Here is a 111,651-nt window from a genome sequence, read left to right as displayed (position 1 = left end):
ACGGGGAGTTCTCGCGGCTCGCGGACATTCTCATCCCGTTCCTGGTCACGCGTCAGTTGCTGTGCGGCGCGGGCAAGGTGCTGCAGACTCCGCGCGGTGCCGTGTACTGCGTGAGCCAGCGCGCCGAGCACATCTGGGAGGGCGTCAGCTCCGCGACGACGCGTTCCCGGCCGATCATCAACACCAGGGACGAACCGCACGCGGACGCCGAGCGCTACCGCCGGCTGCACGTCATCGTCGGCGACTCGAACATGTCCGAGACGACGATGCTGCTGAAGGTCGGCGCCACCGATCTCGTCCTGCGCATGATCGAGGCGGGCACGGTGATGCGGGACCTCACCCTGGAGAACCCGATCCGGGCGATCCGCGAGGTGAGTCACGACATCACGGGCCGCCGCAAGGTGCGGCTCGCCAGTGGCCGGGAGGCCTCGGCCCTCGAGGTGCAGCGCGAGTACTACGAGAAGGCCGTGGACTTCTGCGAGCGCAGGGGTATTCGCAGCGGCACCGTGGAGCAGGTCCTGGAGCTGTGGGGCCGCACGCTCGACGCCATCGAGACCGAGAACCTGGACCTGGTGGGCAATGAGATCGACTGGGTCATGAAGTACAAGCTCATCGAGCGTTACCGCGCGAAGCACAACATGACGATGTCGCACCCGAGGGTCGCGCAGATAGACCTCGCGTATCACGACATCCACCGGCAGCGCGGTCTCTACTACCTCCTGGAGAAGAAGGGCCAGGCCAAGCGGATCTGCAACGATCTGAAGATCTTCGAGGGCAAGTCGGTGCCGCCGCAGACCACGCGCGCGAGGCTGCGCGGTGACTTCATTCGCCGTGCCCAGGAGCAGCGCCGGGACTTCACGGTCGACTGGGTGCATCTGAAACTGAACGATCAGGCGCAGCGCACGGTGCTGTGCAAGGACCCGTTCCGCAGTGTGGACGACCGGGTGGAGAAGTTGATCGCCGGTATGTGATCGCCGGTGTGCGCTCGCGCACGCTGAGCAAACCGGCCAGGGGCCTCGTACGAATCATTCGTACGAGGCCCCTGGCCGTCCCTTGGAATGACAGGTGGAGGGCCTAGAGTGGCCGGACCCTATTCGAGCGACTTGAGGACCACTGTGCGACGCCGACTTGCAGCACTACTGATCGTGCCGGCACTGGCGCTGACCGCGACGGCTTGCGGCAGCGACGACGGCAAGAAGGATTCGGCGGACAAGGCCGACTCGTCCTCGTCGAAGCCGGGCGCAGTGCCGAAGGCGGTCGACAAGGCCGACCCGATGCCGAAGGTCTCGGGGGCGTACGGCAAGCAGGCGAAGATCTCGCTGCCGAAGGGCGACCCGAGCGACAAGTTCGTCGTGCACACGTTGTCCCAGGGCGACGGTCCCGCGGTGAAGAAGAACGACCTGGTGTCGATGAACTTCACCGGCAAGGTCTGGAAGGGCGGCAAGGACCTCGGCTCCACCTACGGAGCGCAGGGCGGCGGTGACCAGATGGTGACCGCGGGCGCCGAGGGTCAGCTTCCGGCGTTCTCGCAGGCCGTGCTCGGGCAGAAGGAGGGCAGCCGGGTCCTCGTCGTGGCGCCGCCGGCCGCGGGCTTCGGCAGCCAGGGCAACCAGCAGGTGGGCATCAAGGGCTCGGACACGCTCGTCTTCGCCCTGGACGTCGGCAAGGTCATCCCGAAGAAGGCCGCGGGCAAGCAGGCCTCGATCCCGTCGAACCTGCCGCAGATCCAGGCCGACAAGGAAGAGCCGGCGACGATCTCGATCCCGAAGAGCGACCCGCCGAAGGACCTGGTCGACAAGGTCCTGATCCAGGGCAAGGGTGACGAGGTCAAGAAGGGCCAGACGGTCACCATGCAGTACAGCGGTGCCGCCTGGAAGATCAACGAGGGCAAGAAGAAGGCCGAGCTGTTCGACTCGTCCTGGAAGAGCGGTCAGCCGTTCACGACGCCGATCGGCGCCGGTCAGGTCATCAAGGGCTGGGACAGCGGGCTCGTCGGCAAGCACGTCGGCGACCGGGTGCTCCTGGTGATCCCGCCGGAGCAGGCGTACGGCAAGAAGGCGCAGGGCAAGACGCTGCCGGCCAACTCGACGCTGGTCTTCACCGTCGACATCCTCGCCGCGCACTGAGCCGTCACGCACCGCGCTGCGGAAGATGGCAGACTGTCCCGGTTGCAGAGCAGTCAACAAGCAGGAGCGCTTCACGTGAACATCGACAAGCCCGAGGTCGACTTCCCGATCGGTGACGCACCGACGGACCTCCAGATCGAGGAGATCTGGGAGGGTGACGGGGCCGAAGCGAAGGCCGGCGACTTCGTGAAGGTCCACTACGTGGGTGTGTCCTTCTCGACCGGCGAGGAGTTCGACGCCTCCTGGAACCGGGGCAACCCGCTGGAGTTCCAGCTCGGCGCCGGTCAGGTCATCGCGGGCTGGGACAAGGGCGTGCAGGGCATGAAGGTCGGCGGCCGTCGCCGGCTGACCATCCCGGCGCACCTCGCGTACGGCGACCGTGGCGCCGGTGGCGGCCGCATCGCCCCCGGCGAGACGCTGATCTTCGTGTGTGACCTGATCGCCGTCTGAGCCAGTCACACCTTGACCGCAAGCGGTCATCCGAGGGCCCATGCCTGTTGGCATGGGCCCTCGGCTTTTGCCGCGACACTCCCGAGCGGTACGGTCGTCCGTCGGGAGTCACCTGAGGAGAGGGCGTCGATGGCGATTGCCAAGGCCGAGCGGCTGATGAATCTGGCGCTGTGTCTGCTCGGGACGCGGCGCCCGCTGAGCAAGCGCGAGCTGCGCGGATCCATCGAGGCCTATCTCGAGGCGGGCAGCGACGATTCCTTCAACCGGATGTTCGAGCGCGACAAGGACGATCTGCGCGAGCTCGGCCTGGTCATCGAGACCGTGGAGAACCTGGACGGCGAGGTCGGCTATCTGGCCGGACGCGACAGCAACCGACTGCCGCCCGTCACGCTCGACGCGGAGGAGGCCGCCGCCCTCGGTCTCGCCGCGAAGGTCTGGCAGCAGGCCCGTCTCGCGGGCGCGGCGAGCGGCGCGCTGCAGAAGCTGCGCGCGGCCGGGATGCCCGAGGACGTGGACCCGTACGAGGGCCATGGCGCGCTCGAGCCGCGGATTCCGGCGCACGAGGCATCGTTCGAGCCGCTGATGCTGGCCTGCCGCGACCGGCGTCCCGTCGTCTTCGACTACCGCAAGGCCACGGCCGCCCGGCCCGAGCAGCGGCACGTGGAGCCGTGGGCCCTGGAGTGCTGGCGCGGTCACTGGTATCTCGCGGGCTGGGACCGCGACCGGCAGGCCGAGCGGGTCTTCCGGCTGTCGCGGATCACCGGCAAGGTGCGCTCGCGCGCCGGGCAGTTCCAGGTGCGGGTGCCGGACGTGGTGACCGTGCGGGAGACCGTCGCGAGCTGGGCGGGGGAGACCGCCGACCGCTCCGCGCTGATCAGGCTGCGGGCGGGCGCCGGCTATCCGCTGCGCGCGAAGGCCGGTTCCGTGCGCGATCTGGGCGACGGCTGGGACGAGGTGGTGATCCCGTACGGGCACGGTCTCGACGCCTGGCTCGTGGAGTTCGGCCCGGACGTGGTGGTGCTGGAGCCCGCCGAACTGCGGGCCGATGTCGTGGACCGGCTGCGCGCGGTGGCCAAGGGCTGAGGGGGAGTACGAACAACCATGGCTGCCAACGCCATCGACCAGACCCGCCGGATGCTGTCCCTGGTGACGTATCTGCGCGAGCGCCCCGGCGCGCGCGTGGAGGATGTCGCGCGGGCCTTCGGCATCACCGAGGACGAGCTGATCTCCGACCTGGACGTGCTGCCGCTGTGCGGGACGAGCTTCCGGGGCGGCGATCTGCTGGACATCGACACCGACGGCGACCGCATCTGGTGGCACAACCCGGATGATGTCGCGGAGCCGCTGCGGATCGCGGCCGACGAGGCGACCGCGCTTCTGGTGGCCGCTCGCGCGGTGGCCACGTTGCCGGGGCTGCGGGAGAGCGACCGGCTCGCGCTGCTGCGGGCGACCGCGAAGCTGGAGGCCGCGGCCGGTGAGGTGGCGGGTGCGAGTGCGCGCCTGAGTGTCACCTTCGAGTCGGAGGGCGGCGTCTTCGCGGACGTCGACCGGGCGATCTCGGAGCGGCGCCGGCTGTGGATCCGCTACTACTCGCCCGCGCGGGACGAGGTGACCGAGCGGGAGATCGACCCGATCCGGCTCGTGAGCGTCGGCCACACCTACGTAGAGGCGTGGTGCCGGCGTTCGGAGGCGCGGCGGACGTTCCGGCTCGACCGGGTCGCCGAGATCAAGGTCCTGGACGAGCCGTCGGCGCCGCCGGAGGTCGAGCTGCGGGACCTGTCCGAGGGGCTTGTGCAGCCGGCGGCCGAGGACCCCGAGGTGGTCGTCGAGGTCGGCCCCGGCGGGCGCTGGGTCGCCGAGTACTACCCGCACGACAGCGCGGAGGAGCAGCCGGACGGCGGGCTGCGGATCACGCTGCGCACGCCGGACCCGTCCTCGCTGCGCCGGCTCGCGCTGCGGCTCGGCAGGGACGGGCACATCGTGGCGCCCGCCGACCTGGCGACCAGCGCACGGGACGCGGCGCGCGAGGCGCTCGCGGCGTACGACGGGGTGGCGTGAGGGAGTTGACGGAGCCCCCGGATCCCCGGCGTTGCGGCGCGACGTACGGTGCACAACGGACAAAAGGTGCGAGGTGTGTGACATGACTGGTGTGGCCGGTTTCACTGACATTGCCGAAATGCCCGCCACGGCGTCCGCCGTGGCGCCCGTCGTCTTCAGGGCCGCCTGCCCCGACTGTCGCGCCAGCTTCGAACTGGCCGCCTCGGCGATCCGGTTGGCGATCGGGGGCAGCAGCCGCACCACGTTCTACTCGTTCACCTGTCCCGAGTGCGAGACCTTGGTGCGCAAGCCCGCCGGTGAGCGCATCATCGAACTCCTCACCGGTGGCGGGGTGCGCACGCTGCGCCTCCACCAGACCGTCTAGGCTCGGCGCATGTTCTGGGCGATGCTGGCGGTTGCTGTGGGTTTTGTGGGGCTCGCCGTGCTGGCGGTCCTCGCGGTGCGGGTCTTTGCCGAGGCGCAGCGCCTCGGGCGTCAAGTGGCCGACACCACGCAGCGGATCAACCGCGCGGCGGAGGATCTCGAGCGGGCCGCCGTAGGAGTCGCGAAGGCCGGCGGCGACGTGGCCTGACGGCCCGTCGGCGCCCTCGGCGGGAGCGTGGAAAGCGCTTTACCGTCGCGGCCTGTCCCGTTGTCGTGGTCGGCGGGTACGCTCCCTTTGGCGGTCCGGTAGTGAGGCGCGGTCCGCAATTGGGAGGATGCATGGGGATTGCCTCGTGTTTACCCCCACGGGATACGATCGCTGCCAGCACGGTGGTCGGACAACAGTCCGAGGTCCGATCGGTACCGGCAGCCCCGCCCCCTGCCGCCTCAGTGAGAAGGTAAACGGATATGTTCGGAAGGCTCGGTGCACCCGAGATCATCCTGATCCTCGTAGTGGTCATTCTGCTGTTCGGCGCGAAGAAGCTTCCCGACATGGCGCGTTCGCTGGGCAAGTCGGCCCGCATCCTCAAGAGCGAGGCCAAGGCCATGAAGAGCGAGGGCGGCGACAAGTCGGCCGCTCCCGCGGACTCGCCGCAGGACGCCTCGACGTCGGCGCAGCGCACCATCAAGGCGGCCCCCGGTGACGTGGACAGCTCGCGTCCCGTGAACGAGCAGACGAACCAGACGACCAAGAGCTGATCGAAGGCCGCCCCTGCCATGGCGGCCTGCCGCACGAGATGAGGACGTGGGTTGCTCAAGTCTGCCCGCAAACAGGAGAAGGATCCCGAGGGGCGGATGCCGCTCGCGGAGCACCTGCGTGAGCTCCGCAACCGGCTCGCGAAGGCGCTCCTGGCCGTCGTCGCGATCACGGTCGTTGCCGCGTTCTTCTACAACGACATCATCAACCTGATCACCCGGCCGATCCTCGACTCGGTCGGCTGTGAGCAGTCGTTCTCGGAGCTGGCGAAGTCCACGTCGGACAAGCCCTGCGCCCAGATCACGCTCAATGGTCTGCTGACCCCCTTCACGCTGGCGCTGAAGGTGTCGTTGATGGCCGGTGTCGTGGCCGCCTCGCCGGTCTGGCTGTACCAGCTCTGGGGCTTCGTGGCCCCCGGACTGCACCGGCACGAGAAGAAGTACGCATACGCGTTCGTCGGCACGGGTGCGCCGCTCTTCGTGGCCGGCGCCTACTTCGCCTACTCGGTGCTGCCGACGACGGCCAAGGTCCTCATCGAGTTCACTCCGGGCAACGCCCAGAACCTGCTGCCGCTCGACGACCTCCTCGACCTCGTGCTGCGCATGGTGCTCGTCTTCGGCCTCGCCTTCGAACTGCCGCTGCTGCTCATCTTCCTCAACCTGATCGGGGCGATCACCGGCAGGCGGATGCTCGGCTGGTGGCGCGCGATGATCATGGGCATCACGGTGTTCGCCGCCGTCGCGACGCCGAGCACGGACCCGCTGACCATGCTGGCGCTCGCGGGCCCCATCTGGGTCCTCTACTTCGGAGCGGTGCTCTTCTCGCTCCTCAACGACCGGCGCAGGCGGCTGAGCGAGGCCGCGGGGCCCGATGACGACGAGGCCTCCGAGCTCGACCTGACGCCCGAGGACATCGGCGAGATCGAGTCCGTGCCGGCGAGCCGGGCGCTCCCCGAGCAGGCGACCGCCGAGCGCTCGGACACGGCGACCCGCACGGACCGGGTCAACGGTTACGACGATGTGACCTGAGGTAACTCCAGTTCGGGGCCGGGCACTTGTTAGTGTCCGCCCGTGAGCAGTGAGATCACCCTCTTCGTCAATCCCACCGCGGGACGCGGCCGGGGCGCACGCGCTGCGCAGCCGGCCGCTTCGGCTTTGCGGGCCGCCGGATTCCAGGTGCGCACCGTCGTCGGCACGGACGCCGACGACGCCCTCGCACGCGCGCGTGCGGCGGTGGCGGAGGGCACCGGGGCGCTGGTGGCCGTCGGCGGGGACGGCCTCGTGAACCTGGCGCTGCAGGCGGTCGCCGGGACCGACACGCCGCTTGGGATCGTCGCGGTGGGCACCGGCAACGACTTCGCCCGCACGCTCGGGCTGCCGATCCGCGACCCGGCCGCGGCCGGCGGGCTCGTCGCCGAGGCGCTGAAGGGCTCGCTGATCCGCGAGGTCGACCTCGGCCGGATCGGAGAACACTGGTTCGGCACCGTGCTCGCCTCCGGCTTCGACTCCCGCGTCAACGACCGCGGCAACCGGATGCGGCTCCCGCTCGGCCGCTTCAAGTACGACCTGGCGATCGCGCTGGAACTGGCCACCTTCAAGGCGGTGCCGTTCAAGCTGACCCTCGACGACGGCTCCGTGCGCGAGGTCCCCGCGACCCTGATCGCCGTCGGCAACGGGGCCTCGTACGGGGGCGGCATGCGGATCTGCGCGGACGCCGACATCGGCGACGGCCTGTTCGACGTGACCGTGGTCGGCGACTGCTCCCGCACGACCCTGCTGAAGGTGTTCCCGCGCGTCTACAAGGGGACGCACCTCGACCACCCGGCGGTGAGCGTGTACCGGGCCGCGCGTGTCGAGCTGGCCGCCGAGGGCATCACGGGCTACGCGGACGGGGAGCCGGTCGGCGCGTTGCCGCTGGTCGCGGAGTGCGTGCCGGGGGCGGTGCGGATCCTCACCTGAGACCCCGCCGGGGGCCTTGCCGGATAATGATCGTCCGATGTCAGTGGTCGTCGGTAGGCTGGAAAGCACGATGACAGAGGACCTCTCCCCGGCCGAGCGGTATGCGGCAGCCCGTCAGCGGGCCGCCGAGCAGGCCACCGCGCTCGCGACCTTCCGCGAGATGTACGACTTCGGCCTCGACCCCTTCCAGATCGAGGCGTGCCAGGCGCTGGAGGCGGGCAAGGGCGTCCTGGTCGCGGCGCCCACCGGCTCCGGCAAGACGATCGTCGGCGAGTTCGCCGTACACCTTGCCCTTCAGCAGGGCAAGAAGTGTTTCTACACGACCCCCATCAAGGCCCTGTCGAACCAGAAGTACCAGGACCTCGCGAAGCGCTACGGCGCGGACAAGGTCGGCCTGCTCACGGGCGACAACAGTGTGAACAGTGACGCGCCGGTGGTCGTGATGACCACCGAGGTGCTGCGCAACATGCTCTACGCGGGCTCGCAGTCGCTCCTCGGGCTCGGCTACGTCGTGATGGACGAGGTGCACTACCTCTCCGACCGCTTCCGCGGCGCCGTCTGGGAAGAGGTGATCATTCACCTCCAGGAGTCCGTGACACTCGTCTCCCTGTCGGCGACGGTGTCGAACGCGGAGGAGTTCGGCGACTGGCTCGACGCCGTGCGCGGCGACACCGAGGTGATCGTCTCCGAGCACCGGCCCGTGCCGCTGTTCCAGCACGTGCTGGCCGGGCGCCGGATGTACGACCTCTTCGAGGAGGGCGAGGGCAGCAAGAAGGCGGTCAACCCCGACCTGACGCGGATGGCGCGCATGGAGGCCAGCCGCCCCTCGTACCAGGACCGCAGACGCGGCCGGCACATGCGCGAGGCCGACCGGGAGCGGGAGCGCAGACAGCGCTCCAGGATCTGGACGCCGGGCCGCCCCGAGGTCATCGAGCGGCTCGACTCCGAGGGCCTGCTGCCCGCCATCACGTTCATCTTCAGCCGGGCCGCCTGCGAGGCCGCCGTCCAGCAGTGCCTGTACGCGGGCCTGCGGCTCAACGACGAGGACGCGCGGGCCGAGGTCCGCTCGATAGTCGAGGAGCGCACGGCGGCGATTCCCGACGAGGACCTGCACGTCCTCGGCTACTTCGAGTGGCTCGAAGGCCTGGAGCGCGGCATCGCCGCACACCACGCGGGCATGCTGCCGACGTTCAAGGAGGTCGTCGAGGAGCTGTTCGTGCGCGGCCTGGTGAAGGCCGTGTTCGCGACGGAGACCCTGGCGCTCGGCATCAACATGCCCGCCAGGTCGGTGGTCCTTGAGAAGCTCGTCAAGTGGAACGGCGAGCAGCACGCGGACATCACGCCCGGCGAGTACACGCAGCTCACGGGCCGCGCAGGACGGCGCGGCATCGATGTCGAGGGCCACGCCGTGGTGCTGTGGCAGCGCGGCTTCAGCCCCGAGTACCTGGCGGGGCTCGCGGGCACGCGTACGTACCCGCTCAAGTCGAGCTTCCGGCCGTCGTACAACATGGCGGTGAACCTGGTCGAGCAGTTCGGTCGGCACCGCTCCAGGGAGCTCCTGGAGACGTCCTTCGCGCAGTTCCAGGCGGACCGCTCGGTCGTGGGCATCTCGCGGCAGGTGCAGAAGAACGAGGAAGGGCTCGAGGGCTACAAGGAGTCCATGACCTGCCACCTCGGCGACTTCGAGGAGTACGCCCGGCTGCGGCGCGAACTCAAGGACCGCGAGACCGAGTTGGCCAAGCAGGGCGCGGCGCAGCGGCGCGCGCAGGCGGCGGCCGCGCTGGAGAAGCTGAAGCCCGGTGACGTGATCCACGTGCCGACGGGGAAGTTCGCGGGCCTCGCGCTCGTCCTCGACCCGGGCATTCCGGCCGGCCGGTCCAACGGGCACCGCGGTTTCGAGCACCACGACGGGCCGAGACCGCTGGTGCTGACCGCCGAGCGCCAGGTCAAGCGGCTCGCCTCGATCGACTTCCCGGTGCCGGTCGAGGCGCTGGAGCGGATGCGGATCCCGAAGTCGTTCAACCCGCGCTCGCCGCAGTCCCGGCGGGACCTCGCCTCCGCGCTGCGCACCAAGGCCGGCCACATCGTGCCGGACCGGCACAAGAAGAAGGGCCGCTCGCAGGCCGCCGACGACCGCGAGATCACGCGGCTGCGGGCCGAGCTGCGGGCGCATCCGTGCCACGGCTGCTCGGACCGCGAGGACCACGCGCGGTGGGCCGAGCGCTACTACCGGCTGAAGCGGGACACCGGGCAGCTGGAGCGGCGGATCGAGGGGCGCACCAACACGATCGCGCGGACCTTCGACCGGATCGTCAAGCTCCTGACGGAGATGGACTATCTGCGCGGCGACGAGGTGACCGAGCACGGCAAGCGGCTCGCCCGCCTCTACGGAGAGCTGGACCTGCTCGCCAGCGAGTGCCTGCGGGACGGCGTCTGGGAGGACCTGAACCCGGCCGAACTCGCCGCGTGCGTCTCGGCGTTGGTGTTCGAGGCGCGCGTCGCGGACGACGCCCTCGCGCCCAAGCTGCCCGCGGGCAGGGCGAAGGCGGCGCTCGGCGAGATGGTGCGGATCTGGGGGCGGCTCGACGCCCTGGAGGAGGAGTTCCGGATCAACCAGGCGGAGGGGGTCGGCCAGCGCGAGCCCGACCTCGGCTTCGCCTGGATCGCGTACCAGTGGGCCTCCGGCAAGGGGCTCGACGAGGTGCTGCGGGAGGCCGAGATGCCGGCCGGCGACTTCGTGCGCTGGTGCAAGCAGGTCATCGACGTGCTGGGGCAGATCGCGGCGGCCGCGCCCACCGAGGGTTCCACGGTGGGGAAGAACGCGCGCAAGGCCGTGGACGCCGTGCGCAGGGGAGTCGTCGCCTACTCCTCGGTGGGGTAGCGGCACAGGAGCAGGAGCAGGACGTACGTCGGCGGGCCCACCTGGATGCCAGGTGGGCCCGCCGCTGCGTTCGGGCGTGTTCGTGCGCGCGGACGTCATTGCTCCATGTGTGCGAATCGCGACCGAGCGTGTAAATGGAGCGAGTGTATTCCTGTCGTGGGGCCGATTTCAGGGCCTTGCTGAATATGACACGGCAATGATCTGGCGGGACTAAGCTCGCTCGCAGCGCACCGAGTTGGGATGAATTCGGCCGCTTGTTCCCCTATGCGCCGAAGTTCCGTGATGCGGCGTACGTCAAGTGTGCCGAACCATCCTGAATCTCCGACGTCCCAGACCCGACCGTTCAGAGGGCATACATGGTGAGTGTTCAATCGCCTCCCGGTGGCCGAGAAGTCCCCTATCTGCGCGTGCTGTTGCTGCCCGCCATGGTCTTGGCGGCCGCCACCGGAGCAGCCGCCGCCCTGGTCACGGAGCCCGCCCGCCCTGCCGTCGCCCTGTGCGGCGCGCTCGGCGTGCTCCTCGTGCTCGCCGTCTCGGCCGAGGCGGTCCGCCGCGGCCGCGTCAACAGGGCGCAGCGCACCCGATACACCCGGCACGTGGCCGAGTTGGAAGCCCGCATAGCCGCCCAGGAACAGCGCACCATGCGGGTGGCCAAGGAGGTCTTCCCGCACGCCCTGTACCGGATGTCCGCAGGCGACCGGCCGTACGACGCCGTCCGCAACACATGCGATGCAGAGCCCGCCTTCCGTGATGTCACGCCGGGCGAGCGCGAGTTGATGAGCGTGGCGCTCAAGCAGATCGACCGGGAGATCACGATGCGGGACGCGGCGCAGCGCGCCTTCGTCTCCGTAGCCCGTCGCGTCCAGGCCATCGTGCACAAGCAGGCCGAGGAACTCCGCGAGATGGAGGAGGACCACGGCCGCAACCCGGAGGTCTTCGACGACCTGCTGCGCGTCGACCACGGCACGGCCCTGATCGGCCGCCTCGCCGACTCCGTCACCGTCCTCGGCGGCGCCCGCCCCGGGCGGCAGTGGCCCAAGCCGGTCAAGCTCTACAGCGTGCTGCGCGGCGCCATGTCGCGCATCCTCGAGTACCCGCGCATCGATCTGCACGCGATCTGCGACGTGGCCATCAAGGGCGTCTCCGTCGAGCCCGTCATCCACGCCTGCGCCGAACTCCTCGACAACGCGACCCGCTACTCGCCGCCGACCACCCGCGTGCACGTCACCGCGGTCGAGGTGCAGACCGGCGTCGCCATCGAGATCGAGGACGGCGGCGTCAGCCTCAGCGAGGAGCAGCGCCGCAAGACCGAGGGCATGCTGGAGAAGGCCAAGGCCGGCTACGACCTCAACGACCTCGGCGAGAGCCCGCGACTCGGCCTGGCGATCGTGGGCCGGCTCTGCGCGATGTACGACATGCAGATCTCGCTGCGCCAGTCCGCGTACGGCGGCGTGCGCGCGGTGCTCGTCGTGCCGCGCGACATGATGAGCACCCAGCACGCCCCGGGTCTCGCCCACGGCATCGGCGCCTCCGCCGTGCCGCGCGTCGACCACAAGGGCCTGCCGGTCAAGGAGGAGCCGCGGCTGAAGAAGACGCGTCGCCCCACCACGGGACCCCGTCCCGTCACGGGCCCGCGCCCCTCCGCCCCGCTCGTCGCCGCGATGGAGGACGACGTACCCGTGGTCACGGAATGGCGGGCCAACGGGCTGCCGCAGCGGCGCAGGAAGTACGACACGAAGGTCATCGAGGACCAGATCATCGTGACGCCCCGCAACCCGGACCTCTCGACGCCGCCACCCGCGGCGGACCCCGCCCCGGCGGCGTACGGGACTCCGGCACCGGCCTCCGCCCCGACCGGGGAGCAGTACGGACACGGCGGGGCCGAACAGCCCGAACCCGGCCTGTGGGTCGAGGCGTTCATGAACGGACTGAAGCCCGAGGGGGGCCAGGCCGGGGCGGCCGACGGGGTGGGGCAGCACCCCGCGCAGGAGCCGGAGGGCTCGGCCAAGCCGCATGACGACGCGTACAACCAGCAGGTCGACGAGGGAGACCGTCAGTGATCCAGCAGCGGGCCAATTTCGACTGGATGCTCAAGGAGCTCGCCGAGTGCGTGCCCAATGTGAAGCAGGTGGTCGTGCTCTCCTCGGACGGGCTGCGCATCGCCCGGTACGGCGGTGATCCCGATGCCGCGGACCGGATCGCCGCCGCCTGCGCGGGACTTCAGTCCCTCGCCTCCGCCGTCGCCACGGAGATCCCGGAGAGCAGCGGCAAGATGAACATGGTCATCATCGAGGTCGACGGCGGCTTCTTCTATCTGATGGCCGCGGGCAAGGGCGCGTATCTCGCCGTGCTCGCCGACCAGTTCGTCGACGCGGGCCTCGTCAGCCACCAGATGCGGGATCTCGTCATCCGCATCGGCGCCCATCTGACGAGTCCGCCCCGGCGCAACGGCCAGACCGTATGACGCACCGTCCCCCCGAACCCCCGTTCAGGGAACCGCCGCCCAAACGCGAACGCCGGGCGCAGCAGGGCGACGGCAAGCCCGATCCCGAGCGTCTGTACGTCATCACGGGCGGCACCGACGGGAGCGACCGCGCGCCGCTCGACCTGGTGACCCTGATCGTGGCGCGCGGCGATCCGCCGCCGGCGTCGCCGCCCGAACAGGCCGCCGTGATCCGCCTGTGCAAGACGCCCCTGTCGACGGCTGAGATCTCGGCCTACCTTGCCCTGCCGTTCAGCGTGGTCACCGTGCTGCTCGGCGAACTCCTCGCGGCCGAGCTGGTCCAGGCGCGCGCGCCGGTGATCCGCGGCGCGGTCGCGGACCGTTCCCTTCTCGAAGCGGTGATGCATGGACTACAGAAGCTCTGACAGCACGGCCGGGACCGACACCGCGATGAGCGTGCACATCCCCGGTCCCCGGGCCGAGGAACGACTGCCCGACACCGTCACGTCGGCCGTGAAGATCGTCATCGTGGGCGGCTTCGGTGTCGGCAAGACCACCATGGTCGGATCCGTCAGCGAGATCCGCCCGCTCACCACCGAAGAGACCATGACGCAGGCGGGCATCGGCGTCGACGACAACTACGGCTCGGAGACCAAGACCGCCACCACCGTGGCCATGGACTTCGGCCGGATCGGCATCACCGAGGAACTCGTCCTGTACCTCTTCGGCACGCCGGGACAGGAGCGGTTCTGGTTCCTGTGGAACGGCCTGTTCGAGGGCGCGCTCGGCGCCGTCGTGCTCGTCGACACCCGCCGCCTCGAAGTCAGCTTCGACGTGATCGGGCGGCTCGAGGAGCGCGGAGTGCCGTTCGTGATCGCCAACAACGCCTTCCCCGACGGGCCGCGCTACCCCACCGAGGAGCTGCGCAAGGCGCTCGACCTGGACCCGCACGTCCCCATCGTCGAGTGCGACGTGCGGCGCCGGGCGTCGAGCCGCGAGGTGCTGCTGACGCTGATGCGCTTCCTGCACGAGATGGCGCTGCACCACGCCTGACGCCTGCTCAACATCCCTTTTGCCGCACGTAGTTCGCTTCTTCTTACGTCGAACCACACCGACCGGAGCATTCCCGTGACGTCACCCTCCCAGCCCTCGCAGTCGCCCACCGCATTCGACGCACCCGGAGACTCCCCGCTCGCACCGCCCGGCTGCCCCGCCCACGCCCTCGGTCCCGACGGCCTTCGCCGGCTCTACGGTCCCGAGGCGGACGCGGACCTCGCCGGTGTCTACGAGAAACTCCGCGCCGAGTACGGCCCGGTCGCCCCGGCGCTCATCCACGAGGACGTCCCCATGTGGGCGGTGCTCGGGCACACCGAGAACCTCCAGATGGTGAGCACCACCTCCCTGTTCAACCGGGACTCCCGGAACTGGACCGCCGTCAAGGACGGCACCGCGGGGCCCACGCACCCGCTCGCCCCGGTCTTCACCTTTCAGCCCATGTGCGCGATGGAGGAGGGCGCGGAGCATCTGCGGCTGCGCAGCCCGGTCACCGCCGCCGTCGAGACCGTCGAGCACCGTGAGCTGCGCCGCTCCATCAACAGGGCCACGCAGGAGATCATCAACCGGTTCTCCGAGCGCGGCCGCTGCGAGGTCGTCGGCGAGTTCGCCGAACACCTCCCGATGATGGTGATGCTGGAGATGCTCGGCGCCCCCGAGGCGTACAGCGAGCGCATCGTGCAGGCCACCCGCGATCTGCTCAAGGGCGGCGAGTCGGCGATCGCGTGCAACGAGTACCTGATGGGCATCCTGATGGACCTCGCCGTCCGGCGCCGCGCACAGCCGCTCGAGGACGACTTCACCAGCACCCTGATCACCGCTCCCTCGGGGCTCACCGACGACGAGGTCGCGCAGAATCTTCGGGTCATCCTCATCGCCACGTACGAGGGTTCGGCCAACCTCATCGCGAACGTGCTGCGGGTGGTGCTCACCGACCCCCGGTTCCGCGCGCGGCTCAACGGCGGGCAGATGACCGTGCCGGAGGCGGTCGAGCAGTCGCTGTGGGACGAGCCGCCGTTCAGCGCCAACGTCGGCTACTTCGCCAAGGCGGACACGGAACTGGGCGGTCAGCGGATCCGTGCGGGGGACGGCCTGATCTTCGGCATCCAGCCGGGCAACGCGGACCCGAGGGTACGGCCCGAACCCGGCGCCCACATGATGGGCAACCGCTCGCACCTCGCGTTCGGCGGCGGCCCGCACGAGTGCCCCGGGCAGGACATCGGGCGCGCGGTGGCGGAGATCGGGGTCGACGCGTTCCTGATGCGCCTGCCTGACGCCGAACTCGAGGTCCCCGAGAGCGAGTTGCGGTGGACCTCGACGATCATGGGGCGGCACCTCGTGGAGCTGCCGGTGGACTTCTCGCCGCGTCCGCCGCAGGACGTGAAGTCCCAGCCGGGGCAGCTGCCCTCGCAGCGGCCGGACTGGAAGATCACGTCGGGTGCGGTGCCCACGCCGCCGGCCGCGACGGCGCCCATGCCCGCGCCCGCGGCTCCGGCGGCCCCCGAACCGGCCGCGCAGCCCCCGTACTCGTACGCGCAGCCGAACCCGCAGGAGCAGGTCGGGCTCGGCGTCTGGCAGCGCTTCCTGCGCTGGTGGCGCGGTGAGTGAACCGGGCCCCTGAACCACCGGGTGGCTAGACGGGCCCCTGCTCCCACTCCTCGTACGCGGTCCAGGCCGTGAGTTCCCTTCGGCTCGCGAAGCGGTGCTCGCGGCCGCTCACCGGGTCCCTGAACTCAAGGGTCCGGGACAGGAGTTGGAGGGGGCGCCGGAAGTCGTCGTCCGCCGCGCGGTCGGCGACCTCCGGGAAGAGCGGGTCGCCGAGGATCGGCAGGCCGAGGCGGTTCATGTGGACGCGCAGCTGGTGCGTCCTGCCGGTGTGCGGGGTCAGGCGGTAGAGCGCCAGGTCCCCCTTGCGCTCGGCGAGTTCGATACGGCTCTCGGCGTTCGGCTCGCCGCCCGGCACCTCGAAGGCGGGGAGTCGTCCGGGCACCTTCTCGATGCGGCCGCGCAGGGTGACGGGGAGTTCCACCCCCGGGTCGTACGCGGCGACGGCCTCGTACCGCTTGGTGACCAGGCGGTCGCGGAACAGGGTCTGGTAGTGGCCGCGCTCCTCGGGCCGCACCACGAACAGGACGAGTCCGGCCGTGAGGCGGTCGAGGCGGTGCGCCGGGCTCAGCCGTTCGATGCCGAGGTCGCGGCGGAGCCGGGCGAGCGCGGTCTCGGTGACATGGCTGCCGCGTGGCGTCGTGGCGAGGAAGTGCGGCTTGTCGGCGACCACGATGTGCTCGTCGCGGTACACGACCTCGACGGGGAACGGGACGGGGACCTCGGGCGCGAGCTCGCGGTGGAACCACACGCTGCCGCCCACCTCGTAGGGGCTCTCGGCGGTGACCGGAAGCCCGTCCGCGGTCACGAACGCCCCCTGCGCGATCATCCGGTCGATCACCGTGTCCTCGGCGGGCAGCGTGTGCACGAGGTGGTCCCGGACGGTGCGCCCCGGCCCGCCCTCCGGCATCCGTACGCGGACGGCGTCGATGCCTTCGCGCTGCGGGAGCGGGGAGGGCGGCGGTGCGGGGCGCTTGCGTCTTCTCACAGAGGGAAAGGGTACGGCGGCCGGGGCGCCGGCTCAGGCCTCCTGCTCGGCCTCCACCTGCGCGTTCCAGTCGCGCTTCGAGGCCTGCCAGCCGTCCTCGTTGTGCCCGAGGCGCCAGTAGCCGGAGATCGACAGGTCCTCGCGCGGGACGGCGCGGTCGATCCGCAGATGCCGGCGCAGCTCCTTCACGAAGCCCGCCTCGCCGTGCACGAACATCTGCGGGCGGCCCTCCGGGAAGTCCAGTCCGGTCACCGCGGCGATGAGCGCCTGGCCGACCGGGCGGCCCGCGCGGTGCAGCCAGGTGACCTCGACCGAGGAGTCGATCTTCTGCTCCTCCTCGGGGCCCTCGACCTCGACGAAGGCGTGCGCCCGCGCGCCCTCGGGCAGCGCTTCGAGGGCGGCGGCGATCGCCGGCAGGGCACTCTCGTCACCGGCGATCAGGTGCCAGTCCGCCGACGTGTCGGGGTGGTAGGCGCCGCCGGGGCCCATCATGTGGATGGTCTCGCCGCCGGTGACACTCGCGGCCCAGGGCCCGGCCAGGCCCTGGTCGCCGTGCACCACGAAGTCGAGGGTGAGCTCGAGCGCCTTCGGGTCCCAGGCGCGCACCGTGTACGTGCGGGTCACGGGCCACTGGTCGCGGGGCAGCTCCTCGCGGATCCTGGCCATGTCGAAGGGCTCCTCGTAGGTCACCCCGGCCGGGGCGAAGAGCAACTTCACGTAATGGTCGGTGTGTTCGAGCTCCTGCGGGAAGTCCGCGAGCCCCTCACCGCCGAGCACCACCCGCCGCATGTGAGGTGTGAGGCTCTCGGCGCGCACGACCCGTGCGGAGCGGGCCTTGCGGGGCGGGCGTGCGGGGCGCTCGGCCATGGGCGGTCTCCCTCGATCCACTGTTAGTTAGGTATACCTAAGCTAACACCTCATTCTGAGAGGGTGCTGAGGAGTCGCTGCAAAGAACCTCCCAAGCCCCAGCGGGCGGCCAACTCCTCAAGGGCCGCGGCGTCGTGCGGCTCGTGCGGCAGCGCCGTGTCCACCTCCGGCAGCGGAACGTCGCCCGCGACCCGCACCACCGTCGGCGCCACCGCCAGATACGGGCGCGCCTCGTCGAGCCGCTTGCGCTGCGTCGGCGTCAGCTTCGACTTCGGGTCGTCGACCGCCGCCATGATCCCGGCCAGGTTGCCGTAACTCGCGAGCAGCTTCGCCGCCGTCTTCTCGCCGATGCCGGGCACGCCCGGCAGCCCGTCGCTCGGGTCGCCGCGCAGCAGCGCCATGTCCGCGTATCCGGCGCCGTCCACCCCGTACTTCTCGCGGAGCAGGTCCTCGTCCGTCACCTGGAGGGTGCCGACGCCCTTCAGTGGATACAGCACGCGGCGCTCCAGCTTGTCGTCGACCAGCTGGAAGAGGTCGCGGTCCCCGGTGACGATGTCGACCGGCTCCGCGGCGCGCCCCGTGAACGTGCCGATCACGTCGTCCGCCTCGTACCCCGCCACGCCCACGCGCGCGATGCCCACCGCGTCGAGCACGGCCTCGATGACCGGGACCTGGGGGGAGAGGGTGTCCGGGATCTCCTCCTCGTCCGGCGTCCCGGCCGCCGTCTCCTCGGCGACGCGGTGCGCCTTGTACGAGGGGATGAGGTCGACGCGCCACTGGGGGCGCCAGTCCGCGTCCATGCACGCCACCAGATGGGTGGGGCGGTGGTCGTGCACGAGGCGGGTGATGAATTCGAGGAGCCCGCGCACCGCGTTCACCGGGGTGCCGTCCGGGGCCTTCACCGAGTCCGGCACCCCGAAGTAGGCCCGGAAGTACAGAGATGCGGTGTCGAGCAGCATCAGGCGGCGGTCCGTCCCGGCCGCCGATCCTGTCGTGGATGTCGTCTGGGTCACGTTCGCATCATGCCGCACGCCACCGACAGTCACCGATTGTGAGCGCGTGATCAGCATGGGTGAACACGGTGTGAACTGGGTAACTTCCCCGTTTGTTTCAGATAAACGAGGGCAGGCGCCGCCACGGAGCGGTGCCGGTACGTACTTCAACTATTGAGGTCGACCGGTCAGGCGGACGGATCCGTATCGCTCTACGGCCCGCCGGCGGGGGAGGCGGGCCGTGTTGTTTCGACCCGAGAGGTGTATGTGTCCAGGCTTGAAGCCGAAGACCTGTACAAGGTGTTCGGCAGACGACCCGATGAGGCTGTGGAGAAGCTCCGCAGCGGTGCAGACCGTGAGGAGCTGCGCGCGGAGGGAACCACCGCGGCCGTGATCGACGCGTCGTTCACGGTCGAGTCCGGCCAGATCTTCGTCGTCATGGGTCTGTCGGGATCCGGTAAGTCCACGCTCCTGCGCATGCTGAACGGACTCCTGGAGCCGACCGCGGGACACGTCCGCTTCGACGGACAGGACCTGACGGCGCTGGCTCCCAAGGAGCTGCGCCAGGTGCGCTCCCACAAGATCAGCATGGTGTTCCAGCACTTCGCGCTGTTCCCGCACCGCTCGGTGATGGAGAACGCGGGCTACGGCCTGGAGGTGCAGGGCGTGCCCCGTGCCGAGCGCGAGGAGCGGGCGGTCGAGGCGCTGCGCCTGGCCGGTCTGGAGGGGTGGGAGAAGTCCTTCCCCGACGAGCTGTCCGGCGGTATGCAGCAGCGTGTGGGCCTGGCCCGGGCGCTGGCCACCGACGCCGACCTGCTGCTGATGGACGAGTCCTTCAGCGCGCTCGACCCGCTGATCCGGCGCGACATGCAGGACCAGCTCCTGGAGCTGCAGAAGACGCTGAAGAAGACGATCGTCTTCATCACGCACGACCTCAACGAGGCCATGCGTCTGGGCGACAACATCGCCGTCATGCGTGACGGCCGGATCGTCCAGATCGGCAGCTCCGAGGACATTCTCGTCACGCCGGCCAACGACTACGTGGCCTCCTTCACGCAGGACGTCGACCGCTCCCGCGTGCTGAGCGCGAGCGCGATCATGGCCGACGCGGAAGACGGCTACGACATGGCCGATGCCCCGGCGAAGGTCCACCAGGACGCGCCGATCATCGACCTGTTCACGCCGTGCTCGGCGAGCGAGATACCCGTCGCCGTCGTCAACGACGACGGCGAGCTCCAGGGCGTGGTGCCGCGCGAGCGGCTGCTCGCCGTGCTCGGCGAGCCGATGAAGACCGTCGAGAACGGTACGAAGGGTGAGGCCGACGGCCTCACGAAGGACAAGAAGGACGCCGTCCCGTCGCCGCGTGGCGAGGGCGACGAGCCCGCCGAGAAGGTGAATGCCGGTGCCTAGGATTCCCTTCGGTGACTGGGTCAACAGCATCGTCCAGTGGATGCTGACCCACCTCGACTGGCTGTTCGGCTTCTTCGAGGACATCTTCAACGGCGTCTACAACGGCCTGACCGACGTCCTTCAGGCCCCCGAGCCGCTCCTGCTGGCGGGCATCTTCGCCGTCATCGCGTTCTGGCTGCGCGGCACACTCGGCGGAGTACTGACCTTCGTCGGGTTCTGGTTCATCCAGAACCTGGAGCTGTGGGACGAAGCGATGATGACGCTCTCGCTCGTCCTCGTGTCGACGGTCATCGCGCTCATCATCGGTGTGCCGCTCGGCATCTGGGCGGCCCGCTCCAACCGGATCAGCAATCTGTTCCGTCCGGTCCTCGACCTGATGCAGACGCTGCCGGCGATGGTCTACCTGATCCCCGCCATCCTGTTCTTCGGTTCGGGTGCCCCGGCCGGTATCGTCGCGACGCTGATCTTCGCGGTGCCGCCGGGCGTGCGCATGACCGAGCTGGGCATCCGGCAGGTCGACAAGGAGCTGGTCGAGGCCGCCGACGCGTTCGGCACCAAGCCCAGCAACACCCTGTGGCGCGTGCAGCTGCCGCTGGCGCTCCCGACGATCATGGCCGGTGTCAACCAGGTCATCATGCTGGGCCTGTCGATGGCCGCCATCGCGGGCATGGTCGGCACCGGCGGTCTCGGTGGCTCGGTCAATGAGGCCATCGGCCAGCTGAACGTCGGCCTGGGCGCCGAGGCCGGTATCTCCATCGTGATCCTCGCGGTCTACCTGGACCGCATGACCAGCTCGCTCGGCCAGCAGGTCTCCCCGCTCGGCCGCCGCGCGCTGGCCAAGCTGCGGGCCACGCACGGTCTGAAGATCTGGTCGTACCGCCCCCGCCCGGCCGTCGCCGTGGTCGGAGTCGTCGTCCTCGCGCTCGTCGCGGGCGGTATGGGCATGTTCGGCCAGAACAACGCCGCGACCTCGCCGGCCGCCGCGTCCACCGACGTCGGCCAGGGCAAGAAGATCTCCATCGGCTACATCCCGTGGGACGAGGGCGTCGCCTCGACGTTCCTGTGGAAGGAGATCCTGGAGCAGCGCGGTTTCGAGGTCGAGACCAAGCAGTTCGACGCCGGCCCGCTCTACACCTCGCTCGCCGACGGCAGCGTCGACTTCCAGACCGACTCGTGGCTGCCGACGACGCACGCCCAGTACTGGAAGAAGTACGGCAAGAAGCTCGAGGACCTGGGTTCCTGGTACGGCCCCACGTCCCTGGAGCTGGCGGTGCCTTCGTACATGAAGGACATCAAGTCCATGGAGGACTTGAAGGGCCAGGCCGACAAGTTCGGCGGCAAGATCACCGGCATCGAGGCCAGCGCCGGCGAGATGGCCCTGCTCAAGAGCAAGGTCCTCAAGGAGTACGGCCTCGACAAGGAGTACAAGGTCGTCGACAGCTCGACGCCGGCCATGCTGGCGCAGCTGAAGCGTGCCTACGCCGCGAAGAAGCCGATCGTGACGACGCTGTGGTCGCCGCACTGGGCGTACAACGACTACAAGCTCACCAAGCTCAAGGACCCGAAGGGTGCCTGGGGCAAGGGCGACGGGGTGCACTCGCTGGCCCGCAAGGGCTTCGGCAAGGACTTCCCCGAGGTCAACAAGTGGATCAAGAACTTCAAGATGAGCGAGAAGCAGCTCACGAGTCTTGAGGCCGAGATCAACAAGGTCGGCAAGGGCAAGCAGCCGGACGCCGTGAAGGCGTGGCTGAAGAAGAACCCCGGCTTCGTCAACAAGGTCGCCCCGGTCAAGCAGGGCCCCCCGGCCGAGGCCAAGCGCCCCGTGAACGTCGCCTGGTTCCCCTGGGACGAGGACGTCGCCGTCACGTACCTGTGGAAGCACGTTCTGCAGAAGAAGGGCTACAAGCTCAACCTGAAGCAGATGGACGTGGGCCCGGTCTACACCGGCCTCGCCAGTGGTGACCTCGACGTCAACTTCGACGCCTGGCTGCCGCACGCGCAGAAGAACTACTGGGACGCGAACAAGAACAAGCTGAAGGACCTGGGCACCTGGTACAGCCCGACCTCGCTCGAAGTCGCCGTTCCGTCGTACGTGAAGGGCGTCAAGTCCCTCGCGGACCTGAAGGGCAAGGGCAAGACCTTCGACGGCAAGATCATCGGTATCGAGCCCGGTACCGGCGTCATGAACACCGCCAAGAAGGACGTCCTGCCCGGCTACGGCCTGGACAAGGAGTACAAGGTCGTCGACGGCTCCACGCCGGCGATGCTCGCCGAGCTCAAGCGCGCGTACGCCAAGAAGGAGCCGGTCGCGGTTCTGCTCTGGTCGCCGCACTGGGCGTACAGCGACTACAAGCTGACCAAGCTCGCCGACCCGAAGAAGAAGTTCGGTGTGGGCAACACGATCCGGACGATCTCCAACAAGGACTTCCCCGGCAAGTACCCGCAGCTCACGAAGTGGTTCAAGAACTTCAAGATGAGCGAGGACGAGCTGGCGAGCCTGGAGTCCGAGATCAAGACCAAGGGTCAGGGCCAGGAGGAGGCAGCCGTCTCCAAGTGGCTCGAGACGCACCAGGACGTCGAGAAGCGGATGACCGCTTCCTGACCAGCTGCTGAGTCATGACCGTCCGTGAGGGGCGGGTTCCCGTGAGGGGGCCCGCCCCTCACGGCGTTTCCGGCGCTCACATGAAACAGCGGGGTGAACATGCGTAGGGTGCATTCAAACGAACCGGGCGGATGATGAACCGGGAAACGCACAGGGCGACCGGCGGGAGGGAGCGGGTGTCGTGGACGAACACAAGGAATCACTTCGCGTGGGCGCGGCCGTCCGGCGCCGCCGTCGTTCCCTCGAGCTGACGCTGTCGGCCGTCGCCGAGCGCAGCGGCCTGTCGGTGCCCTTCCTCAGCCAGGTCGAGAACGAGCGGGCGCGGCCCAGCCGCCGCTCCCTGGAGAAGGTCGCCGACGCGCTCGGCACGACCGCCGTCGAGTTGCTCGCCGCCGCCGACCCGGCCCGCACCGTGGATCTGGTGCGCGCGGACGACACGTCCGTGGAGAGCGGCGCGGACGACGTCGTACGGTCCCTGGTCCGCGGCCACCACCAGATGCACGCCCAGGAGTTCGTCGGCGACCACGATCCGGGCCGCGAGTTCCAGCTCCGCAACGACGTGCTGATGCATGTGACGGAGGGCGCGGTCGAGGTCGAGGCGGAGGGGCGCGCGTACCGGCTGGTCCGCGGTGACACCCTGTATCTGACCGGTGGCGTGCGGCACCGGTGGCGGGCGACCGTGCCGGACGCGCGCGTGGTCGTCGTGGCCGTCGCCGAGCACATCGACGCGGTCGACGAGCCGGGCCCGAAGTAGGCCCCGCGGTCGTGCGCGTCGTCTCGCTCGTGCCGTCCCTGACGGAGGCCGTCGCCGTGACCCTGCCCGGTGTGCTCGTCGGAGCGACCGACTGGTGCACGCATCCGGCGGACCTCGACGTGCCCCGGATCGGCGGCACCAAGAACCCCGACGTCCGCGCGGTCCTCGCACTGCGCCCGGACCTGGTCGTCGCCAACGAGGAGGAGAACCGGCCGGGAGACCTTGCCGAACTGCGCGCGGCGGGCGTCGAGGTGCTGGTCACCCAGGTGCGCGAACTGCCGCAGGCCGTACGGGAGCTGGACCGGATGCTGCGGGCCTGCGGGGCCGTGGCGCGGCCGCGATGGCTGGACGAGGCGGAGGCCGCCTGGGCCCAAGTGCCGCTGCCGGAACGCCGGTTGACGGCCGTCGTGCCGATCTGGCGTCGGCCCTGGATGGTGCTCGGCCGTGACACCTTCGCCGGGGACCTCCTGGCCCGGCTCGGCGTCGACAACGTGTACGCGGGGCATGCCGAGCGCTACCCGCGGGTCACGCTCGACGAACTCCGGGCCCGGCAGCCGGACGTGGTGGTCCTCCCGGACGAGCCGTACCGCTTCACGGCGGACGACGGCCCGGAGTGCTTCGAGGGCCCGACCGCACTGGTCAGCGGCCGCCATCTCACCTGGTACGGACCGTCGTTGGCGGAGGCGGCGGGGGTGCTGGTGGCGGTGGCCAGCTCAAGCCCCTGCGGCGATTGAGCAGCAGGGTCCGGGGCGGAGCCCCGATCTTTCCAGCCCCGCCGGCGTTTGAGGCTCGGGGTCCGGGGCGGAGGCCCGAGGGCGGCGGACGGTCGACCGCCATCAGCACGGTGCCGCCAGGAGCCGCCCGCCGAGGACCCCGCGTGCCGTGCGGACCGCGGCGACGACCCAGACCGCCACCAACCCCACGTAGAGGACGACCGCGAGGCCGTCGAACACGGCGAGGCCCGTGTGCTTGCCCAGGCCCTCCGCGCCGGTCACACAGGTGCCGACCGGGAAGGTGAACGCCCACCACGTCATCGCGAAGCCCATGCCCCGGCGGCGCGCCCGCAGCACCATCGCGAGGGCGAGCGCCAGCCACATCAGGGCGAAGCCCAGCACCGGGACCCCGTACAGCACGGCGAACGCGGTGAAACCGTCGGCGTACGAGGCGGGGAGCACGCCGCCCGCGACGTCGGCGAACTTGTTGGTCGCGGTCGTCGACTGGCCCAGTGGGCCGAGCACCAGGAACAGCGTCGGGGTCAGCAGCAGGGGCAGCGGGCCCGCGGTGACGAGCCGCGCGAAGATCACCGGCAGCATGACCAGGGTCGCGAGCAGGCTCAGGCCGAACATGGCGTAGCAGGCGATCAGCAGGGTCTGTTGCGCCTGCCCGGCCGGCAGGTGCGGTACGAGGAGCGGGCCCACCGCCGCCGACACCATCGGCGCGACGACCGGCAGCAGCCACACCGGGGAGGCCTCGTCCGCGGCGATGCGATGCCGGACCACCATCAGATACGGGATGGCGACCGCCGCGAGGAGCCCGATGACCGTGCCCGCCGTGAACAGCACGACGTCCACGGCGATCGCCGCGTCGAGGCCCATCCAGTCCTGTCCCACGAGCACCGTTCCCGCGCCCACCGCGAGGAGCGCCATCGACAGGCAGCCGTAGAACGGCGCCGCCGTCGGGTCGAGCAGCTGCTCCCTGGCCCGGTCGCGGTGGTGCGTCCAGTGCAGGGCGCGAGCGCCGAGGAGGACGAGGAGCAGCACGAACGACAGGGCCCACATCACCGTGAGGGCGGTGCGCAGGCCGGTGAAGCGGACCGGCAGCGTCGCGCCGGCGTTGGCGATGATCGCGGTGCCCATCACGGAGGCGTACCAGTTCGGGCCGAGCTGCCGGACGGCGGCGCGGATGCCGGTGGTGGGAAGGGCGAGGGGACGGGACGCGGGGTGGGCGGCGGTGACCATGGTCCTACGGTCCCTCCGGACCTTGGCCCCCACCAGGGACGATCTCGCTATGAGGGCATAACCTGCCCTTATGAGCCAGGAGCAGACAGGGACCACGGAGCAGGCGCCGGACGCGGGGCTCGCGCACCGCGTGCCCGAACTCGGCGCGCTGCAACTGCTCCTCGCGGTGGCCCGCCTCGGCAGTCTCGGCGCGGCGGCCCGTGCGCTCGGCATCACGCAGCCCGCCGCGAGCAGCCGGATCCGGTCGATGGAGCGGCAGCTCGGGCTCGCGCTCGTCGACCGGTCGCCGCGCGGCTCCCGGCTCACCGACAGCGGGGCGCTCGTCACGGACTGGGCGCGGCCCATCGTGGAGGCGGCCGAGCAGTTCGACGCGGGGGCGTCCGCGCTGCGGGACCGGCGAGACTCGCGGCTGCGGGTGGCGGCGAGCATGACGATCGCCGAGTATCTGCTGCCGCGCTGGCTGATCGCGCTGCGCGCGGAGCGGCCCGACACGGCGGTGTCGCTGCTCGCGGGGAACTCGACGGCAGTCGCGGAGCGGCTCCTCGGTGGGGAGGCGGACCTCGGGTTCGTGGAGGGGGTCGCGGTGCCCGCGGGGCTCGACTCGGCGGTCATCGCGCACGATCGGCTGATCGTGGTGGTGGCGCCGGGGCATCCGTGGGCGCGGCGGCGGAAGTCGTTGGCGGCGGGGGAGTTGGCGGCGACGCCGCTCATCCTCCGGGAGGAGGGGTCGGGAACGCGGCAGGTGCTGGACGCCGCGCTCGGCGGCTTGGCGCGGCCGTTGATCGAGTTGTCGTCGACGACCGCGGTGAAGTCGGCGGCGGTGAGCGGGGCGGGGCCCTCCGTGCTGAGCGAGTTGGCGGTGGGGGAGGAGCTGGCGGCGCGGCGGCTCGTGGAGATTCCGCTGGAGGGGGCGGAGCTTGCGCGGGAGTTGCGGGCGGTGTGGACGACCGGGCACCGGCCGGTGGGCCCTGCGCGGGACCTGCTGTCGCTCACCCGGTCCGGTTGAGCTCGATCCGGGGCCCGGTCGCGGGGCTCTGCCCCGGGCCCCGCTGCTCAATCGCCGCAGCGGCTTGATTTGTGGATGCTTGCCGCCGAGAGCGCCTGAAATGGGCGCCCGGCTGGATGGAAACTCGGTGGCGGCCCCCGGTCGTTGGCGTCACGATCGGGGCATGTCCTCAGCGCCTGTCGCCGTCGGTGTGCGCCACCCCTGGAGTGCCCTCCCCGGGCCCGTTCGTGTCGGGGTCGAGGAAGTGTTGGGGGCGGGCGTCGTGGAGGCCGTGACGCAGGACGGGGGATTCTCGCCCGGTGTCGCAGTGCGGGTGGTGCTTGCCGATGGGCGGCGGGCGTTCGTGAAGGCCGTCAGTGCCGAGGTGAATGCGCTCAGCCCCGCGTTCCATCGGCGGGAGGCAAGGAACGCCGCGGCGCTGCCCGCCGGGGTGCCCGCTCCGCGGCTGCTCGGGGTGTACGACGACGGGACCTGGGTCGCCCTCGCCTTCGAGGACGTGGTCGGGCGGCAGCCCCATGTGCCGTGGCGGGAGGCGGAGTTGGTGCGGGTGCTGGCGGGTGTGGGGGAGCTGGCCAGGGTTCTTACGCCTGCCCCGTTCTCCGCCCGCGCCGTCGGTGAGGAGCTCGGCGAGCGCTTCAACGGGTGGCGGGTGTTGCTCGACGAGGGGCGGGTGGGGGATGCCGGGCTCGACCCGTGGGCCGTCCGCAATGCTGAGTGGATCGCCGAACTCGCCGCGCCCTGGGGCGGGTTCGCCTCCGGTGACACGCTCGCGCACGCCGATCTGCGCGCCGACAACATGCTGCTCACGCCGGACGGTGTCGTCTTCGTCGACTGGCCGCACGTCGTGCGCGCCGCCGCCTGGTTCGACCTGCTGCTCATGCTGCCGTGTGTCAGGGCGCAGGGCGGGCCCGACCCCGAGGACGTGTTTGCGGGGCATCCGCTCGGGCGCGCGGCCGACCCGGAGGGCGTCACGCGGACGCTCGCCGCGCTCGCCGGGTTCTTCCTGGAGCACGCGGCCCGCCCCGCCCCGCCGGGCCTGCCCACCCTCCGGCCCTTCCAGAAGGCGCAGGGCGACGCCGCCCTGGACTGGCTGACGGCCCGGCTCAGAAGCCGTGCGGCGTACCCGCTGCCCGTACCAGACCTTCCGTGACCCGCGCGTCCTCGCCCATCTCGGGGTGCCACTGCACGCCCATCACCCAGGACATGCCGGGGAGTTCGACCGCCTCGACCGTGTCGTCGTCCGCGTGGGCCGAGGCGACCAGGCCCCTGCCGAGCCGGTCGACCGCCTGGTGGTGGTAGGTCGGAACCTCGGTGGGCTCCGGGACGAGGTCGCCGTAGCGCGTGCCCGGCACCGGGGTGACGGTGTGGGTGCCGAAGACGCCCGTCTCCTTCACGTGCCCCTCGATGTGCTGCGTGAGCGTGCCGCCGAGCGCGACGTTGAGCAGCTGCATGCCGCGGCAGATGCCCAGCAGCGGCGTGCCGGACGTCAACGCGGCCCGGATCAGGGCGAGTTCCCACGTGTCCCGCTCCGTCGCGGCCGGCCCCGTGCGCGGGTCGCGCTCCGCGCCGTACCGGCCGGGGTCCACGTCGGGGCCGCCCGCCACGATCACTCCGTCGAGCCGGGCCACCACCGACGGCGCGTGCTTCGGGTCGTCCGGGGGCGCCATCGCGGCGAGGCCGCCCGACTGCTGCACCAGCCGCGGGTAGCCGACGGGCAGCAGCGCCGCGGGCAGCTCCCAGATGCCCCAACTGGCCTTGTTCTCCAGGTAGGTGCTGATGCCGATCAGTGGCCTGCTCACCATGGTGTCGCGCTCCCCGATGCCGTTCCCCGATGCCGTACGTCCCGAGCACCCGAGCGTACGAGATCACACAGCGCGTCCACCGGGGCGTTCAGCATGCGGGCAGCGCCACCGGGGCAGTGTCCACTCGGCGTGCACCGTGGCTGCTTCCCTGGTGGCGGCCCGGCGATTACGTTGTGGTTCCGGTTGACCTGAGGAGGATCTTCCCGTGGCAGACCGCACATCCCCGCTGACCGTGGAGGAGCTGCACGCCCTCGTCAGCAGCGGAGAGATCGACACCGTGGTCCTGGCGTTCCCCGACATGCAGGGCCGCCTCCAGGGCAAACGCTTCGCCGCCCGCTTCTTTGTCGACGAGGTCCTCGAACACGGCACGGAGGGCTGCAACTACCTGCTCGCCGTCGACACCGAGATGAACACCGTCGACGGCTATGCGATGTCCTCGTGGGAGCGTGGATACGGAGACTTCGCCATGCACGCCGACCTGTCCACCCTGCGCCGCGTCCCCTGGAACGCGGGCACCGCCATGCTCACCGCCGACCTCGCCTGGGACGACGGCTCCCCGGTCGTCGCCGCGCCCCGGCAGGTGCTGCGCCGCCAGCTGGAGCGCCTCGCCGAGCTCGGGCTCACCGCCCAGGTCGGCACCGAACTCGAGTTCATCGTCTTCAAGGACACGTACGAGCAGGCCTGGGACGCGAACTACCGGGGGCTCACCCCCGCGAATCAGTACAACATCGACTACTCCGTCCTCGGCACCGGCCGCATCGAGCCGCTGTTGCGCCGCATCCGCAACGAGATGGCGGGCGCGGGCCTCACCGTCGAGTCCGCCAAGGGGGAGTGCAACCCCGGGCAGCACGAGATCGCCTTCCGCTACGCCGAGGCCCTCGCCACCTGCGACCAGCACGCCATCTACAAGACGGGCGCCAAGGAGATCGCCGCGCAGGAGGGCTGCTCGCTCACCTTCATGGCCAAGTACAACGAGCGCGAGGGCAACTCCTGCCACATCCATCTCTCGCTCGCCGACGCCGACGGTGTGAACGTCATGGCCGGTCCCGGCGGACACGGCATGTCCGAGGTCATGCGGCAGTTCCTCGCCGGGCAGCTCGCCGCGCTGCGCGACTTCTCCCTCCTCTACGCGCCGAACATCAACTCCTACAAGCGGTTCCAACCCGGCTCCTTCGCGCCGACCGCCGTCGCCTGGGGCCACGACAACCGGACCTGCGCGCTGCGCGTCGTCGGCCACGGCCGCTCGACCCGCTTCGAGAACCGGCTGCCCGGCGGCGACGTGAACCCGTACCTCGCCGTCGCCGGACTCGTCGCGGCGGGCCTGTACGGCGTCGAGAACAAGCTGGAGCTGCCCGAGGCCTGCGCCGGGAACGCCTACACCGCCGACTACGCGCACGTCCCCGCCACCCTGCGCGAGGCCGCCGAGCTCTGGGAGAACAGCCCGCTCGCCAAGGCCGCGTTCGGGGACGAGGTCGTCGCCCACTACCGCAACATGGCGCGCGTCGAGCTCGACGCGTACGACGCCGCCGTGACCGACTGGGAACTCCGCCGGGGATTCGAGCGGCTGTGAAAGGGAGCGCTTTGCTGCACGTACTGAACCCGGCCACGGAAGAGCTCGTGGCCACCGTCCCGTCCGCCACCCGCGAGGACGTCGACGCCGCCGTCGCCCGAGCCACCGGCGCCCAGCGTGCCTGGGCGGCGGTCGCCCCCGCCGACCGGGCCCGGCTGCTGCGCCGCTTTGCCGCGGCCGTCGACGAACACCTCGAAGAACTCGCCCAGTTGGAGGTCCGCGAGGCCGGCCACCTCATCGGCAACGCCCGCTGGGAGGCCGGCAACGTACGCGATCTCCTTGAGTACGCGGCCGGGGGCGTCGAGCGGCTGAACGGGCGGCAGATCCCGGTCGCCGGCGGACTCGACGTCACGTTCCTCGAACCGCTCGGCGTGGTCGGTGTCATCGCGCCGTGGAACTTCCCGATGCCGATCGCCGCCTGGGGCACCGCCCCGGCCCTCGCGGCGGGCAACGCGGTGCTCCTCAAGCCCGCCGAGACGACCCCGCTGACCGCCCTGCGGCTCGCCGAACTCGCCCTGGAGGCCGGGCTCCCAGACGGACTGTTCCAGGTGCTGCCGGGGGAGGGCCTGGTCGCCGGGGACGCCCTCGTCGAGCACCCCGGCGTCGCCAAGATCGTGTTCACCGGCTCCGCCCGCGTCGGCAAGCAGGTCATGGCCAAGTGCGCCGACCGCGTGAAGCGCGTGACCCTCGAACTCGGCGGCAAGAGCCCGAACATCGTGTTCGCCGACGCGGACGTCGACGCCGCGGCCCTCGCCACCCCCATGTCGTTCCTCGACAACTCCGGGCAGGACTGCTGCGCCCGCACCCGTATCCTCGTCCAGCGGTCCGTGTACGAGCGGTACCTGGAGCTGCTCGCCCCGGCCGTCGAATCGGTCGTCGTCGGCGATCCGTCCGACGAGAAGACGCAGATGGGGCCGCTCATCTCGCAGGCACAGCTGGAGCGGGTGCGCTCCTACGTCCCGCTGTGCGAGCCCGCCATCAGGGGCGCGGCTCCGCAGGGCCCCGGCTTCTGGTTCCCGCCGACCGTCCTCACCGGCGCCGCCCCCGACGCCCGCGCGGCCGTCGAGGAGGTCTTCGGCCCGGTCGCCGTCGTCCTCCCCTTCGACGAAGAGGCGGACGCCGTGCGGCTCGCGAACGCCACCGACTACGGGCTCTCCGGCTCGATCTGGACCCGCGACGTGGGCCGCGCGCTGCGCGTCTCCCAGGGCGTCCGCGCCGGGAACCTGTCCGTCAACTCGCATTCCGCGGTGCGCTATTGGACCCCGTTCGGCGGCCATGGGCAGTCCGGACTCGGCCGCGAACTCGGCCCCGACGCCCTCGCCGCCTTCACCGAGACCAAGAACGTCTTCATCAGCACGGAGGCCTGAGAACCACATGCCTGAGAACCACACGAGCGAAGAGATCGTCTGCCGCCGCCTCGTCGGCCGCACCGCCGTCATCACCGGCGCAGGCAGCGGCATCGGCCTCGCCACCGCGCGCCGCCTCGCCTCCGAGGGTGCCCACGTCGTCTGCGGCGACATCGACGAGAGCGCGGGCAAGAAGGCGGCCGAGGACGTCGGCGGCACCTTCGTCCAGGTCGACGTCACCGACGCCGAGCAGGTCGAGGCGCTGTTCAAGACCGCGTACGACACCTGCGGCAGCGTCGACATCGCCTTCAACAACGCCGGCATCTCGCCGCCCGACGACGACTCGATCCTCGACACCGGCCTGGAGGCCTGGAAGCGCGTCCAGGACGTCAACCTGACCTCCGTGTACCTGTGCTGCAAGGCGGCCATCCCCTACATGCGGCGCCAGGGGAGGGGCTCCATCATCAACACGGCGTCGTTCGTGGCCCGGATGGGCGCCGCGACCTCACAGATCTCGTACACCGCGTCCAAGGGCGGCGTCCTCGCCATGTCCCGGGAGCTGGGCGTGCAGTTCGCCCGGGAGGGCATCCGGGTCAACGCGCTGTGCCCGGGGCCGGTCAACACCCCGCTGCTGCAAGAGCTGTTCGCCAAGGACCCGGAGCGCGCGGCGCGCCGACTCGTGCACATCCCGGTCGGCCGGTTCGCCGAGGCAACGGAGATCGCGGCGGCCGTCGCCTTCCTCGCCAGCGATGACGCGGCGTTCGTGAACGCCACCGACTTCCTGGTCGACGGCGGGATCTCCGGCGCGTACGTGACACCGGTGTGAGAACCCTGTGAGCGAGCCGCTCACGCGTGTACGGTCCACTCACATGCGTAACAGACATGTTGCCGCGTGGACCTCGGTCGCGGCCGCCGCCCTCATGGCGGCCGCGAGCCTCACCACACCCGCGGCCGCCGCCACGTCCGCACGGCCCACCGCCGCCAAGTGCCCCCAGCTGTCGACGAAACTGCCCTGGTACGGCCAGAACCGGGCCAAGCTCCAGCGCATGATCGACGAGCGGGGAATCTGCGGCGGGCACAAGGGCCCGCGTCCCGTCGCCGCCTTCGACTGGGACAACACCGTCAGCAAGAACGACGTCACCGACGCGACCATCGCCTGGTCGCTGAAGCACGACAAGATCCTGCGGCCCGCGAGCTGGAAGAAGACCAGCAAGTGGATGACCGACGACGCCGACAAGGCACTCACCGCCGCCTGCGGCACGGCCGTCCCCGTCGGCGCCCCGCTGCCCACCTCCACGGACACCGACTGCACGGACGAGATCTTCAACATCCGTGAGTCCGGCAAGACGATGAGCGGCGCCGCCGCCTTCGCGGGCGAGTGGAACCACCGCCGCACCGTGCCCCAGTACGCCTGGGTGCCGCAGCTGTTCGCGGGCCACACCGTCCCCGAACTGGAGTCGTACGCCGCCGCGGCCCGCGCCGAGGCACTCGCCGCGCCCGTCGGGGCCACGCAGAAGCTGGGCACGCACACCATCCCCGGCTATGTGCGCTACTACGAGCAGCAGCGCGACCTCATCCGTACGCTCCAGCGGGCCGGCTTCGACGTCTACATCGTGTCGGCCGGGTCCGAGCCGGTCACCGAGGTCTGGTCGAAGAGCGTCGGCATCGACCGCAAGCACACCATCGCCATCCGCTCGGTCCTCGACCGCGAGGGCCGCATCACCACCTACAACACGGGCTGCGGCGGCGTCGGCGTGAACCAGGGCGAGGCCATCCCGTACATCGACGGCAAGCGCTGCTGGATCAACCAGGACATCTTCCACATCAAGGGGAAGTCGGCCTGGGAGAAGCAGCGCTGGAACAAGCGCATCGCGCTCGGCGGCGGCGACGCCGACACCGACGTGACCTTCGTCGGCGACGCGACCGGCGCGCACCTCGTCCTCAACCGCAACAAGCCCGAGATCATGTGCCGGGCCTACGACAACGCCGACGGACGCTGGGTCGCCAACCCGATGTTCATCGAGCCGCTGCCGCAGAAGTCGGGCACGTACCCGTGCTCCACGGCCGGCCACAACAAGCCGGAGGGCGGCTTCGGCCCGCTGCTCAGGGACGACGGTTCGGTCGTCCCCGACCAGCTCGACTCCATCCACGGATAACGGATCACGGACAGCGGACAGCCGTACGGGGCGGGGCCTACAGGAACGTGTAGCCCTCGCCCCGGTACGTCGGCACGGTCTCCACGACCCGGTCGCCCGACACCAGCCGAAGCGTCTCGAACCGCTCGCACAGCTCCCCGGCCTTCGCGTGCCGGAACCACACCTTGTCCCCGATCAGCAGGTCGTCCGCGGCCGAGCCCAGCAGCGGCGTCTGTACCTCGCCCGGACCCTCCTGCGCGTCGTAGCGCAGCCCCTCCGGCAGATACGGCACCGGAAGCCGGTCGCCGCCCGCCGCGCCCGAGGCCGGATAGCCGCCGCCGAGCACGGTGACGACACCGACGCCCGGCCTGCGCACCACGGGCTGCGCGAACAGCGCGGCCGGACGTCCCGTGAACGACGTGTAGTTGTCGAAGAGCCGCGGCACGTAGAGGCCCGAGCCCGCCGCGATCTCGGTCACGGCCGCCTCCGCCGCCGTGTGCTGCACGCTCCCCGTGCCGCCCCCGTTCACGAACTCCAGATCGGGCGCCACGGCCCGCACGGCCCGCACCACTTCGGCCCGCCGCACCGCCAGCTCCTTGCGGGCGGCCGCCTGCATCAGCCGGATCGCCCGCGAGCGCACAGGACGCCCCGCGAGCGAGTCACCGACACCGGCGACATGCCCCTCGTACGCCATGATCCCCGCGAGCCGGAAGCCCGGTCGGCGGGTCACGACGCGGGCCAGGTCCGCGAGTTGGGAGGGTGTACGCAGCGGCGACCTCAGCGCGCCGACCCGGACCCGGCCGCCGAGCGTGCGCCACGAGGTGTCCAGCTCGACGCAGACCCGGATCTCCTCCCGGCCGCCGTCCCGCGCGCCCTCGATCAGCCTGAGCTGCGCCGGATCGTCGACCATCACGGTCACGGCCGCGGCCAGCTTCGGATCGTGCGCGAGCTCCGCGAACCCGGTCCGGTCGGCGGAGGGATAGGCGAGGAGCACGTCGTCGAACCCGGAGCGCGCGAGCCACAGCGACTCGGCGAGGGTGAACGACATGATCCCGGCGAAGCCCGGCCTCGCGAGCACCCGTTCCAACAGGGCGCGGGAGCGCACGGACTTGCTGGCGACGCGGATCGGCTTGCCCCCGGCCCGGCGCACCAGGTCGTCGGCGTTGGCGTCGAACGCGTCCAGGTCCACGATCGCCAGTGGGGCGTCGAGATGAGCGGTGGCCCGGTCGTACCGGGCCCGATCGGCGGCGCGCGGTGTCATGGCCGAAGCCTGCCAGACAGGATTACCGCAGGGTAGGGGGACGGATGGTGATGGATCGGTCGATCCCGTGTGCGCGGTACGCGTTGACCTGGTCGCGCCCGTTAGAGTGACGCGCACGCAGGCTGAGGAAACGGGGGAGGCATGAGCACGGAAGCCCGGCGCGTCCCGCCGCGCCCCTCGACCCCACCACAGCCCACCGAACTTCCCCCCACGGCCCCACCGTTGCCCTCCACGCCCCCGCCCCCGTCCCCGTCGACCCGCCTCCCGGACGCGAAGCCCGCGTCGACGGGCACCCCCCTCCCACCGGAGGCGCCGACCGAGTCCACGACCCGATTGCGTCCGGTGCCGGACGGGAATCATCGAGCCCCTGCGGCGATTGAGCAGCGGGGCCCGGGGCAGAGCCCCGCGACCGCACCTCCGGTGCCGCCCACGGTCCCACCGATGCCCCCCACCCCACCGCAACCCACCCGCCGCCCCATAGGCGCGGTCGACCTCACCCCCCACCCGGAAACGGCCGGCCGGCCCTTCGTGCGGCTGGCCCGCCCCGACCACTACGACGACAGCACCACGCTGCTGCGCCCCGTCGGCGCCCGCCTGAAGCCCCGCACCGCGGCCATCGCGGCCTGCCTCGTGCTCGGCCTCGGCCTCCTCGGCGGCGCCACCACCGGCTCCCTGCTCACCGGCGACGACAGCGGCCCCCCGTCCGTGCAGACCGCCTACCGCGAGGCGGGCCAGCTCTGGCACGGCGTCCCCGTCGACGAACTGTTCCCGCGCACGCTCAAGGGCGAGGGTGCCGGCCCCGGCCGGGCCGACCGCACCTGGACCCGGATAGCCGTCGCCCCCGACGCGACCTGCACGGACGCCTTCGACCCGCTGCTGCACAAGGCGCTGCGCTCGGCCGGCTGCCTGCGCCTGCTGCGCGCCACGTACACCGACGCCACCCAGAGCGGCGTCACCACGGTCGGCCTGATGTTCACCAAGGCGGACGCGGAGGCCACCCAGGCGCTGCGCTCCCGCTTCATGGAGCAGGGCCTGGACCGGCGCGACGACCTCATGCCCCGGCCCTACGCCGCCAAGGGCACCCTCGCCGCCGGCTTCGGTGACCGCCAGCGCGCGTCCTGGGCGATCAGCATCCTGACCGACGCCCCCGTCGTCGTCTACGCGGTCTCCGGCTTCGCCGACGGCCGCACCGTCAGCGAGCCGCAACCCGCCGCCGACGCCATGAAGCCCGGCGCCACCAGCGCCCCCGCCCAGGCGGGCCTCGGCCACGACGCGCAGGGCGTCGCCGACCGGATCGAACGCGACCTGCGCAAGACGGTCAAGAACACCGCGGACCGGGACTCGGAGCAGTAGCCGCCATGAAGCGTCAGCACACGATCGCCGCGATCGGCACCGCGGCCGTCCTCGCGCTGCTCCCCTCGACCGCCGCCCACGCCGACTCGGTCCGCGCCCAGCAGTGGGGCCTCACGGCGCTGCACACCGACGAGGCCTGGAAGACGACGCGCGGCAAGGGCGTCACGGTCGCCGTCCTGGACACGGGCGTCGACGACGAGCACCCGGACCTCAAGGGCAGCGTGCTGCCCGGCAAGGACCTCATCGGCTTCGGCGCCGAGCGCGGTGACCGCCCCTGGGCCCGGCACGGCACCGCCATCGCCGGCGTCATCGCGGGCCACGGGCACGGCAAGGGCGACGGCGACGGCGTCATGGGCGTCGCCCCGCAGGCGAAGATCCTGCCGGTCCGGGTGATCCTGGAGGACGGCGACCCGTCCCGCTCGAAGGCCCGCGAGTCCCGCGGCAACGCCCTCGCCGACGGCATCCGCTGGGCCGCCGACCACGGCGCCGACGTCATCAACCTCTCCCTCGGCGACGACTCGAACACCGCGCACCCCGAGGCCGGCGAGGACGCCGCCGTCCAGTACGCGCTGAAGAAGGGCGTCTCCGTCGTCGCCTCCGCGGGCAACGGCGGCGAGCAGGGCGACCGCGCCTCGTACCCGGCCGCGTACCCCGGCGTCATCACCGCCACGGCCGTCGACTCGACCGGTGCCCGCGCCTCGTTCTCCACCCGCCGCTGGTACGCCTCCGTCGCCGCGCCCGGCCGGAACATCGTCACGGCCGATCCGGACCGCAAGTACTACTCGGCGTGGGGGACGAGCGCCGCCTCCGCGTTCGTGTCCGGCGCCGTGGCCCTGGTCCGCGCCGCCCACCCGGGCCTGACCCCCGCGCAGATCAAGAAGCTCATGGAGGACACGGCCGACGACCCGCCCTCGGGCGGCCGCGACGACTCCCGCGGCTTCGGTCTCGTCGACCCGGCCGCCGCGATCACCGCGGGCGCGAAACTGAAACCGCAGCGCCTGACCCCGGCCTCGTACGGCTCGAAGTACTTCGGCCCCGGGCCCGACGACGAGTCCGACGGTTCCCTCGCCGCCTGGGCGGGGACGCTCGCGGGGGCCGTCGGGGTGCTGCTGCTCGGCGCGGCCGGCTACCTGTGGCGCGGCCACCGCCTCACGCGCCGCCGCTGACCACCGGCACGGCCGCCTTCGCCACGGCCTCGACGAGGTCGACGCCCGCGGCCCTGGTGGCGCTCCCGTGGGAGACGACGGCCACCAGGTACGAGCGGCCGTCGACGGTCACGCGTCCGACACTGTTGATGACCCACAGGCTCGTGGTGCTGCGCCGCAGCCACCCGTTCTTCAGCGCGGCACCGCCGTCCCCGGCCGCGGACACGCCCCACGCCTGGTCGCTCGCCACGTTGCCCATGAGCCCCTGGACGTACGCCCGCGACTCCTTGCTCAGTGCGAGCCCGTCGCCGACCCCGAACACCTGCTTGAGCAGGGCGAGTTGATCGGGCGCGGTGGTCTGCGTGAGCCCCCACAGCGGGCCGTCGCCGCCGCTGGTCCCGTCGAGCCCGAGCCGCTCGTTCGCCGCGTCGAGCCCGGCCGCCCGGCCCAGCTCGTCCCACAGCGCGGTCGTCGCGTCGTTGTCGCTGTTCTCGATCATCGCGGCGGCGTACGCCCGCTCCTGTGCGGTCAGCGCCCGCCCCTCGTCCTGCGCTCGCAGCAGCAGCGCGGCCAACACGTCGACCTTCACGATGCTCGCGGTGTCGTACGTCCCGTCCCCCGAGGCGTACGAGGCGCCGCTCCCGCTCGTCTCGTCGTGCACGGCCACGGACACCTCGCCGTCGTGCCCCTGTGCCGCCGCCTTCACGGCCTCGGCCAGCTCGGCGTCCTTGTCCACGGTCGTGGAGCTCCTCTCGGTGGCTGCGGCGTGCGAGACCCGGCAGCGTTCGTGGCGAAACAGCGTCTCAGGGTCCGCTGAGAATCCGGCCGCGCCCGCTCGGTAGGCTCGGTGAACGTGGCGAACAAGAACATTCCCGACCCCGGCTTCTCCGGCGACGACGGTACGGCCGACCCGCGCCTGACGGAGGCCCTGGCCGCGTGGTCGCGGGACCGCACGGCGCACGGCCCGGTCCTGGCCGCGCTCAAGGACACCCGGCTGCTGGTCCCCGTGGTCGCCGTGCTCGGCGAGGTCGAGGAGGACGAGAACGGGCTGCGCCGCGAGAAGACGTCGGACATGGCGGTCCCGACGCTGAAGGCCGCGGGCCGCAAGGCGCTCCCGGCCTTCACCTCGATCGCCTCGCTCGCCCTGTGGGACCCCGAGGCCCGCCCGGTGGCCGTCCCGCTGCACCAGGCGCTCCAGGCCGCCGCCCACGAGAAGGCGGACACGGTCGTCCTCGACGTCGCGGGCCCCGTCCCCTACGAACTGACGGGACCGGCCCTGTACGCCCTTGCGGAGGGCCGCACCGACGCCGACCCGCTCGCCGACCCGGCGGTCCGGGAGGCGGCGCGCGCGGCCGTCGCCGCCGAGCCGTCCGTGGCCCGCGCCCACCTGGGCCCCGGCCCCTCGGACGGCACCCTGGCCCTGGTCGTCGACGCCGGCGCCGACGTCCAGGCCACGGCCCAGGCCGTCGCCGCGCGCATCGCCGCCGACGAAACACTGAGGGCCCGCCTGGTGCGCGGCCTCGATCTGGCACTCCTGCCGACCGAGGCGACGCCGCCGGGCGAGCCCCTCTACGTACGTCAGTGAACTGGGCCACGTACGACGTACGTGGCCCTTCGGAAGGTCAGCCGTACACGGGGCCCGTGTACTTCTCGCCCGGGCCCTTGCCCGGCTCGTCCGGCACGACCGAGGCCTCGCGGAACGCGAGCTGGAGCGACTTCAGGCCGTCCTTCAGAGGGGCGGCGTGGAAGGAGCTGATCTCCGTCGCGCTGCCGTCGAGCAGGCCCGCCAGGGCGTGGATCAGCTTCCGCGCCTCGTCGAGGTCCTTGTGGGCGTCGCCCTCCTCGGTGAGCCCGAGCTTCACCGCGGCGGCGCTCATCAGGTTCACCGCGACCGTCACGATGACTTCTACGGCGGGCACCTCGGCGATGTCGCGGGTCAGCGCGTCGTAGTCGGGGTTGTCGGTTGCGGGGGTCGCGTCACTCATGGGCCCCACGATATGTCGCGCGCACTCGATTGGGCGCACCCCCCAAGTCCTGCTAACCTTGTGTAACGACCGGCCGGAAGCCATGTCCTCGATGTACTCGGGGACACAGTGACCGGCCCACAAGTGGAGGCTCCGATCTCCCACCTGACCGCCCGACCAGGGCGGTGGGTCACCGGTCAGACGGTCCCCGTCGTTCCGTACGGACGACGGAACCGTCCGATATTGCGCCCCGCGGTTCACCGTGGCGGTGCTCCGGTATTCCTTGGAGCCCTGCCTGTGTACCGTCCGGGGCATTTTTTGTGTGTCGGCGCGGTTGGTACTTACGTCACAAATGTACGCGGCGGTCCGCCAGGCCGTCGTGTGGTGCTACCGAGGAGGATCCATCAGCGCCGAGCCCCGCATCAACGACCGGATTCGCGTTCCCGAAGTGCGACTTGTCGGTCCCAGCGGCGAGCAGGTCGGGATTGTTCCGCTTGCCAAGGCCCTTGAGCTTGCTCAGGAGTACGACCTCGACCTGGTCGAGGTGGCGGCGAACGCCCGTCCGCCCGTATGCAAGCTCATGGACTACGGGAAGTTCAAGTACGAGTCGGCCATGAAGGCCCGTGAGGCGCGCAAGAACCAGGCGCACACGGTCATCAAGGAGATGAAGCTCCGGCCGAAGATCGACCCGCACGACTATGACACCAAGAAGGGTCACGTCGTCCGGTTCCTCAAGCAGGGCGACAAGGTCAAGATCACGATCATGTTCCGTGGTCGCGAGCAGTCCCGGCCGGAGCTCGGCTTCCGACTGCTGCAGCGTCTCGCGAACGACGTCCAGGACCTCGGGTTCATCGAGTCGAACCCGAAGCAGGACGGCCGAAACATGATCATGGTCCTCGGTCCGCACAAGAAGAAGACCGAGGCGATGGCCGAGGCCCGAGAGGCTCAGGCCGCTCGCAAGGCCGACGCGAAGGCCAACCCGGGACGTTCGCAGAACGCCGCCGAGGAGCAGGCCGACGAGGACGTCGCCGAGACCCCCGCCGAGGCTCCGGCCGAGGCATGATCCGTGCGGCGCACAGCCTGTGCGTCACGGATACCAACTGACACAACTGACGTTCCACCACGGCCGGTTCGCGCCACGCACGGACCGGCCGGGAACGGCACTGACGAGGAGAGAACGGCGCCATGCCGAAGAACAAGTCGCACAGCGGTGCCAGCAAGCGCTTCAAGATCACCGGCTCCGGCAAGGTGCTCCGCGAGCGCGCCGGCAAGCGCCACCTGCTCGAGCACAAGTCGTCCCGCGTGACGCGTCGCCTCACCGGCAACGCCGAGATGGCCCCGGGCGACGCCGCGAAGATCAAGAAGCTTCTCGGCAAGTGATGTACGGGCGCGTCAGCGCCCCGTACGTCGGCTAGACCGGGACCCAATCGAATTCGGGCCGGGTGAAGACAACCCCGGCCCCGCTACAAGGAGTTAACAGTGGCACGCGTCAAGCGCGCGGTGAACGCGCACAAGAAGCGTCGGGCGATCCTCGAGCAGGCCAGCGGCTACCGCGGTCAGCGTTCGCGTCTGTACCGCAAGGCCAAGGAGCAGGTCACCCACTCCCTGGTCTACAACTACAACGACCGCAAGAAGCGCAAGGGCGACTTCCGTCAGCTGTGGATCCAGCGCATCAACGCCGCTGCCCGCCAGAACGGCATGACGTACAACCGCCTCATCCAGGGTCTGAAGGCCGCCAACATCGAGGTGGACCGCAAGATGCTGGCCGAGCTGGCCGTGAACGACATCAACGCGTTCGCCGCCCTCGTCGAGGTCGCGCAGAAGGCGCTTCCGGCCGACGTGAACGCGCCCAAGGCTGCGTGAACGCTCCGCTGAGCCGCATGTGACGTGGGACCCGCAAGCCGGTTGGCTTGCGGGTCCCACGTTGTTCCGGCCCGTCACCGCATGCCGCACCGCACGGGGCTCCTGCCCCGGACCCCGGCTGCTCAAGCCCCGCCGGCGATTGAGGCGCGGGGTCCGGGGCGGAGCCCCGTGCGGTGCCGTGCAACCGTTCCTCAGGCCCCAACTCCGTCATCCTGCTGAAAGTTAGGCGCATGGTCGCAACGCCCGAGCTGATCTCACCCAAGTCGCCCCGCGTGAGCGCCGCGCGCCGGCTGGCCAAGCGGAACTTCCGGGGGAAGGAGCGGCTGTTCCTCGCGGAGGGGCCGCAGTCCGTGCGGGAAGCCGCCGCGCACGGCGGGCTCGTCGAGATGTTCGCGACCGTCGACGCCGCGGAGCGCTACGCCGACATCGTCGGGGAGGCCAGGGACGCGGGCGCCCGGGTGCACCTCGCCGAGGAGGGCGTGATCGGGGAGATCTCGACCACCGTCACCCCGCAGGGGCTCGTCGGCGTGTGCCGGTTCCTGGACACGCCGTTCGAGGAGATCCTCGCGGCGCGGCCCAAGCTCGTCGCCGTCCTCGCGCACGTGCGCGACCCCGGGAACGCCGGGACCGTGCTGCGGTGCGCCGACGCCGCGGGCGCCGAGGCCGTCGTGCTGACCGACGCCTCCGTGGATCTGTACAACCCCAAGGCCGTACGGGCTTCCGTCGGGTCCCTCTTCCATCTGCCGGTCGCCGTCGGCGTACCCGTCGAGGAGGCCGTCGCCGGGCTCAAGGAGGCGGGGGTCCGGATCGTCGCCGCCGACGGGGCGGGGGACGACGACCTCGACGCCGAGCTGGACCAGGGGGCCATGGGCGCCGCCACCGCGTGGGTGTTCGGCAACGAGGCCTGGGGCCTGCCGGAGGAGACCCGCGCACTCGCTGACGCCGTCGTGCGCGTGCCCATCCACGGCAAGGCCGAGAGCCTCAACCTCGCCACGGCCGCCGCCGTGTGCCTGTACGCCTCCGCGCGTGCGCAGCGTGCCCCCGGAGGGTGCCGTTCCGTCACTCCCGGCTAGTAGGGTGACTCTTCCGGATCGACCGCCGGGAGGGGGAGCGCGGGAGATGAGCGTCGTCAACGGCAGCGGCCCACGCGGCCTGACCGGATCCGACGTGTCCGGTCCGGACGGACTCGCGGCGCTCGGCGTGCACCCCGACGACCTGCCCGACGGCCTCGTCGTCGCGGACGAGCACGGCCGCGTCATCTGCTTCAACGCCGCAGCGCAGCGCATCACCGCGGTCCGCGCGGACACCGCCCTCGACGCCCCGCTCGACCGCGTCCTGCCGTTAGAGGACCTCGAGGGCCGCCGCTGGTGGCAGCTCACCGACCCGTACGGCGGGCTCGCCACCCGGGTCGGACAGCCGGAGCGGAACCTGCTGCTGCCGGGCGGCCGGGAGGTCCTGGTCACCGCGCGTTACGTGCGCGCCCGGCCGACGGGGCCCGTGCGCCGCGTCGTCGTCTCGCTGCGGGACACGGAGGCCCGGCGACGTACCGAACGCAGCCACGCCGAGCTGATCGCCACCGTCGCCCACGAGCTGCGCTCCCCGCTGACCTCGGTCAAGGGCTTCACCGCGACGCTGCTCGCCAAGTGGGAGCGGTTCACGGACGAGCAGAAGCGGCTGATGCTGGAGACGGTCGACGCCGACGCGAACCGGGTGACCCGGCTGATCGCCGAACTGCTCGACATCTCCCGCATCGACTCCGGCCGGCTGGAACTGCGCCGCCAGCCCGTCGACATCGCGGCGGCCGTCTCCCGGCACATCCAGGCACACGTCGCGTCGGGCCACTCGGCCGACCGGTTCCTGCTGCGCGTCAAGCATCCGCTGCCCGATCCGTGGGCCGATCCGGACAAGGTCGACCAGGTGCTGAGCAACTTGCTGGAAAACGCCGTGCGCCACGGGGAGGGAACCGTCACCATTGACGTAGAGCCCACCACGCCCACCGGCACCTCGGTCACCGTGTCCGACGAGGGCCCCGGCATCCCGGAGGAGTCCATGAACCGCGTCTTCACCCGTTTCTGGCGGGGCAGCAAGCGCGGCGGGACGGGTCTCGGGCTCTACATCGTCAAGGGCATCGTGGAGGCCCACGGCGGGACGATCACCGTCGGCCGGGCGCCCGGCGGCGGCGCCGAGTTCCGATTTACGTTGCCCGTGGCCACACCCGCGTATCTCACCAGCTGAGCGCAGGGCACCACGGGCGAATCACCCGCCGCACCCCCGTTAGACTCGTCCTTTGGCACGTTTGCGTCCCCGCCACTCGACGGCCGTCGAACGCGTCTGCGGGACCATCAGCCACGCCAATCGGAAGCACGGGAAGAGATGTCGGCACCGAACAAGTCGTACGACCCTGTCGAGGTCGAGGCACTGAAACCGGAAGAGATCGAGCGCGTCCGGGACGAGGCGCTCGCCGCCTTCGCCGCCGCGGACTCGCTCGAGGCGCTTCAGGAGGCCAAGGTCGCGCACGCCGGCGGCACGTCGCCGCTGTCGCTCGCCAACCGCGAGATCGGCGCGCTGCCGCCGCAGGCCAAGGCCGCCGCGGGCAAGCTCGTGGGCCAGGCCCGCGCCGCTGTCGGCCGGGGCCTCGCCGCCCGCCAGGCCGAGCTGGAGGCCGAGCGCGACGCGCGCGTCCTGGTCGAGGAGGCCGTGGACGTCACGCTGCCCTACGACCGCGCGCAGGCCGGTGCCCGGCACCCGCTGACCACGCTCTCCGAGCGCATCGAGGACGTCTTCGTGGCCATGGGCTACGAGGTCGCCGAGGGCCCGGAGATCGAGGCCGAGTGGTTCAATTTCGACGCGCTCAACATCGGCCCGGACCACCCCGCCCGCGGCACCCAGGACACCTTCTTCGTCCAGGGCGCCGAGGCCGCGCAGGGTGCCGACGAGGCCGGTCTCGTGCTGCGCACGCACACCTCGCCCGTGCAGATCCGCTCCATGCTGGACCGCGAGCCGCCGGTCTACGTGATCTGCCCCGGCCGCGTGTACCGCTCCGACGAGCTGGACGCCACGCACACCCCGGTCTTCAACCAGGTCGAGCTGCTCGCCATCGACGAGGGCCTGACCATGGCCGACCTCAAGGGCACCCTCGACCACATGGTCCAGGCGCTCTTCGGTCCGGGCATGAAGACGCGGCTGCGCCCGAACTTCTTCCCGTTCACCGAGCCGTCCGCCGAGATGGACATGGTGTGCTACGTCTGCCGCGGCGAGTCCGTCGGCAACCCGGACCGCCCCTGCCGCACCTGTTCCTCCGAGGGCTGGATCGAGCTGGGCGGCTGCGGCATGGTCAACCCGAAGGTGCTCGTCGCCTGCGGTGTGGACCCCGAGAAGTACAGCGGATTCGCCTTCGGGTTCGGCATCGAACGGATGCTGATGTTCCGCCACAACGTCGAAGACATGCGAGACATGGTCGAGGGTGACGTGCGCTTCACCCGGCCGTTCGGGATGGAGATCTGATGCGTATCCCGCTTTCCTGGCTGCGGGAGTACGTCGACCTCCCCGCCTCCGAGACCGGCCGCGACGTGCAGGCCAAGCTCGTGTCCGCAGGGCTCGAGGTCGAGACGGTCGAGCAGCTCGGCGCCGGCCTCAAGGGCCCCCTCGTCGTCGGTCAGGTCAAGACCATCGAGGAGCTGGAGGGCTTCAAGAAGCCGATCCGCTTCTGCACGGTCGACGTCGGTCAGGCCAACGGCACGGGTGAGCCGCAGGAGATCGTCTGTGGCGCCCGGAACTTCGCCGTCGGCGACAAGGTTGTCGTGGTCCTGCCGGGCGCCGTCCTGCCCGGCGACTTCGCGATCGCCGCGCGCAAGACGTACGGCAAGACCTCGCACGGCATGATCTGCTCCGGCGACGAGCTGGGCATGGGCGACGACGGCAGCGGCGGCATCATCGTGCTGCCGCCCGAGCACGAGGTCGGCACCGACGCCATCGAGCTGCTCGAGCTGGTCGACGAGGTGCTGGACATCGCGGTGACCGCCAACCGCGGCGACTGCCTGTCCATCCGCGGCGTCGCCCGCGAGGCCGCCATCGCCTACGGCCTGCCGCTGCGCGACCCGGCCCTCATCGACGTCCCGACGCCGAACGCCGACGGCTACCCGGTGCAGATCGCCGACCGCCGCGGCTGCGACCGCTTCACGGCCCGCACGGTCGGCGGCCTGGCCCCCGAGGCCCGCTCGCCGATCTGGCTCCAGCGCCGCCTCCAGAAGGTCGGCATGCGCCCGATCTCGCTCGCCGTCGATGTCACGAACTACGTGATGATGGAGCTCGGCCAGCCGCTGCACGCCTACGACCGCTCCCTGGTCCAGGGCGCGATCGGCGTCCGCCGCGCCGAGCAGGGCGAGCAGCTCACCACCCTCGACGGCACCAAGCGCAAGCTCGACGCCGAGGACCTGGTCATCACCGACGAGCGCGGCCCCATCGGCCTCGCCGGTGTGATGGGCGGCGCCAACACGGAGATCGCGGATCACCCAGAAAACGCGGCGGACGCGAGCACCACCGATGTCGTCATCGAGGCCGCGCACTTCGACGCCGTCTCCATCGCCCGCACCGCTCGCCGCCACAAGCTGTCGTCCGAGGCGTCCAAGCGCTTCGAGCGCGGCGTGGACCCGCAGGCCGCGTCGGCCGCCGCCCAGCGCGCCGTCGACCTGCTCGGGCTGCTCGCGGGCGGCCGCGCCGAGCCCGGTGTCACCGAGGTCGTCGCCCCGTCCGGGCCGCACACGATCACCGTCCCGGCCGACCACCCGGACAAGGTGGCGGGTGTGGCGTACGGCCGCGAGACCGTGGTGCGCCGCCTCCAGGAGGTCGGCTGCGACGTGTACGGGCAGGACGCCCTGACGGTCACCGTGCCGTCCTGGCGCCCCGACCTCGCGGACCCGAACGACCTGGCCGAAGAGGTCATCCGCCTGGAGGGCTACGAGAACCTGCCCTCCACGCTGCCCAAGCCCCCCGCGGGCCGCGGCCTCACCGGGCGCCAGCGCCTGCACCGCCGCGTCGGCCGCGCGCTCGCCGGCGCCGGGTACGTCGAGGCACTCAACTACCCGTTCCTGAGCGAGGGCGTCTTCGACCAGCTCGGCCTGGCGACGGACGACGCCCGCCGCACGGTCGTCAAGCTGATCAACCCGCTCAACGACGAGGAGCCCGCGCTCCGCACGACGCTGCTGCCGGGCCTGCTGAACGCGCTGCGCCGCAACGACGGCCGCGGCAGCCACGACCTGGCGCTCTTCGAGACCGGCCTGGTGTTCCTTCCCCAAGCTCTCGAATCCGCTCGAGCAGGGGAGGCCCCATTGACCGGGCAGGAGGCGGACCCGCTTCGCCTCCCCGTCGACCGCCGCCCGACCGACGAGGAGATCGCCGGTCTGAACGCCGCGCTGCCCGCGCAGCCGCGCCGCGCCGCCGTCGTCCTCGCGGGCGCCCGCGAGCAGGCCGGCTGGTGGGGCAAGGGCCGTCCGGCCGACTGGGCCGACGCCGTCGAGGCCGCGCGCACCCTCGCCCGCGAGGCGCACGCGGAGCTCACGGTCCGCGCCGACCGGCACGAGCCGTGGCACCCCGGCCGCTGCGCCGCCCTCTACGTCGACATCGACGGCACGGAGACGCTCGTCGGCCACGCCGGTGAGCTGCACCCGCGCGTCGTCAAGGCGATGAACCTGCCCGAGCGCACCTGCGTGATGGAGCTGGACCTCGACGTCCTGGAGCGGGCCGGCACCGGCATGCTCGACGCGCCGCGGATCTCCACGTTCCCCGTCGCCACGCAGGACGTCGCGCTGATCGTCGACAAGACGGTCCCGGCCGCCGACGTCGAGCGGGCGCTGCGCGAGGGCGCCGGTGAACTCCTGGAGTCCATCCGGCTGTTCGACGTGTACGAGAACGCGGAGCAGCTCGGCGACGACAAGAAGTCGCTCGCCTACGCGCTGGGCTTCCGGGCCGGCGACCGCACGCTGAAGGCCGACGAGGCCTCGGCCGCCCGCGACACCGCGGTGGCGCTGGCCGCCGAGCGCACGGGCGCGGTGCTGCGCGGCGCGTAACACCACCGGCGTGTGAGACGGCGCGCGAAGCCGCAGATGAGGGGTGCATCCGGGAGACCGGGTGCACCCCTCACTCGTTCGGGTGAGGATTCTCGATGATCCGTCCCTGAGCGGGCAGGCGGTCGACAGAATCATTGCGGCCGCCGGGCCGACCGGCGAGCGCGCTGCAGTGGGCCTAGGGAGCCGTCGGCATGATCCGTATCAAGACCAGGGCGCCCACCGGACTCGAACCACGGCGCACCAGGCGCACGTTGATGCTGGGCCTGCCGACCGTGTGGGGCGCGGTCGCCATGACGTACAAGTTCGTCTGCCCGATGGCGCAGCTGGACGGTCTGGGCGCGCGGATCGCGACCAGCGCGGTCTTCTTCGCCGTCGGCACAGGGCTGATATTGCGCGTACGCCACAGTCTGCTGCGCGAGTTGAGCGAGACCCGGGCCGTCGCCGACGCCGCGCAGTCCGCGCTGCTGCGGCCGCTGCCGTCCCGGCTCGACGGGCTCGCGCTCGCCGCCGGGCAGCTCTCCGCCGACCGCGGCGCCAGCATCGGCGGCGACCTGTACGACGTCGTCGCCACCGATCACGGCGTCCGCGTGGTAATGGGCGACGTACGAGGGCACGGGATCTCCGCGCTCGGCACCGTCGGCGCCGTCCTCGGCAGCTTTCGCGAGGCCGCACACGACGAGGACGAACTCGGGGCGCTGATGCGCCGGCTCGAGCGCGCGCACGCCCGCCATCTGCGCCAGCGGGCCCCTGACGAGCATCCCTCCGCGGGGGGAGGGGAGCCGGAGAACCCGCTCGCCGAGGAGTTCGTGACGGTGCTGCTCCTGGAGATCAGGCGGGACGGCGCGGTGCACGCGCTCAACTGCGGGCACCCGTGGCCGTATCTGCTGCGCCCCGGCGCCGTGCGCTGCGTGGAGCCGATGAGCGGCGGCGATCCGATGCCGCCGCTCGGTCCCTTCCCGCTGCCCGCCGAGCTGCCGCCCGTGCGCTGCGGGCGGATCCGGCCCGGCGAGGGGCTGCTGCTGCACACCGACGGCCTGGAGGACGCCCGTGATCCGCGCGGCCGGTTCTTCCCGCTGCGGTCCACGCTCGACGCGGCGGTGCGGCGCGGCCCCGTCATCCCGCAGGCCGTCATCCACGCCGTCTACAGCCGGCTCCTGTGCCATGTCGGCGGCCGGCTCGGCGACGACGCCGCGCTGCTCGTGCTGCGCAACGACCGGAGCAGGGTGCCCGCCCAGCATTCCGGTCCCGTCGTGCACGCCGCCCACAAAGTGCTCTGAGATCCCGGCCGGTCACGACCGCAGAGGCCGGGGACCGCGTCGTCCACCCGTCGCGGAGTGTGTCGGGCAGGCGAGCGGGCGGACGACGCGGTTCGGGCCGCCGCGCTGTACGAGGGGGAGCCGACGGCCCGGCCGGCCTCTTGCGAGGCAGTTCAGTCAACCGGGCCCCAAACAGTCACAACAGAGCGCACACGCCACGGAGTTGGGCATTCCGATCACACCCCGTGTGAACGCCGCTCGACTAGGCTGGCGGCACCGAGCCAATGGAGGCTCTCGATGCAGCCCAACACTCTGCTCGACGCGATTCTCGACGAGGCCGGGGTCTCCCATGCGGGACTCGCGGCCCATGTGAACCAGGAGGGCAAGGCCCGCGGCCTCGCCCTCCGCTACGAACACACCGCGGTCGCCCGCTGGTTGAAGGGCCAGCGACCGCGCGGCCAGGTGCCGGACCTGATCTGCGAGGTGCTGGCGGCGCGGCTGCAGCGGCACGTCACCCTCGACGACATCGGCCTCGGCGTCTCCTGCGAGCCGGCCGCCGCGCACGTCACGACGCTCTCCGGCTTCGTGGAGCGGGCGACCGCCCTGTGGCGCTCCGACCAGCAGCAGCGCCGGCACATCCTGGACGCGCCCGCCGTCACCGGCACCCCCGCCGTGATGCCGGTGTGGGAGTGGGAGAACCCGCCCGAGGACAACGACGTCTCGCGCGGCGGCCGCCATCCGGTCAGCGTCGCCGACCTGGAGATGATGCGCTCGGCGCGCGCGCACTACGAGCAGATGTACCGCAAGGCGGGCGGCATCGCGACGCGCAGCCGCATCGTCGGCTTCCTCAACACCGAGGCGGCGCCGCTGCTGCGCGGCAGCTACGCCGACGACACCGGTCGTCAACTGCACCGCGCCACCGGCGGGTTGGTGGCCATCGCGGGCATCTGTGCGTACGACTCCGACGCGCACGGGCTCGCGCAGCGCTATTTCCACCAGGCGCTGCGGCTCGCGAAGGCCAGCGGGGACAGGGGACTTGGGGCCTACGTGATCGCGCTGCTGGTCAACCAGTCGCTGCACATGCGCGACCACCGGCAGGCCGTCGCCTTCGCGGAGGCCGCGCTGCGGGCCGCCGGGCGGCACATCTCGCCGGCGCTCGCCTCCGACCTGTACGCGATGCAGGCGAAGGCGTACGCGCACCTCGGTGACGGAACGAGTGCCCTGGAGTGCATCCGGCGGGCCGAGTCCGCCGCCGATCGCATCCGGCGCGGGCACGAGCCGGACGAGACGGGATACGTGCAGCCGGGATTCGTCAACGTACAGGTGGCGGAGGCCCTGTTGAGCCTCGGGGACTACGCCGCCGCCAAGGAGCACGCGCAGGAGGCGGTGCACACCCCGGCGCACGATCGGGGGCGTGTGCACCGGCTCGCCGTGCTGAGCCAGATCCAGCTCAGACAGGGGAACGCGGAACAAGCCGTGGCCACGGCCGTGGAAATGGCCGAGACCGCCCGGGGCATGGAGTCGCAACGCCTGCGCGACAGACTCCGGGCCGTCCGCGAGCACCTGGTGCGCAGCGGATGCGCAGGTACGGCCGAGGCCGCCGAACTCATCGATGGAGCACTGCGCGTACCACTGTGAGCCATTGCGCGGGGAGCCCGCGAACGCCACTGCTGCGATATTGCCAGCAACTCGGCGGAAGGTGGCAGAACCGTGCAGTGGACGAAACAGAACGAACAAACTGTGTATGCAAACCGATGGTTCAGCGTCAACCTGGCAGACGTCGCTCTGCCGGACGGGCAGCACCTCGATCACTTCGTGATACGGCTGCGCCCCGTGGCTGTCGCCACGATCGTCAATGAGGCGCACGAAGTGCTCCTGCTGTGGCGGCACCGCTTCATCACCGACAGCTGGGGCTGGGAACTCGCCGCGGGGGTCGTCGAGGACGGGGAGGACATCGCGTACGCGGCGGCAAGGGAACTGGAGGAGGAGACCGGCTGGCGGCCGGGACCGCTGCGGCACCTGATGAGCGTCGAACCGTCCAACGGCCTGACCGACGCCCGGCACCACATCTACTGGACCGACGAGGGAAATTACATCGGCCACCCCCAGGACGACTTCGAGTCGGACCGCAGGGAATGGGTCCCGCTCAAACTCGTCCCCGACATGATCGCTCGCGGAGAGGTCCCGGCCGCCAACATGGCGGCCGCACTACTTCTCCTGCACCATCTCAACCTCGGCTAGCACCCTTCGGGGGCTAGTGTCCGAGGGCCTGCCACACCGTGATGGCCAGTGCGCCGACCGAGGTCAGCGCGGCCACCGTGGGCAGCGGCCAGCGGGTGTTCTCGAGCGCGCTGAGCCGGGTGCTGAGATCGTCCTGATCCTTGGCGGTCTGGTCGTCGCGGTGTGTGTGCAGGGCCAGTTGACCGTCGATGCGGGCCAGTTGGACCTCGAAGACCCGTCGTAACTCTGCGAGTTCTTCAGGGACCACGGGATTGTCCGGGTCGGTCGTCACGAGTTGGCTCCTTTCTCGATCGTGACATCAGTCGTGTCGTCACTGATGCACGCACCGGAAGTCAACTCGCCTGGTGGGCGCGGCGGGAGCGTGTGCGAACGGCATATGCGGGTCACCGCCGCACTCCCCGTGCGAACGCAGTGGGCCCGGTGCTCCGAAGAACACCGGGCCCACTCGCGAACTACGCAGCGTGGTCAGGCGTAGGTGTAGAAGCCCGAACCGCTCTTGCGGCCGAGCCGGCCCGCGTCGACCATCCGCTGCAGCAGCGGGGGAGCGGCGTACAGCGGCTCCTTGTACTCGTCGTACATCGAGTCCGCGATGGAGACGATGGTGTCGAGGCCGATCAGGTCGGAGAGCTTCAGCGGGCCCATCGGGTGGGCGCAGCCCAGCTCCATACCGTTGTCGATGTCCTCGCGGCTCGCGATGCCCGACTCGAACATCCGGATGGAGGAGAGCAGGTACGGCACGAGCAGCGCGTTCACCACGAAGCCCGAGCGGTCCTGGGCGCGGATCGCGTGCTTGCCGAGGATCTTCTCCACCATGACCTGGGCGCGACTGATCGTGCCCTCGGAGGTGGTGAGCGCCGGAATCAGCTCGACGAGCTTCTGCACCGGCGCCGGGTTGAAGAAGTGGATGCCCACCACGTGGTCGGGACGAGAGGTCGCCACGGCCAGCTTCACCAGCGGGATGGAGGAGGTGTTCGACGCGAGGATCGCGTCGGAGCGGGTCACGACCTGGTCGAGGACCTGGAAGATCTCCGTCTTCACCTGCTCGTTCTCGACGACCGCCTCGATGACGAGGTCGCGGTCGGAGAACTCGCCGAGGTCCGTGGTGAAGGTGAGGCGCTCCTGCGTCTCGGCCAGCTCCTCCTCGGTGATCTTGCCGCGCGAGGCCGCCTTCGACAGGGAGCTGAGCAGCCGCGTGCGCCCGTACTCCAGGGCCTCGCCGGTGGTCTCGGCCACCTTCACGTCGAGTCCCGCACGGGCGCAGACCTCCGCGATACCGGCGCCCATCTGGCCGCAGCCCACCACGCCGACGCGTTGGATGTCACTCAAGGGGTCCGTCACCTCGTGCCTTTCGCTCTTCTTCCGGGGACCATCGGTGCCAAGGGCACAGTGTCCTTCCGGGGGCTTCCGGATCCGCACGTTACCCCGTAGACATGAGTGGGGTGGAGCCCGGGTTAACGCCTGTTCATGCGGGCTCCACGGTGTCACAGGAGGTTGGGGGGAACCTATGGGACGTATCTCACGTATGTCGCGGCGCGGTTTCACGCTCGGGGCGGCCCTCGCGCTGACCGGCCTGGCGGCGGCGGACGCCGTCGCGTCGGTGCCGGTGCGCCGCGAGCTGCGGGGCATGTGGCTGGCCACGGTCGCGAACCGGGACTGGCCCTCGCGGGCGGGGCTGAGCGCCGCCGAGCAGCGCGCCGAGCTGATCGCGCACCTGGACACGGCCGTGCGCCGCCGGCTCAACACGGTGATCTTCCAGATCCGGCCGACCGCCGACGCCCTGTGGCCCTCCGAGCACGAACCGTGGTCCGCCGTCCTCACCGGAACGCAGGGGCAGGACCCCGGCTGGGACCCGCTGGGCACGGCGGTCGCCGAGGCGCACGCGCGCGGCCTGGAGCTGCACGCCTGGTGCAATCCCTACCGGATCGCCAATCACACGGACCCGAGCAGGCTGATCCCCACGCATCCGGCGCGGCTGCACCCCGAGTGGGTCGTCACCTACGGCGGCAAGCTCTACTACAACCCCGGCCTCCCGGAGGTCCGCCGCTTCGTCGTGGACGCGATGCTGGACGCGGTCGAGAAGTACCCCGTGGACGCCGTGCACTTCGACGACTACTTCTACCCGTATCCCGTCGCGGGCCAGACCTTCGACGACGACGAGGCCTACGTCGCGTACGGCGGCGGCTTCCCGGACCGGGCCGCCTGGCGGCGCGACAACATCGACCGGCTGATCCGGGAGATGGCGGCGCGGATCAAGAAGACCAGACCCCGGACCCGGTTCGGCATCAGCCCCTTCGGGGTGTGGCGCAACAAGGCGACCGACCCGCGGGGCTCCGACACCACGGCGGGCGTGCAGACGTACGACGACCTGCACGCGGACACCCGTAAATGGGTGCGCCGGGGGTGGATCGACTACATCTGCCCGCAGGTGTACTGGAACATCGGCTTCGCCGCCGCCGACTACGCGAAGCTCGTGCCGTGGTGGGCCAAGGTCGTACGGGGCACGGGCGTGCGTCTCTACATCGGCGAGGCGCTCTACAAGGCGGGCGATCCGGCGCAGCCCGCCGCCTGGCAGGACCCCGCCGAGCTGTCCCGACACCTCACGTTCGCGAACCGCTTCCCCGAGGTGCGCGGGCACGTCTACTTCTCGGCCAAGGAGGTCGGGCAGGACAGGAACGGGGCGATGGCCCGCGTCGTGGCGGACCACTACAACTAGGGCTTGTCGTTTGGATCAGGCCGGGCTCGCGGGGCCTGGCACGCACGCTCGCGGCGTTGTCGTCGGTCGACGACGCTCCGCGTCGCCTCCCTCCTCCGCCTTGCGATCGCACGCACCAGGCCCCGCTCCCTGATCCGGCCTGATCCAAACGACAAGCCCTAGGTCCTGTCGTTTGGATCAGGCCCTAGGGTCGGGTCAGGCCTGCTTGGTGGCCGGGTGTCGGACCACCGCGTCCGGGCCCGGCGACATGATCGCCTCGTGGCCGTCGTCGAACCGCACCCGGAACGGCGGATCGCCGTCCGCGCCGAGCACTTCGATGATCTGTGCCACCCGGTCGTGCCGGCCGACGATCCGGCCGTGCACCAGGAGCTGGTCGCCTACGGTTGCGCGCATCAGGAGTGACCTCCTCGACGGCTGTACGTACCGTGCGTGTGCGGCAAGTGTACGGCGGAGCAAGGGGGTTGGGACCCGGCCGGGGGTTCAGCCGCGCGCGCGTTGGGTGACCGCGATGCACAGCAGGACCGCCACCGCGGTGAGCGGCGCCGCGACCGGCAGCGTCTCGCCGAGCAGGGCGACCGACCACACGAGGGTCAACAGCGGCTGGGCGAGCTGGAGTTGGCTCGCCTTCGGGATGCCGATCAGCGCCATGCCCTTGTACCAGACGACCAGGCCGAGGAACTGCGAGCCGACCGCCACCCACAGCAGGCCGGCCACGGCGTGCCCGGTCAGGTGCACGGGCTCGTACGGCAGGGAGATCGCGGCGCCCGCCACGGCGAGCGGCAGGCACAGCACGAGCGCCCACGCGATGACCTGCCAGCCCGGCATCACGGACGCGAGCCGGCCGCCCTCGGTGTAGGCCGCCGCGCAGATCAGCAGCGCCGCGAACAGGAACAGGTCGGCCCGAGTGAGGGCGCCGCCGCTCTGCTGCACCGTGAATGCGATGACCGCGGCCGCGCCCACGCACGCGGCGATCCAGAACGTGCGCGAGGGGCGTGAACCCGTGCGTATCGACGAGAAGACGGCCGTGGTCAGCGGCAGCAGGCCGACCACCACCGCGGAGTGCGCGGTCGTCGCCGTCTCCAGGGCGAGCGTGGTGAGCAGCGGGAAGCCGACCACCACTCCGGCGGCGACGACGGCGAGGCCCGCCCAGTGTCGCCGCTCGGGCGGGCGGACGCGCAGGGCCAGCAGGCAGGCGCCCGCGACGAGCGCGGCCAGGGCGCAACGCACGCTGATCAGGGAGTAGGGGCCGAAGCCCTCCAGGCCCCAGGCCGTGGCGGGGAAGGTGAGCGAGAAGGACGTGACGCCGACGGCGGCGAGCAGGGTTCCGGTGAGCCTGCCCGGCCGCTCCGGAGGGGTGGGCGGGCAGGCCGCGCGGCCCGGTCGCTCGGCGACCACTGCCCGAACTGCTACCCGGTCCGGATCGATAGCGCTATTCTGTGCTCTCATGCAACAGAGTAGCAGCGTGTCCGAACTGGCGAAACAGCTCCGATCCGAGCTGAACCGCTACTCTCCGGGCGAAAAGCTGCCGTCGAGCCGCTCCCTGGTCGACCGCTTCAAGGTGAGCCCGGTGACGGTCTCCCGCGCGCTCGCCCAGCTCGCCGCCGAGGGCCTGGTCGTCACCCGCCCCGGGGCAGGCGCCTACCGGGCCGAGGCGCGGGCCTCGGCCGGGCCCGTCGGCGACACCTCCTGGCAGGAGCTCGCGCTGAGCGCCGACGCCGCGACGGAGGTCGTGCCGCGCGCCGTCGACGCGGCGGGCGTCCTGGTGACCCTCTCGCCGCCGCCACCCGGCGTCATCGAGCTCAACACCGGCTATCTGCATCCGGTCCTTCAACCGGGCGCCGCCATGTCCGCCGCCCTCGCACGCGCCGGACGGCGACCCGGCGCCTGGGCCAAGCCGCCCGTCGACGGCCTCCCCGAACTGCGCGAGTGGTTCGCGCGCGGCATCGGCGGGGCGGTCTCCGCGTCCGACGTGCTGATCACGTTCGGCGGGCAGTCGGCGCTGACCACGGCGCTGCGCGCGCTCGCGCCGCCCGGCGCCCCCGTCCTCGTCGAATCGCCCACGTACCCCGGCATGCTGGCGATCGCGCGGGCGGCGGGGCTTCGGCCCGTGCCGGTGCCGGTGGACCGGGACGGCGTGCGCCCCGAACTCCTCGCGCAGGCGTTCAGGGCGACCGGCGCCAAGCTCTTCGTGTGCCAGCCGCTGTTCCAGAACCCGACCGGCGCGATGCTCTTGCCCGAGCGCCGCCCCGAAGTGCTGCGCATCGCGCGCGAGGCCGGGGCCTTCATCGTCGAGGACGACTTCGTGCGCCGCCTCGTCCACGAGGACGCGGGACCGCTGCCGAGGCCGCTCGCGTCCGACGATCCCGACGGCGTGGTCGTCCACGTCTGCTCGCTCACCAAGGCGACGTCGCCGAGCCTGCGCATCGGCTGCCTCGCGGCCCGCGGCCCCGTCCTGGAACGGCTGCGCGCGATCCAGGTCGTCGACCACCTCTTCGTCCCGCGGCCCCTCCAGGAGGCCACGCTCGAACTCGTCGGGTCCCCGGCCTGGCCGCGCCATCTGCGCACGCTGGCGGGGGAGTTGAGGTCGCGCCGCGACATCCTGGCGGCCGCGGTCACCACGCACCTCCCCGGGCTCGACCTCACCCACATCCCGGCCGGTGGCTACCACCTGTGGCTGCGCCTGCCGGAGGGCAGCGACGAGGCGGCGCTGGTCGCGGGCGGCCTGCGCGCGGGCGTCGCCGTCGCCCCCGGCCGCCCGTATTTCTCGGCCGAACCCCCGGCGCCGCACATCCGGCTGAGCTTCGTGGGCGTCGCGACGACCGCCGAGATCACCGAGGGCGTGCGCCGTCTGAAGGCGGCCTGCGCGGAGGTACTGGCCCCGAATCCGCTCGACGCGCCCGCGTCCGACCTGTGAGGATCCCCGCATGACCAGCTCACTGCCCGACGGCTACGCGATATCGACCGACCCCGCCCGTATCGACGTGGACCGCGTCCACGCGTGGCTGTCCGAGGACGCGTACTGGGCGCTCGGCCGCCCGCGCGACAAGCAGGACAAGGCCATCACCGGTTCCCTCAACTTCGGCGTGTACGACGCCGCTTCGGGCGAACAGGTCGGCTACGCGCGGGTGGTCACGGACGAGGCGACGTTCGCCTGGCTCTGCGACGTGTACGTGGACCGCTCGGTGCGCGGCAAGGGCATCGGCAAGGCGATGGTGAGGTCGATCCGCGACCACCTCCAGCCGCTGGGCATCCGCCGCGTCCTCCTGGCGACGGAGGACGCGCACGGCGTGTACGAGGAGGTGGGCTTCGAGCGCCTGGAGCACCCGGAGCGGTGGATGGCGCTGTACTTCACCTGAGCCTTCGGGTGACTGGGGAGCGGTTCCGGCGCATCAAGCCCCTGCGGCGATTGAGCAGCGGGGTCCGGGGCGGAGCCCCGCGACCGCACCCCCGGCTCACCGGAACCGCCGGTCGTCACCCGGCACAGGGCTCGGCTCGGCGGTAGTCCGTCGTCAGCAGCAGGTCCTTGGCAGGCCCCCGCACACGCCACACGGTCCGCCACCGGCCCGCGTCGTACACGCTGAACTCGCCCCGGTAGAGATCGGCCGAGCAGGGGTGGTCGGCGACGTGCCGGCCCGACCGTAGATCCAGGTCATGGAAGAAGCGCCCGTCGGAGAAGCGCACGACGGCGGTACCGGGTTCCGCGCCCGGCAGGTAGTGGAGCGTGCGCTCGGCGGGCCGGGCGACCCCGTGCCACTCGAACGTCCCCGACTCGAAGTGCAGCAGCCCTTCCGCCTCTGCCGTGAAGCCGGTCGTCCCGGTGAACGTCCCCGTCGCGTCCGCCGCGAGGTCCCGCACCGTCCGCTCGACCCGCCAGCGCCCCGCGAGAAAGGCCAACACGTCGGAAACCGGCCAGACTTCGTCCGCCACGGACATCACTCCCGCTCACCTCTGCGCGAACCGTTGACGCGCGTACCGACGCTTTCTATCTTGCCGTTCGCAGTTTAGGACGTCGTACGGGATATCGAACACTGGGGAGTGTGCGTATGACGCATGGACGACACCGGCGCTGGAGATTCGGGCTCGGGGCCGCGGTGGGCTCCCTGCTGGTCGGCACCGCTGTACTGCCGAGCTCGGCCGCGGAGGCCGACGTCACCGACTACTCCGTCATCGTCGACCCGACCCGCTCGGGCCCGGCCATCGACGACACGATGTACGGCGTCTTCTTCGAGGACATCAACCGCGCCGCCGACGGCGGGCTCTACGCCTAACTCGTACAGAACCGGTCCTTCGAGTAATCCACCGCCGACAACAGCGGCTACACCCCGCTCACCGCCTGGAAGACGAGCGGCACGGCGAAGGTCGTCGACGACGGTGGACGGCTGGGCGACCGCAACCGCAACTACCTCTCGCTGGCCTCCGGCGCGAGCGCCACCAACTCCGGTTACGGCACCGGCTGCACCCTCAAGAAGGGCGAGGCGTACGACTTCTCGGTCTGGGCCCGCGGCGACTCAGGGCTCACCGTGACCCTCGGCGACGCCGACGGCGCCCTCGCCACGCCCCGCAAGATCCGGACGCGTGGCGGCTGGGCCCAGTACAGGGCGACGTTCACGCCGAGGCAGGACACCACGACGGGCCGCCTCACCGTCGCCACCACGGAGGACGCCGCGCTCGACATGGTGTCGCTCTTCCCGCGCGACAACGTACAAGGGCCGCAAGAACGGCCTGCGCAAGGACCTCGCCCAGAAGATCGCCGACCTGAAGCCCGGCTTCGTGCGCTTCCCCGGCGGCTGTCTCGTCAACACCGGCTCCATGAAGGGCTACGACGAGGCCTCCGGCTACGAGCGCAAGCGTTCGTACCAGTGGAAGGACACGGTCGGCCCGGTCGAGCAGCGCGCCACCAATGCCAACTTCTGGGGCTACAACCAGAGTTACGGACTCGGGTACTGCGAGTACTTCCAGTTCGCCGAGGACATCGGCGCGATGCCACTGCCCGTCGTCCCGGCCCTCGTCACCGGCTGCGGCCAGAACAGGGTCGTCTCCAAGTCCGGCTCGATCGAGACCGGCCGCGCCTACGACATCGACATCAAGGTGCGCGGCCGCCAGGTCACCCTCTACCTGGACGGCCAGGAGTGGGGCTCCTTCAAGGACGACAAGCCGGCCGAGCCGTTCCGCCAGGTCGTGACCAAGGACAAGAAGACCGGCGACCTGATCGTCAAGGTCGTCAACGCCCAGGACACCGCGGCCCGTACGAAGCTCGACCTCGGCGGCGCGAACGTCGCGCACTCGGCGTCGGGTGACGACGCTCAGCGCGGCACCCGACGCCGAGAACACGGCGACCGACCGTCCCGTGAAGCCGGTGACATCGACCTTCGACAGGGTGTCCGACAGGTTCACGGGAACTCGGTGACGTTCCTGAGGATCAAGAACGACTGAACCCCTCGGATCCTGAGGTGAGTTGACGCGCGCGGTGCCCGGCGGCACGGAGGGGAGCGGCCGGGACCCCCGTCGCCGCGCGCGTCACACTTGTCGTACGGCCCATGTCACCGCACTCGCAGGGGCGCTTCCACTCAGCCGTTCACGAACTTCATGCTGTTCGCGTCGTAGCGGTTGCCGGCCACCTCGGCCGCCGGGGCCGCCGCGTCGATCGCGGCCAGGTCGTCCGCGGTGAGGTCCAGCGTCGCGGCCGCCGCGTTCTCCTCCAGGTACTTCTGGCGGCGCGTGCCGGGGATCGGCACCACGTCGTCGCCCTGGTGCTGCACCCAGGCGAGGGCCAACTGGCCCGCCGTGACGCCCTTCTGGGCCGCGAGCTCCTCCAGGCGGGCGACGATCGCGAGATTGCGCTCCAGGTTGCCGTCCGTGAAGCGCGGCTGGTGGCGGCGCAGGTCGCCTTCCTGGAACTGCTCCGTCGACTTGTAGGCGCCGGTCAGGAAGCCGCGGCCCAGCGGGGAGAACGGCACGAGCCCGATGCCCAGTTCCCGGCACACCGGCAGGATCTCCGCCTCCAGGTCGCGTGTCCACAGCGAGAACTCGCTCTGCAGTGCCGCGATGGGATGCGTCGCGTACGCCTTGCGCAGGGTGTCGGGGCCCGCCTCGGAGAGACCGAGGTGGCGGACCTTGCCCTCCTTCACCAGCTCCGCCATGGCGCCCACGGTCTCCTCGATGGGCACGCTCCGGTCGACGCGGTGCAGGTAGTACAGGTCGATGTGGTCGACCCCGAGCCGGCGCAGCGAGGCCTCGCAGGCCTGGCGCACGTAGGCGGCGTCGCCGCGGATCTCGGTGGGCTCGCCGAGCTTGTTGGCGAAGCCGAACTTCGTGGCGACGACGGCCTGTTCGCGGCGGCCCGGCGCGGCGAGGGCGCGGCCGATCAGCTCCTCGTTGTGCCCGGTCCCGTAGAAGTCCGACGTGTCGAGCAGGGTGACACCGAGGTCGAGGGCGCGGTGGATCGTGCCGATCGACTGCTCGTCGTCGGACGGGCCGAAGCCGTGGCTCATGCCCATGCAGCCGAGGCCCTGCGCGGAGACGGAGAGCGTGCCCAGACGGCGAGTGGGAAGGTTCGACATGGGTGCTGCCTCCAGGTGTGGTGCCGGTGTCGTACGCGCTCGACCGTATGGCTTCGAGCGCACTCCAAGGCAAGCGATGCGCCCCCGGGTACGCTGCCATCGCGCCGGACACGCCGGCGGGGCGACAAGGGGGAGTGGTCATGGGCGCAGCGCGGATCCGGCGCAGAGGCGTGGCGGTGTGCGCCGCCCTCGGGGCCTCCCTGCTCGCCGCCGCGGGATGCGGGACGTCCGGCGGCGGGCACACGGAGGCGAAGGCGCCGTCCCCGTCCAAGGCTCACAACGACCACCAGGCCGACAAGGCCGCACTCTCCTGGAAGTTCGCGCACATCGCCGACTTCAACGGGGAGCTGACCGACGTCGCGGTCCTCGCCGAGGACGACATCTGGGCCACCGGCGCCGAGAACGACGGCGGCTACTCACCCCTGCTCCTGCACTACGACGGCGACCGATGGCGTCGCGAGCTGCTGCCCGACGCGCTCGGCGCCGGTGAGGGCTACCCGCCGACGCTGGAAGAGGCCGGCGACAAGACCCTGTGGATGCGGTCGGTGCCGCGCCAGGAAGGCGTCGCGCAGGAGGACGCGGAGGCGCCCAAGTGGGTCCAGTGGGACGGCACCCGCTGGTCCCCGGTGCCGAACCCGCCGCCAGGAGCGGCCGCCCATCTCGACGCCGCGTCCCGCGACGACATCTGGACGCTCACCGGCGAGCAGACCGCGGCCCACTGGGACGGCACCCGGTGGACCACGACCCGGCTCCCGTACCGGGTGGCCGACCTGGCCGTCGCAGGACCCGACGACGTGTGGGCGGTCGGCAGCCGCTCCACCGGGCCCGGTACGGAGACGGTGCACGGCGAGGCGTACGCCCAGCCTGCCTCCGCGCACTGGGACGGCACGTCCTGGAAGCCGGTGGACACGCCTGAGGCGCGTTTCGAGGAGCCGGTCCCGCCCGAGCCCGGCGCGGGCCTGAACCGGGTCGTCGCCCTCGAAGGCGGAGAGGTGCGGGCCTACGGCATCAACTCCTTCAACCACGGCGAGGGCGAGCCGGAGCCGCAGGACCAGTACATCCGGCTGCGCCGCGACGGCGCGGACTGGGCCGCCCAGGACCCGGCCCCCGGCCAGTGCGAGCTGCGGATCCCGGTCGGCCAGGACAAGGGCGGCCTCTTCCTCGACGGCAACTGGTACCTGACCGACGACAACCGCTGCGTGAAGATCAAACGCCAGCGTCTTCCCCTGTCGACCGGCGCCCGCGAGTCCTCGAACCAGCAGCTGTGGTTGAAGGAGATCCACCGGGTGCCCGGCGCCGACGCGTGGATCGGCGCCGGAAAGGTGGAGGTCATGCAGAGCGGCGACCCGTTCGGCGCGCCCGTCGTCGTACGCCTGGAGCGCGGCTGACCGCGTACGGCCCGTGCCGCCGCCTCCCGCGGTCCTCCCGCATCGATCAGGCCACTCGTTGCATAAACGTGCACAGCGACGTATAGTCATGCCATCCAAGAGGAGGGTTCCATGGCGGTACGCGCAGCAGTGGCGGGAGCGAGTGGATACGCGGGCGGCGAAGTGCTGCGCCTGCTGCTCTCGCACCCCGAGGTGGAGATCGGCGCCCTGACGGGCAACTCGAACGCGGGGCAGCGCCTGGGCTCCCTCCAGCCCCACCTCTTCCCGCTCGCCGACCGAGTCCTCCAGGAGACCGCGACGGAGGTGCTCGCCGGGCACGACGTCGTCTTCCTGGCGCTGCCGCACGGGCAGTCCGCCGCCGTCGCCGAGCAGCTCGGCCCGGACGTCCTCGTGGTCGACATGGGGGCCGACTTCCGGCTCAAGGACGCGGGCGACTGGGAGTCGTTCTACGGCTCCCCGCACGCCGGCACCTGGCCGTACGGCCTGCCCGAACTGCCGGGTGGCCGCGCCGCGTTGGAGGGGTCCAAGCGCATCGCGGTGCCCGGTTGCTACCCGACGGCCGTCTCGCTCGCCCTCGTCCCCGCGTACGCCGCGGGGCTCGTGGAGAGCGAGGCAGTGATTGTCGCCTCCTCCGGCACCTCCGGCGCGGGCAAGGCGGCCAAGCCGCACCTGCTCGGCAGCGAGGTCATGGGGAACATGTCGCCGTACGGCGTGGGCGGCGGGCACCGGCACACCCCCGAGATGATCCAGAACTTCAGCGCGGCGGCGGGGGAGCGGGTCTCCGTCTCCTTCACGCCGACGCTCGCGCCGATGCCCCGCGGCATCCTCGCCACGTGCAGCGCGAAGGCGAAGCCGGGCGTCACCGCCGACCAGGTGCGGGCCGCGTACGAGAAGGCGTACGGCGACGAGCCGTTCGTCCACCTGCTGCCCGAGGGCCAGTGGCCGCAGACGGCCGCGGTGTACGGGTCGAACGCCGCGCAGATCCAGGTCGCGTACGACGAAGCCGCCGGCCGCGTCATCGTGATCAGCGCCATCGACAACCTGACCAAGGGCACCGCCGGCGGTGCCATTCAATCCATGAACATCGCCCTCGGTCTCGACGAGACCACGGGGCTCTCGACGATCGGAGTCGCGCCGTGAGTGTGACGGCAGCCAAGGGATTCCAGGCCGCGGGCATCGCCGCCGGAATCAAGGACAGCGGGAACCCGGACCTGGCCCTCGTGGTCAACCGCGGCCCCCGCCTGGCGGCCGCGGGCGTGTTCACCTCCAACCGCGTCAAGGCGGCCCCGGTCCTGTGGTCCGAGCAGGTCCTCAAGGGCGGCCTCGTCTCCGCCGTCGTCCTCAACTCCGGTGGCGCCAACGCCTGCACGGGCCCCAAGGGCTTCCAGGACACGCACGCGACGGCCGAGAAGGTTGCCGAGGTGCTGGAGCTGAACGCCGGGGAAGTGGCCGTCGCGTCGACCGGCCTCATCGGCGAGCTGCTGCCCATGGACAAGGTGCTGCCGGGCGTGGACAAGGCCGCGTCCCAGCTCTCCGAGCACGGCGGCGAGAAGGCCGCCATCGCCATCAAGACCACCGACAGCGTGCACAAGACGGCGGTGCACCAGGGCGAGGGCTGGACCGTCGGCGGCATGGCCAAGGGCGCCGGCATGCTGGCTCCCGGCCTCGCCACGATGCTGGTCGTCCTCACCACGGACGCCGACCTCGACAGCGAGACCCTCGACAAGGCGCTGCGCGACGCCACCCGCGTCACCTTCGACCGGGTCGACTCCGACGGCTGCATGTCCACGAACGACACGGTGCTGCTGCTCGCCTCCGGCGCCGCCGAAGTCACCCCTCAGTACGAGGAGTTCGCCAACGCCGTGCGCCTCGTCTGCGACGACCTCGGCCGGCAGCTCATCGGCGACGCCGAGGGCGCCAGCAAGGACATCAAGGTCGAGGTGGTCAACGCCGCGAGCGAGGACGAGGCCGTCGAGGTCGGCCGCTCCATCGCCCGGAACAACCTCCTCAAGTGCGCCATCCACGGCGAGGACCCCAACTGGGGCCGGGTCCTGTCCGCCATCGGCACCACGAAGGCCACCTTCGAGCCGGACGAGCTGAACGTCGCGATCAACGGCGTATGGGTCTGCAAGAACGGCGGGGTCGGCGAGGACCGCGACAAGGTCGACATGCGCTACCGGGAGGTCGTCGTCACCGCCGACCTCGCCGCGGGCACCGAGACCGCGACGATCTGGACCAACGACCTGACCGCCGACTACGTCCACGAGAACAGCGCGTACTCCTCATGAGCGAGACCACAGCGGCCGGCGAGCCCGGCGAGCCGAAGGAGACCAAGGCGACCGGTGCGCGCAAGCACACCGCGCTGCCCAAGGCCCAGACGCTCATCGAGGCGCTGCCCTGGCTGACCCGGCACAACGGCAAGACGGTCGTCATCAAGTTCGGCGGCAACGCCATGATCGACGAGGACCTGAAGGCCGCCTTCGCACAGGACGTCGTCTTCCTGCACCACGCGGGGCTCAAGCCCGTCGTGGTGCACGGCGGCGGCCCGCAGATCAGCAGGGCGCTCGACCGGCACGGCATCGTCAGCGAGTTCAAGGCGGGCCTTCGGGTCACCACCGAGGACGCCATGGACGTCGTACGGATGGTGCTCGCCGGACAGGTGCAGCGCGAGCTGGTCGGCCTGCTCAACCAGCACGGGCCGCTCGCCGTCGGCATCACCGGCGAGGACGCGCACACCATCACCGCCACCAAGCACCAGCCCCGCATCGAGGGCGAGCTGGTCGACATCGGCCGCGTCGGGGAGATCACCGAGATCGACACCGGCGCCATCGAGGCCCTGCTCGCCGACGGCCGGATCCCGGTCGTCTCCTCGATCGCCCGTTCCCAGGACGACTCGCATGTCTACAACGTCAATGCTGATACGGCGGCTGCGGCACTCGCTGCTGCGCTGGACGCCGAGACGCTGATGGTGCTGACCGACGTCGAGGGCCTCTACGAGGACTGGCCGAACTCCGACGAGGTCATCAGTCGGCTCACCGCCACCGAACTCGAGAAGCTGCTCCCGGAGCTGGCGAGCGGCATGGTCCCGAAGATGGAGGGCTGCCTGCATGCCGTGCGCAACGGCGTGCACACGGCCCGCGTCATCGACGGGCGGGTCCAGCACTCGATCCTGCTGGAGATCTTCACCGACGAAGGCATCGGCACGATGGTCATCGCCGACCAAGAGGGCGACACAGAGGGCGATACCGAGGGGGAGGACAACTCGTGACCACCAACCAGGAGTTGACGGAGCGCTGGCAGGGCGCCCTGATGAACAACTACGGCACCCCGCGGCTGCCGCTGGTCAAGGGCGCGGGCGCCAAGCTGTGGGACGCCGACGGCAAGGAGTACCTGGACTTCGTCGGCGGCATCGCGGTCAATGCGCTCGGCCACGCCCACCCGGCGATCGTCGACGCCGTCTCCACGCAGATCGCCTCCCTCGGTCACGTCTCGAACCTCTTCGTGGCCGAACCGCCGGTCGCGCTCGCCGAGCGGCTGCTCCAGCTCTTCGGCCGGGACGGCGCGGTCTTCTTCTGCAACTCGGGCGCCGAGGCCAACGAGGGCGCGTTCAAGATCGGCCGGCTCACGGGCCGGACGCACATGGTCGCCACGACCGGCGGCTTCCACGGCCGCACGATGGGCTCCCTCGCGCTCACCGGCCAGCCCGGCAAGCAGGACGGCTTCACGCCGATGCCCGGCGACGTCACGCACGTGCCGTACGGGGACGTGGACGCGCTCAGGGCCGCGGTCACCGAGGAGACGGCCTTCGTCATCATCGAGCCGATCCAGGGTGAGAACGGCGTGGTGGTGCCCCCGGCCGGCTACCTGAAGGCGGCCCGCGAGATCACCCGCGCCACCGGCACCCTGCTCGTGCTCGACGAGGTGCAGACGGGCGTCGGCCGGACCGGGCACTGGTTCGCGTACCAGGCGGAGGAGGGCATCGACCCCGACGTCGTGACGCTCGCCAAGGGCCTCGGTGGCGGCCTCCCGCTCGGCGCCACCATCGCCTTCGGCGAGACCGCGAAGCTCCTCAAGCCCGGACAGCACGGCACGACGTTCGGCGGCAATCCGATCGCGTGCGCGGCGGGCCTCGCCGTCCTCGACACCATCGCGGGCGACGGCCTCCTGGAGAACACCAAGGCCGTCGGCGAGCGCATCAAGGCCGGCGTCGAGGCCCTCGGCCACCCGCTGGTCGGCCATGTCAGGGGCGCGGGCCTGCTGCTGGGTATCGTGCTCACCGGGCCGCGCGCACCGCAGGTGCAGCAGGCGGCCCAGGACGCGGGCTTCCTGGTGAACGCGCCCGCACCCGACGTCGTCCGGCTCATGCCGCCGCTGAACCTGAGCGACGCCGAGGCGGACGCGTTCCTCGCGGCGCTGCCCGCCGTACTGGACACGGCCGCCGAGGACGAAGGACGAGCCTGAGGAATGGGACGACGATGAGCAGCAAAGCGGAGAGAGACGTAGCCGCGGCCACCAACCTCGCGCACGCGGCGGCGGCAGCGGTGCCGCAGACCCGCGCCGCGCGACACCGCCGCATAGTGGACATCCTCAACCGTCAACCGGTGCGTTCCCAGAGCCAGTTGGCCAAGCTGCTGTCCGACGACGGCCTCACGGTCACGCAGGCGACGCTCTCCCGCGACCTGGACGAGCTGGGCGCGGTCAAGATCCGCAACACCGGTGGTGAGCTGATCTACGCCGTGCCCAGCGAGGGCGGCTTCCGCACCCCCCAGGCCCCGCTCGGCGAATCGGCCAAGGAGGAGCGGATGCGCCGCTTGGCCGGCGAGCTGCTCATCTCGGCGGAGGCCTCGGCGAATCTGGTGGTGCTGCGCACGCCGCCGGGCGCGGCCCAGTTCCTCGCCTCCGCGATCGACCAGGCCGAACTGCACGTGATCCTCGGCACGATCGCGGGCGACGACACGGTGATGCTGATCAGCCGGGACCCGGCGGGCGGCCAGTCCCTGGCCGACCACATGCTCCGCCTGGCGCAGAACGAGCACTGAGCGCTGCCCGTATGCGAAGGGGGCGGGTACCGGCCGGTACCCGCCCCCTTCGCATACGCGTCTACGAGCTGGTGGCCTCCGCGGCCGAGGCCTCCGCGCGCCGCGCCCGGTACGACATCCACGCCGCGACCAGCGCGCCCGACACGTTGTGCCAGACGGAGAAGACGGCGGCGGGCAGCGCGGCCAGCGGGCTGAAGTGGGCCGTGGCCAGGGACGCCGCGAGGCCCGAGTTCTGCATGCCGACCTCGAAGGCCATGGCGCGCGACGCGGGCTTGCCGAGCCGGCCGAGCTTTCCGGCGCTGTAGCCGAGCGCGAGCCCGAGACCGTTGTGCAGCACCACCGCGACCACGACGAGGGCGGCGGCCGACTTGATGGCGTCGGCGCTGCCCGCCACCACCACGGCCACGATCACGGCGATGGTCAGCGCGGACAGCCAGGGCAGCACCTTGAGGAGCCGGTCCACGTACCGGCCGAGCACGAGACGCACGACCAGGCCCGCGATCACCGGCAGCAGCACGGTCTTGAGGATGTCCGTCATCATCGACCCGGCGTCCACCGGCAGGTACGCGCCCGCGAGCAGCAGCGTCAGGGGCGGCGTGATGAGCGGGGCGAGCACCGTGGAGACGGTCGCCACGGACACCGACAGGGCGACGTCGCCGCGCGCCAGATAGGTCACGACGTTGGACGCGGTGCCGCTGGGCGCGCAGCCGACGAGGATGACACCGGCCGCCAACTGCGGGGACAGGCCCAGCGCGTGGGCGATGGCCCAGCCGAGCCCCGGCATGATCACGTAGTGCGCGACGAGGCCGAGCCCCACGGCCCAGGGCCGCTGCGCGACACCCTTGAAGTCCGTGAGCGTCATGGTGAGGCCCATGCAGAACATCACGACGCCCAGCAGATAGGGCACGTTCGTGCCCCAACCCGCGAAGGTGCCGGGGGAGGTGAGCCCCCAGGCGCCCGCGACGAGGACCAGTACGGGGAAGACGGTGACCGCGAGTCGGGCGGCGCGGTCGGTGGCCCCGTTTTCCGCGGCTGCCTCGCCTGCGGTCCCGGCCGTGGTCTCGGCCGCGGTGTCCGCTTCGGGGGAGGCGGGGGACGTCTGTTCGGATTCGCTTCGCACCGGGCGATGCAACGCCCCCGCGCCGAACGCGCGCAACCCCGTCTCGTTATGTGGTCCTTACACGGGACAGCGCCGTGGCGCCGCCCGCCGTCCCGATCGCGAGGTGCGGGGACCGGTCGGGGCGCACCCACGTCAGGATCCGGCGCATCGCGTCCTTCGGTACGGACACGCAGCCGGCCGTGGCCCCGCGTCCGTTGACGTGCAGGAAGATTCCGGCGCCGCGGCCGTGCACGGGGCGGTGGTAGTTGAAGCCGACCACGAGCGCGTGCGCGTACTGCGTCGCGTAGTCGGCCAGGTGCTCGGACTCGGCGGCGCGGCAGTCGCGGGGGCGCGGCTCGGTCCAGCGGTTGTACGAGCGGGAGGCGTTGTCCTGGCACCACCAGGAGTCGCGGTGCACACGTCGGTACGTCGTCGTGGTGCCCTCGGGCGCCGCCTCGACGCCGAACGCGAAGGGCAGGTCGTAGATGCCGGTCGGTGTCGTGTTGGTGCTCTGTTTGCGCTTGGCGCCCGCCACGAGCCCCTTCGCCCCGAACCGCGCGGGCGCCGAACCGGCTTTCACCCAGCGGCCGCTCGCGTCCCGGTCCCACCACGTGACGGTGCCCGTGGTCGACGACGTGCGGGGTGCTTGCGCGGTGATCAGCTGGCGGCCGCCGCCGGTGTCCGCCATGCGGGCGGGCAGCGGGTCGGCGGCGGGAGCGGCGGAGGCGGAGGGGGCCGCACCGAGGGCGGCGCAGGCGGCGACGGCGGTGGCGATACCTGCTCGAAAGGGGCGCATGGGTCAGAACGTAGCGGGCGGCAGCGGCAACGGCAGCCCGGGCAGGCCGTCCAGGCTCTCCGCGATGTGCTCCTTCTTCTGGAAGTACGCGTCGAGCCCGGCGTCGTCCTCCCGCGCGAACCGCTTGCCGTGCAGGTCTCGGTCCTCGTCGTACGTCATGAAGGGCACGGCGTAGCCGCAGGTGTCGCGGATGTGTTCGGCGTGCACGACGATGACCGCCCGCAGGCCGTTGCGGGTCGGGTCGATGTCCGGGAAGCGGGCGACCAGGCCGGCGAAGCGCGGGTCGTCGCGGAACACGGGCTCGCCGCGGCCGTGCACCCGGACGATGTTCGGCGGGCCCTGGAACGCGCACCACATCAACGTGATCCGGCCGTTCTCGCGCAGATGGGCGATGGTCTCCGCGTTGGAGCCGGCGAAGTCCAGGTACGCGACGGTCCGTTCGTCGAGCACCGCGAAGGAGCCCTTGAGGCCCTTGGGGGAGAGGTTGACCGTCCCGTCGTCGGAGAGCGGGGCGGTGGCGGTGAAGAAGACCGGCTGGTCCTCGATGAACGTGCGCAGTCGACCCTCTATGCGTTCATGACTTTTTCCCATACCGGGATCATGCCCCGTTCGCGTCTCTTGCGTGGTGGGTGTCCGCACGGCGAAATATCCGACGGTCAACAGCAGTGCGCAGCCCGCGAGTTGGAGCGGTGCGGGACGTTCGCCGAGGGCCGCGGCACCGCAGACGAGCGCGCCCACCGGAGTGAGCAGGAGCAGCACGGCGCCGACATGGCTCGCCAGCCGAGGGGAGTGCACCGCGACGAGCAGCCGGCCGGTCACGCCGCTGGTCAGCGAGGCCCCGGCCAGCCACCCGACGGCGGCCCACCCCGGCGCGAACTCGACGCCGGACCACAGCGCCCCGGCCCCCAGCGAGACGAGGGTCGCGGACGCGGTGACGGGCAGGTGCGTCTGCCGCACCTGCCCGGAGAGCCCGCCGCGCCGCAGGAAGAGGAACCCCGAGTAGCAGAGCGCGGCGAGCAGCGCGTGCACGGTGCCCAGGAGCGGCTCGGCGCCGACCGGGTCCACAGCAGCATGTCGCCCGCGAACAGTGCTCCGGCCGCCGCCGCGAGCACGAGATGGCGGGCGCCCGGCGGCCCCTCCCTGCGCCGCTCCGGCACGCAAAGCAGGGCGAGCAGCGGCAGGGCCGGCGCGCAGCGCAGGTGCGAGGCCGTGCCCGGAGACGTGCCGGAGAGGTCGATGAGGACGGGAGCGAGGGAGAGTGAGAGCCCACCGGCGCCCATGCCGACCAGGGCGCGGGTGCGCGTCGGGGCGCCGAGCCGCTCGATCACGACACCGCCGGGTACCACGCATCCGGACCGTCATGCGTGCCGTCCGCGGCGCCGACGCCCAGGCCGGTCACCCAGGGCGATTGACGAAACATGCAGCACCCTGCATAATCATGCACAGCGACAAACGCACCGGCATTCAGATCCACCGGCCCGAGGAGCAGAGCACGTGAGCAGCAACACCGGCGATGTCCGCCTCTGGGGCGGCCGGTTCGCCGACGGCCCGGCCGAGGCCCTGGCGAAACTCTCCGCCTCCGTCCACTTCGACTGGCGCCTCGCCCCGTACGACATCGCGGGCTCCCGTGCCCACGCGCGCGTGCTGAACAAGGCGGGCCTGCTCACCGAGGATGAGCTGACCCGCATGATCGCCGGCCTCGACCAGCTGGAGACGGACGTCGCGGACGGCTCCTTCGTCGGCACGATCGCCGACGAGGACGTGCACACCGCCCTGGAGCGCGGCCTCCTGGAGCGTCTCGGCCCGGACCTCGGCGGCAAGCTGCGCGCGGGCCGCTCGCGCAACGACCAGGTGGCGACGCTCTTCCGGATGTACCTGCGCGACGAGGCCCGCGTCATCGGCGGCCTCATCGCCGACCTCCAGGAGGCCCTCGTCGGCCTCGCCGAGGCGCACCCGGACACCGCGATGCCCGGCCGTACGCACCTCCAGCACGCCCAGCCCGTGCTCTTCGCGCACCACGTCCTGGCGCACGTCCAGTCCCTGTCCCGGGACGCGGAGCGGCTGCGCCAGTGGGACGAGCGGACGGCGGTTTCGCCGTACGGCTCCGGCGCCCTGGCCGGCAGCAGCCTCGGTCTCGACCCGGAGGCGGTGGCGCGGGACCTCGGCTTCGAGCACGGCAGCTCCGCCAATTCCATCGACGGCACGGCCTCCCGCGACTTCGTCGCCGAGTTCACCTTCATCACTGCGATGATCGGCGTGAACATCTCGCGGATCGCCGAGGAGATCATCCTGTGGAACACGAAGGAGTTCTCCTTCGTCACGCTCCACGACGCCTTCTCCACCGGCTCGTCGATCATGCCGCAGAAGAAGAACCCGGACATCGCGGAGCTGGCGCGCGGCAAGTCGGGCCGCCTCATCGGCAACCTCACGGGCCTGATGGCGACGCTCAAGGCGCTGCCGCTCGCGTACAACCGTGACCTCCAGGAGGACAAGGAGCCGGTCTTCGACTCCTGCGACCAATTGGCTCTGCTGCTCCCGGCGTTCACCGGCATGATGGCGACGCTCACGGTCAACCGGGAGCGCATGGAGGAGCTGGCCCCGGCCGGCTTCTCGCTCGCCACGGACATCGCCGAGTGGCTGGTCAAGCAGGGCGTGCCGTTCCGTGTGGCGCACGATGTCGCGGGCGAGTGCGTCAAGGTCGCGGAGTCCGAGAGCAAGGAGCTCGACGACCTCACGGACGAGCAGTTCGCCAAGATCTCCGAGCACCTCAGCCCCGAGGTCCGCACGGTGCTCAACGTTCCGGGCGCCCTGGCCTCCCGCTCGGGCCGCGGCGGCACGGCGCCGAGCGCGGTCGCCGTCCAGCTCGCCGAGGTCAAGCAGGACCTGTCGGTGCAGCGGACCTGGGCCGACGCGAAGAAGTAACCCCGCACGCACACCGAAGGGCCCGGTTCGTCCATCCGTGGACGGGCCGGGCCCTTCGGTGTGCGTCTGTCGTCCGTGGGTCGAGCGCGGGCCGGGGCGTCAGCGGCGCGCCCGCGCCCCGCCTCCGTAGCTCGACAGGTCGAGCAGCAGGCCAAAGATGATCACGACCCAGCCGATCCCGCGGACACCGACCACGGGCGCGTAGGCGATGACGTAGCCCAGGGTCGTCCAGGGCAGCAGGATCAGGCCGATGAGCGGCAGCAGCACGCCGTTGAAGGCGCGGTCCACAAGGTTGGTGAACAGCCACGTGATCACCAGGGCCACGCGCGGCCCGATGGCGGCCATCGCCGCGAAGATGCAGCACCCCATGCCGGTACCTCCCGAGAGTCGGACGTCCCGACAGTCGTAACACTGGGTGAGGAGGCCGGCCACCGGAGACGGGCAAGCCTCTTGTGAGACGTTTATGTCTCACTTGATGTACCCTCGTCTCATGCCAGTCGATCGTGCCCAGGTGCTCCACAGTGCCGCAGCCCTGCTCACCCGCAAGTCCACGGCCACCATGGACGAGGTGGCGCGGGCCGCCGGCATCAGCCGTGCGACCCTGCACCGCCAGTTCGCGGGCCGGGACGCGCTGGTCCGCGCGCTCGAGGAGCTCGGCCTCGCCGAGTGCGAAGCGGCGCTCGACCGCGCCGGGCTCGACGACCGCCGGGCCGCGGACGGCCTGCGCGCCCTCATCCGCGAGGTCGAACCGGCGGCGCCGCTGCTCGCCTTCCTCGTCACCGAGAACCAGCTCTTCGAGGGCGAGCAGCAGAACGAGGGCTGGGCCCGCCTGGACGCCCGCATCGAAGCGCTGTTCCGGCGTGGACAGGAAGCGGGCGAGTTCCGGATCGACCTGACACCCGCCTGGCTGACCGAGGCGCTCTACGGCCTCATCGGCAGCGGCGCCTGGGCGGTGCAGGACGGCCGCGTCGCGGCCAAGGACTTCCAATTCATGATCGTCGAGCTGCTGCTCGGCGGCGCACTTCGGAGAGTGGAACCATGACCAGCACACCACAGCGCACCCCTGCGGCGGAGGTGGTGGAGTCCCGTCCCGCGCGGTGGCTCGCCCTCTCCGTCCTCGTGCTGGCCGTGCTGCTCGTCGCCGTCGACGCGACCGTCCTCGGCCTCGCGACCCCGTACATCAGTGAGGACCTGAAGCCCTCCGGCACGCAGCTGCTCTGGATCGGCGACGTCTACTCGTTCGTCATCGCCGGACTGCTCGTCTCGATGGGCAGCCTCGGCGACCGCATCGGCCGCAAGAAGCTGCTCCTCGTGGGAGCGGTCGCCTTCGGCGCGGTCTCCGTCCTCAACGCGTACGCGACGACGCCGGAGTTGATGATCCTGGCGCGCGCCCTGCTGGGTGTCGCGGGCGCGACCCTGATGCCCTCCACGCTCGCCCTGATCCGGAACATCTTCCACGACCCGCGCGAGCGTTCGCTGGCCATCGGTATCTGGGGTGCCATGGCCTCGGCGGGTGCGGCGGTCGGTCCGGTCGTCGGCGGGTTCCTCCTCGAACACTTCTGGTGGGGCTCGGTCTTCCTCATCAACCTGCCCGTGATGGCGATCCTGGTGGTCGTCGGCGCGAAGCTCATCCCCGAGTCGAAGAACCCGGTGCCGGGGCCCTGGGACCTGCTGAGCGTGGTGCTGTCCCTCGTCGGCATGATCGGTGTCGTCTACGCGGTGAAGGAGGCGGCGGCGCACGGCTTCGGGGTCGGCGTGGGGGTGTCGGCGGTACTCGGTGTGGCTGCGCTCGTCTGGTTCGTCCGGCGCCAACTCTCTCTTGAAGCACCGCTGTTGGACATGCGGCTGTTCCATCACCGCGGCTTCTCGGGCGCGGTGCTCGCGGACCTCCTGACAATCCTCGGCCTCGCGGGGCTGGTCTTCTTCCTTTCCCAGTTCCTGCAACTGGTCCAGGGGCGTGCGCCGTTCGAGGCGGGGCTCGCCGAACTCCCGGCGGCGGTCGGTGCGGTGGTGGCCGGTCTGATCGCCGGTACGGTGGCGCGGCGCTTCTCGGTACGTGCCGTGGTCGCGGGCGGGCTCGCGGCGGTGGGCCTGGCCCTCGCCGCGCTCACCACGCTGAGCCAGTCGACCGGGTATCCGCTGCTGGGCGCGGTGCTGCTCGTCGTCGGAATCGGCGCGGGCTTCTCGTTCACCGTGACGGCCGACGTGATCCTGTCCAGCGTGCCCAAGGAACAGGCGGGGGCGGCCTCCGCGGTGTCCGAGACGGCGTACGAACTCGGTACGGCGCTCGGTATCGCGCTGCTCGGCTCGATCGTGACCGGGGTGTACTCGGGCTTCACGGTTCCGGCGGGTACGCCGGAGGATGTCGCGGTGGCGGCGCACGATTCGCTGGGCGGGGCGGTCGAGGCGGCGGGTGGCCTGCCGGCCGGGCAGGCGGACGCGCTTCTCGCCGGGGCGCAGTCGGCCTTCGTGGACGGTCTTCAGGTCGCGGCGGGTGTCGGCGCGGTGGTGCTTCTGGCCACGTCGGTGGCGGCGTGGTTCCTCCTGCGCGGCCAGCGCCTGGAACAGTGACCCGTCCGGCTACGGGGCTCCGCCCCGGCCCCCGCTGCTCAATCGCCGCAGGGGCTTGATTTGCCCACCCGCGGCGGGGCTTGAAGGTGCCGTCCCGCCTTGGGCAATCTGCCGCCTTGGGCGGCAGGGTGGGCAGGGCGGCCCCCGGTGCGGCGCAACGAGGAGTCGGCCCGGGCCCCGGCGCAGCAAAAAGGCCCGGTCGGCCGGAGAGATCCGGTCGGCCGGGCCCACGCCCCGTAACAGCGGCTAAGCCGCCTTCGCCTTCGAGGCGTACATGTCGACGTATTCCTGACCCGAGAGCCGCATCACCTCGGTCATGACCGAGTCCGTCACGGCCCGCAGGACGTACCGGTCACGCCCCATCCCGTCGTAGCGGGAGAACTCCATCGGCTCACCGAACCGCACCGTCACTTTGCCCGGCCGCGGAATCCCCGCACCCCCGGGCTGCAACTTGTCCGTGCCGATCATGGCGAAGGGAACGACGGGCGCACCCGTCATCAGCGTCAGCCGGGCGATACCGGTCCGACCGCGGTACAGGCGGCCGTCGGGGGAGCGCGTGCCCTCGGGATAGATCCCGAAGATGTTGCCCTCCTCGAGGACCCGGCGGCCGGTCATCAGCGCGGCCACACCACCGTTGGCCCCGTCGCGGTCGACCGGAATCATGCCGACCCCGGTGAAGAACCACGCCATGAGGCGGCCCTTGAGGGACTTTCCGGTGACGTACTCGTCCTTGCCGATGAAGAAGACCTGACGGTCACAGACGAGCGGCAGGAGCATCGAGTCGATGAACGTCAGGTGGTTGCCCGCCAGAATGACGGGACCGTTCCCCGGAATCTTCTCTGCGCCTTCCACACGTAGGCGGAACATCAGGCGCATGATCGGACCGAGCACTGCCTTGATGAGCGCGAAGCGGGACAACGAGCCCTCCGATGTCAAGGAATGAATGTCAAGGTGTCTGTGCAGGTGAGGACGATACTCGCGCACGAGTACCCGTTGCACATCGGGTTCACCGACTGGATACGCGGAGTTGACCGAAGTTTGCGCCCCGTTGATGTCCGTGCAACGCCCGGACGCCATGCCGCATCACCCCGACGTTCCGTCCGAGGTCTCCCACTCGTCACTTCCCCACCCCTACGATCGGTCTCGCTTTGACAGGTGCAAGGCAGTACTTGGTGGGAGGAGTGCTTCATGGGGAACAAGGGGAACGAGAATTCACAGGCCGCACAGGGGGCGCGGCCGGCACGGACCGCGGCGGCGCTCGGCCGCCGCTCGCTGCTCGGCGCGGCCGTCCTCGGCGCGAGCGCGACCGCACTCGGGGCGGCCGGCACGGCGAGAGCCGCCGACAGGGAAAGTGGCGCGAATAACATGAACAAGGGCCTCGCGGGCCTCCCCGTGCCCACGGTCATCGCGCACCGCGGCACCAGCGGCTACCGGCCGGAGCACACCCTCGGCTCGTACCAGCTGGCGCTCGACATGGGCGCGCACATCATCGAGGCCGGCGACCTCTGCCCGACCAAGGACGGGCATCTCGTATGCCGTCACGAACCGGAAATCGGGGGCACGACCAATGTGTCGGACCATCCCGAGTTCGCCGAACGCAGGACGACCAAGAGCCTCGACGGGGTGGCCACCACCGGCTGGTTCACCGAGGACTTCACGCTCGCCGAGCTGAAGACGCTGCGCGCCAAGGAGCGCATCCCGGGCACCCGCCAGCACAACACGATCTACGACGGCCGCTGGGAGATCCCCACCTTCGAGGAGGTGCTGCGCTGGCGCGCCCAGCAGAGCAAGAAGCTCGGCCGCGAGGTGTGGATCTACCCCGAGCTCAAGCACCCCACCTACTTCCGCAAGCAGAACCTCGGTCTGGAGGAGCGCCTCGCCAAGGTGCTGCGCGCCCACGGACTGCACCGGAAGAACTCGCCCGTCATCATCCAGTCCTTCGAGCCGACGAGCATCCAGCGCATGAACAAGCTGGTCGACAACCCGCTCGCGGTCCTGCTGTCCACGGCGAAGTCCCGCCCGTACGACTTCGTGGACAGCGGCGACCCGCGCACCGTCGCCGACCTGATCACGCCCAAGGGCCTCGCGGAGATCGCGTCGTACGCGAACGGCATCGGGCCGACGCTCGACCTGATCATCCCGAAGGACGCGAACGGCAAGCTCCTCGAGTCCACGACGCTGGTCAGGGACGCGCACAAGGCGGGCCTGATCCTGCACCCGTACACGATGCGCAACGAGAACACCTTCCTGCCGGCCGACTTCAAGAAGGGCACGGACCCGAACGCGTACGGCGACGCGTTCGGCGCCTTCAAGGCGTACTACGGGACCGGCATCGACGGCATCTTCTCGGACAACTGCGACACGGCACTCCTCGCGCGCGAGGACTTCGTCAACGGGTGATCCCCGCACGCCGGTTGGAGTGAGACCCGGCCGCCCCGGCAACCGGCCGCCGGGGCGGCCCCGTCCCGCCGTACATGACGTACGACAGCGTGATCACCGCCCTGCGCCCGCTGCTCGCGGCCGAGGTCCGGGCCGAACTGCCGGGCGCGGCCGGCGACCCCGGCGACCTCGAACAGGCGGTCTGGGTGCGCCTGCTCGAACACCTCCGCACCCAGGGCCCGCCGGCCGACCCCGCCGCCTGGCTCCGCGAGGCGGTCGGCGCCGAGGCCAGGATCCAGCGGCGCACGGCGCTGCGCGAGCAGCCGTACGGGCTTACGGCCGCCGCCGATCCGGCCGCGGTGGACCCGGAGCGCCGTGCGCTCGCCCACGAACGCGACCGGGCGCTGCGCCGTGCGGTGAGCCGGCTGCCGGGCCGCTGTCCGCGCCTCATCGCCGCCCTGCTGTCCCCGCAAGACCTCACTTACCGTGAGATCGCGGGTGAGTTGGGTATCTCACAGGGCAGCCTTGGGCCGGAACGTTCCAGATGTCTGGGTTGCCTGCGCAGAATCCTGCCCTCCGAGGTTGCGCTCACGGCCCGTCGGGGAAAAGGGTGAAGGACAACCGGCGAACAGGTGAGCGGGAGGCATGCACACATGGGCATGAGCGTGACCATCTCTGCGGCGACCGAAGCGGATGCCGAGCAGATTCTGAAGCTCCAGTACCTCTGCTACCAGAGCGAGGCGCAGCTCTACGGGGACTACTCGATCGAGCCGCTCACACAGTCCCTGGACTCCGTGAGGGCCGAACTCACCAGCGGCACCGTGCTCGTGGCACGCCTCGGCGACGAGGTGGTCGCGTCCGTGCGCGGCACGGTCGACGCCGCCGGCACGGCGCACATCAACAAGCTGATCGTCCACCCGCGCATGCAACGCCACGGTCTGGGCGGCCGGCTGCTCTCCGCCGTGGAGGCCCAGCTGGGCGCGGCGGGCACCGCCAAGCGCTTCCAGCTGTTCACCGGCCACCGCAGCGACCACAACCTGCGCCTGTACCGCCAGCACGGCTACGCGCCCGTGTCGACCGAGCGCGTCGACGAGCGCCTGACCGTGGTGACGCTCGCCAAGGACACCGAGGCGAACGCCTTCGCGGCGAGCGCCTAGGGCTTGTCGGTCAGTTCCCCGGCTGCTGTCGCTGCAGCACGCCCTTGCGCAGCCAGTACATCGCGCTCAGCGGCAGCAGTACGGGGATGAACAGATAGCCGACCCCGAAGTCCGACCACACGGTCGCGTCCGGGAACGCGGACGGCTCCACCAGCGTCCACGTACCGACGATCAGGACGCCCGCCAACTCCAGGGCACAGCACACGAACGCGGCCCTGCGCGCCGTGTCCCCGCCGCGCACCAGCGAGTACGTGATGAACGCGTACACGAGTCCCGCCACCGCCGACAGCGAGTACGCCAGCGGCGCCTTGTCGAACTCCGTGGAGATCTGCACGGCCGACCGCGACACCGCGCCGACGACCATCACGCCGTACAGCCACACCAGTAGCATGCCGGGCCCGCTGATGAGGCGGCGCCGCTTCTTCTCGGCCTTCGCGGCGGCCTTCGAATCGGCCTTCGAGGTGTCCTTGTCTTCAGCGGTCACAGCCACCTCAGCCTCCCCAGATGTCGAAGAGCCGCACTTCGAGCACGGCCAGCACCACGCCGCCCGCGGCGACCGTCACCGAACCCCAGCGGGTGCGCTCGGCGAGCGACATGAAGCCCGCCGCCGGAACACAGGCGAAGGCCCCGATCAGATACGCGACGAAGATCGTCGTGCCCTGGTCCGGCTTTTCGCCCCGCGCGAGCTGCACGATCCCGACCACCAGCTGCACCAGCGCGAGCACCGACACCACGGCCATCCCGATGAAGTGCCAGTCCTTGGTCGGCTGGTCGCGATACGCGGCGTAACCGCACCAGGCCGCGAGCGCCAGCGCGGCGAGACCCGTCACCAGGGTCAGGACATCAAGCATGGCCGTGAGCCTATTACGGGCCAAAAGGCCCGATGCGCTCGGCCCCGGGGTGACCCGTACCCTCGGGACATATGAAGATCACCGCTGACGCCCTGCTGTTCGACAACGACGGAACCCTGCTCTCGTCGATGGAGTCGGTGTACCGCTGCTGGACCCGCTGGGCCGAGGAGTACGGGATCACCGCCGAGGCCTTCGCAGCCGTAGAGCTGCACGGCCGACCCGCCGCCGAGATCGCGGCCGACCTGCTGCCCCCCGAGAAGGTCGAGGGGGCCGTGCGCCGGATCGAGGAGCTGGAGGTCGAGGACGTGCCCAACGGCGGCACCAAGGTCCTGCCCGGCACCCTCGACCTGCTCACCTCGCTCCCCGACGAGAACTGGGCCGTCGTCACCTCCGCCACCCGCCGACTCGCCGAGGCCCGGCTCGCCGCCGTCGGCATCAAGACGCCGCTGCTGATCGCCGCGGACGACATCACGCACGGCAAGCCGAACCCCGAGCCGTTCCTGCTCGCCGCCGGCAAGCTGGGCGTGGACCCGGAGCGCTGCGTCGTCTTCGAGGACGCCCCGGCCGGTCTCACCGCGGGCCGCGTGGGCGGCATGAAGACCGTGGCGTTGACCACAACGCATGAGGCGCACGAGCTCTCCGCCGACGTCGTGGTCAAGGACCTCTCCGCGGTGTCCGCGCAGGTCACGGACGCGGGCGTGGAGATCACCACCGCATCCTGAGCGCATGTAAGTCATGGACCCCTGCTGTCCGAATAGCGGACAGCAGGGGTCTCTCGCGTCCTCACGTCTGCTTTACTTGCCGACATGACCACGACGAGCAGCCGCACCCTTGCGACCGAGGCGACCATGACGCCCGGTGCTGCTTGTATGTGTCGAATGTGCGCCTTCTGAGGGCCCCCACCACGCCTGTTCTCGCGCCCCGAAGCGAGACCCGCGCGCCCTGTTCCGTAGGGAGTGACTCCGCAGGGAGAAACAGTCCGCCTACGTGACCGGGCCTGCCCCGCGCACAGCTTCTCCTCACGGGTTCATCCGCCTCTGCGAGACCTGTCGCGCCCGGAAACTCAAGCCAAGTTCCCGAACGAATGCCCCGTGCCCGGCGCCACCCGCGCCGCGCACTCGACAGCTACGGAAACCCACGTGATCACCACCCAGGGCCTCACCAAGGTCTACCGCTCGCGCGGCCGCGAGGTCACCGCCCTCGACGGCGTCGATCTGCACGTGCGCGAAGGCGAGGTGTACGGCGTCATCGGACAGTCCGGCGCCGGCAAGTCCTCGCTGATCCGCTGCGTGAACCTCCTTGAACGTCCGAGCTCCGGCACCGTGACCGTCGCAGGACAGGACCTCACCGCTCTCGCCGGTCGCGGCTCGCGCGCCGGCAAGGAGCTGCGCGAGGCGCGCAGCCGCATCGGCATGGTCTTCCAGCACTTCAACCTGCTGTCCTCGCGCACCGTGCAGGACAACATCGAGCTGCCGCTGGAGATCCTCGGCAAGTCGGGGAAGGAACGTTCAACCAAGGCGCTGGAACTGCTCGACCTGGTCGGCCTCGCCGACAAGGCCAAGTCCTACCCGGCCCAGCTCTCCGGCGGTCAGAAGCAGCGCGTCGGCATTGCCCGTGCGCTCGCCGGCGACCCGAAGGTGCTGCTCTCCGACGAGGCGACGTCCGCCCTCGACCCGGAGACCACCCGCTCGATCCTCCAGCTGCTTCGCGACCTCAACCAGCAGCTCGGCCTGACCGTCCTGCTCATCACGCACGAGATGGACGTCGTCAAGACCGTCTGCGACTCCGCCGCCCTCATGGAGCGCGGGCGGATCGTCGAGTCCGGCACCGTCGGCGAGCTCCTCGCGACCCCCGGCTCCGAACTCGCCTCCGCGCTCTTCCCCGTCAGCGGCGAGGCCTCCGGCGACGACCGCACCGTCATCGACGTCACCTTCCACGGCGAGTCGACGACCCAGCCGGTCATCTCGCAGCTCTCCCGCACCTACAACGTCGACATCTCGATCCTCGGCGCCGCGATGGACACCGTCACGGGCAAGCAGGTCGGCCGCATGCGCATCGAACTGCCCGGCCGCTACGACGACAACGTCGTGCCCATCGGATTCCTGCGCGAGCAGGGCCTCCAGGTCGACATCCAGGGCGCCGCGCCCGCCGCTCTGCTGAAGGAAGGTGTCACCAAGTGACCTGGTCGGAAATGCAGCCGCTGCTGTCCCAGGCGTGCTGGGACACCCTCTACATGGTCGGCTGGTCCACGCTGATCGCGATCGTCTTCGGACTGCCGCTCGGCGTCCTGCTCGTCCTCACGGACCGCGGCGGACTGCTGCAGAACGCGTTCGTGAACAAGGTCATCGGGCAGATCGTGAACGTCGTCCGCTCGATGCCCTTCATCATCCTGATGGTCGCCCTCATGGGCTTCACGCGCGCGATCGTCGGCACCACCATCGGCCGCGAGGCCGCCATCGTGCCGCTCGCCATCGGCGCCATCCCGTTCTTCGCGCGCCTCGTCGAGACGTCCGTGCGCGAGGTCGACGGCGGCCTGATCGAGGCCGTCCAGTCGATGGGCGGCAACACCTGGACCGTCGTACGCAAGGTCCTCGTGCCGGAGTCGTTGCCCTCGTTGATCTCGGCGACCACCACGACGATCGTCGCGCTCATCGGCTACTCCGCCATGGCCGGCACGGTCGGCGCCGGCGGCCTCGGCGACATCGCGATCCGCTACGGCTACCAGCGCTTCGAGGCGAACCTGATGTGGATCACGGTGGCGATCCTCGCCGTCGTCATCTCGCTCATCCAGTTCGCCGGCGACAGCGGCGCGCGCGTCCTGCACCGCCGCGCCGGCAAGGGCGGCGACCCGATCCGCTTCAACCTCTTCGCCGGACGTACGGCCGTCACCGCCACCAAGTCCGGCTGAATCCCGTTCTCCCCGTCCCACCCGGCGGGTTGCACCACTGATGGAAAGGCACTTTTCGTGCGTAACACCACCAAGATCACCGCAGCTGTCCTCGCCACCGGCGCCCTCACCCTGGGTCTGACCGCCTGCGGCTCCGACAAGGCCGACACCAAGGCCAAGGCCTCCGACCCGCTGGTCGTCGCCGCGACTCCCGTCCCGCACGCCGAGATCCTCGACTTCATCAAGAAGGACCTCGCGAAGAAGGAAGGCCTCAAGCTCGAGGTCAAGGAGTTCACCGACTACGTCACGCCCAACAACGCGACCGAGGACGGTTCGGTCGACGCCAACTACTTCCAGACCACGCCCTACCTGGAAGACTTCAACAAGAAGAACGGCACGCACCTCAAGTCGGTCGCCACCGTCCACCTGGAGCCGCTCGGCCTCTACTCGCAGAAGGCCAAGAAGCTCGACGGCCTCAAGAAGGGCGGCACCGTCGCCCTCCCGAACGACGCCGACAACGAGAGCCGCGCCCTGCGCTTCCTCGCCGCCAACGACCTGATCACCCTCAAGAAGGGCTCGGAGTCCGCCGCGACCCCGCAGGACATCGCGAAGAACCCGAAGAACCTCCAGTTCAAGGAGGTCGAGGCGGCGCAGACCCCGCGCTCCCTCAAGGACGTCGACGCCGCGGTGATCAACGGCAACTACGCCATCGGTGCCCACCTGAACCCCGCCAAGGACGCCCTCGCCCTGGAGTCCACCAAGAACAACGAGTACAACAACGTGCTCGCCATCAAGGACGGCAACCAGGACGACCCGCGCATCAAGAAGCTCGCGAAGCTCCTCACCTCGCCCGAGGTGAAGAAGTTCATCGAGACGAAGTACAAGGGCTCGGTGCTCCCCTCCTTCTGATGTCCATTTCCCTGAAGTCCACGATTCCCGCCGCCGTGACCGCCGGGGCGCTCGTCCTCGGCCTCACGGCCTGCGGGTCCGACAAGGCGGACGCGGGGCAGAAGCTGGTCGTCGGGGCCACCCCGACCCCGGCGGGCGAAGTCCTCACGTATGTAAAGCAGCACCTGGCCGAGAAGGCCGGACTCGACCTGGAGATCAAGGAGTTCACGGACTACGTCCTGCCGAACACCGCGCTCCAGCAGGGCGAGCTCGACGCCAATTTGTTCCAGCACACGCCGTACCTGACGGACTTCAACAAGTCCAAGGGCACGACGCTCGCGCCGGTCACCCAGGTCTACCTGCCGCCGCTCGGCTTTTACTCGAAGAAGACGAAGGACGTCACCGAGCTGCGCGACGGAGCCACCGTCGCGCTGCCGAACGACATCACCAACGAGGGCAGGGCGCTCGAACTCCTCGCCTCCCAGGGCGTGATCGGTCTCAAGGAGGGCGCCGGTCTGAACGCGACACCCAAGGACGTCGCGAAGAATCCCAAGGGGCTGAAGTTCAAGGAGCTCGAAGCGGCCCAGCTGCCACGCTCGTTGGACGACGTCGACGCGGCCGCCGTCAACAACAACTTCGCGTTGGACGCGGGACTGAACCCCAAGAAGGACTCCGTCCTCCTGGAGTCCGTCAAGGACAACCCGTACAACAACATCCTCGCCGTCAAGAAGGGCGACGAGGACGACCCCCGGGTCAAGAAGCTGGCGAAGCTGCTGACTTCGCCCGAGGTCAAGAAGTTCATCGAGACGAAGTACAAGGGTTCGGTGCTCCCCGTCTGAGGGCCCCGTCCGACGCCCGCCCATGGGGGCCGCACCTGGCAACAGGGGCGGCCCCCATGTGCAGTTACGTGCCTTCATGCTGCATGCTGGGCAGTTCACGAGGCCGACGCGAAGGTAGAAGGCCGACGAAGGTTACGGAGAGCGGCGCATGACGAACACCTTCCCGGAGATCTCCATCAGCACGGAGCGCCTGGTGCTGCGCCCGCTCGACGAGGACGACGTGCCCGCCCTCGCGGAGATGATGAACGACGAGCTGGTCGCCGCGTGGACCGCGGTGCCGCAGCCGTTCACCGAGGAAGGCGGCCGCACCTGGATCTTCGAGGACGCCCCCAAGGAGCGGGAGTCCGGCGCCGGACTCACCCTCGCCGTCGCCGAGTTCCTCACCCAGCGGCTCGTCGGCGTCATCCAGCTCTCCAAGACCAACTGGCACGTGCGGTCCACCGAGCTCTCCTACATCGTCGCCCCCTGGGCGCGCGGCGAGGGCTACGCCTCCGAGGCCGCGCTCGCCACGGCCCAGTGGCTCTTCCGCGACCAGCGCCTGGAGCGCATCGAGCTGCGCACGGCCGCCGACAACACCGCCTCCCAGCAGGTCGCCCAGAAGATCGGCTGCATCAGCGAGGGCGTGCTGCGGAACGCCTGCATAGCGCGTACACGCACCGAGGACGGAACCTTGGCCGAGGCCCGCACGGACTTCATCGTGTGGAGCCTGTTGCCGGAGGACCTGGAGGGTGTCACCGAGCAACTGGCGGAGGCCGGGGGTTTCACCGCCTTCTCGGACTGGAACTGACCCCACGGGCGGTCGAAGGGCCGGGCAGGTACGCTCACGGTGCCCCGCCCCCGGTGGCACCCCCGACCTCCGTGCCGGATGGGCACGTACGTACCCGAGCACACCCTGGAGACTGACGACGATGGCCGACCGGGTCACGGTGATCGGCTGGGACGGTTCGCCGCTGACGGACGCGGCCCGCTCAGCACTCGGCGCGGCCACGCTCGTGGCGGGCGCCGGCCACCACCTGGCGCTCCCCGAGGTCCCCGAGCGCGCCGAGCGCGTCCGGCTCGGCAGCGTGGCCCTCGCCGCCCGCCGCATCGCGGGCCACCGCGGCACGGCCGTCGTGCTCGCGGACGGCGACCCCGGTTTCTTCGGCGTCGTCCGCACCCTGCGCGCACCCCAGTACGGCCTGGAGGTCGAGGTCGTGCCCGCCGTGTCCTCCGTCGCCCAGGCGTTCGCCCGCGCAGGCATGCCCTGGGACGACGCACAGGTGGTCGTCGCACACCGCCGCACCCTGCGACGCGCGGTGAATGTGTGCCGAGCCCACACCAAGGTTGCCGTCCTCACCTCACCGGGTGCCGGGCCCGCCGAACTGGGCCTGCTGATGGAGGGCGTCCACCGCACCTTCGTCATCTGCGAGGAGCTCGGCACCGACCGCGAACAGGTCACCGTCGTCACCTCCGACAAGGCCGCCGACCACGCGTGGCGCGACCCCAATGTCGTCATCGTCATCGGGGGACCGGTCACCGGCGCCCCCGAGAACGGCAACTGGCTGGCCGGCGGCGACCCCGACGCCGGACCGCGCGGCTGGGCGCTGCCCGCCGAGGAGTACGCGGGACCCTTCGGCGAGGGCGAGACCGAACTGTTGCGTGCCGCCCAACTCGCCCGTATCGGGCCGCGCGCGGGCGATCTGGTGTGGGACATCGGCTGCGGCAGCGGAGCGTTCACGGCGGAGGCCGGAAGGTTCGGCGCCGCCGTCATCGCCGTCGACCGGGACGCCGACGCCTGCGCCCGCACACTCGCCGTCGCCCGCCGCTTCGGTGTCCAGGTCCAGATCGTGCACGGCACCGCCCCGCACGTTCTCGAAGACCTCCCGGAGCCCGACGTCGTACGCGTCGGGGGCGGGGGAGCGGCCGTCGTCTCGGCCGTCGCCGACCGGCGACCCGCCCGCATCGTCACGCACGCCGCGACACGCGATGACGCCGAACTCATCGGCAGGGACCTGACGGAGCACGGATACGACGTCGAGTGCGCCCTCCTGCAATCCGTCGAGCTGGACACTCGCGCCTGGACGGAGAAGGAGCGGACCGTGGGGTTCCTCCTCTCCGGGCGCCTTCCCGTCCGCCACCCGTGACCCTGGCGGCGCGCCGCGCGCGGTAGGCTGGCCGATCGTTGTACCGCACCGGGACCGTCGGTTCTTCGTATGCCAATGTCCCGAAAACGCACCACTCTTGAGGTGCGTGTGGTACGGCAGCGACCGGAGGACGCGCAACGTGGCGCAGTCCACAGAAGGCCATGGTCGAACTACGTTCCGTGGCCGCGGTCCGACCGGGACAATGCCTGTTGTCCGGAGCGGTTCGTGCCGCGCGGCACGCGCGCTCGTTGTTGTTGACGGGCGGTCGACGTGTCGCCCCGGACAGCAAAAGGGGCTCGCAGTCCCGGCGGACGGCCGGGGGCGGCCAGGAAGTTCTCATTCGATGGGCGAGGGGTAGGCATGACCGACACCGGTCAGGTTCCGGGCGAAGGGCTGCCGGAGGACGCAGGCACGGCGGAGCCGCCGGGCGTTCCCGCACCCGGCGCGTACACCTACCTCGATCCCGCCGACGCCACGGCCGAGGAGGACGAGATCCTCCTGATGCCCGGCGCGCAGGGCGCCTGGGGCCAGCAGCCCGCGGACCACAGCCAGGGCCAGGGCCAGCAGTACGCCGCCCAGGCCCAGGCCCAGCCGCGGCGCCCGCTGCACATGGGCCCGGCCGTGCCCGACACCAACGGCAGCCCTGTCCGCTCGCTCGCCGACCGTGGGCCCGCCCAGCAGATGCCGATGCCGACCCGCCAGTCGGGCCCGCCGACCACCGGCCCGGAGTACCTGGACATCCCGCCGCAGGGCGCCGCCCCGTGGCAGCCGGCCCAGGCGCAGCAGCCCGCGGCCCCCGCAGAAACGGTCGCTCCGCAGCACGCGCAGCCCGAAGCGCCCGCGCACGCCCAGGAGTTCGCCCAGGTCGGCGCCGAGTCGGCGTCGGTCGGCGGGTACGCGGGCCAGGCCCCGTACGCCGCGCACGAGCAGGGCCAGGGCGGCTACGAGTACGACTACGCGCAGCACGGCTACGCACAGCAGCCCGCCGCGGACCAGACGCTCGGCCAGTTCGTCCCGGTGGACGGCATCGTCCCCACGACCCCGCATCTGGCCCCGACCCCGCCGCAGGCGATGGTCGTCCCTCCGCTTCCGGAGGAGCAGACGCCGGAGGCCGCCGAGCAGCCGGGTGTGCCCGGCCAGCAGGACGGCGCCGACCGCCAGGGCGTCTCCGCGCAGCCGGCCGGTACGGGCCTTCAGGACGCGGCCGGTGAGCAGGAAGCCGCCGCGCAGCACGCCGAGGCCGAGCAGCAGGCGGTCGCCGCTGAGCAGTACGTGCCCGCCGAGCAGGCAGCGGCCGCCGAGCAGCCCGCTCCCGGCACGTCGGGCGCGGACGACCAGCAGGTCGTCGGCGACCCGCACGGTGCGGCCGAGCAGCAGGCCGTCGGTGCCGAACAGGCCGTGGCCGATCAGCAGGTGCTGGCCGACCAACTGGCCGTTGGCGCTCAGCAGGTTCCGGCCGACCAGCAGGCAGTGGCCGAGCAGCAGCCCGTCGCGGGCCAGCAGGTCGCGGTGGACCCGCACTCCACTGGCGAACAGCAGGCCGCCGCGGACCAGCAGGCCGTTGCCGGACAGCAGCTCGTGGGTGACCAGGCAGCGGCCGCCGACCAGCAGCCGGCTGCCGCACCGCAGGCTGTTGACGGCCAGCACTCCTCCGCCGACCAGCACGTCATGGCCGACCAGCACGCCGTGGGCGACGCAGCGGCTGCCGCACCGCAGGCCGTTGAAGGGCAGCACGCCTGGGCGGACCCGCAGGTTGCGGCCGACCAGCCGGCCGTTGGAGGTCAGCAGGTCCTGGCCGAGCAGCGCGTCGTGGGCGACCACGCCGACGTGGCCGACCAGCACGTCGTGAGCGACGCCGCGCCCGCCGAGCAGCAGCCCGCCGCCGACCAGCAGGCCACCGGTGACCCGCAAGCCGCGGCCGCCCCCGGTCAGGAGACCGTCGGCGCCCCGCAACCCGCCACCAACCCGCAGGACCCGCACGTCATGGCCAACCAGCAGTCCGCCGAACAGGCGCCCGCGGGCGACGCGTCGGTCGCACCCGAGCACGTCGCGGAGTGGGACACCCAGGGCCCCGAGTCCGCCGGGATCCCCCCGCAGGGGGCCGCCTCCCCGGAGGAGGCCGCGAGCGTTCCCGGCCCGCGCGAGGGCGACTCCGGCGCCATCCCGCTGCCCGAGGCCGAGGACCCGGCGGAGCAGACCGTCGCCCCCGCCGAGCTGACCGGCGAACCCGAGCACCTGACGCCGGAGGCCGAGGCGCACCCCGCCGCTCCCGCGTACGACGACACCGAGCGCGAGGCCGTGCTGCGCGTGATGCGCGAGCGCCGCGACATCCGCAACGGCTTCCGCTCCGACCCGATCCCGCACGAGGTGCTCCTTCGCGTCCTGGAGGCTGCCCACACGGCGCCGTCCGTGGGCCACTCGCAGCCCTGGGACTTCGTGGTCATCCGCTCCGCGGACACCCGTCGCGCGATGCACGAACTGGCCATGCGCCAGAAGGACGCGTACGCCAAGTCGCTTCCCAAGGGCCGCGCGAAGCAGTTCAAGGAACTGAAGATCGAGGCCATCCTCGACACCCCGGTGAACATTGTCGTCACCGCCGACCCGACCCGCGGCGGCCGCCACACCCTGGGCCGCCACACGCAGCCGCAGATGGCCCCGTACTCCTCCGCGCTCGCGGTCGAGAACCTGTGGCTCGCGGCCCGCGCCGAGGGCCTCGGCGTCGGCTGGGTCAGCTTCTTCGACGAGCGCGAGATGGTCCGCTCGCTCGGCCTGCCCGAGCACCTCGAAGTCGTGGCGTACCTCTGCGTCGGCTACGTCGACGAGTTCCCGGAGGAGCCGGAGCTGATGCAGGCCGGCTGGTCCAAGCGCCGCCCGCTGTCGTGGGTCGTGCACGAGGAGACGTACGGCCGCCGCGCCCTGCCCGGCGAGGACCCGCACGACCTGCTCGCGGAGACCGTCTCCAACATCCGCCCGCTGGACGCCAAGGCGCTCGGCGAGGCGTGGGAGCGGCAGAAGCGGATGACGAAGCCCGCGGGCGCGCTCGGCATGCTGGAGATCATCTCGGCCCAGCTGTCCGGCCTCTCCCGCGTGTGCCCGCCGCCGATCCCGGAGCCCGCCGCCGTGGCGATCTTCGCGGGCGACCACGGCGTGCACGCCCAGGGCGTCACCCCCTGGCCGCAGGAGGTCACGGGCCAGATGGTCGCCAACTTCCTGGGCGGCGGCGCGGTCTGCAACGCGTTCGCGAGCCAGGTCGGCGCCGAGGTCTGCGTCATCGACGTCGGCGTGGCAGGCGAGCTCCCGGCGACGCCCGGCCTGCTGCCCCGCAAGGTCCGCGCCGGCACCGCCGACATGACGACGGGCCCTGCCCTGACCCGCGAAGAGGTCAAGGAGGCCATCGAGGTCGGCATCGAGACCGCCCGCGACCTCGTGGCGGCGGGCAACAAGGCGCTGCTCACGGGTGAGATGGGCATCGCCAACACGACGGCGTCCGCGGCCCTCATCTCGGTCTACACCGAGGTCGACCCCGCCGAGGTCACCGGCCGCGGCACGGGCATCAACGACGAGACGCACTCCCGCAAGGTCGAGGTCGTGCGCCGCGCCCTCGACGTGCACAAGCCCGACCCCGCCGACCCGATCGGTGTCCTCGCGGCGGTCGGCGGCCTGGAGCACGCGGCCATGGTCGGCCTGCTCCTGGGCGGCGCCTCGCTGCGTACGCCGGTCATCCTGGACGGCGTCAGCGCCGGTGCGGCCGCCCTGGTCGCCCGCGCCATCGCCCCCGAGGTCCTCGCGGCCTGCATCGCGGGCCACCGCAGCGCGGAGCCCGGCCACGTCGCCGCGCTCAACAAGCTGGGCCTGCGCCCGCTCGTCGACCTGGACCTGCGCCTCGGCGAGGGCACGGGCGCCCTCTTGGCCCTCCCGATCGTCCAGAGCGCGGCCCGGGCGATGCACGAGGTCGCGACGTTCGACTCGGCGGGCGTCACGGAGAAGTAGCCCACATCCTCAGATTGTCGGCGGGGCTTGCTTTTCAAGCCCCGCCGGCGATTGAGGCGCGGGGGGCCGGGGCGGAGCCCCCGGCTTGTGAAACCTCCCCGTCACGTTCACGACGTACGCTCACAAACAAAACCCGCACGCCAGAGGACACCGCATGCCCGCCGCCGACCACCCCGCCTACCCCGTAGGGCTCCGCCTGACCGGCCGCCGAGTCGTCGTCCTGGGCGGCGGCCAGGTAGCCCAGCGCAGGCTCCCCGCCCTGATCGCCGCGGGCGCGGACATCACGTTGATCTCCCCTTCCGCGACCCCTTCGGTCGAGGCGATGGCGACGGCCGACGAGATCACTTGGATCCAGCGCCGCTACGAGCCCGGCGACCTCGCCGACACCTGGTACGCCCTGGTGGCCACCAGCGACAAGCAGACGAACGACGCGGCCTCGGCCGAAGCGGAGCGCACCCGCACCTGGTGCGTCCGCTCCGACGACGCCGACGAGGCGACCGCCTGGACCCCGGCGACCGGCCGCGCCGACGGCGTGACCGTGGCCGTTCTGACGACGGAGGCGGCCGACCGCGACCCCCGCCGCACCGCCGCCGTCCGCGACGCCATCGTCGAGGCCCTGCACGACGGCACGGTCACCGCCCAGCGCACCCACAAGCCCGGTGTCGCGCTCGTCGGCGGCGGCCCCGGCGACCCGGACCTCATCACCGTGCGCGGCCGCCGCCTCCTCGCCGAGGCCGACGTCGTGATCGCCGACCGGCTCGGCCCGCGCGACCTCCTCGACGAACTCCCGCCGCACGTCGAGGTGATCGACGCCGCGAAGATCCCGTACGGCCGCCAGATGGTCCAGGAGGCCATCAACGACGCGCTGATCGACCACGCCAAGCAGGGCAAGGCCGTGGTCCGTCTCAAGGGCGGCGACCCGTTCGTCTTCGGCCGCGGCATGGAGGAGGCCCAGGCGCTCGCCGCCGAGGGCATCCCCGTCACGGTCGTCCCCGGCATCTCCAGCTCCATCAGCGTCCCCGGCGCGGCCGGCATACCGGTCACGCACCGCGGCGTAGCCCACGAGTTCACGGTCGTCAGCGGTCACGTGGCCCCGGACGACGAGCGCTCGCTGGTCGACTGGGCGGCGATGGCGAAGCTCACCGGCACCCTCGTGATCCTCATGGGAGTCGACAAGATCGCAAAGATCGCCGAGGCACTGGTCTCGCACGGGAAGTCCCCGGACACCCCCGTCGCCCTCGTCCAGGAGGGCACCACCGCAGCCCAGCGCCGCGTCGACGCCACCCTCGCGACGGTCGGCGAACGCGCCGTCTCCGAAGGGGTCAAGCCCCCGGCGGTCATCGTGATCGGCGACGTGGTGAACGAGAACCCGCACAAGCACCAGAAGTAACCAGCGGTAACGTAACTCGTTCCGAGCCGTTGGCACCACACCCAGAACAAGGCAGTATCGACCCGTGGCTGAAGCTGAACATCGAGGGATCATCACCATCGATGACCCCGACGACCCGCGCCTGTCCGACTACACGGGCCTGACCGACGTAGAACTGCGTCGCAAACGCGAACCGGCCGAGGGCCTGTTCATCGCCGAGGGCGAGAAGGTCATCCGGCGCGCCAAGCTCGCCGGGTACGAGATGCGCTCGATGCTGCTGTCCGCGAAGTGGGTCGACGTCATGCGCGACGTCATCGACGAGGTCCCCGCCCCGGTCTACGCGGTCGCCCCCGATCTGGCCGAACAGGTCACCGGCTACCACGTGCACCGCGGCGCCCTCGCCTCCATGCAGCGCAAGCCGCTCCCGACCGCCGACGAGCTGCTCACCACGGCCCGCCGCGTCGTCGTCATGGAGTCGGTCAACGACCACACCAACATCGGCGCGATCTTCCGCAGCGCCGCCGCGCTCGGCATGGACGCGGTCCTGCTCTCCCCGGACTGCGCCGACCCGCTCTACCGCCGTTCCGTGAAGGTCTCCATGGGCGCCGTCTTCTCCGTGCCGTACGCGCGTCTGGAGGCCTGGCCGAAGTCCCTGGAGACGGTTCGCGACGCCGGCTTCGAACTCCTCGCGCTGACCCCGGCCGAACAGGCCAAGTCCCTGGACGAGGTGGCGCCGCACCGCATGGACCGCGTCGCGCTGATGCTCGGCGCGGAGGGCGACGGCCTGTCCACCAAGGCCCTGATGGCGGCGGACGAATGGGTCCGCATCCCGATGGCCCACGGAGTCGACTCGCTCAACGTGGGCGCGGCGGCCGCCGTCGCGTTCTACGCGGTGGCGACGGGCCGCCCCGAGCTCTGACGGTCAGCGCTCCGGAAGTGGCAGCGATCCGGCGGCGGACGTCGTCCGCTGCCCGCTGTCGCCGAGGCCGCGCGTCGGCCCCTGGCAGCCCTGCGCCGCCGCGATGGCCAGCGCCACGAGCAGCGTCACGACGACGAACACGGTGAGCCGCTGGCGCAGCAACCGCGGGTTCGCGGGCCGCAGCTTCTTGCCGCTGCCCGTGCCGTTCGTACGCGGCGCCGGGCGCCCCGCACCGCTGCGCGGCCCGGACCGGCCGTTGCTTGAACGGCTGTTCGTGTTCCGCGCGGGCGCCGACCCGTTGCTCCTGCCGTTGCTGGGCCGCGAGGTGGGAGTCCCCGGCTGCGTACGCCGCTGGGTGCGCTGCCCCTCGTAGGTGTCGGCGAGCCGTCCGGTCGGCCGGTCCTGCTCGGCGGTGCGCGGCGCGGGCGGCCGCGGCTCCGTCGCGATGCCCTGTGCCTCACGGGCCGCGATCTCCTTGAGCCGCAGCGACAGTTGCAGCGTGCTCGGCCGCTCCTCCGGGTCCTTCGCCAGGCACGCGCGCAGCAGCGGCGCGAGCGCGTCCGGCACCCCGGCCAGCTGCGCCTCCTCGTGCACGACCCGGTAGAGCATGACCTCGGAACTGCCGTGCCCGAAGGGGGAGTCACCCATCGCGGAGTACGCGAGCGTGGCCCCCAGGGCGAACACATCGGTCGCGGGCGTCACGGCGGCGCCGCGCACCTGCTCGGGCGCGAGGAACCCGGGGGAGCCGACCGCGGTGCCCACATGGGTCAGCGTCGAGGCGCCGGTTGCCCACGCGATGCCGAAGTCGATGATCCGCGGCCCCTTCGGGGACAGCAGGATGTTGGACGGCTTGAGATCGCGGTGCACGACCCCGGCCTCGTGGACGGCGACGAGCCCTTCGGACAGCGCGGCCCCCACGGCCGCCACGTCCGAGGCGGCCAGTGGCCCCTCCTCCGCCACCTTGTCGTGCAGCGAGGGACCCGGCACGTACTGCGTCGCGAACCACGGCCGCTCCGCCTCCAGATCGGCGGCGACGAGCCGGGCGGTGCAGCCGCCGCGGATCCGCCGGGCGGCGGACACCTCGCGCGCGAACCGCGACCGGAACTCCTGGTCCTCCGCCAGATCAGGCCTGATCACCTTGAGCGCGACCCGCTGGCCGCGCCGGTCGGACCCGAGGTAGACCACGCCCATCCCGCCGGCCCCGAGGCGTCTGTGAAGCCTGAACGAGCCGACGACGCGCGGGTCCTCGCGCCTCAGGCGCATCATCGCCATGTTCATCCCCGCTGCTGCCCGGTCCGTCTGACGAGCCACAGCTTACGTTTTCGCGCACGGCGGCGCGCAAAGGCCGCGCCCTCGCGGCCGATTCGATTGTCAGTGCCCGGTGGGAAACTTGAAGGGTGGTCAGGGAGCGCGGGAGCGGGGCGGCTTGTCCGGCGCCCCCGCGCCAACAGGGCGGCCTTGGAGGGGGATTGGACCCATGAAGGGTGACCGGGTCGAGATAGTCGTGGATGCCGGGGACACGACGCGTACGTATGAGGTGACGGCGGGCCGGGCGGGCCGGAGGGTGGAGACGGCGGTGCGCAGAGGGGTGGTGGAAGTGAGCGAAGTCACCCGATCCGGATCCGTGGTGCGCACCGCGCGCTTCATGGCCACCAGGGTCCTGGCGCTGGTAGAACACCCGGTCCCGCGCGAGGAGCCCGCCGAGCGGGAGGCCCGCGTCGGCCGCCCCCTCGGGGAAGACCCCGAGGCCTAGGACCTCGTCTCCACCCAGGGGAGTACATCGGGCGGAGGTGGTCATCCTCGGGGAGGCCCGGCAATCGGTACGAGGGCATGACGTCTCGGGCGCCCGCCACTCATAGATTTGAGGTCAAGCGGCGGGTACGGCACTCGTCCCCCGAGGTCAGGTATCCGCCGCTTGCCAAGTCACAAGAGCTCGCAAGAACTCACAAGACGCAAGAACTCAAGATTTCGACCGGGAGAGGACCATGGCGGACACGGCACCGCGGACGACAGCGTTCCGCACAGTGGCCCGCAGGGCGGGCCTTTTCGGTGGCCCCGCGACCGACCGCCGGCATCCGCTGGTGGCCGCGGCCATGGTTCTCCCTCTCGCGGCCCTTCTCGTCGTCGTGTTCGGCGGCTGGGACGCGGTGGTCACACAGGCGTCGTCCGTGGGCGTGATGCTGGGGCGCTGAGCGGCGCTCCCAGGCCCGGAAGAGCGGTCCGGGCGGGGACATCCGGCCATGAAACCCCGTGGGGACGGGGGTGCGGCGGACGGCACAAATGCTGCGCGCAGCTGGGGAGCTGCGCGCAGCATTATTTTGTGCCCGGAGCACCGTAGGCTGCCGCCGTGACCACGCTCATCGTTCCCGCGCTCAGGGCCGAGGCCCGGGGCGCGGCCCATCCGTCGGGAATCGCCTGCGTGTGCGGCGCCGCGACCCTCGCCGACCGCCCCGACGCCACCGTGGTCCGGCACGGCGACACCGTCGCCAAGGCGCACGCCCCCGGCACCGACCCGGCCGAGCTGGACCTCCGCCTCGCCGTGGCCACCCACCCCTCCCTGGCCCGCGTCCTGCTGCGCCCGCTGCGCCCCACGGCGACGGCCCTGGACGACCGCCTCGTCACGTTCTGGCCGCACGGCGCCCCCGTGGACCCGGACCACCCGGAGCTCGCCCCCTGGGAGGCCGTGGGCGCCCTTCTCGCCCGCCTGCACTGCACGCCGGCGCACGAACTCCCGCCCGCGCTTCCCCCCATGCGCGGCCCGCTCAAGGCGGCCGCCGCCGTGGCGCGCCTGCGGGCCTCGGCCCCCGACCACCCGGCGGCCCCGCCGATCCTCGACGCCTGGCGCACCCTGCCGCCCTGGTCCCGCGCCGAAGCCCCGTACGGGCACGCGAGCGCCCTGTGCCACGGCGATCTGCACCTCGGCCAGCTGGTCCGCCACCCCGCCGACTCCGCCGCGTGGACGCTGATCGACGTCGACGACCTCGGAATCGGCGACCCAGCCTGGGACTTGGCCCGCCCCGCCGCCTGGTTCGCCTGCGGCCTGCTGTCCGCCGAGGACTGGACCCGCTTCCTCGGCGCCTACCAACGCACAGGCGGCGCAAAGGAACTGAGCGTTCCCGACCCCTGGCCCGCCCTGGACGTCCCGGCCCGCGCCCTCACCGTGCAGACCGCCGCGCTCGCCGTCGCGAAGGCCACCGGTGCGGGCCGCGCGCTCGACGAGGTGGAGGAGGCCGTCGTCGACGCCTGCGCCCGAATGGCATCGGTGCCGACGCAGTTCGAGGACGAACCGGCCAAGTAGGGTGCGGGGGACGGAAGCCGGGAAGTGTTCCGGCGAAGCAGCACCGAACGGCGAGGAGTTGAGCCGAGCATGCAGTGTCCGAAGTGTCACGCACCGATGCACACGTACAACCGCAATGGTGTCCAGATCGAGCAGTGCAGCGGTTGCCGCGGGATATTCCTGGACTACGGCGAGCTGGAGTCGCTGACCCGCCTGGAGTCGCAGTGGCAGCAGCAGGCCCCGCCGCCCCCGCCCGCCCCGCAGGGCTACCCGGCCCCCGCGGCCCCGGCCTGGGGAGCCCCGCACCACGGCGGTCACCACGGCCACCACGGTCACCACAATCGTGGCTTCGGCCGGATGCTGTTCTCCTCCTGAGGCGCTGAGCGGCTCTTCTCCCGAAGGGCCGCCCGGCTCCCCGGGCCGTCCGGAACGGAAGAAGCCCCCGGCCACGAGGACCGGGGGCTTCTTTCTGGTGCGCGATACTGGGATTGAACCAGTGACCTCTTCCGTGTCAGGGAAGCGCTCTCCCGCTGAGCTAATCGCGCGGGACGATCCTTGCGGACCAGTGGACGATACTGGGATTGAACCAGTGACCTCTTCCGTGTCAGGGAAGCGCTCTCCCGCTGAGCTAATCGTCCGGGACGGAGGCCCTGAGGCCCCAGTGCGCGATACTGGGATTGAACCAGTGACCTCTTCCGTGTCAGGGAAGCGCTCTCCCGCTGAGCTAATCGCGCTTGGAGGTGGAGACGGGATTTGAACCCGTGTAGACGGCTTTGCAGGCCGTTGCCTCGCCTCTCGGCCACTCCACCAGGAGCGTAGGGGTTCGGGAAGATCCCCCACATCCTGAGCGAACGACCGGGTTCGAACCGGCGACCTCAACCTTGGCAAGGTTGCGCTCTACCAACTGAGCTACGTTCGCGTGTCTTTCCGTTCCGCTTGCGCGTCCCGGCGACGTGTTGAACTCTAGCGGATTCCTGGGGGAGGTCCAAAACGCGTTTGCGCAGCGTGCTGCGGTGCCACCGGCGAAGGTCCTGCTCAGGTGGGCCCATCGTCATCAGCCATAGACTCGAAGGCGTGCACGACCTCCCTGCTCTGGCCCGCTTCGGCGGGCTCGTCGCGACCGATCTGCGCGACGTCACCAGCGATCCCGCGGCCCTCGACTCCAGCGGCTTCTGGGCCGTCTGCGCCGATTTCGAGGGCCGCCTCGTCTGCGCCCGCTTCGGGCACGTGCGCGAGGAACCGGTGCCCGCCCCGCGGCCCGGCGCCTGGCACGGGCCCGCGCCGACGGACTGGACGTCCTCGCTCGACCACGCCGCGTACACGGACGGCGTGCGCCGCATCCGCGCGCACATCGCGACCGGTGAGGTCTACCAGGCCAATCTCTGCCGGGTGCTCTCCGCGCCCGTCGCCCCGGACGCCGACGTGGACGCCCTCACCGCTCTCCTCGCGCGCGGGAACCCGGCGCCGTACGCAGGAACGATCCGGCTGCCGGAGCACGGCGTGGAGGTCGCCACGGCCTCGCCCGAACTGTTCCTGCGCAGGGACGGGCAGGTCGTCGAAACCGGGCCGATCAAGGGGACCGGGCGCACCGAGGCGGACCTTCTCGACAAGGACCACGCCGAGAACGTGATGATCGTCGACCTGGTCCGCAACGATCTGGGCGTCGTCTGCGCCACCGGCAGCGTGACCGTCCCCGAACTGTGCGTGGTCGAGAAGCACCCGGGCCTCGTCCACCTCGTCTCCACCGTGCGCGGCGACCTGCCCGAGGCGGCCGGCTGGCCCGAGCTGCTCGACGCGGTGTTCCCGCCCGGCTCCGTCACCGGCGCCCCGAAGTCCAGCGCCCTGCGGATCATCGGCGAGCTTGAGACGGCGCCGCGCGGCCCCTACTGCGGCGGCATCGGCTGGGTGGACGCGGACCGGGGGAGCGGGGAACTGGCCGTCGGGATCCGCACCTTCTGGATCGACCGGGGCGCCGGCGGCGACGTCCTGCGCTTCGGCACCGGGGCCGGGATCACCTGGGGCTCCGCCCCGGAGCGGGAGTGGCGGGAGACCGAGCTGAAGGCGGCGCGGCTGTTGGCGGTAGCGTCGGGAACGTACGCATTCGAACAGTGAGAGGCATGGACCCGTGAAGATCTGGCTCGACGGCCGGCTGCAGGACACCGAGGCGGCGCGCGTCTCCGTCTTCGACCACGGGCTCACCGTGGGCGACGGCATCTTCGAGACGGTGAAGGCCGTCGAAGGCAAGCCGTTCGCGCTCACCCGGCACCTCGACCGGCTCGCCCGCTCGGCCCGCGGGCTCGGACTGCCCGAGCCCGACCTCGACGAGGTCCGCCGCGCCTGCGCCGCCGTCCTCGAGGCCAACCCGATGGCCCTCGGTCGCCTGCGCATCACCTACACCGGCGGCCTCTCCCCGCTCGGCTCCGACCGCGGCGAGCACGGCGCGACGCTCGTCGTCGCCCTCGGCGAGGCCAAGCGGCGCCCCGACAGCACCGCCGTGATCACCGTCCCGTGGACCCGCAACGAGCGCGGCGCCCTCGCGGGCCTGAAGACCACCTCGTACGCGGAGAACGTCGTCGCCCTGGCGCGCGCCCACGAACACGGCGCGTCCGAGGCCCTGTTCGCGAACACGGTGGGGCAGCTGTGCGAGGGCACGGGCTCCAACGTCTTCGTCGTCCTGGACGGTGAGATCCACACCCCGCCGCTGACGGCGGGCCCGCTCGCCGGCATCACGCGCGCCCTCGCCGCGGAGTGGACCGGCGCCAAGGAGACCGACCTGCCGCTCTCCGTCCTCGCGGAGGCCGACGAGGTCTTCCTGACGTCGACGCTGCGCGACGTCCAGGCCGTGCACCGCGTCGACGACCGCGACCTGACGGACGCGCCGGGCCCCGTCACCGCGAAGGCGATGCGCGTGTGGGACGAGCGGGCAGCAGACCAGCTGGACCCGTAAATCCCTTGTCGCGTCGGGGGCGCGTACGGGTACAACACCCGTGATGACCACGACCCTGCGGCCGACCGAGCCGCTCCAGCGCACCCCCGACGGCTCGCGCTCGCGTCACTACGCGGTGTGTGTGAACAGCCGCCCCGTCGGCACCCTGCACCTCGCCACGCACCCGGTCTTCGGCCCCTCCGTCGCCCAGATACTCGAACTGAGCGTCGACGATAAGGACCGGGGGCGCGGCCGCGGCACCGTCGCGGCGCTCGCCGCCGAGGAGGTCGCCCGCTCCTGGAACTGCCGCCGCGTCGAGCTGGCGGTCCCCGCCGAGGCGCGGAACATGCTCCGCCTCGCGGGCGCCCTCGGCTACGTGGAACGCAACCGGAACATGGCGAAGGCCCTGCCCGAACAGCCGCCCGCCCTCCTCGAAGGCACCGTCGGGCGGCGCATGACGGAGGCCGAGTACGGCCCGTGGCTCGCGCACACCAAGGCCGCGTACGCGCGCACCTGGGTCGAGCGCGGCGCCACCGAGGAGGAGGCGCACCAAAAAGCGGAACGCGATCACGCCGCGCTGCTCCCGGACGGCGTCGCCACCCCGGACGTCCTGCTCGGCGTCCTGGAGCACGAGGGGGAGCGGGTCGGCACGCTCTGGGTGGCGCAGCGACCCGGGGAGGCCTTCGTCTTCGACGTCGAGGTGGCGGCCGAGCACCAGGGGCGCGGGCACGGGCGCGCGCTGATGGCGTTCGCCGAGGCCGACTCGATCGCCGCGGGCGCCACCCGGATCGGCCTCAACGTCTTCGCGGGCAACGCGACCGCGCTCGGCCTGTACACCTCGCTCGGCTACGAGCCGACCACCCTCTACCTCTACAAACAGCTGCTGTGAGGGTCAGCCCCGCTCGGCCAGCAGCCGGTCCGCGATCTCCTCGATCCGCTCGCGCAGCCCCTCCTGGCTCTTGCCGCCGTGCAGGAGCTCCCCGCCGATCTCGTACGTGGGCGTGCCGGTCACGCCGATGACCTTGCCCTCGGCCTGGTCGGCGTCGACGATCAGGATGTGCCGGCCGTCGACCAGCGCGGTGTCGAACTCCTCGGCGTCCAGGCCGAGTTCGCCCGCCACCTCGACAAGGAACTTCTCGCCCTTGCGGTCGAACTCCTCGACCCGTCCGAGCACGGCCTCCACGTACGGCCACCCCTTGCCCTGCGCGAACGCCTCCTCGGCGGCCTGCGCACCGGCGAAGGAGTGCTTGTGCTTCTCGAGCGGGAAGTGCCGCAGGCGCAGCTCGACGCGGTCGCCGTAGCGCTCGCGCAGCGCGCGGAGGTCGTCCAGGGCGGAGCGGCAGTCGGGGCACTGCAGCTCGCACCACACGTCAAGGATGGGCTTCGGGGCGTTCATGGGGGCCAGTCTCCCAGGAGCGCCCGCCGGGCCCAACCTGGACCTGGGGAGGAGCGGCGACCCCGAGATGTCCCCCAGATGTGGCCGCGGAGGGTCCTGGGCGTGGCCCCGGGACCCCTGGGCGGTGCAGGATGGAAGGGGCGAAGCGCCCCTGATCGCCCTTTGATGTCCGAACTCGGGAGGACCGGATGATTGCCGAGACCGTGTGTTCCGCCGTTGCCGTGGCGGGCCTGGGCATCGCCGGGGTTCTCGCCTTCCGCAAGCGGTTCCTCAAGGCCGCCCGCACCGCCGCCTACGCCCTCGTGCCGCTGGGCCTGGTGATGACGGGCGCGGTGGAGTGGGTCGTGGACACGGCGTTCAGTCCGACCGCCTGGGCAGGCTTCGGCGTGCTCGGCGTTGCCTGGCTGATGTTCATGGGAACGCGGGCCGTCGAGCGGCGCCGCTCCGGCCGCCCCGCCAAGGAGGACAAGGCCGCTGTCGCCCCCGGCGCCTCGGCACCCTCGCTCGGCGAGAGCCGCCGCACCCCGCCGGCCGTGCAGCAGAAACAGCCGAAGCAGTCGAAGGCCGAGCCGACCGAGGACTTCAGCGACATCGAGGCGATCCTCAAGAAGCACGGCATCTGACGACAACGGATGCCCGCGTCCCGCTGTCACGGGTTGTGGCGAACTACCCCTCGAAAGTGGTGGGTTGAGCCCCCGTCACCCGATAAGTGCGTCATCATCGCGACGAGATGCTGGACACACCGCAGCTGCCCGAGCAGCTGGACGCCGACCAGGGGCAGGCCCTCCGCAGCGAGCCCACGCCGCCCGCACCCGTACCTGTACGAACCGAGACGCGGCCCGAGAGTCAGCGCGGCTGTCTCTTCGCGCTCTCCCAACCCCCGCTGATGATCTTCCTGGGAGTGATCGGCAGCCTGCTCCTGCTGGCGGCGCTGCACGACCTCCTGCTGCTGTGAACGGTTTCAGCCCGTGGCTTCCTTGCGGCGTGCCCGGTAGGCCGCGACATGCAGCCGGTTCCCGCACGTACGGCTGTCGCAGTAGCGGCGCGAACGGTTGCGGGACAGATCGACGAACGCGAACCGGCAGTCGGGCGCCTCGCAGCGCCGCAGCCGCTCCTGCTCCCCGGCGACCACGAAGAACGCCAGGGCCATCCCGCAGTCGGCCGCCAGGTGGTCGGCGACGGAGGCGCCGGGCGCGAAGTAGTGCATGTGCCAGTCGTAGCCGTCGTGGTCCGTGAGGCGGGGCGTGGTGCCCGCCTCGGCGACCAGTTCGTTGATCACCGCCGCCGCCGTCCGCTGGTCACTCGCCGCGAACACGGCCGCGAAGCGGTCACGCACCGTACGGACCGAGTGAAGATCGTCTTCGGTGATCACGCCGACATCGCTGACATCGTTCCTTCGTACGAAATCCGTCAGCGCGGCCAGACTCTCGAGCCCGTCCGCCTTCGTGTCACCGTCCGGTGTCGTGTTCACCAGATCGACCACGGTGTCGAGCGCGCACCGGGTGTCGTGGGTGATCAGCACGATTCGCTCCCTGGCCTGGGGTAGGGCTCCCGCCCGCCGATGCCGCACGAGCCTAGTACCTGCGGGCCTCCTGGAACGCACCTGCGCCGCCACCGTGGAAACTCCCACGGCGGCGGCGCCGGTGTATGCCGTATGCGGTTGTCCCGACCGTGCTGCCGTGCCGTTCCCCGAGTGGACGGCACGGCACGCTCTCGCGCTGCTCACGCCGACCGGGTGCCGGCGCGGGCCTCATCGTTCCGCGGCGCTAGTTCTCCGCGAGGATGTGCGACAGCTCCTGGTCGAGGTCGAAGTGGCGGTGTTCCGTGCCGGGTGGCACGGCGGCGTCCGTTCGCTTGAGGAACGACTCCAGGGCCCGCGCCGGGGCCTCGAGCAGAGCCTCGCCCTCGGGGGAGCTCAGGGCGATGCAGACAACGCCCTGACCGTGGCTGCGGGACGGCCAGACTCGGACGTCTCCGGTGCCGGTCGGCCGATGAAGGCCTTCGGCGAGGAGGTCGCGGGCAAACACCCATTCGACTGTCTCCTCGGCTCCGGTGTGGAAGGTGGCGTGCACGGCATACGGATCGGCCGTGTCATACCGCAGACCTGCGGGAACGGGCAGTGAGGACTCGCTCGACACAACGAGGCGCAGGTGCAGCTCGCAGCTGACCGTGGTGTTCATAAGCGCCAGGGCCTTTCGCTCAGTGTGCGCTCGGGGATTCGCACGTCGGCGAAATCGACATGCCACCTACGGTGCCGTTGTAAACCCCTCTGAGTGTTTTGAGCGTCTTTAGGTAGCTCGTACGGCCGAGTCTTATCTGTGCGACAACGCCCATTCCGGTGACGCGAAAGAGTCGGGTAGGTTTGAGTGCATGAATACGGGGAGTGACAAGGGGGCCAAGGAGCCCGAGGCGCCGGAGCGGGCCGATGCTGCCTCCGGGGCCGGTGTCGACGGCGGGGCGACCGAGGCGGCCGAGGGGAAGCCGCTGGGGTCGCGGGCGCCGGGGTTCATCCAGGCCAGGAGGACGCTGCACCTGAGCTGGCAGGTCGGCGTCTTCATCGTGGGTCTCGCGGTGGTCGTGGGCGGCGTGATCATGCTGCCGCTGCCTGGGCCCGGCTGGCTGGTGATCTTCGGCGGCATGGCGATCTGGGCGACCGAGTTCGTCTGGGCGCAGCTGGTCCTGCGCTGGACGAAGCGGAAGGTCACGGAGGCGACGCAGCGCGCCCTGGACCCCAAGGTGCGGCGGCGGAACATCATCCTGACCACGATCGGCGTGGTGATCATCGCCGTGCTCGGCGGGGTCTACGTATGGAAGTTCGGCCTCGAGATGCCGTGGAACATCAAGCAGTGACGGTGTGCTGCCGATCGGGGGGTGCGGGGTGGTCCCAGGCACCCCCTGACATGGGGTAATGTTCTTCCTGCGCCCGGGCGATTAGCTCAGTGGGAGAGCGCTTCGTTCACACCGAAGAGGTCACTGGTTCGAACCCAGTATCGCCCACCCGGACCGAGGGCCCCGGAGACATCGAGTCTCCGGGGCCCTCGGCGTTTTTCGTGTCCGACCTGGGCTTTCGAAGCGCTTCAACCCCAAACTCTGTCCGAACTGTTGACGCACCCCCCACCCGTCTCTACTTTTGCTCGGCAAGCGCTTACCTAAAACGATTCAACGCGCAGGTGGAGGGGCTGGCTGTGCCTATGAACAGGGATCTTGATCGACGGGGCCTGCTGAAGGTCACGGGGGCGTCGGCCGCCGCGCTCGGCCTCACGGCGGTCGGGTGTGGTGGTGACGGAGGGTCAGGAGGTGCGGGGGACGCGGAAGGGCCGGCGACCCTGCGGTTCGCCTGGTGGGGAGGCGAACCGCGTGCCGTGAAAATCAAGAAGGCGATCGCGCTCTTCGAGAAGAAGAATCCGAAGATCAAAATCAAGCCCGAATTCACCGATTACCAGGCATTCTGGGAGAAGTTCCAGACGCAGGCCTCGGGTGGAAATCCTCCGGATGTATTCCTCAACTCCGTTGCCTTCCTTGCGAAGTACGACAAGCGCGGAGTTCTGCTCGACCTCAAGTCCCAGGTGGATGCCGGGAATCTGAGCCTCAAGCAGTTCCGCGGCGGCGTCGAGACGGCCGGTCAGGTCTCCGGCGGCAAGCAGGTCGCGGTTCCGGTCGGTGCCAACACCATGTCGCTCGTCATCGACAAGAAGGCCTGGGACAAGGCGGGCGTGACGCCGAAGTTCGGCTGGACCTGGGACGAGTACTTCGAGTCGCTCCAGACCATCCAGGACAAGCTGAAGATCGCGGGCGACACGGGCTACGCCGGCGTCATGTACCTGTACGACCCGTACCTCCGTCAGAACGGCAAGGCGTTCTTCAAGGACGGCAAACTCGGCTTCACCGAGGACGATCTGACGCAGTGGTGGTCCGACTACTACAAGCGCGTGAAGTCCGGGATCGTCGCCGACCCGAAGAAGATCGAGCAGGTCAAGCCGAAGTCCGGGCTCTCCGCCGGGCTCGCGGGCGCCGAGTTCACCTGGGACAACTTCTCGGTGCGCTACGAGGGCGAGGGCGACTCCGACTACGCGCTCGCGCCGATCCCGACCACCGACGGCAAGGGCACCGGCCAGTACCTCGGTTCGCTGATGCTGTCGATCTCCACCAAGTGCAAGGCCCAGGCGCAGGCCGCCAGGTTCATCGACTTCATGGTCCACGACCCCGAGGTCGGCAAGGTCATGGGCTACGACATGGGCGTGCTCGCCACCGACGAGCAGTTCGACGCGTACAAGCCCGGCGCCGAGAGCGACAAGGCGGTCGCCGAGGCCAACAAGGGCATCGCCGCGTACGAGACCGAGGTCGACAAGGCCGGGGTGCTCGGGAAGATCACGCCGCATCCCTCGGGCGCGGATGTCGTCGAGGCCGCGTTCCTGCGCATCGCCGGCGACGTCGCCAACGCCAAGCAGAAGGTGCCGGCAGCGGTGAAACAGTTCTTCAGTGAGGCCGAGGCCGCCTTCCAGGCCTGACAGCCCCTACGTTTCCGAGGGGAAACAGCACCATGTCGCTCGTCAAGGACGCCACAGTCCTGGCCGACGAGAGGAACATCGTCCGACCCGTCGCACAAAAGCGACGGGGGCGGCGCGACAACCTCGCCGGCTATCTGTTCCTGTCGCCGTGGCTCGCGGGGTTCCTGCTGCTCACGGCGGGGCCGATGATCGCCTCGATCTACTACGCGTTCACGGACTACAACCTGTTCGCGGCGCCCAAGTGGATCGGCCTCGACAACTTCACCGCCATGTTCGACGACCCGCGCTGGCAGAAGTCCGTGCAGGTCACCCTCAAGTACGTGGTCATCGGCACCCCGCTGAAACTGCTGCTCGCGCTCGGCGTCGCGCTGCTGCTCAACCAGAGCCGCCGCGGCCAGGGCCTGTACCGGGCCGCGTTCTACGCGCCGTCGCTGATCGGCGCCAGCGTCTCCGTCGGCTTCGTCTGGCGGGCGATCTTCTCCGACAACGCCGTCGTCGACAAGGGACTCGGCTCGCTCGGCCTGAATCTCGGCGGCTGGATCGGCGACCCCGACCTCATCCTCTACTCGCTCGTCGCGCTCACCGTCTGGCAGTTCGGCGCGCCCATGGTCATCTTCCTCGCCGGGCTCAAGCAGGTGCCGCGCGAGCTGTACGAGGCCGCGGCCGTCGACGGGGCGGGACCGCTGCGCCGGTTCTGGAACATCACGCTGCCGATGATTTCCCCGGTGCTCTTCTTCAACGTCCTGCTGGAGTCGATCCACTCGTTCCAGATCTTCGGCTCCGCGTACGTCGTCTCCAACACGTTCTGCGGACCGGCCGACTCCACCCTCGTCTACACCTGCTACCTGTACCAAAAGGGCTTCCAGCAGTCCCAGATGGGCTTCGCGTCCGCCATGGCCTGGATGCTGCTGCTGGCCGTCGCGCTCGTCACCGCCGTCCTGTTCTGGTCCCAGAAGAAGTGGGTGCACTACGAGGAGGACGCCAAGTGACCGCCCTGACACCCGAGTTGAAGAGCGCCGCGAACCCCCGCAGGCGTACGGGCTCCGTCGTCTGGCACCTCTTCTCCCTCGCCGTGCTCTGTGTCGTCCTCTACCCCGTCGTCTGGGTGATCGGCGCCGCCTTCAAACCCGGCAAGAAGATCGTCGGCTCGCTCGACCTGTTCCCCGCCGACCCGATCCTGGACAACGTCAGAGGCCTCGCCGACGGCATCGCCGGCATCTCCATCGGCACGTTCTTCACCAACTCGCTTTTCTACGCGGGCATGGCCGTCGTCGGCGTCGTCATCTCCAGCTCCCTGACCGCCTACGCCTTCGCGAAGATCCCCTTCCGGGGCCGGAACCTGCTCTTCGCACTGATGATCGGCACGCTGCTGCTGCCGTACCACGTGCTCCTCATCCCGCAGTACGTCATGTTCCAGAAGCTGGAGCTCATCAACACGTACGTGCCGCTGCTCGCGGGCAAGTTCCTCGCCACGGAGGCCTTCTTCGTCTTCCTCATGGTGCAGTTCATGCGTGGGCTGCCGCGCGAACTGGACGAGGCGGCGCGCCTCGACGGCTGCGGCCATCTGCGGATCTACTGGTCGATCGTGCTGCCGCTGTGCAGACCCGCCCTGATCACCAGCGCGATTTTCACGTTCATCAACGCCTGGAACGACTTCATGGGCCCGCTGATCTACCTCAACGAGCCCTCCAAATACACCGTCTCGCTCGGCCTGATGATGTTCCGCGACCAGCAGGGCATCTCCGACTACGGCGGTCAGATCGCCATGGCGATGACGGCGCTCATCCCGGTCATCGCCTTCTTCATGGCCTTCCAGCGGTATCTGATCGACGGCATGGCCACATCGGGGCTCAAGTGAAGGGCCCGGCCCCGGTGACGGAATCGCGGCGCCGCGTCGGGTTCGCCGTCTTCGCCGAGTGTCTGCTCACCGGGGTGTGGATCGCGCTCGCGTCCGTGCCCGTCGTCACCGCCCCGGCCGCCTTCGCGGCCGGGGCCCGGCACCTGCGCCGACACCTCGGCCAACAGATGTGCGGCTGGCGGGAGTTCGTCGCCGACTTCCGCCTCGCCGTGCGCCACGGCTGGCTCGTCGGTCTCGCGGGGGCGGCCGGATTCCTCGCCGTCCGCGTCGACCTGGGCATGGCGCGGGTCGGGCTGCCTGGCGGGCAGCTCGCCGCCGCCGTCGGCATCGTCGCGCTCATCGGCGGCGCCGTCGCCGTGCTGCGTGCCGCCGCCCTGTGGGAACCGGGCCTGCCCTGGCGGGCACTGCTCGGCGCCGCCGCCCGGCGCACCGTACGGGCACCCGGCGGATCACTGCTCCTGGTGTGCGGCATCGCGCTCGTCGTCCTCGGCGCCGAATTCCTCCCGCCGCTCGCGGTCCCGGTGCTCGGCATCCTCGCCGCGGCGGCCGTCGCGGTGGAGGAACGCGGCCGCGCCCACTGACCCGCACAGCCCTGCTCGTACCCCCTGCTCGTACGCACCTTTGGCATGCACGGAAAGGAACGACGATGTCCCCCATTCCCCGCAGGTCCCTCCTCAAGGCCGCCGCGGTCGCCGGCGCCGCAGCCCAGTTCAGCTGGGCGCTCGGCGACAAGAAGGCGCAGGCCGCACCGGCCGCCGCGCCCGCACAGGCGGAACCCGTCACGCTCGGCTGGCTGGAGGACGGCGGGCTCGGCGCGGCCCCCGGCGCCACCGTCGGCGTGCCCTGGCCCAAGGGCGCGTACGACAAGGGGCAGGAGTTCGCCCTCACCACCGAGGACGGCAAGCAGGTCCCCGTCCAGACCTGGCCCCTCGCCCAGTGGCCCGACGGCTCGCTGAAGTGGACCGCGCACGCCGTGGGACCGGGGGCCGGGGACGGAAAGCTCTCCCTGAAGGCGGGCAGCGCCGCCGCGCCAGACAAGAAGGTGAGTGTCTCGACGAGCGGCGGCACCGTCACTGTCGACACCGGCGTCGTCGTCGCCAAGCTCGGCAAGAGCGGATCCAGCCTGGTCAAGTCCGTCACCCGGGGCTCCACCGAGATCGCCAAGGACGGCCGGCTCGTCCTCCTGCGGCAGGGCGAGATCGAGGACGGCGACCAGGGCGCCGCGAAGTACGAGCGGTTCGAGTCCGTCATCGAGCAGACGAAGGTCGAGCAGGAGGGCCCGGTCCGTGCCGTCGTCCGCATCGACGGCAAGCACCGCAAGGGGAGCCGCAGTTGGCTGCCCTTCTCCGTCCGCCTCTACTTCTACGCGGGCGCCGAGTCCTTCCGCATGGTGCACACCATCACGTACGACGGCACCCAGGAACCAGGCAAGGCCTCCGGCGACTTCATCCGCGGGCTCGGCGTCCGGTTCACCGTGCCGATGCGCGACAAGGCGTACGACCGGCACATCCGCATCGGCGGCGAGGGCACCGGCATGCTCCGCGAGGCCGTCCAGGGCATCACCGGTCTGCGCCGCGACCCGGGCGCCGCCGTGCAGGCCGCCCAGTTCGCGGGCGAGAAGCTGCCCGACCCCGCGACCTGGGACCAGCGCGTCACGACCCGCCTCCAGTACATCCCCGAATGGGGCGACTACTCCCTCTCCCAGCTCTCCGCGGACGGCTTCACCCTCAAGAAGCGCACCAAGAAGGGACACGGCTGGATCGGCGCCGGCGGTGGCCGTCGCGCCAGCGGATTCGGCTACGTCGGCGGGGCGAGCGGCGGACTCTCCTTCGGCCTGCGCGACTTCTGGGAGAAGCACCCGGCCGGCCTCGACATCCGCGGCGCCCAGACCGACGAGGCCGAGGTCACCCTCTGGCTCTGGTCGCCCGAGGCCCAGCCCATGGACCTGCGCTTCTACCACGACGGCATGGGCCAGGACACGTACGCGGAGCAGCTCGAGGGCCTCAACATCACGTACGAGGACTACGAGCCCGAGTTCGGCACCCCGTACGGCATCGCCCGCACCAGCGAGCTGATGTTCTGGGCGAACGAGTCCACCCCGAAGCCCGAGGCGTTCGCCCGGCAGGTCGACGCCGTGCGCGTGGCCCCGCAGCTCGCCGCGCCGCCGAAGCAGCTCATCAGGGCGAAGGTCTTCGGCCCCGGCCTCTACTCCGAGCCCGACCGCTCCACCCCCGCCAAGGCGAAGATCGAGGACCACCTCGACTTCCTCTTCACCTACTACAAGGACCAGGTGGAGATGCGTCGTTGGTACGGCTTCTGGGACTACGGCGATGTGATGCACTCCTACGATCCGGCGCGCCACCAGTGGCGATACGACGTGGGCGGCTACGCCTGGGACAACTCGGAGCTGTCGCCCGACCTCTGGCTCTGGTTCGCGTACCTGCGCTCCGGCCGCGCCGACATCTTCCGCTTCGCCGAGGCCATGACCCGGCACACCGGCGAGGTAGACGTCTACCACCTCGGCAAATGGGCCGGACTCGGCACCCGGCACGGCGTCCAGCACTACGCCGACTCCGCGAAGCAGCAGCGCATCGCCAACACCACGTACCGCCGCTACTACTACTTCCTCACCGGCGACGAGCGCGTCGGCGACCTCATGCACGCCAACGTCGACTCCGACGAGACGTTCCTCGTGCTCGACCCGCAGCGCAAGGTCCGTCCCGATCCCGACTACAAGCCCGACCCGCACGCCCTGTCCATCGGCTTCGGCACCGACTGGAGCGGCCTCGTCTCGGCCTGGCTCACCGAGTGGGAGCGGCGCGGGCCGAAGTGGGAGAAGGCGAAGGCCCGCGTCCTGTCGACCATGGAGACGATCGCCGCGCAGCCCAACGGGTTCGTGCAGGGCAGCGGGCTCTACGACCTCGACACCGGCAAGTTCGCCATCGCCGACAAACCGGTCGTCGGCGTCTCCCACCTGTCGGCGGTCTTCGGCCTCAACGAGCTGTGCGCCGAGCTGATCGACCAGGTCGACATGCCGAAGTTCGAGGAGGCGTACTACGACTACTGCCGTTACTTCAACGCCACCAAGGCGGAACAGAAGGAGCGCTACGGCTCGGACTTCGGCTCGCTCATCCTCTTCCAGGGACACTCCCGGCTCGACGCCTACGCCGCCGTGCGCACCGGCGACGACAAGCTGGCCAAGCGGGCCTGGGAGAAGTTCTTCAAGAGCGACGGCTACACCGAGTCCTCGCCGTGGAGGACGGAGAAGGTGGACGGACCGGTGACGCTCGTCGCCGGCACCGAGGCAAACTGGGTCTACACCAACGACACGGCCCTGTACGGGCTGGCCGCCATCGAGAACCTCGCGCTGGTCGGGGACAAGATGCCCTGATCCCGGCAGACTCGGAGCATGGACTGGAACCGTTACCGCTTTCGCAGCGTGTGGGAACTGCCCGCCCCGCCGGGCGCCGTGTACGCGGTGCTCGAGCGGGCCGAGGAGTATCCGCGGTGGTGGCCCCAGGTCCGCTCGGTGACGCCGCTGAACGGCAGCGCGACCAGTGGCGACGCCGTCTTCCGGTCCTTCCTCCCGTACGAGCTGCACGTCACCGCGCGCGAGACGCGTCGGGATCCGGCCGCCGGAATCCTGGAGATCGCGATGACCGGTGACCTGGAGGGCTGGGCGCGCTGGACACTGACGCCGCTGCCGGGCGGCGGCACCCGCGCCGCCTACGACCAGGAGGTCGAGGTGGCCAAGCCGCTGATGCGCCGGTTCGCGGTGGCGGGCCGGCCGGTGTTCCTCGCGAACCACGCATGGATGATGCGGGGCGGACGGCGGGGTCTTGCCGCCCATCTGCGACCTGCATGACGCGACCGGTTTGAACACAGGGCGCCGCGACCTGTATTGTTCAACGCGTTCCCGGGCGATTAGCTCAGTGGGAGAGCGCTTCGTTCACACCGAAGAGGTCACTGGTTCGAACCCAGTATCGCCCACCCGGAGAATGACCGGTCCGTCGCACAGGCGGGCCGGTTTTTCGTTTCTGCCTCAGGGGCCCCGACGGGGGAACGATCAGGCCGCCGCCGGAAGTTCCGGGCGCAGCGGCCACGCCGGGTCCACGAACTCCGGGTTGCCGCTGCGGGCGAACCAGGCCTGCAGGCCGCGCGCCTGCGCCGCGTGCCAGACCGCCTGCAAGGTGTGCAGCTCGGCGGGGGAGAGGCGCTCCAGGCGGGACGCGAACCGGCGGCCCACCGCCCGCACCAGATCGAGGGACGCCTGCGCGTCCGCGCCCGCGTCGTGCGCCCCGGCCAGCTCCACCTCGTAGTGCTCGCACAGATCGGTCAGCGTGCGGCGGCCCTTGCGGTAGCGGTCCAGGTGCTTGTCCAGGACGCGCGGGTCGATCACGCACAGGGAAGCGGTCTCCAAGTAGTGGGAGAGCGCCGAGGCCCGGTGCCGCTTCAACTCGCGGTCAAGCAGCGTCAGATCGAACGGGGCGTTCATCACGACCAGTGGCCGTCCCGCCGCGGCCTGTTCGGCGAGCGCGCGGCCGACCTCCTCCATCACCGGAGCGGGCCAGCGCCCGTTCAGCTGCAGATGCTCGTCGGTCAGGCCGTGCACCTCGGTGGCACCGGCGGGCACCGGCACCCCCGGGTTCACCAGCCAGCGCGTCACCCGCGGTCGTGTTCCCGCCGCGTCCTGCACCACGACCGCGGCGGACACGATGCGATCGTTCTCCACATCCACGCCGGTCGTCTCGGTGTCGAAGGCGGCCAGCGGCCCTTCGTACCAGCACGTCATGATCTCTCAACTCCTGCTTCCCGCGCGGCAGATGACGTCCCGTCGACGTGTTGTCCCTGCCCCAAGCGGTGATACCCGCGCTGTTTGCGTCGTACGCCGAGCGGTGACAACACAGGTACGAGTCACGGCAGTTCAGCGGGGTGCCATCGGCGCGAACCCGCTTTCCCGGAAGGCCAGTTGGACCATGGCGCTCGCGCGGCCCGAATCAGGCGGGCTGCTGCCCGAGCGGATCGCACCGCCGCGCGGCACTCTCGCCACCACCGCCTGCATGGAGACCCTGCAGGTGGGCTATCTGCACGCCGTGGCCGCCGCCGCGGGATGCTCGCTCTCCCAGCCCTTTCCGGACAACGGCATCGACTGGCACGTCAGCCACAGCTCACCGGGCCACGCCATCGACGACGAAGTCACCATCAAGGTGCAGCTCAAGGCGACGTACCAGGTCGCGCCGGACCCGCCGGGGCCGTCCTTCGCGTTCACGCTCGACAACCCGCACCTGGAGAAGCTGGCCCGCACGCCGGTCTCGGTGCACAAGATCCTCGTCGTGATGCTCGTGCCGCGCTCCCAGGACGACTGGCTGCGCGCCGCCCACGACCGGCTCGACCTGCGGCACTGCTGCTACTGGATCAACCTCGCCGGACACCCGGTCACCGGGCGGCGCAGGACCACCGTGCGCGTCCCGACGACGCGGATCTTCGACGACCGCGCGCTCTGCGAGATCATGGCGAGGGTCGGCGCGGGTGGACGGCCCTGACGGTTCAACTCGGCCTGGGCCGAAGGGAGTTGTGTGATGCAGCACCGCCCGATCGATGAATCCCTGCGTCCGCTGGGCGCGGGGCGCGGCCACCCCGTCGACCTCGTCGGGCCCGAGCCGGGGCAGGTCGACCCCGCGGTGCTCGGTGCCCTGCTCGACCGGCACGGCTGGCAGCGGCGCGGCGGCGCCGCCGGGCGGTACACGCGCTGGACGCTGCCGGGGGCCGGGGCCCGCACCAGCCTGCTGGTGCCGGAGAGCCGGGCCTTCCCGGACTGCGAGGAACTGCTCGGTGAGGCGCTCGTCGCCCTCGAACGCAGCGGGACGCCGTCCGCGCGCGAGGTGCTGGTCTCGCTCGCCGTGCCGAGCGACGAGATCCGCTGGACGCGCGACGTCCCGGCCGGGCCCGCGGGAGCCTCGCCCTGGCCCGCCGAGGAGCAACTTCGGGGCGCGGCGCGGCAGATGCTGCTCGCGGGCGCCCTGGCCGCGCGCGGCCGCGCCGGGTACTACGGGGCCAGGCATCGGCGGCCCGCGGCCGCGGCCCTGGAGAACGTCCTGGTGCAGACGGCGTCCGGCGGGCGCCGGCTCACCGCGTTCGTGCCCGTCGCCACGGGGCGGCTGCTCGCCGTCCGGCTGCACCAGGCGCTGTACGCGGTGCGCGAGGCCATCGACTACCGGCGGGCCACCGGCGGCATGGACGCGTTCGACAGCGCGATCGAGGCGGGCGTCAGCCATGAACTCACGGAGGCGCTCGTCGCGCTGGTGCGCGGCACCGAGGGCGCGCGCGTCGGCGTCGCCTGGGCGCCCGCCGCCGGGGTGCCGCAGGAGTGCACGGACGGCGACGCGCCCGTCGAGTTCTCACCCGGCGACCTCGACGTGCTGCGCGAGGCCGGCGCCCGCTACCTGTACGCCGAACCGGCCGTCCCCGTCCGCGTCACCGGCACCGTCGTGCGCATGCGCCGTGCCGGGCCGCGCGGCGCGGGCACGGTGCGCCTGCGGGTGCTCGCGGGCGTCGAGGTTTCGCACGTACGGATGACGCTGGACGAGGAGGCGTACCGGATCGCGGGGCACGCGCATCTGGTGGGCCTGCCGATCCGGGTGCACGGGCGCCTGGAGAGCCGGGGCGGGTTCCGCCGCCTCACCGACGCGACCGGCGTCGTGCCCGTACAGGTGGAGGAGGCCGAGCGGGACCGGATGATGAAGTCGCTCCAGGAGAACCTGGACTTCTTCGAGGAGGCGTGCGCGGGGGAGGACTAGGGCTTGTCGTTTGGATCAGGCCGGATCAGGGAGCGGGGCCTGGCACGCACGCTCGCGGCGTTGTCGTCGGTCGACGACGCTCCGCGTCGCCTCCCTCCTCCGCCTTGCGATCGCACGCACCAGGCCC

108 protein-coding genes, 7 tRNA genes and 1 pseudogene (1 of these 116 only partly in view) are annotated in these 111,651 nt (G+C 71.0%); 85 read left to right on the top strand and 31 right to left on the bottom strand.

Annotated elements, in window-relative coordinates; translation table 11 throughout:
• From pafA to ACIA8D_RS12275, 16 genes are all read left to right on the top strand, one after another.
• Window positions 1–971, top strand: partial view of a Pup--protein ligase gene (gene pafA, locus ACIA8D_RS12350; protein WP_399231261.1) — the 3' portion only. It extends 391 nt beyond the left edge of the window; 971 of the gene's 1,362 nt are visible here — the last part of the coding sequence; the start codon falls outside the window, past its left edge; the stop codon is at window positions 969–971.
• 144 nt (window positions 972–1,115) lie between these two features.
• Entirely contained in the window at window positions 1,116–2,126 is a 1,011-nt protein-coding gene (locus tag ACIA8D_RS12345; RefSeq protein ID WP_399231258.1) for an FKBP-type peptidyl-prolyl cis-trans isomerase, read from the top strand.
• 75 nt (window positions 2,127–2,201) lie between these two features.
• Window positions 2,202–2,576, top strand: coding sequence for an FKBP-type peptidyl-prolyl cis-trans isomerase (locus ACIA8D_RS12340; protein WP_399231257.1), 375 nt, complete (start codon window positions 2,202–2,204; stop codon window positions 2,574–2,576).
• A gap of 129 nt (window positions 2,577–2,705) precedes the next feature.
• Window positions 2,706–3,659, top strand: a complete 954-nt coding sequence (locus ACIA8D_RS12335; protein ID WP_399231255.1) for a helix-turn-helix transcriptional regulator — start codon at window positions 2,706–2,708, stop codon at window positions 3,657–3,659.
• Window positions 3,660–3,677: 18 nt separating this feature from the next.
• Window positions 3,678–4,634, top strand: coding sequence for a helix-turn-helix transcriptional regulator (locus ACIA8D_RS12330; protein WP_399231253.1), 957 nt, complete (start codon window positions 3,678–3,680; stop codon window positions 4,632–4,634).
• Between the two features lie 118 nt (window positions 4,635–4,752).
• Complete coding sequence (locus ACIA8D_RS12325) at window positions 4,753–4,998, top strand: hypothetical protein (protein WP_399231251.1); 246 nt, start codon at window positions 4,753–4,755, stop codon at window positions 4,996–4,998.
• Window positions 4,999–5,007: 9 nt separating this feature from the next.
• Window positions 5,008–5,205: a hypothetical protein gene (locus tag ACIA8D_RS12320; RefSeq protein WP_399231250.1), complete on the top strand. Its 198-nt coding sequence runs from the start codon at window positions 5,008–5,010 to the stop codon at window positions 5,203–5,205.
• A 260-nt stretch (window positions 5,206–5,465) separates the two neighbouring features.
• Window positions 5,466–5,756: a Sec-independent protein translocase subunit TatA gene (tatA, locus tag ACIA8D_RS12315; protein WP_399231248.1), complete on the top strand. Its 291-nt coding sequence runs from the start codon at window positions 5,466–5,468 to the stop codon at window positions 5,754–5,756.
• 51 nt (window positions 5,757–5,807) lie between these two features.
• Window positions 5,808–6,782: a twin-arginine translocase subunit TatC gene (tatC, locus tag ACIA8D_RS12310; protein WP_399231247.1), complete on the top strand. Its 975-nt coding sequence runs from the start codon at window positions 5,808–5,810 to the stop codon at window positions 6,780–6,782.
• Window positions 6,783–6,824: 42 nt separating this feature from the next.
• Complete coding sequence (locus ACIA8D_RS12305; RefSeq protein WP_399231245.1) at window positions 6,825–7,712, top strand: diacylglycerol kinase; 888 nt, start codon at window positions 6,825–6,827, stop codon at window positions 7,710–7,712.
• Window positions 7,713–7,782: 70 nt separating this feature from the next.
• The gene (locus ACIA8D_RS12300; protein ID WP_399231243.1) at window positions 7,783–10,593 is read left to right on the top strand and encodes a DEAD/DEAH box helicase; all 2,811 of its coding nucleotides are present in this window, start codon (window positions 7,783–7,785) and stop codon (window positions 10,591–10,593) included.
• A gap of 356 nt (window positions 10,594–10,949) precedes the next feature.
• On the top strand, window positions 10,950–12,653 hold the full coding sequence (locus ACIA8D_RS12295) for an ATP-binding protein (protein WP_399231241.1): 1,704 nt from the start codon (window positions 10,950–10,952) through the stop codon (window positions 12,651–12,653).
• Window positions 12,650–13,057, top strand: a complete 408-nt coding sequence (locus tag ACIA8D_RS12290; RefSeq protein WP_266721521.1) for a roadblock/LC7 domain-containing protein — start codon at window positions 12,650–12,652, stop codon at window positions 13,055–13,057. Before ACIA8D_RS12295 ends, ACIA8D_RS12290 begins: the two co-directional genes overlap by 4 nt.
• Window positions 13,054–13,461, top strand: coding sequence for a DUF742 domain-containing protein (locus ACIA8D_RS12285; protein WP_399231239.1), 408 nt, complete (start codon window positions 13,054–13,056; stop codon window positions 13,459–13,461). Before ACIA8D_RS12290 ends, ACIA8D_RS12285 begins: the two co-directional genes overlap by 4 nt.
• Window positions 13,442–14,089 (top strand): GTP-binding protein, encoded by a 648-nt coding sequence (locus tag ACIA8D_RS12280; protein ID WP_399231237.1) that lies wholly within the window; start codon window positions 13,442–13,444, stop codon window positions 14,087–14,089. Before ACIA8D_RS12285 ends, ACIA8D_RS12280 begins: the two co-directional genes overlap by 20 nt.
• 75 nt (window positions 14,090–14,164) lie before the next feature.
• Entirely contained in the window at window positions 14,165–15,697 is a 1,533-nt protein-coding gene (locus ACIA8D_RS12275) for a cytochrome P450 (RefSeq protein WP_399231235.1), read from the top strand.
• A gap of 25 nt (window positions 15,698–15,722) precedes the next feature.
• Here ACIA8D_RS12275 and ACIA8D_RS12270 read toward each other — a convergent pair whose 3' ends face one another.
• From ACIA8D_RS12270 to ACIA8D_RS12260, 3 genes are read right to left on the bottom strand one after another with little or no spacing between them, the layout of a single operon-like run.
• Complete coding sequence (locus tag ACIA8D_RS12270) at window positions 15,723–16,682, bottom strand: pseudouridine synthase (protein WP_399231233.1); 960 nt, start codon at window positions 16,680–16,682, stop codon at window positions 15,723–15,725.
• A 33-nt stretch (window positions 16,683–16,715) separates the two neighbouring features.
• Window positions 16,716–17,549, bottom strand: a complete 834-nt coding sequence (locus tag ACIA8D_RS12265; RefSeq protein WP_399231230.1) for a siderophore-interacting protein — start codon at window positions 17,547–17,549, stop codon at window positions 16,716–16,718.
• A 50-nt stretch (window positions 17,550–17,599) separates the two neighbouring features.
• A complete protein-coding gene (locus ACIA8D_RS12260; protein WP_399231516.1) occupies window positions 17,600–18,508 on the bottom strand; it encodes a 5'-3' exonuclease H3TH domain-containing protein in 909 nt (302 codons plus the stop codon).
• Window positions 18,509–18,808: 300 nt separating this feature from the next.
• On the opposite strand from ACIA8D_RS12260, the gene ACIA8D_RS12255 reads away from it, so the two are divergent.
• The 4 genes from ACIA8D_RS12255 (at window position 18,809) to ACIA8D_RS12240 (ending at window position 24,041) form a co-directional block, all read left to right on the top strand.
• Window positions 18,809–19,951: a glycine betaine/L-proline ABC transporter ATP-binding protein gene (locus tag ACIA8D_RS12255; RefSeq protein ID WP_399231228.1), complete on the top strand. Its 1,143-nt coding sequence runs from the start codon at window positions 18,809–18,811 to the stop codon at window positions 19,949–19,951.
• Window positions 19,944–22,553: an ABC transporter permease/substrate binding protein gene (locus ACIA8D_RS12250; RefSeq protein WP_399231226.1), complete on the top strand. Its 2,610-nt coding sequence runs from the start codon at window positions 19,944–19,946 to the stop codon at window positions 22,551–22,553. The genes ACIA8D_RS12255 and ACIA8D_RS12250 overlap by 8 nt, the downstream gene beginning before the upstream one ends.
• Before the next feature lie 181 nt (window positions 22,554–22,734).
• On the top strand, window positions 22,735–23,307 hold the full coding sequence (locus tag ACIA8D_RS12245; RefSeq protein WP_399231225.1) for a helix-turn-helix domain-containing protein: 573 nt from the start codon (window positions 22,735–22,737) through the stop codon (window positions 23,305–23,307).
• Between the two features lie 11 nt (window positions 23,308–23,318).
• Window positions 23,319–24,041, top strand: a complete 723-nt coding sequence (locus ACIA8D_RS12240) for a helical backbone metal receptor (protein WP_399231223.1) — start codon at window positions 23,319–23,321, stop codon at window positions 24,039–24,041.
• Window positions 24,042–24,143: 102 nt separating this feature from the next.
• On the opposite strand, the gene ACIA8D_RS12235 is transcribed toward ACIA8D_RS12240, so the two are convergent.
• Complete coding sequence (locus ACIA8D_RS12235; RefSeq protein ID WP_399231221.1) at window positions 24,144–25,265, bottom strand: TDT family transporter; 1,122 nt, start codon at window positions 25,263–25,265, stop codon at window positions 24,144–24,146.
• Window positions 25,266–25,335: 70 nt separating this feature from the next.
• Here ACIA8D_RS12235 and ACIA8D_RS12230 point away from each other — a divergent pair, with 70 nt between their 5' ends.
• A complete protein-coding gene (locus ACIA8D_RS12230) occupies window positions 25,336–26,271 on the top strand; it encodes a LysR family transcriptional regulator (protein ID WP_399231219.1) in 936 nt (311 codons plus the stop codon).
• Window positions 26,272–26,434: 163 nt separating this feature from the next.
• Window positions 26,435–27,421 (top strand): phosphotransferase family protein, encoded by a 987-nt coding sequence (locus ACIA8D_RS12225; protein WP_399231217.1) that lies wholly within the window; start codon window positions 26,435–26,437, stop codon window positions 27,419–27,421.
• Here the strand turns inward: ACIA8D_RS12225 and ACIA8D_RS12220 are convergent.
• Window positions 27,375–28,073, bottom strand: coding sequence for a gamma-glutamyl-gamma-aminobutyrate hydrolase family protein (locus ACIA8D_RS12220; protein ID WP_399231215.1), 699 nt, complete (start codon window positions 28,071–28,073; stop codon window positions 27,375–27,377). The two genes, ACIA8D_RS12225 and ACIA8D_RS12220, sit on opposite strands and share 47 nt — an antisense overlap.
• A 205-nt stretch (window positions 28,074–28,278) precedes the next feature.
• Between ACIA8D_RS12220 and ACIA8D_RS12215 the strand changes: the two genes are divergently transcribed.
• The 4 genes from ACIA8D_RS12215 to ACIA8D_RS12200 are packed head-to-tail and all read left to right on the top strand — an operon-like array spanning window position 28,279 to window position 33,145.
• Window positions 28,279–29,643 (top strand): glutamine synthetase family protein, encoded by a 1,365-nt coding sequence (locus ACIA8D_RS12215; RefSeq protein ID WP_399231212.1) that lies wholly within the window; start codon window positions 28,279–28,281, stop codon window positions 29,641–29,643.
• An 11-nt stretch (window positions 29,644–29,654) separates the two neighbouring features.
• Entirely contained in the window at window positions 29,655–31,010 is a 1,356-nt protein-coding gene (locus tag ACIA8D_RS12210) for an aldehyde dehydrogenase family protein (RefSeq protein WP_399231209.1), read from the top strand.
• Window positions 31,011–31,017: 7 nt separating this feature from the next.
• Window positions 31,018–31,815 carry a 3-oxoacyl-ACP reductase gene (locus ACIA8D_RS12205; RefSeq protein ID WP_399231207.1) on the top strand — a complete coding sequence of 266 codons (798 nt, stop codon included), beginning with the start codon at window positions 31,018–31,020 and terminating at the stop codon, window positions 31,813–31,815.
• 43 nt (window positions 31,816–31,858) lie between these two features.
• A complete protein-coding gene (locus tag ACIA8D_RS12200; RefSeq protein WP_399231205.1) occupies window positions 31,859–33,145 on the top strand; it encodes a haloacid dehalogenase-like hydrolase in 1,287 nt (428 codons plus the stop codon).
• A 37-nt stretch (window positions 33,146–33,182) separates the two neighbouring features.
• Here ACIA8D_RS12200 and ACIA8D_RS12195 read toward each other — a convergent pair whose 3' ends face one another.
• Complete coding sequence (locus ACIA8D_RS12195; protein WP_399231203.1) at window positions 33,183–34,385, bottom strand: amino acid deaminase/aldolase; 1,203 nt, start codon at window positions 34,383–34,385, stop codon at window positions 33,183–33,185.
• A gap of 441 nt (window positions 34,386–34,826) precedes the next feature.
• Between ACIA8D_RS12195 and ACIA8D_RS12190 the strand changes: the two genes are divergently transcribed.
• Window positions 34,827–35,738, top strand: coding sequence for a hypothetical protein (locus ACIA8D_RS12190; RefSeq protein WP_399231201.1), 912 nt, complete (start codon window positions 34,827–34,829; stop codon window positions 35,736–35,738).
• A gap of 5 nt (window positions 35,739–35,743) precedes the next feature.
• A complete protein-coding gene (gene mycP / locus ACIA8D_RS12185) occupies window positions 35,744–36,904 on the top strand; it encodes a type VII secretion-associated serine protease mycosin (RefSeq protein ID WP_399231199.1) in 1,161 nt (386 codons plus the stop codon).
• Here the strand turns inward: mycP and ACIA8D_RS12180 are convergent.
• Window positions 36,888–37,619, bottom strand: a complete 732-nt coding sequence (locus ACIA8D_RS12180) for a serine hydrolase (RefSeq protein WP_399231197.1) — start codon at window positions 37,617–37,619, stop codon at window positions 36,888–36,890. The two genes, mycP and ACIA8D_RS12180, sit on opposite strands and share 17 nt — an antisense overlap.
• Window positions 37,620–37,736: 117 nt before the next feature.
• Here ACIA8D_RS12180 and ACIA8D_RS12175 point away from each other — a divergent pair, with 117 nt between their 5' ends.
• Complete coding sequence (locus ACIA8D_RS12175) at window positions 37,737–38,468, top strand: SseB family protein (RefSeq protein ID WP_399231195.1); 732 nt, start codon at window positions 37,737–37,739, stop codon at window positions 38,466–38,468.
• A 37-nt stretch (window positions 38,469–38,505) separates the two neighbouring features.
• On the opposite strand, the gene ACIA8D_RS12170 is transcribed toward ACIA8D_RS12175, so the two are convergent.
• Complete coding sequence (locus ACIA8D_RS12170; protein WP_385759727.1) at window positions 38,506–38,868, bottom strand: DUF1844 domain-containing protein; 363 nt, start codon at window positions 38,866–38,868, stop codon at window positions 38,506–38,508.
• Between the two features lie 331 nt (window positions 38,869–39,199).
• Between ACIA8D_RS12170 and infC the strand changes: the two genes are divergently transcribed.
• From infC to ACIA8D_RS12120, 10 genes are all read left to right on the top strand, one after another.
• Window positions 39,200–39,910 carry a translation initiation factor IF-3 gene (infC, locus tag ACIA8D_RS12165; protein WP_399231193.1) on the top strand — a complete coding sequence of 237 codons (711 nt, stop codon included), beginning with the start codon at window positions 39,200–39,202 and terminating at the stop codon, window positions 39,908–39,910.
• Between the two features lie 122 nt (window positions 39,911–40,032).
• Window positions 40,033–40,227: a 50S ribosomal protein L35 gene (rpmI, locus tag ACIA8D_RS12160; RefSeq protein ID WP_003977225.1), complete on the top strand. Its 195-nt coding sequence runs from the start codon at window positions 40,033–40,035 to the stop codon at window positions 40,225–40,227.
• Between the two features lie 99 nt (window positions 40,228–40,326).
• Window positions 40,327–40,710: a 50S ribosomal protein L20 gene (gene rplT / locus ACIA8D_RS12155; RefSeq protein WP_266721589.1), complete on the top strand. Its 384-nt coding sequence runs from the start codon at window positions 40,327–40,329 to the stop codon at window positions 40,708–40,710.
• Between the two features lie 230 nt (window positions 40,711–40,940).
• Window positions 40,941–41,783: a TrmH family RNA methyltransferase gene (locus ACIA8D_RS12150; RefSeq protein ID WP_399231191.1), complete on the top strand. Its 843-nt coding sequence runs from the start codon at window positions 40,941–40,943 to the stop codon at window positions 41,781–41,783.
• A gap of 46 nt (window positions 41,784–41,829) precedes the next feature.
• The gene (locus ACIA8D_RS12145) at window positions 41,830–42,945 is read left to right on the top strand and encodes an ATP-binding protein (protein ID WP_399231189.1); all 1,116 of its coding nucleotides are present in this window, start codon (window positions 41,830–41,832) and stop codon (window positions 42,943–42,945) included.
• A gap of 138 nt (window positions 42,946–43,083) precedes the next feature.
• Window positions 43,084–44,214 carry a phenylalanine--tRNA ligase subunit alpha gene (gene pheS / locus ACIA8D_RS12140; RefSeq protein ID WP_399231186.1) on the top strand — a complete coding sequence of 377 codons (1,131 nt, stop codon included), beginning with the start codon at window positions 43,084–43,086 and terminating at the stop codon, window positions 44,212–44,214.
• The gene (gene pheT, locus ACIA8D_RS12135) at window positions 44,214–46,775 is read left to right on the top strand and encodes a phenylalanine--tRNA ligase subunit beta (protein WP_399231185.1); all 2,562 of its coding nucleotides are present in this window, start codon (window positions 44,214–44,216) and stop codon (window positions 46,773–46,775) included. Before pheS ends, pheT begins: the two co-directional genes overlap by 1 nt.
• Before the next feature lie 191 nt (window positions 46,776–46,966).
• Window positions 46,967–48,052 (top strand): PP2C family protein-serine/threonine phosphatase, encoded by a 1,086-nt coding sequence (locus ACIA8D_RS12130; RefSeq protein WP_399231183.1) that lies wholly within the window; start codon window positions 46,967–46,969, stop codon window positions 48,050–48,052.
• A gap of 276 nt (window positions 48,053–48,328) precedes the next feature.
• Complete coding sequence (locus ACIA8D_RS12125) at window positions 48,329–49,669, top strand: transcriptional regulator (RefSeq protein ID WP_399231181.1); 1,341 nt, start codon at window positions 48,329–48,331, stop codon at window positions 49,667–49,669.
• Window positions 49,670–49,741: 72 nt separating this feature from the next.
• Window positions 49,742–50,272: an NUDIX hydrolase gene (locus tag ACIA8D_RS12120; protein ID WP_399231179.1), complete on the top strand. Its 531-nt coding sequence runs from the start codon at window positions 49,742–49,744 to the stop codon at window positions 50,270–50,272.
• A 13-nt stretch (window positions 50,273–50,285) separates the two neighbouring features.
• Here the strand turns inward: ACIA8D_RS12120 and ACIA8D_RS12115 are convergent, their stop codons facing one another.
• Both ACIA8D_RS12115 and ACIA8D_RS12110 read right to left on the bottom strand, forming a co-directional pair.
• A complete protein-coding gene (locus ACIA8D_RS12115; RefSeq protein ID WP_327664227.1) occupies window positions 50,286–50,543 on the bottom strand; it encodes a hypothetical protein in 258 nt (85 codons plus the stop codon).
• Between the two features lie 194 nt (window positions 50,544–50,737).
• Window positions 50,738–51,598 (bottom strand): 3-hydroxybutyryl-CoA dehydrogenase, encoded by an 861-nt coding sequence (locus tag ACIA8D_RS12110; protein WP_266721606.1) that lies wholly within the window; start codon window positions 51,596–51,598, stop codon window positions 50,738–50,740.
• 178 nt (window positions 51,599–51,776) lie between these two features.
• Between ACIA8D_RS12110 and ACIA8D_RS12105 the strand changes: the two genes are divergently transcribed.
• Window positions 51,777–52,985, top strand: coding sequence for a glycoside hydrolase family 10 protein (locus ACIA8D_RS12105; protein ID WP_399231177.1), 1,209 nt, complete (start codon window positions 51,777–51,779; stop codon window positions 52,983–52,985).
• Between the two features lie 195 nt (window positions 52,986–53,180).
• On the opposite strand, the gene ACIA8D_RS12100 is transcribed toward ACIA8D_RS12105, so the two are convergent.
• Window positions 53,181–53,378: a DUF1918 domain-containing protein gene (locus ACIA8D_RS12100; protein ID WP_399231175.1), complete on the bottom strand. Its 198-nt coding sequence runs from the start codon at window positions 53,376–53,378 to the stop codon at window positions 53,181–53,183.
• 87 nt (window positions 53,379–53,465) lie between these two features.
• Window positions 53,466–54,431: a DMT family transporter gene (locus ACIA8D_RS12095; RefSeq protein ID WP_399231173.1), complete on the bottom strand. Its 966-nt coding sequence runs from the start codon at window positions 54,429–54,431 to the stop codon at window positions 53,466–53,468.
• Here ACIA8D_RS12095 and ACIA8D_RS12090 point away from each other — a divergent pair.
• Entirely contained in the window at window positions 54,430–55,899 is a 1,470-nt protein-coding gene (locus ACIA8D_RS12090) for a PLP-dependent aminotransferase family protein (protein WP_399231171.1), read from the top strand. The two genes, ACIA8D_RS12095 and ACIA8D_RS12090, sit on opposite strands and share 2 nt — an antisense overlap.
• Before the next feature lie 10 nt (window positions 55,900–55,909).
• Window positions 55,910–56,341, top strand: coding sequence for a GNAT family N-acetyltransferase (locus tag ACIA8D_RS12085; protein ID WP_399231169.1), 432 nt, complete (start codon window positions 55,910–55,912; stop codon window positions 56,339–56,341).
• A 115-nt stretch (window positions 56,342–56,456) separates the two neighbouring features.
• Here ACIA8D_RS12085 and ACIA8D_RS12080 read toward each other — a convergent pair whose 3' ends face one another.
• Complete coding sequence (locus ACIA8D_RS12080; RefSeq protein ID WP_399231168.1) at window positions 56,457–56,912, bottom strand: DUF6314 family protein; 456 nt, start codon at window positions 56,910–56,912, stop codon at window positions 56,457–56,459.
• Between the two features lie 116 nt (window positions 56,913–57,028).
• Here ACIA8D_RS12080 and ACIA8D_RS12075 point away from each other — a divergent pair.
• Window positions 57,029–58,418: pseudogene (locus ACIA8D_RS12075) on the top strand (carbohydrate binding domain-containing protein).
• A 134-nt stretch (window positions 58,419–58,552) separates the two neighbouring features.
• Here ACIA8D_RS12075 and ACIA8D_RS12070 read toward each other — a convergent pair.
• A complete protein-coding gene (locus ACIA8D_RS12070) occupies window positions 58,553–59,545 on the bottom strand; it encodes an aldo/keto reductase (protein WP_399231166.1) in 993 nt (330 codons plus the stop codon).
• A gap of 140 nt (window positions 59,546–59,685) precedes the next feature.
• On the opposite strand from ACIA8D_RS12070, the gene ACIA8D_RS12065 reads away from it, so the two are divergent.
• From ACIA8D_RS12065 to ACIA8D_RS12040, 6 genes are all read left to right on the top strand, one after another.
• The gene (locus ACIA8D_RS12065; RefSeq protein WP_399231164.1) at window positions 59,686–60,933 is read left to right on the top strand and encodes a hypothetical protein; all 1,248 of its coding nucleotides are present in this window, start codon (window positions 59,686–59,688) and stop codon (window positions 60,931–60,933) included.
• A 111-nt stretch (window positions 60,934–61,044) separates the two neighbouring features.
• Complete coding sequence (gene argC / locus ACIA8D_RS12060) at window positions 61,045–62,073, top strand: N-acetyl-gamma-glutamyl-phosphate reductase (RefSeq protein WP_399231163.1); 1,029 nt, start codon at window positions 61,045–61,047, stop codon at window positions 62,071–62,073.
• Window positions 62,070–63,221, top strand: a complete 1,152-nt coding sequence (argJ, locus tag ACIA8D_RS12055) for a bifunctional glutamate N-acetyltransferase/amino-acid acetyltransferase ArgJ (protein ID WP_399231161.1) — start codon at window positions 62,070–62,072, stop codon at window positions 63,219–63,221. Before argC ends, argJ begins: the two co-directional genes overlap by 4 nt.
• On the top strand, window positions 63,218–64,201 hold the full coding sequence (gene argB / locus ACIA8D_RS12050) for an acetylglutamate kinase (protein WP_399231159.1): 984 nt from the start codon (window positions 63,218–63,220) through the stop codon (window positions 64,199–64,201). The genes argJ and argB overlap by 4 nt, the downstream gene beginning before the upstream one ends.
• A complete protein-coding gene (locus ACIA8D_RS12045; RefSeq protein WP_399231157.1) occupies window positions 64,198–65,394 on the top strand; it encodes an acetylornithine transaminase in 1,197 nt (398 codons plus the stop codon). The genes argB and ACIA8D_RS12045 overlap by 4 nt, the downstream gene beginning before the upstream one ends.
• 14 nt (window positions 65,395–65,408) lie before the next feature.
• Complete coding sequence (locus ACIA8D_RS12040; RefSeq protein WP_385759794.1) at window positions 65,409–65,972, top strand: arginine repressor; 564 nt, start codon at window positions 65,409–65,411, stop codon at window positions 65,970–65,972.
• A gap of 61 nt (window positions 65,973–66,033) precedes the next feature.
• Here the strand turns inward: ACIA8D_RS12040 and ACIA8D_RS12035 are convergent, their stop codons facing one another.
• From ACIA8D_RS12035 to ACIA8D_RS12025, 3 genes are read right to left on the bottom strand one after another with little or no spacing between them, the layout of a single operon-like run.
• Window positions 66,034–67,092, bottom strand: a complete 1,059-nt coding sequence (locus ACIA8D_RS12035; protein WP_399231155.1) for a bile acid:sodium symporter family protein — start codon at window positions 67,090–67,092, stop codon at window positions 66,034–66,036.
• 46 nt (window positions 67,093–67,138) lie between these two features.
• A complete protein-coding gene (locus tag ACIA8D_RS12030) occupies window positions 67,139–67,867 on the bottom strand; it encodes a L,D-transpeptidase (RefSeq protein ID WP_399231153.1) in 729 nt (242 codons plus the stop codon).
• Between the two features lie 3 nt (window positions 67,868–67,870).
• The gene (locus ACIA8D_RS12025) at window positions 67,871–68,458 is read right to left on the bottom strand and encodes a pyridoxamine 5'-phosphate oxidase family protein (RefSeq protein WP_399231514.1); all 588 of its coding nucleotides are present in this window, start codon (window positions 68,456–68,458) and stop codon (window positions 67,871–67,873) included.
• A 903-nt stretch (window positions 68,459–69,361) separates the two neighbouring features.
• Here ACIA8D_RS12025 and argH point away from each other — a divergent pair.
• Window positions 69,362–70,789, top strand: coding sequence for an argininosuccinate lyase (gene argH, locus ACIA8D_RS12020; RefSeq protein ID WP_399231152.1), 1,428 nt, complete (start codon window positions 69,362–69,364; stop codon window positions 70,787–70,789).
• 99 nt (window positions 70,790–70,888) lie between these two features.
• Here the strand turns inward: argH and ACIA8D_RS12015 are convergent, their stop codons facing one another.
• Window positions 70,889–71,158 carry a hypothetical protein gene (locus ACIA8D_RS12015; RefSeq protein WP_399231150.1) on the bottom strand — a complete coding sequence of 90 codons (270 nt, stop codon included), beginning with the start codon at window positions 71,156–71,158 and terminating at the stop codon, window positions 70,889–70,891.
• A 121-nt stretch (window positions 71,159–71,279) separates the two neighbouring features.
• Between ACIA8D_RS12015 and ACIA8D_RS12010 the strand changes: the two genes are divergently transcribed.
• Both ACIA8D_RS12010 and ACIA8D_RS12005 read left to right on the top strand, forming a co-directional pair.
• Entirely contained in the window at window positions 71,280–71,831 is a 552-nt protein-coding gene (locus tag ACIA8D_RS12010; RefSeq protein ID WP_399231148.1) for a TetR/AcrR family transcriptional regulator, read from the top strand.
• Complete coding sequence (locus ACIA8D_RS12005) at window positions 71,828–73,360, top strand: MFS transporter (RefSeq protein ID WP_399231146.1); 1,533 nt, start codon at window positions 71,828–71,830, stop codon at window positions 73,358–73,360. Before ACIA8D_RS12010 ends, ACIA8D_RS12005 begins: the two co-directional genes overlap by 4 nt.
• Before the next feature lie 246 nt (window positions 73,361–73,606).
• Here ACIA8D_RS12005 and ACIA8D_RS12000 read toward each other — a convergent pair whose 3' ends face one another.
• On the bottom strand, window positions 73,607–74,296 hold the full coding sequence (locus tag ACIA8D_RS12000) for a lysophospholipid acyltransferase family protein (protein WP_399231144.1): 690 nt from the start codon (window positions 74,294–74,296) through the stop codon (window positions 73,607–73,609).
• Between the two features lie 252 nt (window positions 74,297–74,548).
• Between ACIA8D_RS12000 and ACIA8D_RS11995 the strand changes: the two genes are divergently transcribed.
• The 3 genes from ACIA8D_RS11995 to ACIA8D_RS11985 all read left to right on the top strand — a co-directional run bounded on the left by ACIA8D_RS11995 (window position 74,549) and on the right by ACIA8D_RS11985 (window position 76,896).
• Entirely contained in the window at window positions 74,549–75,760 is a 1,212-nt protein-coding gene (locus ACIA8D_RS11995; protein WP_399231142.1) for a glycerophosphodiester phosphodiesterase, read from the top strand.
• A 74-nt stretch (window positions 75,761–75,834) separates the two neighbouring features.
• Window positions 75,835–76,353, top strand: coding sequence for an RNA polymerase sigma factor (locus ACIA8D_RS11990; protein ID WP_399231139.1), 519 nt, complete (start codon window positions 75,835–75,837; stop codon window positions 76,351–76,353).
• A gap of 39 nt (window positions 76,354–76,392) precedes the next feature.
• Entirely contained in the window at window positions 76,393–76,896 is a 504-nt protein-coding gene (locus tag ACIA8D_RS11985) for a GNAT family N-acetyltransferase (protein ID WP_399231137.1), read from the top strand.
• A gap of 10 nt (window positions 76,897–76,906) precedes the next feature.
• Here ACIA8D_RS11985 and ACIA8D_RS11980 read toward each other — a convergent pair whose 3' ends face one another.
• Both ACIA8D_RS11980 and ACIA8D_RS11975 read right to left on the bottom strand, forming a co-directional pair.
• Complete coding sequence (locus ACIA8D_RS11980; protein ID WP_385759879.1) at window positions 76,907–77,287, bottom strand: hypothetical protein; 381 nt, start codon at window positions 77,285–77,287, stop codon at window positions 76,907–76,909.
• A gap of 100 nt (window positions 77,288–77,387) precedes the next feature.
• Window positions 77,388–77,747: a hypothetical protein gene (locus tag ACIA8D_RS11975; RefSeq protein ID WP_399231135.1), complete on the bottom strand. Its 360-nt coding sequence runs from the start codon at window positions 77,745–77,747 to the stop codon at window positions 77,388–77,390.
• A 71-nt stretch (window positions 77,748–77,818) separates the two neighbouring features.
• Here ACIA8D_RS11975 and ACIA8D_RS11970 point away from each other — a divergent pair, with 71 nt between their 5' ends.
• The 10 genes from ACIA8D_RS11970 to ACIA8D_RS11925 all read left to right on the top strand — a co-directional run bounded on the left by ACIA8D_RS11970 (window position 77,819) and on the right by ACIA8D_RS11925 (window position 90,762).
• Complete coding sequence (locus tag ACIA8D_RS11970) at window positions 77,819–78,469, top strand: HAD-IA family hydrolase (protein ID WP_399231133.1); 651 nt, start codon at window positions 77,819–77,821, stop codon at window positions 78,467–78,469.
• Between the two features lie 417 nt (window positions 78,470–78,886).
• Window positions 78,887–79,927, top strand: coding sequence for a methionine ABC transporter ATP-binding protein (locus tag ACIA8D_RS11965; protein WP_399231131.1), 1,041 nt, complete (start codon window positions 78,887–78,889; stop codon window positions 79,925–79,927).
• Window positions 79,924–80,655, top strand: coding sequence for a methionine ABC transporter permease (locus ACIA8D_RS11960; protein WP_399231129.1), 732 nt, complete (start codon window positions 79,924–79,926; stop codon window positions 80,653–80,655). The genes ACIA8D_RS11965 and ACIA8D_RS11960 overlap by 4 nt, the downstream gene beginning before the upstream one ends.
• Before the next feature lie 57 nt (window positions 80,656–80,712).
• Window positions 80,713–81,543 (top strand): MetQ/NlpA family ABC transporter substrate-binding protein, encoded by an 831-nt coding sequence (locus ACIA8D_RS11955; protein ID WP_399231127.1) that lies wholly within the window; start codon window positions 80,713–80,715, stop codon window positions 81,541–81,543.
• Entirely contained in the window at window positions 81,543–82,361 is an 819-nt protein-coding gene (locus ACIA8D_RS11950; protein ID WP_399231125.1) for a MetQ/NlpA family ABC transporter substrate-binding protein, read from the top strand. The genes ACIA8D_RS11955 and ACIA8D_RS11950 overlap by 1 nt, the downstream gene beginning before the upstream one ends.
• A 148-nt stretch (window positions 82,362–82,509) precedes the next feature.
• Window positions 82,510–83,148: a GNAT family N-acetyltransferase gene (locus ACIA8D_RS11945; RefSeq protein WP_399231123.1), complete on the top strand. Its 639-nt coding sequence runs from the start codon at window positions 82,510–82,512 to the stop codon at window positions 83,146–83,148.
• A 121-nt stretch (window positions 83,149–83,269) separates the two neighbouring features.
• The gene (gene cbiE / locus ACIA8D_RS11940) at window positions 83,270–84,484 is read left to right on the top strand and encodes a precorrin-6y C5,15-methyltransferase (decarboxylating) subunit CbiE (protein ID WP_399231121.1); all 1,215 of its coding nucleotides are present in this window, start codon (window positions 83,270–83,272) and stop codon (window positions 84,482–84,484) included.
• A gap of 360 nt (window positions 84,485–84,844) precedes the next feature.
• Window positions 84,845–88,474 carry a nicotinate-nucleotide--dimethylbenzimidazole phosphoribosyltransferase gene (gene cobT / locus ACIA8D_RS11935; RefSeq protein WP_399231118.1) on the top strand — a complete coding sequence of 1,210 codons (3,630 nt, stop codon included), beginning with the start codon at window positions 84,845–84,847 and terminating at the stop codon, window positions 88,472–88,474.
• 154 nt (window positions 88,475–88,628) lie between these two features.
• Window positions 88,629–89,864: a uroporphyrinogen-III C-methyltransferase gene (gene cobA, locus ACIA8D_RS11930; RefSeq protein ID WP_399231116.1), complete on the top strand. Its 1,236-nt coding sequence runs from the start codon at window positions 88,629–88,631 to the stop codon at window positions 89,862–89,864.
• 64 nt (window positions 89,865–89,928) lie between these two features.
• Complete coding sequence (locus ACIA8D_RS11925; protein ID WP_399231115.1) at window positions 89,929–90,762, top strand: TrmH family RNA methyltransferase; 834 nt, start codon at window positions 89,929–89,931, stop codon at window positions 90,760–90,762.
• A 3-nt stretch (window positions 90,763–90,765) separates the two neighbouring features.
• Here the strand turns inward: ACIA8D_RS11925 and ACIA8D_RS11920 are convergent, their stop codons facing one another.
• Window positions 90,766–92,040: a serine/threonine-protein kinase gene (locus tag ACIA8D_RS11920; protein WP_399231512.1), complete on the bottom strand. Its 1,275-nt coding sequence runs from the start codon at window positions 92,038–92,040 to the stop codon at window positions 90,766–90,768.
• Window positions 92,041–92,239: 199 nt separating this feature from the next.
• Between ACIA8D_RS11920 and ACIA8D_RS11915 the strand changes: the two genes are divergently transcribed.
• From ACIA8D_RS11915 to ACIA8D_RS11900, 4 genes are all read left to right on the top strand, one after another.
• Window positions 92,240–92,515: a hypothetical protein gene (locus ACIA8D_RS11915; protein ID WP_385762948.1), complete on the top strand. Its 276-nt coding sequence runs from the start codon at window positions 92,240–92,242 to the stop codon at window positions 92,513–92,515.
• Window positions 92,516–92,747: 232 nt separating this feature from the next.
• A complete protein-coding gene (locus ACIA8D_RS11910) occupies window positions 92,748–92,954 on the top strand; it encodes a hypothetical protein (RefSeq protein ID WP_385762950.1) in 207 nt (68 codons plus the stop codon).
• Window positions 92,955–93,109: 155 nt separating this feature from the next.
• Window positions 93,110–94,060, top strand: coding sequence for an aminoglycoside phosphotransferase family protein (locus ACIA8D_RS11905; protein ID WP_399231112.1), 951 nt, complete (start codon window positions 93,110–93,112; stop codon window positions 94,058–94,060).
• A 69-nt stretch (window positions 94,061–94,129) separates the two neighbouring features.
• A complete protein-coding gene (locus tag ACIA8D_RS11900) occupies window positions 94,130–94,414 on the top strand; it encodes a zf-TFIIB domain-containing protein (protein ID WP_399231110.1) in 285 nt (94 codons plus the stop codon).
• 95 nt (window positions 94,415–94,509) lie between these two features.
• On the opposite strand, the gene ACIA8D_RS11895 is transcribed toward ACIA8D_RS11900, so the two are convergent.
• The 5 genes from ACIA8D_RS11895 to ACIA8D_RS11875 all read right to left on the bottom strand — a co-directional run bounded on the left by ACIA8D_RS11895 (window position 94,510) and on the right by ACIA8D_RS11875 (window position 94,958).
• Window positions 94,510–94,584: transfer RNA gene (locus ACIA8D_RS11895), tRNA-Val, on the bottom strand.
• A gap of 21 nt (window positions 94,585–94,605) precedes the next feature.
• A tRNA-Val gene (locus ACIA8D_RS11890) sits at window positions 94,606–94,677 on the bottom strand.
• A gap of 24 nt (window positions 94,678–94,701) precedes the next feature.
• A tRNA-Val gene (locus ACIA8D_RS11885) sits at window positions 94,702–94,773 on the bottom strand.
• A 1-nt stretch (window position 94,774) separates the two neighbouring features.
• Window positions 94,775–94,848, bottom strand: a tRNA-Cys gene (locus tag ACIA8D_RS11880).
• A gap of 37 nt (window positions 94,849–94,885) precedes the next feature.
• A tRNA-Gly gene (locus ACIA8D_RS11875) sits at window positions 94,886–94,958 on the bottom strand.
• Between the two features lie 155 nt (window positions 94,959–95,113).
• Between ACIA8D_RS11875 and ACIA8D_RS11870 the strand changes: the two genes are divergently transcribed.
• From ACIA8D_RS11870 to ACIA8D_RS11860, 3 genes are read left to right on the top strand one after another with little or no spacing between them, the layout of a single operon-like run.
• Window positions 95,114–96,151 carry a chorismate-binding protein gene (locus ACIA8D_RS11870; RefSeq protein WP_399231108.1) on the top strand — a complete coding sequence of 346 codons (1,038 nt, stop codon included), beginning with the start codon at window positions 95,114–95,116 and terminating at the stop codon, window positions 96,149–96,151.
• A 13-nt stretch (window positions 96,152–96,164) separates the two neighbouring features.
• Window positions 96,165–96,986, top strand: coding sequence for an aminotransferase class IV (locus ACIA8D_RS11865; protein WP_399231106.1), 822 nt, complete (start codon window positions 96,165–96,167; stop codon window positions 96,984–96,986).
• Between the two features lie 43 nt (window positions 96,987–97,029).
• Complete coding sequence (locus ACIA8D_RS11860; RefSeq protein WP_399231104.1) at window positions 97,030–97,854, top strand: GNAT family N-acetyltransferase; 825 nt, start codon at window positions 97,030–97,032, stop codon at window positions 97,852–97,854.
• Window positions 97,855–97,857: 3 nt separating this feature from the next.
• Here the strand turns inward: ACIA8D_RS11860 and ACIA8D_RS11855 are convergent, their stop codons facing one another.
• Window positions 97,858–98,361, bottom strand: a complete 504-nt coding sequence (locus ACIA8D_RS11855) for a DsbA family protein (protein ID WP_399231102.1) — start codon at window positions 98,359–98,361, stop codon at window positions 97,858–97,860.
• A gap of 188 nt (window positions 98,362–98,549) precedes the next feature.
• On the opposite strand from ACIA8D_RS11855, the gene ACIA8D_RS11850 reads away from it, so the two are divergent.
• Window positions 98,550–98,984: a hypothetical protein gene (locus ACIA8D_RS11850; protein WP_399231100.1), complete on the top strand. Its 435-nt coding sequence runs from the start codon at window positions 98,550–98,552 to the stop codon at window positions 98,982–98,984.
• Window positions 98,985–99,091: 107 nt separating this feature from the next.
• Window positions 99,092–99,316, top strand: a complete 225-nt coding sequence (locus ACIA8D_RS11845) for a hypothetical protein (protein ID WP_399231098.1) — start codon at window positions 99,092–99,094, stop codon at window positions 99,314–99,316.
• 6 nt (window positions 99,317–99,322) lie between these two features.
• Here the strand turns inward: ACIA8D_RS11845 and ACIA8D_RS11840 are convergent, their stop codons facing one another.
• Together ACIA8D_RS11840 and ACIA8D_RS11835 are read right to left on the bottom strand one after the other, a co-directional pair.
• The gene (locus ACIA8D_RS11840; RefSeq protein WP_399231096.1) at window positions 99,323–99,883 is read right to left on the bottom strand and encodes a CGNR zinc finger domain-containing protein; all 561 of its coding nucleotides are present in this window, start codon (window positions 99,881–99,883) and stop codon (window positions 99,323–99,325) included.
• A gap of 244 nt (window positions 99,884–100,127) precedes the next feature.
• Entirely contained in the window at window positions 100,128–100,541 is a 414-nt protein-coding gene (locus tag ACIA8D_RS11835; protein WP_010351314.1) for an SsgA family sporulation/cell division regulator, read from the bottom strand.
• A gap of 190 nt (window positions 100,542–100,731) precedes the next feature.
• On the opposite strand from ACIA8D_RS11835, the gene ACIA8D_RS11830 reads away from it, so the two are divergent.
• From ACIA8D_RS11830 to ACIA8D_RS11790, 9 genes are all read left to right on the top strand, one after another.
• On the top strand, window positions 100,732–101,211 hold the full coding sequence (locus tag ACIA8D_RS11830; protein WP_399231094.1) for a TIGR02611 family protein: 480 nt from the start codon (window positions 100,732–100,734) through the stop codon (window positions 101,209–101,211).
• 75 nt (window positions 101,212–101,286) lie between these two features.
• Window positions 101,287–101,358 (top strand) — tRNA-Val (locus tag ACIA8D_RS11825).
• A gap of 365 nt (window positions 101,359–101,723) precedes the next feature.
• The gene (locus ACIA8D_RS11820) at window positions 101,724–102,869 is read left to right on the top strand and encodes an ABC transporter substrate-binding protein (protein ID WP_399231092.1); all 1,146 of its coding nucleotides are present in this window, start codon (window positions 101,724–101,726) and stop codon (window positions 102,867–102,869) included.
• Window positions 102,870–102,901: 32 nt separating this feature from the next.
• Window positions 102,902–103,858, top strand: coding sequence for a carbohydrate ABC transporter permease (locus tag ACIA8D_RS11815; protein ID WP_399231090.1), 957 nt, complete (start codon window positions 102,902–102,904; stop codon window positions 103,856–103,858).
• Window positions 103,855–104,727 carry a carbohydrate ABC transporter permease gene (locus tag ACIA8D_RS11810; protein WP_399231087.1) on the top strand — a complete coding sequence of 291 codons (873 nt, stop codon included), beginning with the start codon at window positions 103,855–103,857 and terminating at the stop codon, window positions 104,725–104,727. The genes ACIA8D_RS11815 and ACIA8D_RS11810 overlap by 4 nt, the downstream gene beginning before the upstream one ends.
• Before the next feature lie 14 nt (window positions 104,728–104,741).
• Window positions 104,742–105,308 (top strand): hypothetical protein, encoded by a 567-nt coding sequence (locus ACIA8D_RS11805; RefSeq protein WP_399231085.1) that lies wholly within the window; start codon window positions 104,742–104,744, stop codon window positions 105,306–105,308.
• A gap of 65 nt (window positions 105,309–105,373) precedes the next feature.
• A complete protein-coding gene (locus ACIA8D_RS11800; RefSeq protein ID WP_399231083.1) occupies window positions 105,374–108,118 on the top strand; it encodes a Tat pathway signal sequence domain protein in 2,745 nt (914 codons plus the stop codon).
• A gap of 18 nt (window positions 108,119–108,136) precedes the next feature.
• Window positions 108,137–108,592 (top strand): SRPBCC family protein, encoded by a 456-nt coding sequence (locus ACIA8D_RS11795; RefSeq protein ID WP_399231082.1) that lies wholly within the window; start codon window positions 108,137–108,139, stop codon window positions 108,590–108,592.
• Between the two features lie 53 nt (window positions 108,593–108,645).
• Window positions 108,646–108,717: transfer RNA gene (locus tag ACIA8D_RS11790), tRNA-Val, on the top strand.
• A gap of 76 nt (window positions 108,718–108,793) precedes the next feature.
• Here the strand turns inward: ACIA8D_RS11790 and ACIA8D_RS11785 are convergent.
• Window positions 108,794–109,519: a 3'-5' exonuclease gene (locus ACIA8D_RS11785; protein ID WP_399231081.1), complete on the bottom strand. Its 726-nt coding sequence runs from the start codon at window positions 109,517–109,519 to the stop codon at window positions 108,794–108,796.
• Between the two features lie 184 nt (window positions 109,520–109,703).
• Here ACIA8D_RS11785 and ACIA8D_RS11780 point away from each other — a divergent pair, with 184 nt between their 5' ends.
• Together ACIA8D_RS11780 and ACIA8D_RS11775 are read left to right on the top strand one after the other, a co-directional pair.
• On the top strand, window positions 109,704–110,270 hold the full coding sequence (locus ACIA8D_RS11780) for a DUF4365 domain-containing protein (RefSeq protein ID WP_399231079.1): 567 nt from the start codon (window positions 109,704–109,706) through the stop codon (window positions 110,268–110,270).
• 36 nt (window positions 110,271–110,306) lie between these two features.
• Entirely contained in the window at window positions 110,307–111,524 is a 1,218-nt protein-coding gene (locus ACIA8D_RS11775; RefSeq protein ID WP_399231078.1) for a hypothetical protein, read from the top strand.
• Window positions 111,525–111,651 lie beyond the last annotated feature (127 nt).

Source organism: Streptomyces sp. NPDC051684 (assembly GCF_044453445.1).
In the GTDB taxonomy this organism is placed as follows: Bacteria; Actinomycetota; Actinomycetes; order Streptomycetales; family Streptomycetaceae; genus Streptomyces.
Note: the sequence above shows the minus strand (reverse complement) of the source record. Positions and strands in the feature narration are given on the sequence as shown.

Bases quoted from the DNA above. Each gene is read 5' to 3' on its own strand.
- ACIA8D_RS11975 (WP_399231135.1), bottom strand. From the start codon at position 77,747: ATGCTTGATGTCCTGACCCTGGTGACGGGTCTCGCCGCGCTGGCGCTC.
- ACIA8D_RS12085 (WP_399231169.1), top strand. From the start codon at position 55,910: ATGACCAGCTCACTGCCCGACGGCTACGCGATATCGACCGACCCCGCC.
- ACIA8D_RS11775 (WP_399231078.1), top strand. From the start codon at position 110,307: ATGCAGCACCGCCCGATCGATGAATCCCTGCGTCCGCTGGGCGCGGGG.
- ACIA8D_RS12105 (WP_399231177.1), top strand. From the start codon at position 51,777: ATGGGACGTATCTCACGTATGTCGCGGCGCGGTTTCACGCTCGGGGCG.
- infC (WP_399231193.1), top strand. From the start codon at position 39,200: ATGTACGCGGCGGTCCGCCAGGCCGTCGTGTGGTGCTACCGAGGAGGA.
- ACIA8D_RS12220 (WP_399231215.1), bottom strand. From the start codon at position 28,073: ATGGTGAGCAGGCCACTGATCGGCATCAGCACCTACCTGGAGAACAAG.
- argC (WP_399231163.1), top strand. From the start codon at position 61,045: ATGGCGGTACGCGCAGCAGTGGCGGGAGCGAGTGGATACGCGGGCGGC.
- cbiE (WP_399231121.1), top strand. From the start codon at position 83,270: ATGGCCGACCGGGTCACGGTGATCGGCTGGGACGGTTCGCCGCTGACG.
- ACIA8D_RS11915 (WP_385762948.1), top strand. From the start codon at position 92,240: ATGAAGGGTGACCGGGTCGAGATAGTCGTGGATGCCGGGGACACGACG.
- ACIA8D_RS12335 (WP_399231255.1), top strand. From the start codon at position 2,706: ATGGCGATTGCCAAGGCCGAGCGGCTGATGAATCTGGCGCTGTGTCTG.
- argB (WP_399231159.1), top strand. From the start codon at position 63,218: ATGAGCGAGACCACAGCGGCCGGCGAGCCCGGCGAGCCGAAGGAGACC.
- ACIA8D_RS12320 (WP_399231250.1), top strand. From the start codon at position 5,008: ATGTTCTGGGCGATGCTGGCGGTTGCTGTGGGTTTTGTGGGGCTCGCC.
- ACIA8D_RS12190 (WP_399231201.1), top strand. From the start codon at position 34,827: ATGCCCCCCACCCCACCGCAACCCACCCGCCGCCCCATAGGCGCGGTC.
- mycP (WP_399231199.1), top strand. From the start codon at position 35,744: ATGAAGCGTCAGCACACGATCGCCGCGATCGGCACCGCGGCCGTCCTC.
- rpmI (WP_003977225.1), top strand. From the start codon at position 40,033: ATGCCGAAGAACAAGTCGCACAGCGGTGCCAGCAAGCGCTTCAAGATC.
- ACIA8D_RS11920 (WP_399231512.1), bottom strand. From the start codon at position 92,040: ATGAACATGGCGATGATGCGCCTGAGGCGCGAGGACCCGCGCGTCGTC.
- ACIA8D_RS12285 (WP_399231239.1), top strand. From the start codon at position 13,054: ATGACGCACCGTCCCCCCGAACCCCCGTTCAGGGAACCGCCGCCCAAA.
- ACIA8D_RS11795 (WP_399231082.1), top strand. From the start codon at position 108,137: ATGGACTGGAACCGTTACCGCTTTCGCAGCGTGTGGGAACTGCCCGCC.
- ACIA8D_RS11980 (WP_385759879.1), bottom strand. From the start codon at position 77,287: ATGCTACTGGTGTGGCTGTACGGCGTGATGGTCGTCGGCGCGGTGTCG.
- ACIA8D_RS11900 (WP_399231110.1), top strand. From the start codon at position 94,130: ATGCAGTGTCCGAAGTGTCACGCACCGATGCACACGTACAACCGCAAT.
- ACIA8D_RS12150 (WP_399231191.1), top strand. From the start codon at position 40,941: ATGGTCGCAACGCCCGAGCTGATCTCACCCAAGTCGCCCCGCGTGAGC.
- ACIA8D_RS12325 (WP_399231251.1), top strand. From the start codon at position 4,753: ATGCCCGCCACGGCGTCCGCCGTGGCGCCCGTCGTCTTCAGGGCCGCC.
- ACIA8D_RS12005 (WP_399231146.1), top strand. From the start codon at position 71,828: ATGACCAGCACACCACAGCGCACCCCTGCGGCGGAGGTGGTGGAGTCC.
- ACIA8D_RS11850 (WP_399231100.1), top strand. From the start codon at position 98,550: ATGATTGCCGAGACCGTGTGTTCCGCCGTTGCCGTGGCGGGCCTGGGC.
- ACIA8D_RS12230 (WP_399231219.1), top strand. From the start codon at position 25,336: ATGAGCCAGGAGCAGACAGGGACCACGGAGCAGGCGCCGGACGCGGGG.
- ACIA8D_RS12260 (WP_399231516.1), bottom strand. From the start codon at position 18,508: ATGCTGCTCGACACCGCATCTCTGTACTTCCGGGCCTACTTCGGGGTG.
- ACIA8D_RS12225 (WP_399231217.1), top strand. From the start codon at position 26,435: ATGTCCTCAGCGCCTGTCGCCGTCGGTGTGCGCCACCCCTGGAGTGCC.
- ACIA8D_RS11950 (WP_399231125.1), top strand. From the start codon at position 81,543: ATGTCCATTTCCCTGAAGTCCACGATTCCCGCCGCCGTGACCGCCGGG.
- cobA (WP_399231116.1), top strand. From the start codon at position 88,629: ATGCCCGCCGCCGACCACCCCGCCTACCCCGTAGGGCTCCGCCTGACC.
- ACIA8D_RS11785 (WP_399231081.1), bottom strand. From the start codon at position 109,519: ATGACGTGCTGGTACGAAGGGCCGCTGGCCGCCTTCGACACCGAGACG.
- ACIA8D_RS12205 (WP_399231207.1), top strand. From the start codon at position 31,018: ATGCCTGAGAACCACACGAGCGAAGAGATCGTCTGCCGCCGCCTCGTC.
- pheT (WP_399231185.1), top strand. From the start codon at position 44,214: ATGCGTATCCCGCTTTCCTGGCTGCGGGAGTACGTCGACCTCCCCGCC.
- ACIA8D_RS11945 (WP_399231123.1), top strand. From the start codon at position 82,510: ATGACGAACACCTTCCCGGAGATCTCCATCAGCACGGAGCGCCTGGTG.
- ACIA8D_RS12095 (WP_399231173.1), bottom strand. From the start codon at position 54,431: ATGAGAGCACAGAATAGCGCTATCGATCCGGACCGGGTAGCAGTTCGG.
- ACIA8D_RS12015 (WP_399231150.1), bottom strand. From the start codon at position 71,158: ATGGGGTGCTGCATCTTCGCGGCGATGGCCGCCATCGGGCCGCGCGTG.
- ACIA8D_RS11995 (WP_399231142.1), top strand. From the start codon at position 74,549: ATGGGGAACAAGGGGAACGAGAATTCACAGGCCGCACAGGGGGCGCGG.
- ACIA8D_RS12090 (WP_399231171.1), top strand. From the start codon at position 54,430: ATGCAACAGAGTAGCAGCGTGTCCGAACTGGCGAAACAGCTCCGATCC.
- ACIA8D_RS11970 (WP_399231133.1), top strand. From the start codon at position 77,819: ATGAAGATCACCGCTGACGCCCTGCTGTTCGACAACGACGGAACCCTG.
- ACIA8D_RS11990 (WP_399231139.1), top strand. From the start codon at position 75,835: ATGACGTACGACAGCGTGATCACCGCCCTGCGCCCGCTGCTCGCGGCC.
- ACIA8D_RS11815 (WP_399231090.1), top strand. From the start codon at position 102,902: ATGTCGCTCGTCAAGGACGCCACAGTCCTGGCCGACGAGAGGAACATC.
- ACIA8D_RS12235 (WP_399231221.1), bottom strand. From the start codon at position 25,265: ATGGTCACCGCCGCCCACCCCGCGTCCCGTCCCCTCGCCCTTCCCACC.
- ACIA8D_RS11830 (WP_399231094.1), top strand. From the start codon at position 100,732: ATGAATACGGGGAGTGACAAGGGGGCCAAGGAGCCCGAGGCGCCGGAG.
- ACIA8D_RS12130 (WP_399231183.1), top strand. From the start codon at position 46,967: ATGATCCGTATCAAGACCAGGGCGCCCACCGGACTCGAACCACGGCGC.
- ACIA8D_RS12265 (WP_399231230.1), bottom strand. From the start codon at position 17,549: ATGGCCGAGCGCCCCGCACGCCCGCCCCGCAAGGCCCGCTCCGCACGG.
- ACIA8D_RS12195 (WP_399231203.1), bottom strand. From the start codon at position 34,385: ATGACACCGCGCGCCGCCGATCGGGCCCGGTACGACCGGGCCACCGCT.
- ACIA8D_RS11800 (WP_399231083.1), top strand. From the start codon at position 105,374: ATGTCCCCCATTCCCCGCAGGTCCCTCCTCAAGGCCGCCGCGGTCGCC.
- ACIA8D_RS12025 (WP_399231514.1), bottom strand. From the start codon at position 68,458: ATGGGAAAAAGTCATGAACGCATAGAGGGTCGACTGCGCACGTTCATC.
- ACIA8D_RS12070 (WP_399231166.1), bottom strand. From the start codon at position 59,545: ATGTCGAACCTTCCCACTCGCCGTCTGGGCACGCTCTCCGTCTCCGCG.
- ACIA8D_RS12010 (WP_399231148.1), top strand. From the start codon at position 71,280: ATGCCAGTCGATCGTGCCCAGGTGCTCCACAGTGCCGCAGCCCTGCTC.
- ACIA8D_RS11910 (WP_385762950.1), top strand. From the start codon at position 92,748: ATGGCGGACACGGCACCGCGGACGACAGCGTTCCGCACAGTGGCCCGC.
- ACIA8D_RS11845 (WP_399231098.1), top strand. From the start codon at position 99,092: ATGCTGGACACACCGCAGCTGCCCGAGCAGCTGGACGCCGACCAGGGG.
- ACIA8D_RS12295 (WP_399231241.1), top strand. From the start codon at position 10,950: ATGGTGAGTGTTCAATCGCCTCCCGGTGGCCGAGAAGTCCCCTATCTG.
- pheS (WP_399231186.1), top strand. From the start codon at position 43,084: ATGTCGGCACCGAACAAGTCGTACGACCCTGTCGAGGTCGAGGCACTG.
- tatA (WP_399231248.1), top strand. From the start codon at position 5,466: ATGTTCGGAAGGCTCGGTGCACCCGAGATCATCCTGATCCTCGTAGTG.
- ACIA8D_RS12145 (WP_399231189.1), top strand. From the start codon at position 41,830: ATGAGCGTCGTCAACGGCAGCGGCCCACGCGGCCTGACCGGATCCGAC.
- ACIA8D_RS12065 (WP_399231164.1), top strand. From the start codon at position 59,686: ATGGGCGCAGCGCGGATCCGGCGCAGAGGCGTGGCGGTGTGCGCCGCC.
- ACIA8D_RS11985 (WP_399231137.1), top strand. From the start codon at position 76,393: ATGGGCATGAGCGTGACCATCTCTGCGGCGACCGAAGCGGATGCCGAG.
- ACIA8D_RS12280 (WP_399231237.1), top strand. From the start codon at position 13,442: ATGGACTACAGAAGCTCTGACAGCACGGCCGGGACCGACACCGCGATG.
- ACIA8D_RS12030 (WP_399231153.1), bottom strand. From the start codon at position 67,867: ATGCGCCCCTTTCGAGCAGGTATCGCCACCGCCGTCGCCGCCTGCGCC.
- ACIA8D_RS11780 (WP_399231079.1), top strand. From the start codon at position 109,704: ATGGCGCTCGCGCGGCCCGAATCAGGCGGGCTGCTGCCCGAGCGGATC.
- ACIA8D_RS11855 (WP_399231102.1), bottom strand. From the start codon at position 98,361: ATGAACGCCCCGAAGCCCATCCTTGACGTGTGGTGCGAGCTGCAGTGC.
- ACIA8D_RS12100 (WP_399231175.1), bottom strand. From the start codon at position 53,378: ATGCGCGCAACCGTAGGCGACCAGCTCCTGGTGCACGGCCGGATCGTC.
- cobT (WP_399231118.1), top strand. From the start codon at position 84,845: ATGACCGACACCGGTCAGGTTCCGGGCGAAGGGCTGCCGGAGGACGCA.
- ACIA8D_RS11835 (WP_010351314.1), bottom strand. From the start codon at position 100,541: ATGAACACCACGGTCAGCTGCGAGCTGCACCTGCGCCTCGTTGTGTCG.
- ACIA8D_RS11860 (WP_399231104.1), top strand. From the start codon at position 97,030: ATGACCACGACCCTGCGGCCGACCGAGCCGCTCCAGCGCACCCCCGAC.
- ACIA8D_RS12170 (WP_385759727.1), bottom strand. From the start codon at position 38,868: ATGAGTGACGCGACCCCCGCAACCGACAACCCCGACTACGACGCGCTG.
- ACIA8D_RS12330 (WP_399231253.1), top strand. From the start codon at position 3,678: ATGGCTGCCAACGCCATCGACCAGACCCGCCGGATGCTGTCCCTGGTG.
- ACIA8D_RS12300 (WP_399231243.1), top strand. From the start codon at position 7,783: ATGACAGAGGACCTCTCCCCGGCCGAGCGGTATGCGGCAGCCCGTCAG.
- ACIA8D_RS12040 (WP_385759794.1), top strand. From the start codon at position 65,409: ATGAGCAGCAAAGCGGAGAGAGACGTAGCCGCGGCCACCAACCTCGCG.
- ACIA8D_RS12200 (WP_399231205.1), top strand. From the start codon at position 31,859: ATGCGTAACAGACATGTTGCCGCGTGGACCTCGGTCGCGGCCGCCGCC.
- ACIA8D_RS12125 (WP_399231181.1), top strand. From the start codon at position 48,329: ATGCAGCCCAACACTCTGCTCGACGCGATTCTCGACGAGGCCGGGGTC.